This is a genomic window from Thermodesulfovibrio thiophilus DSM 17215, assembly GCF_000423865.1.
Classification (GTDB): Bacteria; Nitrospirota; Thermodesulfovibrionia; order Thermodesulfovibrionales; family Thermodesulfovibrionaceae; genus Thermodesulfovibrio; species Thermodesulfovibrio thiophilus.
Genome location: NZ_AUIU01000013.1, coordinates 1 through 115,343, shown reverse-complemented (window position 1 = coordinate 115,343; position 115,343 = coordinate 1). Strand labels below are relative to the sequence as shown.

Below are 115,343 nucleotides of genomic sequence, written 5' to 3'. Positions count from 1 at the left end.
TTGTAGTGGATGTTCTTAATCCTTTGGCTCCACCACGGGTTGTAAGTCCGTAAAAACAACTTATACAGGAAATTAGATATCCGAATAGAAAAGGTTTAATTGAACCCGAAAAAACATTCTGAAATTTTAATTCTCTTATGATGCTTGCCCAATAAAATGAACCGCTCTGATTACTTACAAAAACAGCAATATAATATCCTCCAAAAAGACAGATAAGATCTCCTATTATTGTCAGGCAGGGCAGCATGATTACAGAAGCAACAACTCTTGGAATTACAACTTTTTTAATCGGGTCTATTCCATAAACCCTTAATGAATCTATCTGGTGTCCTAAAATCATTGAGCCAATCTCTGCAGTCTGTCCAGCTCCAACCCTTCCTATAAAGACAAGAGCTGTAATAAGCGGACCAATCTCTCTTATTACAGCGATACCGACAATTTTACCTGTATACATCTTTAGTCCAAGTCTACTGAGTTCTGCACTTAGTTGTAAACTCAATGCCATTCCAACAAAAAGACAAACCAGAGAAACAATAAATACAGAGGAAGAACCTGCATATTCCATCTGTTCGATTATATCATCAAAATATAAAGGTTTTTTAAATAGTTTCATACTAGAGTCCAGACAGAGCAGGTAAAAATCCTGTAGTTCAGCCAATAGTTGTCTTATTTTTTTTAAATTCTTCATTTTTAAATCTTAACATAATTATAATAATATAAAAAGCATTAAGGAGGTTTACTATGGCAAAAAAGATTTTAATGATTGTTGGTGATTTTGTTGAAGATTATGAAGTCATGGTTCCATTTCAGATGTTAAAAATGGTTGGATACACCGTTCATGCTGTCTGTCCAGGGAAAAAAGCCGGAGAAGCAGTTAAAACAGCAATCCATGATTTTGAAGGAGATCAAACCTATACAGAAAAAAGAGGTCATAATTTCATATTAAATGCAAATTTTGAAAAGATTAAACCAGAAGATTACGATGCTCTTGTACTTCCTGGAGGAAGAGCTCCAGAGTATTTGAGATTGAATGATAAAGTCATTGAAATGGTCAAGTATTTTGTTACGTCCGGCAAACCGGTTGCTGCAATATGTCATGGAATTCAAATATTAACCGCAGCAAATGTAATAAAAGATAAAAAGCTTACCGCTTACCCTGCTGTTAAACCTGAAATATTACTTGCTGGTGGACAATGGTGCGAAGTAAACTCCACTTTTACAAATGTCTGTGTTGATGGAAACATTGTTACATCTCCTGCATGGCCAGCTCATCCTGAATGGATAAAGAAGTTTTTAGAGATTCTTGGAACCAAAATAGAGGCTTAAAATAAGCTTTGTTGCTTTAGTTCGTCCTTTCGAGGACAAACTTTTTCATATTTTATAATATATTCTTCAGGGAGTTGCTTCAGAAAAGAAGAAACTCCCTGGCAGAGTTTTTTACCTTTTATAAACCTGCTTTTAGCATAGGTTATGATAAGCTCATCCATTGCACGGGTCATACCGACATAAAAAAGTCTCCTTTCTTCTTCCATATCTAAATCAGACGCAAGAGTGTAAGGAATTAGACCCTCTTCAAATCCAGTAATAAATACTACTGGAAATTCTAATCCCTTTGAAGTGTGCAACGTGAGAAGACTTACAGCATTTAATTTTTCAGGGAACAGATCATAGGAAGTAAGCCCGACTAGTTCATCTATTAAATACCTCATCTGGTCTAAAATTGTAAATTTATGTGGAAGATTGCTAAGTGCTCTTACTATGGAAATTTCATGTTCGCTCAGTGATTCCAGAAAACCTGAGACTTCAAGATACCTCCAGAGATTACCTTCTTTTAAAAGTTTTTTAACATTCTGTTCATCGGAAAGACAATCGGATAAGTTATAAACAAATTCTTTAAATAAGCTTGACCTGTCCCTTTGAACCGTTTTTACCGGGATTCCAGCTTCATCAAGGCTTTGTTTTATCAATTCTAATTGGTTATTTGTTCTTGCAAGTACTGCAAAGCTTGAAAAACTATAACTGCTTTCTTCTTTATTTTCATAAAGTTCGGTAAAATCAATAGCTCCAAGTCGATATCTGATTTCCTGAACAATAGTTTTTGCTTCTTCATATTCATTGTTAACTTCTATTATAGTTATAGGATTGGTTGGGTTCTTTAAGGGTTCAATTTTTTTGGAAAATCTTTTTGTATTGGCAGTAATAAACTTGTTTGATGCAAGAATTATATTTGCCTGAGAACGATAGTTAACAGGTAGATTAAGAAGAATTAAATCTTCAAAATCTTTTGGAAGATTCAAGAAGAGATCTACTTCTGAACCTCTGAAAGAATAAATTGCCTGGTCAGGATCTCCGAATATAGAAATACAACCTTCCTCCTTCAAAAGCATTTTAACAATTTCATACTGAATTTTATTTATATCCTGAAATTCATCTACAATTATATTGGAAAAAAGAGGAACCATTACCCCTTTTTCAAGCATTTCTAATGTATTCAATAATAAATCATCAAAGTCAAAAAGATTCATTTCCTGCTTTTTTTCTTCATATTTTTCATAAATAGGCTTAATGTTTTCATCAAGAGGTACTCTCTTGTTTTTAAATTTTGAAATTTTCTCAATAATATTCTCAGGTTTTCTGCTTGTTAAACTCGAAATTATCTCTCTTTGCTTTGATTCTGTGCAGAGTTGAAAATATTTTCTTTTTTCAGGAAGAAACTCTCTCAATAATTTAAGGCATAAAAGATGGAAAGTTCCTATAAGTGGCATCTGATTTCCTACCCCGATAGCATTTAAAACTCTTTGCCTCATTTCAATAGCTGATTTCTGTGTAAAAGTTAAAACCGCTATATCTTGTGCGTTAACGCCATTATTTAAAAGATGAATGATTTTGGCAGTAATTGTATGTGTTTTACCTGTTCCAGGCCCTGCTAAAACACAAAGAAATTTTGCATTGCTTTCAACAGCTAGTTTTTGATATCTGTTTAAGTTCATTTAAAAAAGTGTTGTCTGTTCCTTTTCTATGGAGTTACCAAAAATTTTTATTTTCCCATACTCTCCATCATAACCAGGTTCTACAGTTACTCTGCCAGAGCGCATTCTTTCTATAGCATCTCTTAATTGAGAGTCCAGGGCTCCGATATCATTCAGTTTTTTATGTAAAAGAATATTGTATTCATCTCCAAGCTTTGAAATAAGATTCATGTATGTGGTAAAAACCTTCTTTGTATTTGAAGAACTGTGATTTATCTCACCAATAACTTCAATAAGAGGTACAATTGAGTGGTAAGGCAGTGCATGAGAGGGAATAAAACCTGCAGGACGATCAGCAATAACTTCTACCCTATGCATCACTCCAACCGTAAGTTTTTTACCACATACAGGACAGAGATAGCTCGCTTTTATAGTCTCTTCAGGGGAAAGCCTTACACCACAGGCTCTGTGTCCATCATAGTGATATTTACCCTCTTGAGGGAAAAACTCCACAGTACCCAGAAAGCCTTTACCTGTTCTTATTGCTTCAGTAATAGCATCATAACTTAATTGCGTATCAAATATATTTGCCTCTCTTCCTATCTTGGCTGGAGAATGGGCATCAGAATTGGAAACAAGAATTATTCTGTCAAGTCTGCTCAGTCTCCAGTTCATTGGAGGGTCTGAGCTAAGACCAGTTTCAATGGCATATACATATGGACTTAACTCCTCGAAACATTCCTCAAGTGTATCAAAGCCTGATTGAGAGCCAAAAATAGAAAAATGAGGAGTCCATGCATGTGCAGGAATCACCATTGACTGAGGAGACAGCTCAAGAATCATTTTCATAACCTCTTTTGCATCAATACCAAGAATGGGCCTTCCATCTGAACTAAGATTTCCTATACGTGACAGAGCATGATTTATTTTCAGCACATCTTTTATTGAAGGTGAAAGTATAACTAGATGAATTTTACGCAGTTTTCCATTTTTTTGATATATACAGCTTATCTCAGCAGAAAGTATGAAAAATATTTCCCTTTTACAGGATACTGGAACATCAAGACGATACTCATTTTTTAACGTGAAAAGGCCATTACCTTCGTCATTCAGCTTATTTTCTATCTCTTTAAGCCAATCTGGATGAGTAAAATCTCCAGTTGCCATTAGTTGAATGCCTTTTATTTGTGCCCATTGCTCAATTGTTTCAAGGTTCATATCTTTGCTTGTTGCACGGGAAAACTTTGAATGGATGTGAAGGTCAGCGTAAAACATAGTTAATTATAACATTTTTTAAGAGACTGCTCTATGAAACGAATAATTTGAAGATGTTCCTCCATGCCTTTATTGTCAATATAAAGAGGAGATCCAATAAAAAAACAGATTGGTTTTGAAGGGTCTATTCTTCCAAAGTCTTTTAATATTGTGCCAGTTCCCCATGCATCTGTTCTAAGAGCTATTGGAACTGCAGGAACAGAAGCCTTTTTTGCAAGTTTTACGCCAAGAGTATTAAACTGTGCTGGATCAAATACAGTCTGCCTTGTTGCCTGCGGAAAAACAATTACTGAAATGCCCTGTTCAAGCCTTTTTAATCCCTCCTGCATAACTATTCTGTAGTCTTCTTTGGGATTTTTTCTGGTAACTGGAATTGAATTTATAGCAGCTAAAATCCTGCCAAAGAATGGATATTTAAGGAGAGAATTTTTTATTACAAAAGTCGCTTTGAAATTTTTACCAATAATTCCTGGAAGTACCAATGTTTCAAGAGTGCTCATATGATTTGCTATAAAAACACAGGGAGGTTTTACATGTTTTAAGTTATCAAGCCCTTTAATGGTAATTTTACATCCGACATTTCTAAAAAAATCAAGTATTTTTAATCCATCAACAACAAGCTCTTCATGGTTATAATAACCCCTTTGTGCCAAATTAGCACTGGATATTATTTTTTTTATCACATTCAAATGAACTTTAAGTGTTTTCATTTAATTAATGGGTCCGTCAGCCCTGCTTCCTGAAATCCTTTTAATCTGTAAACACAACTCGAACATTTAAAACATGGAATCGGATTTTCAAGACTGCCCTGTGGGTTATAACAACTCCATGTAAGTGAGTAGTCCAGACCAAGATCAACTCCTTTTTTGATAATCTCTGCCTTTGTCATATAAAGTAAAGGAGCTAAAATTTTAAATTTAATTTTCCCTTCAACGGCTATTTTTGTTGCAAGATTTGCCATGTTTTCAAAAGCATTAAGATACTCTGGTCTACAGTCAGGGTATCCTGAATAATCAATGACATTAGCACCAATAAAAATATTGGGTACTTCAAGAACCTCTGCCCATGCCAGTGCAAAGCTTAAAAAAATGGTATTTCTTGCAGGAACATAGGTAACTGGAATTCCGTCATATTGTCCATCTGGAATATCACAAGAAGTTGTAAGTGCTGAACCTCCGATTTTTCTTAAATCAAAGGATGCTATTAAATGTTCTTTAACGCCAACATATTGTGCAACCTTTTTAGCAGATTCAAGTTCTATCCTATGTCTCTGGCAATAGTCAAAAGATATAGCATAGCATTCATATCCTCCTGACTTTGCTATGGCAAGTGTTGTCGATGAGTCCAGTCCTCCACTAAGCAAAACAACCGCTTTTTTCATTTTTATTTCCCAATGCGTGGTTCAGTGCCACTAAACAATCTTTTTATATTTGAAATATGCCTTGAATAAATAATTATAGTGAACATAGCTGTAAAAATTAAAATTTCCTGAGAATAACCAAGAAAATACACATTTAAAGGAACCAGGGCAAAGGAAATAAGAGCACCAACTGAAGAAATTTTAGTTATTTTCACTATTAAAATCCATAAAACAATAGTAATCAGTCCTGCTAAAGGCACATAGGCTAAAAGCACTCCTAAAGATGTTGCAACTCCTTTACCACCTTTGAATTTCAGAAAAGGTGTAAAACAATGCCCTGCTATTGCAAGGAATCCTACTATTCCAAGCACAGTAAAGTTATTAGAATATTGAGGAAACAATTTTAGTATAAACACAGGGATAAAACCCTTTGATATATCAAGTAAAAGCGTATATAAAGCTTCTTTTTTACCGATAACCCTCATAACATTTGTGGTACCTATATTTCCACTTCCTCTTGTTTTAAGGTCAACTCCTTTCATCTTACCTATAAGATATCCCCATGGAATAGAACCAAACAAAAAAGCAAATACACAAAGCAGTAGCGTCATTTTATGTGTCTCCAAAAATGGACAATATATTGAATACCAGATGTTACAGATATAAAAGTGGCAATATATATAAGCACAACTCCAACATCATAGAGGTCAACTCCATAAATTTCTTCTGCTATAAGTAACAGCAGAATTGATATCATCTGCAAAACTGTCTTTGCTTTTCCAGCTTTTTCAGCAGGAATTACAACCCCCCTTGAAAGGGCATAAAAACGCAGTACTGTAATAATAAACTCTCTTAAAATTATTACAATAGCAATCCATGCAGGTACCCTTGCTATATCCACAAGAATTATTAAGGCAGAAATTACTAGAAGTTTATCTGCAATTGGGTCTAATATAATACCCAGGTTTGTAATCTGTTTAAATTTTCTTGCAAGATATCCGTCAAGAAAATCAGTTACAGAGGCAATAAAAAACAAAAATGCACCGAATTGAGGATTTGTGGGAGCTTCCATTATGAAAACTGGAATAATTATTATTCTCAGAATTGTTAACGAGGTAGGAAGATTAAGCGTTTTCGTATTCATCTGTGAATTTGTTCCAGAGTCCCTTTGCTTTGAGAATGATATCACAGAGTTCTCGTACAGCTCCATTTCCAGCTTTGTTTGTAGTTACATAGTCAACTCTCTTTATGACTTCTTCATGAGCATCATTAGGGGCCACTGAAAAGCCAACTCTGCTTAATATTGATAAATCGACTATATCATCACCCATAGCTGCAATTTCTTCATTTCTTAAACTGTATTTTTCGATTAAATCCTGATAAATCTTAAGCTTTTCCTGTACTCCCTGATAAACTTCAGTAATACCCAGTTCTTTCATCCTCCTGTCAAGGGCTTTTGACTGCCTTCCGGTAATCACTGCTATATTTATTCCAGATTTGTGAAGCATCACAACTCCATGCCCATCTCTAACATTGAATATTTTAAATTCGTTACTTTCATTATCAAGTATTATACCTCCAGAGGTCAGAACACCATCAACATCAAGAATAAGGCATTTTATCCTTGATGCCTTGTCAAGAATAGTCTTTGATAGGGCTTTTTGAGACGTGAATTTATCTAAAATTCTTTCTATTATGGATGTCGTTGAAAGCCCTTCAATGTAAGGCAAACTGTAAACTTCTCTTACAATTTCTGCCCCCACAATCTCCCGAACACTCCAATCTCCACCTTTAACCAGGACATCTGGTTCAAGATATTTAATCAAATTATATGGAGTATCTTCATCAAAAAATGTCACAAAATCAACCATTTCAAGAGATGCTAAAACTTCTGCTCTTTCACTCTGGGAGTTAATAGGTCTTAAAGGTTTAATTTTTCTGACAGAGCTATCTGAGTTTACAGCAACTATCAAAACATCCCCCAGTTTCCTAGCTTCTTTAAGATATCTTATATGCCCAACATGAAGGATATCAAAACATCCATTTGTGAATACAATTTTTTTATCTTCTTTTTTCAGTTTGTCTATTTGGTTTTTAAGATCTGAATGACTGAGTAATGTTCCCATTAATTTTCTCCAGAGCCTTTTCTAAAATCTTTCTATCACTTTTATAACTCAGCTTTTTAATCGCCTCTTCAGGACTAAACCATTGTGCTGTATCAACCTCCCAGTCAGGATTTATTTCGCCGTTCATGTATTCTACAAGAAAATATTTTACAGTTTTAAAGTATTTTTCACCTTCAATTGAAAACCAGTATGAAGTCTCTCCCACCTCATCAATGATTTTACCGGAAACTCCTGTTTCTTCTTTGATCTCTCTTAATGCCGCGTCTTTGGGATCTTCTCCCTTTTCTACAATACCCTTTGGCAAAGCCCATATTTTCCCTTTCTGAGTAGCAATTAATAGAATATTAAGTTGTCCTTTATTAAATTTATAGACAACTCCACCGGCAGAAAAAACTCTTTTCATGGTTTGGGCATTTTTGAAGGATCTAGAATTCTCAAAATATCATTATAAAATGCAAGTATCATCAAGGCAAATAAAAAAGCAATTCCGATTCTCTGAGACACTGCAATAAATTTATCACTTAGTGGCTTTTTTCTTATCGCTTCAATCAGAAAAAATAAGATGTGGCCACCATCAAGCACAGGAATTGGCAAAAGATTAAGCACACCAAGATTGATACTTATTATTGCTGCAAAGCTTAAAAAGCTTATCCATCCCTGCTGAGCTGTTTTTTCAGCAACCTGAAATATTAAAATCGGACCTCCGATTACATCTGTTGAAACAACTTTTTGAAAAATTTTAACAATGGTAAGATAGGTAAGCTCAATTATTTCATAGCATTTCTCAACTGATTTATTCAATGCAGTTAAAGGATCTTCTTTCTTGATAAAAAACTCCTCAGCTGGCTTTATTCCAATCTGTCCAACAGTAACTCTCTCTCCAAATAGATTTTTTGCCTCTTTTGTCTGAGCAATAATGTTAAGCTCCAGGAGTTCATTATTCCTTTCAATTTTAAAATTAAGTGTTTTCCCTGGATTTTGTTGTATAAACTGTGCCATATCAAACCAGGTTGAGATTTTTTTGCCATCAATCTCTATAATTCTATCTCCTGTTTTTAAACCAGCAGTGTATGCGGGAGAATTTTGTAAAACATCTCCGATAACTGGCTTAAGAACGGGAATTCCGCCAACAAAAATAATCCAGAAAAGCAAAACAGCACCAAGAATATTAAAAAGAGGACCAGCAAATACAATGAAAATTTTCTTATAGACAGGTTGATGCTTAAATGACCTTGCCTGTTCAACTATCTCATCCTGAACATCTTCGCCATACATTTTTACGTATCCACCTAAAGGGATAGCGCTTAAAAGATATTCTGTTTCACCTATTTGCTTGCCAATAATTTTAGGACCAAATCCAATTGAGAATTTAAGCACTTTTACTCCGCTGAGTTTTGCTGCAAGAAAGTGTCCAAGCTCATGTATGAATATTAAAAATCCAAAAAGTAAAACAGCATACAAAAAAGTCATTTTTTTATTTCCTCCATAGCCTTTTTCCTTGCCCAACCATCAACTTCCAGAATTTCTTCAATACGGTCCGGAATAAATACCTGGTGGGCATCCATAGTTTTTTTAATTATTTTATATATCTCTTTAAATTTTAACTTTCCCGAAAGAAAACCTTCAACAGCAATCTCATCAGCTGCATTTAAAACTACTGGCATAGTCCCTCCTACTTTGACTGCTTCATAGGCAAGCTTAAGACATGGGAAGACTTCTGTATCTGGAAGTTCAAAATTCAACTCTCTGGTAATACTCCAGTTTATTGGTTTAACTATATCTGGAAGTCTTTCAGGAATGGATAATGCAAGAGCGATAGGTGCCTTCATATCAGGAACACTCATATGAGTAAGATACGTGCTATCAATAAATTCCACAAGGCAGTGTACTATACTCTGAGGATGAATCAATACGCCAATATTCTCAACAGGAATATCAAAAAGATAATGAGCTTCAATTACTTCAAATCCTTTATTCATCAGTGTTGCTGAATCTATAGTAATTCTCTTCCCCATCTTCCATTTCGGATGATTCAGCGCTTCCTGAGGAGTAACATTTTCTATTTCATGACTCTTTTTCCCTCTAAATGGACCTCCAGAAGCTGTAAGCCATATTTTTTTTATATAAGATTTGTTAAAACTATTTATGCATTGAAAAACTGCACTGTGTTCACTATCAACCGGAATAATTTTTACTCCAACATCTTTAGCTTTTTGTTTTATCAGTTCTCCAGCCATAACAAGACTTTCTTTATTGGCAAGTGCAACAGTTTTTCCTGCCTTAATTGCTTCGAATGTTGGAAGAAGCCCTGCAGCACCTACAATAGCTGAAAGTATGATATCAGCATCGCCAAGCCTTGCAATTTCGCAAACTCCTTCTTCACCGCATACTATCTTTACAGATGTCATTTCTTTACTTAGCTGTCTATAAGCCTTTTCATCATAAACTGCAACATATTCTGGTTTAAATTCTTCAATCTGCTCTTTAAGAAGATTAATTCTACCTTTAACAGCAAGTCCAAGAATTTTAAACTTATCAGGAAACTGTTTTATAACATCAAGTGCATTTTTACCTATAGAACCAGTGCTACCAAGAATGACAACCTTTTTCAATGAAACCTCCTACATAAACTTCATTCCAAAATAAAGTAATACTCCTGCAAACAGCATAGCATCTGCTTTATCAAGAATACCTCCATGTTCAGGAAAGAGGAAACCCGAATCTTTAACCCCAGCATCCCTTTTAAACATCGACTCAACAAGATCACCAAATATAGAAACAAAACCAATTAAAAATCCTACTATAAGAAGGCTGATAAAAGATTTGGACAGTAGAAAACTTCCAAGAATTAAAGACGCGATAGTCCCTCCAGCTATTGAACCATATGCCCCAGCCCATGTTTTTTTGGGACTTACCTCAGGATAAAGCTTACGCTTCCCAAATCCTTTACCAATATAGAAAGCCAGACTATCAGATGCCCACACACAACCACAAAGATATATGACCCACTGCCAGCCATTTTCCATTAAAAACCATTGAAAACAAAGAAGAGTTGGTATATATAGCAAACCTATTATAACAGGAGCTATATCCCGCAGAGCGGAATGAGGTTCTTTTTTAAGAAATAACCGTATAATAGTGATAGTACAGAACAAAATCGCATAATAATATAGTGTATTATGAGAATAGAAACAATTAAGAGCGAAAAGAATCACCGACAAAAATGCTCCAGTGAGGCTCCAGAATCTAGAAACATTATACATATTTAAAAACTCCAGCATTGCCATTACAGATACAATACATAAAAGTCCAAAAAAGAAATATGGAGGAAGTTTAATAATAACAATCAACAGAATAGGCAAAGCAATTACAGCAACGAGAACTCTTTTTTTATGTCCTTGTAAACTCATTTACTTTTCCAAATCTCCTCTGTCTTTTTTGAAAATCAAGAATTGCTTCTGTAAATTCTTCATCTGTAAAGTCAGGCCAGAGAGTTTGAGTAAAATAAAACTCCGAATAGGCAGACTGCCATATCAGAAAGTTACTGAGTCTTTGCTCTCCAGATGTCCTTATTATGAGATCAGGGTCTGGAATATCCGCAGTATCAAGAAGCGAGTTAAATAATTTTTCATCAAGCTGTTCAGCTTTGATATTTTGTTTCATGGCTTTTTTCACAGCTCTGATTATTTCATCTCGTCCACTATAACTTATTGCAAACTGTGTAATCAGACTTTTACAATAAGTAGTGGCTGATTCAGTCTCTTCAATTACTTCTAAAATATCTGAAGGAACCATCTCACGATTTCCTATCATTTTGAATCGAACTCCCTGGAAGATGAAATTCTGAATTTCCTTTTTAAGATGGTTCTTTAGTAATGCCATGATTATATCAACTTCTTGTTTTGGTCTCTGCCAGTTTTCTATTGAAAAAGCATAAAATGTCAGAACTTCAACATTTAATTTTTGTGCAGTACGGATAATTTCTTTTACTTTCTCAACTCCTCTTTTATGTCCTTCCCAGCGTGGTAATCCTCGCATCTGTGCCCATCTTCCATTACCATCCATTATTATTGCAACATGCCTTAAAAATCTTCCCATTTTTTAATATTTAAAAGACAGAATATGTAACATTGTTTCGAATGGACTTTCACCCTGAAGAAGTCTCTTGGGATTAAATCCAAATGGTGACTGAACCAGAACATAAAGTTTATCTACCGCAATAGCATAATCAAGAATTTCTCCTGCCATTTCCTCTGTAATGTCATTCTGCTCAACTCCGATTCCTGTCCATTGAAGTAGTTGTAATTTTGAACTTCTATATCCCAATACCGAAGCATTTACAAATCCTAAAAGAGGTTTTTTCTCTATCACCACTACTCCATTACTCAATGGTTTTATTCTACTTTGAATTTTCCATTTACCAAGAGTCAATGTAGCAATTCCTGTCTTTTTTTCATACTGCTGTCCTATACCAAATGTTTCTCGAGATCTCCAGACTGGTATCCCTTGATTATTATATACTGCAAGGGATCCATTATCTTCCCATTTAAATACGGCATTATCAAATACATAGAAATCATATATGTTTGCTTTTACAGGAAGCTTAAAGGTGTGTAACTTTTGATATCCTGTTTTTTTAGGCAAAATGTAAAAAATATCTCCATCAAATCCATAGGAAGAAGAGTATGCTTGAGCAATTAGATTACCATCAAGTATTCTCAAAAAAACATCGTTCAATCTTGAAATTTCTTTAAATGCACCTTCAGACCATTTAATTATTGATGAAAGAACTCTATCATTGTTTTTAACTGTTATCACTATTTCATCTTTACCATCTTTATCAATATCACCTGTATCAAACCAGAGAATATCTCCTCCAACAGGAATCTCATAGTTACTTTTAAGTTTAAGGTCAACATCAAGTGTATAAAGACTTATTTCACTATTTGAAGCAACTAAAATTTGATTCTGGCTTTTACCATCAAAATTACCTGTTGCCACCCTGTTTACACTTCTTGCTAATCTAAAAGAAAGCAGGGTATGACCTTCTGGCACAATTAATGAAGCATATTTTTTCCTGAGTTCTCCTATTGCTGTCTGATTTAACTCTATTTCAGAATTTAATAGAAACTTTTTATCTTTAACCCAGTAAATCTCCTGTGTAAGCTTTAAACTGCCATTTTGTTTTGAAGATTTCAGCAACAATAAAATATCAGCATTTTTCTGCTCCTTAAAAAGGCTTTCTAAATCAGATGTATTAACAGGAGCGTCAAGGAGCTCAAATCTGTCTGTATTTTTTAACTCTCTGTAATAAGCCTCTCCAACTGCCCATTCAACATTACCCTGAGCAAAGAGAATTTTAATTTTTGACTTTGGAATTTTAAACAAAAGAGTAGTGTCCTTTGGTAAGTTGTTACTTCCTTCTAAAATTATGGCTCTTGAAGATTTTTCATCAACACTTATAATTTCTGCAGACCCAACTATTTTCTCAGACTTGCCTATAACCTGTCTTGTAACAGGATGAATTAAAGGTGCGGTTTCTTCAAAAATAATTACTCTCTGCCCATGTTTTATACCATCTTTAGAACCTCTATCAAGTATTACTTCATTATTTTCTAATTTGATAACTTTACCCTCAATGATCGGAAAGTATGATAAAAGAGTTTCTTTAAACTTAAAAAAATAGTCAGACTCAGCATAAGTTTTTGGAGTAAGCAATAAAAATGAAATAAAAAATAAAAAAGGAAGCCACTTTTTTATAGAGTACATTTTAAAGTTTATACCAAATAGCATTTGTAAGTCAAAAAAATTGGAGGTTTCTGTTCAATGACCAATACAAGATATTTGTTAACTTATCTTTAACTATCCATTCTTCTTGTAAGCTCAATCCAAGGATAGTTCTGAAGAATCTTTACTAGTGAATTCAGCTTACCGGAGTTTAGAAACTCAACTCTTTCATCTTTATTATAAACATCATAAAAAGGAGTGGTTTCATAAAGTGCACGACCCAGATAGTGTTCACGGGGTTTTAACACATCCTCAGGTCTTGTATAGTAAGGATCTTCTCCATCAGCACAAGGTTTACCAAATACATTAAACTGTCTGCATGCAAGGGGTCTTACAGGATAAATTGAACATACACTATCAATCAGAAACGGGCATCCTTCGCCCCTTTTATGGGATATAAGTGATCGTTTTATTTTTAACCTCATAGGATCTTTAACTTTTTCAATTACATACCAGTAAATTCCGACAATCTCAATTGGATAAACAGGTATATCTCTGTGAGTATAACAGCAACTGCTACAACCACGTTTGCAGGCAAGTTTTTTACCTAACTTTTCTACGTTCTCAATATCCGTTTTTACACCTTCATCCATGATTGCATAAGAATTTAAAAGCATTGATAGCCAGTTGTGCAGTTTTTCATCCTCGGGAAAAGATAGTCTGAATTTATTCTTTTTCAATTCTTACTGTTTTTGCACCTTTAAGTCTTCTAAATATTGAAGGATTATCAATAATTCTTCCCACAATGTTTACTTCAGATACAGGCACAGGATCATCCCCTGTACTTATGGGCGTCTTACCAAAAAAAATTGCGAGTGCCTCTCCAGTTGGCCAGTAACCAATATCTCCTGCTTTAACTCTGGTTGTTGCAGTGCTGTCAAGAGGCATCTTTATTCCTATTGAGAAATAGAACTCATCACCCCATTCATTAATTTTACTTTCAATTGGCAGAGCCTGTAAAATTTTTTTAGCACATTCAGTATCCAAGAACTCCGCTTTGACTTCCTTTCCTTCAATAATTATCCTGACCTTTTCAGGCATTTTTGGCTTTTTTTTCTTTATACATTAAAAGTGTCTGTGCTTTTTTATTGACAACATCCTCGTTAATAATGCACTCAGCTATTCCCTTTTCAGATGGAATAAGATACATAACATCAAGCATTATATCCTCAAGTATGCTTCTTAAGGCTCTTGCACCTGTTTTTCTTTCAATAGCCTTTTTTGCTATAGCTTTTAAAGCATCATCAGTGAAAGTTAGCTTTACTCCATCAATATTAAAAAGTTTTTGATACTGCCTGACAAGCGCATTCTTAGGTTTTGTTAGTATCTCTATAAGAGCATCTTCATCAAGTTGATTAAGTGTTGCAATAACTGGAAATCTTCCAACAAATTCAGGAATCATTCCATATTTTATTAAATCCTCAGGCTCAACCTGTGAAAGAATCTTTTCTTCATCCATCTTTACAGTTTCAGAGAGAAATCCAACGGTTCTTTTACCGATTCTTTTCTTTATAACCTCTTCAAGTCCAACAAAAGCTCCACCACATATAAAAAGTATGTTGGTTGTATCAAGCTGAATATATTCCTGCTGTGGATGTTTTCTTCCACCCTGAGGAGGTATGTTTGCAACTGTCCCTTCAACTATTTTTAAAAGTGCCTGTTGTACTCCTTCTCCAGATACATCACGGGTTATTGAAGGACTATCAGCTTTTTTGCTGATTTTGTCAATTTCATCAATATATATAATGCCTATCTGAGCACGCTGAATATCAAAGTTAGCATTCTGAAGAAGCTTAAGAAGAATATTCTCCACATCCTCACCAACATATCCAGCCTCAGTAAGAGTTGTTGCATCAGCAATTGCAAAGGGAACATCAAGAAATCGTGCAAGTGTCTGAGCTAAAAGTGTCTTTCCTGTTCCTGTTGGTCCTATAAGCATTATATTGCTTTTCTGTATTTCATCTGAGAGGCTACCTTTGAAAATTCTTTTGTAATGATTATAAACAGCAACTGAGAGAATTTTCTTTGCTCTTTCCTGTCCAATAACATAGTCATTGAGAAATCTGTGAATCTCCTGAGGCGTAGGAAGATCTTCTTTCATGCCTTCAATTTTTGTAAATCTTTCTTCTTCAATTATTTCATTACAGAGAGATACACATTCATCACATATATAAACTTCGTTTCCTGCGATTAACTTTTTCACTTCCTTCTGTGATTTTCCACAGAAAGAGCATCTTAATGTTTCTTCATTTTTCTTTGCCATAATAACACCTGATTACTTCATTGAAGAGATGACTTCATCAACAATTCCATATTCTTTTGCTTCTTGAGCAGACATGAAAAAATCTCTCTCTGTATCTCTCTGGATTTTCTCAATCGGCTGTCCTGTATGTTTTGCAAGAATTCCATTGAGTAAATCCTTCATTTTCAAAATCTCTCTTGCATGAATCTCAACATCTGTTGCCTGTCCATAAAATCCACCTATTGGTTGATGAATCATGACTCTTGAATGAGGAAGCACAAACCTCTTACCTTTAGTACCAGCAGCGAGAAGAACACATGCCATAGAGGCTGCCTGTCCTATGCAATATGTGGCAATATCGGGTTTTACATACTCCATTGTGTCATAGATTGCAAGCCCGCTTGAAACCATACCACCAGGTGAGTTTATGTAAATATGGATATCCTTTTCAGGGTCTTCAGTCTGTAGAAAAAGTAACTGTGCAATCACAACATTGGCAATCTGATCATTTATTTCTGTACCTATAAAAATAATCCTGTCTTTGAGCAGTCTTGAATAAATATCATAAACTCTTTCTGTTCTTCCCGTTTGCTCTATAACTATTGGAACAATACTCACTTTGTTTCCTCCACTTTTTTAACCTTCTTTGCTTTTTGTAAAAGAATATCAAAAACTTTTCTTTCAAATACGCTATTCCTAAGAGCTTCTAAAGAGCCATCTTTTGACATATAATACTGCACAACACCTTGAGGAGTTATACTGTATCTTCTCGCAATATTCATAACTTCATTTTTAAGTTCGTCCTCTGAAACAGACACTCCCTCTTTTTCTCCTATGAATTCAAGGAGTATATATGCTTTTACATTTCTTTTAGCTCTTTCTGCTATTGCTTCCATCTGTTGGTTTACATCAACTCCCATGGATTCATATTCCTCTGTAATTCTTTTCATTTCCATCTCCACAAGTCCCTCTGGAAGTTCAAACTCATGTGTTTCAAGAAGTTTTTTTAGAATATCTATTTTCTGTTTCTGTTCTGCCTGTTCTTGTTTTGTCTTTTCCAGTGTTTCTCTTACATATTTCTTAAGACTCTCAAGATCTTCAAACCCAAGTTCTTTAGCGAGTTCTTCATATGTTAATTCCTGTTTTCTCTTCACATCTTTCACTGTAATATCAAAATTCACCTTTTTCCCTGCAAAGTCTGCTATTGAATCTTCTGGAAAATCTATGCTAACACTAAAGTTTTCTCCACTTTTTTTGCCTTCAAGTGCATTTGAAAATTCTTCAGGAAAAGGACCAGAGCCAATTTTATAAACATAATCATTAGCCTCTTTATCAATATCTGTTTTATAGTCAATGACTACAATGTCCTCAATTTGAGCAGGTTCTCCTATTGACTCATAAACACCCCGTTCTTTTGAAAGCCTCTGCAGGACTTCTTCAACTTCTTCATCTTTTACTTCAATTGAAACTTCTTCTACTTCTATATCCTCATAATTAAGAACCTGAACTTCTGGCCTTACCTCTACTATAAGGTCAAAAGATAGTGGTTCATTCCTTTTTATATCAATTGCATCTTCAGCCATTGGAGGCAATACAGGTTTTAGTTTTGCCTCTTTAACCGCTTTATTATAGGATTCTGAAACAAGCCTTTCAAGAACATCAGATTCAGCATCTTTGCCAAATTTTTTTTCAATAATTGAAAGAGGTGTTTTACCAGGTCTGAATCCTGGAATTTTCGCCTTTTTCTGAATTTCCTTCAATGCCTTCTGAAGCTCGCCTTCCACAATCTCTGCTGGTATCTCAATTTTTAATCTTTTTTTGGTTGCAGAAATTTCTTCAATTGCCTTTAACACATTCCCTCCTTAAAAATAGGTGTTTTACAAATTTAAGTTTAAAAGCCATAAAGGTTTTTTGTCAATTAATAAACATTAACAAAACATATCCTTATAGATGAATCTCATTAAGTTAAAAAGTGTTATATATTCTCTGTCAGCATAATCTCTGTAAGTGTTTATATATGGTCTGAAAGAGTTATCTTGAAAAATAAGAGTAACCTCACCATAAATTCCATCTTTGAGATAAATCCTGTGTGAGTAGTCCTTTGTTGTAGCAAGAACGAGCTTTGAAAGTCCTATATAGCCAGGATCAATATTAATTGTTCGTTTCCCATTCGTAGAAAGCTTTTCTTCAATTTGATTTGTTTGTAACTTAATATCTGAAATATCAGCTTCAGAAATAAGATTTTTAAAAAACATAAATTTTCTAAATATTGGTTCACCAAGCTCTGCGCTATAATATTTAGAATAATCCCAGTATTTTTTAGCTGACTCTAAAATTGTATCTCCAAAACATTCAATTATAATCCTTCTTGTTAAATAATATATCTCTTCATCCTTAAAAAGAGTGGCAATGAAAAATAAAACCCTTTTGGGCTGTCCTGGTTTTCCCATTAAGAAAGCACTTGCTTGAGATGAGGAATTATATGAGGATTATTCCATTCTACAGGACCTATAATTTTATGCCTTAAAATTCCTCTTTTATCTATCAGAAATGTTTCGGGGACCCCTTTTATTCCATAAATAGATGATACAACTCCGTCATCAACAAGGATAGGGAAGGTATAACCTGCTTTTTTAGCCATGTCTGCGACTGCAAGGGAATTATCCTTATATAGAACTGTAATAAATATTAAATCATCACTGGAGCCATTTTTATTAAAGTAACTCTGCAATGATTTTTTTTCTTCCTTACACTCATTGCACCATGAAGCCCAGAAATTCAGGATAATAATTTTGCCATTTAAATCTTTAAGTCTCCAGATTTTTCCATTGAGATCTTTTAACTCGAAATCTGGAGCAGGCATTCCAATTTCCACACCTTTTAGAGCAGAAGAAACTTTATTTTTTTTAAAAAGAATACTTCCTGTAACAATCAACGCAATTAAGATAAACAGAATTAAAAAAACATTTTTTTTCATACATCCCCTCAGTTCACTGACGCTGATACTTCTTCCTGTATTTCTTTAAACTCTATCTTATTTTCGTTCAACTCAACTTTTATAAAATTCACATCTTTAAACCTTCCTCTGAGAATTTCCTCTGATAGCGGATCTTCTATCTCTTTAGCAATCGCTCTTCTCATTGGTCTAGCCCCATATGCTGGCTGGTAATATTTATTTAAAATCCAGCGTTTGACTGCATTAGATACCGTGATAATAAATCCGTATTCAGCAAGCTTTTTATTTGTTTCAGCAATCAACAGATCAATAATGGAAAGCAAATGAGTTTCTTCAAGAGGATGAAATACAACAATATCATCAACTCTGTTCAGAAACTCAGGATTGAAGGTCTTTTTCAGTTCATCAAAAACATTGTCTTTAATTTTTGAATAAATGTCTGTGGAATTGGATTTGCGGAAACCAAGAGGTGTCGACTTTTCAATTAATCTAGCACCAATATTTGAAGTCATGATTATGATGGTATTTCTAAAATCCACTTTCCGTCCAAAACTATCCGTAAGCACACCTTCATCGAGTATCTGTAATAGTAAATTAAATACATCTGGATGAGCCTTTTCAATCTCATCAAAAAGAATAACAGCATATGGTCTTTTACGGATTTTTTCTGTAAGTTGTCCACCTTCTTCATATCCAACATATCCAGGAGGTGCTCCTATTAGTTTAGATACATTGAATTTTTCCATATACTCAGACATATCAAATTTTATTAAAGCAGTCTCATCATTAAACATAAATTCTGCAAGAACTTTTGCAAGCTCGGTCTTTCCAACTCCAGTAGGACCGAGAAAGAAAAACGAACCAATTGGTCTGTTTTTTGTTTTCAATCCTGCACGAGAGCGTCTTATTGCCTTAGATACGCTTTTTATTGCTTCATCCTGTCCTACAATTCTTTCATGTAAAGCTTCTTCCATATGAAGCAGTCTTTCTGACTCTGTTTGTTCAAGTTTATAAAGCGGGATACCTGTCATTTTGGAAACAGTATATGATACATCCTCTGCTGTAACAAGGGGTACTTCTTTATACATACTTTCTTTCCATTTTTTATAATTAGCTTCGTAAATTCTCTTAACCCTGTCTTCTTCATATTTTGTCTTCTGTGCTGATGGCAAATCATGAAGTTTGATGTATAAAGATTTTTCCTTTGAAAGTCTTGCAAGTTCAAATTCAAGGTCCTTTAACTCCTGAGGCATTACAGACCTGCTTAGCTTAATCCTTGAGGCAGCTTCATCCACTACATCTATTGCTTTATCAGGTAAATATCTGTCTGTGATATATCTATCAGAAAGTTTTACAGCAGCCTCCACAGCCTCATCCGTTATTTTTACTTTATGATGAGATTCATATTTTTCCTTAATCCCCTGCAATATTTCGATTGTTGTCTCCACAGTTGTGGGCTGAATCTGTACAGGCTGGAATCTTCTTTCAAGGGCTCCGTCTTTTTCAATGTATTTCCTGTATTCCTGCGGAGTTGTAGCTCCAATGCATTGCATTTCTCCACGTGCCAAAGCTGGTTTTAACATATTTGATGCATCAACAGAGCCTTCTGCTGCACCAGCTCCAATTATCGTGTGAAGCTCATCTATAAATAAAATAACATTTTCAGATTGCGTTGCTTCTCTTATGACTGCCTTCAGTCGTTCCTCAAACTGTCCTCTGTATTTAGTGCCGGCTATCAATGCTCCCAGATCAAGGGCAATGATTCTTTTTCCAAGTAAAATATCAGGCACTTCTCCTTCTATAATTTTCTGAGCCAGTCCCTCTACAATTGCTGTTTTACCAACTCCTGGTTCGCCAATTATTACAGGATTGTTTTTAATTCGCCTTCCAAGAATCTGAATAACTCTCTGTATTTCATCTTCTCTGCCTATGACAGGGTCAAGTTTGCCTTCAAGGGCAAGCAAGGTTAAGTCTCGACCAAATTCATCCAGTGCAGGAGTATTTGTTTTTCTTTTTTCCTTCTGTGGAGCACCGTGAAAATGAGGTCTTATCGAAAAATTAATTGTTAACTGTCTTACAGCAAGAAGGTTAACTCCAAAGCTTCTTAAAACTTTACCAGCAATACCTTCTTCTTCCTTAATCAAACCAAGAAATAGATGCTCACTTCCGATATAGGGATGACCTAGTAGCCTTGCCTCTTCAACAGCATGCTCAAGAACTTTCTTGGCTCTTGGAGAAAAAGGTATCTCTCCATAAGTGAGAAGATTTGCCTCCCCAGTTACTCTTTTTTCAAGTTCATATCTTATATTTTCAGGGTCTATCCCGATTTTTCTGAGAATAGACACAGGAATTGAATCATCTTCTCTTAAAACTGCAAAAAGCAGATGTTCTGTATCAAGAAACTCACTATTTCTTTTTTCAGCTTCCTCTCTGGCATAAAGAATTATTTTACGACCTTTTTCTGTAAACTTCTCAAACATTTTAAAACTCCTTTAAAAATTGTAGTTCCTTACATCAATATTAATTTTTTTGTCTATTCTGTGTCAATTGTTTAAAATGTTGATAAAAGAGTAATGAAAGACAGTGCTTTTATAACGATTTCATATTTACGGGGTTGAAAGTTCACTTTTTATCGTTTTGAAAGTAAAAAGACCTTATTTTTGCTATTAAATTCGTTGATATTCAATCTACATTGAGCTATAATGAAGCTAAATGTTATCATAGAACTTATATGACTGTTATTCAACCTTTTAAAGGAATCCTCTATAATCCTGAAAAAGTATGCGGAGATGATGTAATGTGCCCGCCTTATGACATTATCTCTGATGAGATTCAAGAGTTTCTTTATAATAAAAGTCCTTATAATATAATAAGGATTGACCACGGCAAACACTCTTCTGAAATAGATAAATATGTTCTGGCAAAAAAATATTTAAATAAATGGATTGAAGAGGGTGTTCTCTTACAAGAAAAAGAACCATGTTTTTATGGCTACGAAGTTCAATACTCATATAAAAATAAAAATCGAATACTAAAAGGAATAATAGGCACTGTAAGGCTAGAAGAATTCGGCAAAGGAATCTATCCTCATGAACAGACTTATTCAAAACCCAAAACAGATAGGTTAAATCTCATGAAAGCCTGTATGGCTAATACGTCTTTAATATTTTCATTATATCGTTCAAAAGAAAGAACAACGTCTCAAATAGTTGAAAATCTAAAAAATCCCTATATTCAAGCAAGAGATTTAAACGGAAACATTCACAAACTTTATAAAATTACACAACCTTCTCAAATCAATTTAATTATCGAAGAATTCAAGCATAAACCTATATTTATTGCTGATGGTCATCATAGATATGAAGTTGCTTTAGAGTTTAAGAAACAAATGGATAAAGTTTATCCCGGTCATAAAGAAGCAGCATGGAATTATGTACTCATGTTTCTTACAAATATTGAAGACAACGGCTATCTTATTCTGCCAACTCACAGACTGCTAAGTACTCCTTTATCAGTTAAAAAGCTGCTGGGAAAACAAAATAAGCTTTTTCATTTATCTGAATTTAGCAAAGATAATGATATACAGGAAGCAATTGAAAAAGCAGGGCCCAAAAACATTGGAGCATATTTAAAAGAAGATAATAAATTTTATATTCTTACCTATAACGGTCCGGATCTTGATTATTTACCTGAACCGTTACGTTCTATTGATATCAATATTCTTGAAGAGGTGATTTTAAAGCTTTTTCCACAGAAAGAAGTCTGTTATGAAATAAATATTGAAAAAGCCATAAAAATGGTTAAAGAAAACAAATGTGATGCAATTTTTATACTGCGAGCCACAAGGGTGGAAGAAATAGAAAGAGTTGCATTAGCTGGGCTAAGGATGCCGCCTAAATCGACATATTTCTATCCTAAACTTCTTACCGGAATGGTTATAAATAGCTTTCAAGAAAAAATTTAAAGGGGGAATTTATGTCAATTAGAATTGCTATTAATGGATTTGGTAGAATTGGAAGACTCTTTTACCGGTCATGCTACGGTTATCCAGATATTGAAATTGTTGCAATTAATGACCTTACAGATGCTCATACTCTTGCACACCTACTTAAATATGATTCTGTTCATGGAACATTTCAATCTTCTGTAAAAGTTCAGGGAAATAATATCTTTGTGGACGGCAAAGAAATTCAGGTGTTTACTGAAACGTCTCCTGAAAGACTTCCATGGGCGGATTTGAAGATTGACGCGGTAGTTGAATCAACTGGTAAATTTACAGACAGGGCTGGAGCATCCAGACATATTCAGGCTGGAGCAAAATGGGTGATCATTACAGCACCGGCTAAAGAGGAAGATATAACTATTGTTATGGGCGTTAACCATCACTTACTTGATCCGTCAATTCATAAAATTATCTCCAATGCTTCATGTACCACAAACTGTCTTGCTCCTGTTGTTAAAATTCTTCATGAAAATTTCGGGATTGAAAGAGGATTTGCAACAACCGTTCATTCTTATACAAATGACCAGAGAATTCTTGATTTACCTCATAAAGATTTAAGACGTGCAAGAGCAGCTGCTGTATCAATGATTCCCACAACAACAGGTGCTGCCAAAGCTGTAGGCAAAGTGCTTCCAGAACTTAAAGGAAAACTTGACGGACTTGCAGTACGAGTTCCAACTCCCAATGTATCAATGGTTGACTTTGTAACTCAACTTAGTAAAGTTGCGACAGAAGTTGATATTAATGAAGCATTTAAAAAGGCTTCTAACGAATCTCTTAAAGGGATTTTACATTATGTTGAAGAACCTCTCGTCTCAATTGATTTTAATGATTCTTCTTACTCCTCTATTGTTGATTCTCTTCTTACAAAAGTCATAGAAGGTAAACTTGCCAAAGTAATATCATGGTATGACAATGAATATGGTTACAGTTGCAGGGTAAGAGACCTTGTTGTTTATTTAATGAAAAAAATTTAGGAGGATATGATGGCACCTTTTAATAACTCTTTTGACAAATTGACAATTGAAGATTTACCGATAAAATCAAAGAAAGTATTTATAAGAGCAGATTTTAATGTGCCTCTTGATGCGAATCTAGTGATAACAGATGACAGACGTATACGTTCAACCCTACCAACCATAAACTACGCAATTGATGAAGGAGCAAAAATAATTCTTGCTTCTCATCTTGACAGACCTAAGGGTAAAGTGGATCCCAAACTTTCTTTAGCTCCTGTTGCACGAAGACTTCAAAGGCTTCTTAATAAAGAAGTTTTTTTTGCACCTGACTGTATTGGACACCAGGTTGAAAGTCTTGTTTCCAAAATGAAAGAAGGAGATGTAGTGCTTCTTGAAAACTTAAGATTTCGTATTGAAGAAGAAAAAAACGATGAAAAATTCGCAAAGGCTCTAGCATCTCTTGCTGATTTCTATGTAAACGATGCTTTCGGTGCTTCTCATAGGGCCCATGCCTCTATTGTCGGTATTCCTAAATTTATTCCTTCTGCTGCTGGATTTTTACTTAAAAAAGAGATTGAATACTTAAAAGGAGCAGTGGAATCTCCAATAAGACCTTTTGTTGTAATCCTGGGAGGAGCAAAAGTTGGAGGTAAGATAGGAGTGCTTGAAAATCTTGCTGATAAAGCAGATAAAGTTATTGTCGGTGGAGGAATGGCTTTTACATTTATAAAAGCTATGGGATATGAAGTCGGTGATTCACTTATTGAGGCTGATATGATCGATTTTGCCACAAAAATAATGGAAAAGCTTCGACAGAACAAGGTTAAATTTTATCTTCCTGTTGATGTAGTAATTGCTCAAAGTATAAATCCTGGTGCTGAAACAAAAATTGTTCCTGTACAGGAAATACCACAGGGATGGCGTGGACTTGATATAGGTCCAGCTTCGGTAAGACTTTTTACCGAAGCTTTACATGATGCAAAAACTATTCTCTGGAATGGACCAATGGGAGTTTTTGAAATAGACGCTTTCTCAAGAGGTACATTTGCAATCGCACATGCTGTTGCTGATTCATATGCATTTACCATAGTTGGCGGTGGTGATACAGATTACGCAGTGCATAAAGCAGGAGTGAGCGATTCAATTTCATTTATATCAACAGGTGGCGGTGCTTCTCTACAACTTCTGGAAGGGAAAGAATTACCAGGGTTAGCTGTGCTTCCTTCTAAAAAGAAAGATTAATTAATAAAATGAAATGGGGCAGTCATCATGTATGACTACCCCTCCTTTTTGAATAGCTGTTTTAATGTGTTTTGGCAGATGAAACATTCCAATATGCGCATCCATATCATAAAATTTTAATCTATCTTGCATTGAAGAAAGTTTATCTTCTATCTTCTCAAAAGTTTTGTCTGCGCCTGCTTTTTTAGAAACAAGGACAAAACTCCATGGAGCAAAGAAAGAAGGAATATAAGTAAGATACGGAGCAACATAAGGGAATACATATTTTAGGGTGGTAACAATCGAAATAAAAACTCTCAAATTATTCACAGAGGCAGAGGCAGATTGAGTAACCATCATACCCGAGTCTGTAAGAGCTTCCTTGACTTTTTCATAAAATTCTATAGTATACAGAAGAAATGCCGGAGTATCCTCTGCCGGTTCAGGTAAATCCACTATAATTACATCAAAATGATTTTTTACCTTTTCAATATAAACTCTTGCATCATCTATAACTAACCTGACCCTCGGATCATCGAAAGCCCCACTGCTCCATTCTGGGAGATATTCTCTGGAAACTTTAATAACTGATTCATCAAGATCAACCATTACAACTTCATTAACCGGATATTTCAAGACTTCTCGTAAAGTAGCTCCTTCTCCTCCACCAGCAATTAAAACCCTCTGCGGATATTCATTTAATAGCATAACAGGATGAACCAGAGCTTCATGATAAATAAATTCATCAGCCTCTGAAGACTGCATTTTCCCATCAAGAAGAAGGCATCGTCCAAGATTACCAGACCGTATAACTTCAATTCTCTGATAAGGAGAAATATCTGAGTGTATTATCTCCTTAAGAGAATGAAATATAATCTCATCATCTGACGTTTGCTCAATATACCATTTGTAATTCTTCATGACATACCTTATGTGGTAGTTTCTCATTATGATGAGAGATTATGCCTCTTTTCATTTCCACTATTGACGGTTGCTTGCACTCAAATGCTTCTATAATATATTGAGCTGCAACTTCCGGTTTAATAGTCTCTCCACAGGTAAATACATCAACAGCGGCAAAACCATATTCTGGCCAAGTATGAATAGTTAAATGAGACTCTGCAATAACAACCACTCCACTAATACCAAATGGATTAAACTCATGGAAATTAACATTAACGATTGTTGCCTTGGCTTTTTTGGCAGCGTCTACCAGAATATTTTTAACACTTTCGAGATCTTTGAGGATCTCAGGATTGCAATTTTTTAACTCAATTAAAAGATGGGTCCCTAAAGCATACAATTTTCGACCTCCTCCCACAGAGATGAAAACAGGGACAAAGCCCCTGCAAACTTTATATATTAAAGTAAAAAAATTTTTTTTGTCAAACAAAATATTTATCTATAGAAAATCATCATTTTTTAAATTTTTCATATTTTTATTACTTAATTTTACTGTGCACTTCTTGAATAGATTAATTACATCTCAAGCCTTGTGAATACACCGTGCAGCTTTCTTGGTGGCAGGCGAAAAAAACTTATAAACGTGGGTGTTATTCTTTTTAAAAAAACAAAAAACTTCCATGGACCTTTTGCAATAATGTCTTCTAGACCATAAAATATTGTTCTTTCTTCTATGCCATTGTGTCTTAAAATTTCTTCAATATTTACAAATTCCATATAACCCATCTCTATTTGAAAAACTCTTATACCGAGGCAAAGATCGTCTTTGAAATATCCTGTTACTCCAAATGGATCAGGTCGTATAAATACAGATAAAAAGATATTATCTTCGTATATAATTCCATGATAAAACATCGTCTCAATAATATAGGGTGAAATTTTGTCTGTATCCCTTATAAAAAATATCGCTGTACCGGGTATTCTGGGAGATGTTTTATAAACTCTCTCAAATTTAATGATAAATTCATCGGCTGGCATAAACATCATATATCTATAAAGCCTTTTCTGACCTTGCGTATAAATCAATATTGTAAAAAAGGGGAATAAGCCAAGCATAATTGATAGGTATCCACCTGCAGGGATTTTATATAAAGTTGAACTGAAATATATAAAATCAACAACTGTTACAATAATAGCCGCCAAAACAGCTATATAGTTTCTTTTAAGAAAAAATATCGAAAGTAAAATTATGCCCGTGATACACATATCTGTTGTAACAGCAAAGCCGTATGCTGCAGCAAGATTTGATGAACTCTTGAAGTTTATCATAATAAAAATAACAGCTATAAGTAAAAGCCAGTTAATACTACCAATGTATATCTGAGATTTCAATTCTCTTGATGTGTAGTCAATTTTTAACATCGGTAGTATTCTCGTTGTTATTCCCTGATATACTATGGAAAACATCCCACTTATCATTGCCTGAGAAGCAATAACTGTGGCGAGCAAGCTTAAAACTAAAAATGGCACATAAAAAGAATGAAGAACATTTAATGCAAGTTCAAATAAAATATTTTTAACCTGAGGATTACTTAAAATAAAGGCACCTTGACCAAAATAGTTTATAATTAAACTAAAAAAAACCATTGTCCATGCTTTTCTTATGGGTTTTGACCCAAGATGCCCCATATCTGCATACATTGCCTCAGCACCTGTTGTACAGAGAATAACTTCTCCAAGGGTCAGATATCCTTTCCATCCATTATGCAGCAAAAAATCTACTGCATAGTATGGGTTTACTGCTTTAAGAACTACTGGATTTGATAAAATTGAAATCATACCTAAAACAAAAAGTGATACAAACCATATAAACATTATAGGACCAAAAGTGAAAGCAACTTTCTCAGTTCCATTTTTCTGAAAAATAAATAAAACAACAGCAATTACAATAGCAACTAAGACTATGGTAGTTTGTGAAATTCCTTCAAATCCATGAATAAATGATAACCCTTCAACAGCACTTAAAATACTTATTGCTGGAGTTATAACACCATCTCCCATTAAAAATGAAACTCCAACAAAAGCTAGAAGTGCAACAAGAGATTTTGCTTTATTAGACTTTGCAAGAGACTTGAATATCTCAGAAAGAACTATTGTTCCACCCTCTCCTCTTATACTCAGGCTCATTGCAAGCACATTGTATTGAAGAGTTGGCAGAATAATTAAAGTCCAGAAAACAAGACTTAAAACACCAAGAACATTTTCACTGGTAGGTTCAAGAATTAAAAAAGCTACAGTTAATGTATAGATAGGACTTGTTCCGATGTCTCCAAAAACAAGCCCGAGTGCTTTAATTATTCCTGTCATAAGCTGATAAATATATCATTTTTTATTATTAATTAGCAAAACTCTCTGAACTGCTGATAAATAATCATTTTTTCTAAAACAACTCTTTAATTCATTATAAAAAGCTTTAAAAAATTATTTTGGATTTATAATTTGTTACTTTTTTACACATTTTCTTGTTACCTTAAGTAATATGTATAAGATTTCACTGAATCTCATTACCGTAATTAGACACATTGTAATTATGGTATATATTTTGCTTTCTCTAAAAGCATGGTAAAAATCATAGAAGACATAATTGAGTTTTTTAAATCCATTCCGCCATTTGAGTTTTTAGCCAATGAAGTTATAAATTCCATAGCTGTAAAAACATCTATGGAATTTTACCCTAAAAACACGCATATCCTTCTTCAGGACAGTCTTCCAAGTGAGTTTCTTTATATTATAAAAAAAGGCGGAGTTAAAGTTTACAGAAGAGTAAACAATGAGGAAGTTATAATTGATTACAGAAGCGAAGGAGATTCTTTTGGATTTGTCTCTTTGATAAGCGGAGATAAATCAAGAGCAAATGTCGTAGCTATAGATGACACAATCTGTTATCTCATCTCAAAAGAAACAGTATTAACTCTTATGAACAGCTATCCAGAGATCAGAGACTTTTATTTAAAATCTTTTATGAATATATATCTTGATAAAAGATATATGGAAGAATCAGTTAAAAAGACTCTCACAGGCTCTGTTGATAAAATTCTTTTTACTACAACAGTAGAAGAAATCGGTTCTAAAAATGTTATTTCAATCCCTGAACATACCTCTATAAAAGAAGCAGCAACAATTATGTGCGAGAATGGAATAAGTTCTCTTATTGTCTTAAATTCTGAAGGTATTCCTGCTGGAATAATAACTGATAAAGATTTACGTCGAAAAGTTGTTGCAGCGGCAATGGATGTTAATGAACCAGTTAAAAATATTATGAGTTTTCCGATAATTAAAATTGACGCAAAAGATTATTGTTTTGAAGCCATTGTTAGGATGCTTAAATATAATATTCATCATCTTCTTGTAATAAAAAATGGGCAGATTGATGGAGTTATTACAAACCATGATATTATGATGCTTCAGGGCTTTTCACCAGTAACAATAGTAAGAGATATAGAGATACAGCAGAGCATTGATGGACTTATTAACGCATCCAAACAGATGACTAATATTGTTGGAAATCTACTTCACCAAGGTGCAAAGGCAAGCAATATTACAAGAATTATCACAGAGATTAATGACAGAATAGTTAGAAAAATCATTCAGTTTGCAGAGCGTGAGTTTGGACTTCCACCTGTTCCATACTGCTGGATTGCTCTTGGTTCAGAGGGAAGAAAAGAGCAAACCTTTAAAACTGATCAGGACAATGCATTAATATACGCTGATCCAGCATCGGAGCAAGAAGAATCAATAAAAAAATATTTTCTCGAATTTACAAATTACATTAAAGATAATCTCCTTAAATGTGGATTTCCACCATGTCCAGGAGATATTATGGCAAGTAACCCCAGATGGTGTCAGCCACTTAAAATGTGGAAAAAATATTTTTCACAATGGGTTTATGCTCCTAAGGGTGAATCTATAACTTTTTCAGCTATTTTTTTTGATTTTAGAGGTATTTATGGTGATCTATCACTTGAAGAGTCGTTAAGAGAATATCTTTTAACTATTATTAAAGACCAGAAAATCTTTCTTGGTTATCTTGCGAATCTTGCAGTGAAAAATCGTCCTCCACTTGGTTTCTTTAAAACATTTGTTGTTGAAAAAAGCGGTGAACATAAAGACAAGCTAAACTTAAAAATTAAAGGAATTGCGCCTATTATTGATATTGTGAGACTTTTCAGTCTGGAAAAAGGAGTACGAGAAACTTCAACTTTAGAAAGAATAGAGACACTTAAACATAAGCATGCTTTAGCAAAAGAATATGGAGAAGAACTTATTTATGCATTTGAGTTTTTGATGTTTCTTAGAATGAAACACCAGTATGAACAGGTAATTCAGGGAATGATGCCAGATAATTTTATAAATCCAGAAACTTTGAGTAATCTTGAAAAGAAACTGCTTAAAGATACCTTTCATCTTATATCAAAATTGCAGGATATTTTGATTGAAAGATATAAATTAATGATTATTTAACAAATGTTTTCAATATTTAAGAAACAAAAAATCAATAAATTTAAAGGATTATCAATTAATGAAACGGAATTTGTTGTTGTTGATACAGAACTAACAGGACTTCATGAAACAAAGGACACTATAATTTCTGTAGGATGTATAAAAATGAAAGGGAAAACAATAAAAATGGGAGAAATATTTTACAGAACAGTAAAACCAGAAAGTTTTTTAAAGAAAGACAGCATAATGATTCATGAGATTACCCCAACAGAACTTGAAAGCTGCCCTGACATTAAGCCAGTCCTCAGAGAGTACCTTTCATTTGTAAAAGATTTAATAGTAGTAGGATTTTGTGTATCAATTGATATTGTTTTTTTAAAAAAAGCCATTAATAAACATATCAATCAAATATACGAACCCATAGCGTTAGATACATTCGTTATCTATAGATGGCTTATTCAAAAAGGTTTATTACCTGAAAAATTTATTCAAAATAATTCTTTGCAAAGTGTTGCTTTATCACTTGGAGTTGAACCAAAAGAGTTACATGACGCACTTGCTGATGCATTTATAACTGCTCAAATATTTCAACGACTTATAAGTTTTCTTAGCGAACTAAATATTTACACTGTTCAAGAAATGCTGAACATAGGAAGTCCTGATATATCCGGATATATGGGAATTGCAAAAAAAGAAGTATATCAATTTTAAGGAGGGTATCACCATGGAAGAAGAAATTTTAAATTCAAAAGAATTTAAAAATCTTGTAAAAAGCAAAAACTTTATTTCTTTAATTCTAACTGTGCTTGAGTTAATTGTATATTTTGGGTTCATATTACTCATAGCTTATAACAGGGAGTTTCTAAATCAAAAAATTTATGGTCCTGTGACTGTTGGTATTCCACTGGGAATAGGTGTAATTGTTCTGTCATGGATTTTTACAGGAATTTATATTTTCTGGTCAAATAAAAAGTACGACCAGAAAATATCAGCACTTAAAGAAAAATTAGGAGGTCAATTATGACAACCACTGTTTTAGGGCAACCAACATTAACAGGTGTTTTTTTCTTTCTTTTATTTATATCCATAACTCTTTATATTACTTACCGGGCAGCTAAAAGAACAAGAACAACTACTGAGTTTTATGCTGCTGGAAGAAGTATAACCGGACTTCAGAATGGACTAGCTCTGGCTGGAGACTATATGTCTGCCGCAAGCTTCCTTGGCATAGCAGGATTAGTTTCCTTAAAAGGTTATGATGGTTTGATTTATGCAGTTGGCTGGCTTGTAGGATGGCCAATAGTAATGTTTCTAATTGCTGAACCGCTCAGAAATCTGGGTAAATATACATTTGCAGACGTTGTTGCCTACAGATTAAAACGTAGACCTATTAGAACAGCAGCTGCAACAGGAGCATTGATTACAGTACTTTTTTATCTTATTGCCCAGATGGTCGGTGCTGGTTCGTTAATAAAGCTCATGTTTGGACTTCCTTATGAACTGGCAATAATAATTGTAGGAAGTCTCATGATAGCCTATGTTCTTTTTGGTGGAATGCTTGCAACAACATGGGTTCAGATAATTAAAGCCTGTTTGCTTCTGGCTGGAGCCACTCTTTTAGTGTTTCTCACACTTTATAAATTTGGGTTTAATTACGTTGAGCTATTCTCAGTTGTAACTCAGCAATATGGTGAAAAATTTATTCAACCCGGCGGTTTAGTAACAAATCCGCTTGATGCCATATCTCTTGGAATAGCTTTAATGCTTGGAACAGCTGGATTACCGCATATTCTTATGAGATTTTACACCGTGCCTGATGCAAAGGAAGCGAGAAAATCAGTATTTTATGCAACAGGATTCATCGGATACTTTTACATACTTACATTCACTATTGGATTTGGAGCTGCAGCACTTGTCGGTAAGCAGATTATAACTAAAATTGACAACGGTGGAAATATGGCTGCTCCTCTATTAGCAGAAGCACTCGGTGGAGAGGTCTTTCTTGGTTTCTTAGCCGCTGTTTCATTTGCAACAATTCTTGCTGTAGTAGCAGGACTTACTCTCGCTGGAGCATCCGCTGTTTCTCATGATATTTATGCTGGAGTGGTGAAAAGAGAAAAAGCAAATGAAAAACAGGAAGTAAAGGCTGCTAAAATTGCAACACTATGTCTTGGTGTGCTGTCCATGATACTTGGAATAGTTTTTAAGGGACAGAATGTTGCCTTTATGGTGGGTCTTGCTTTCGCTGTTGCTGCATCTGCAAACTTTCCTGCTCTGTTAATGTCTATATTCTGGAAAAAATTCACAACTCAGGGAGCTGTATGGAGTATCTATACAGGACTTGTACTCAGTGTCATGCTAATCATTTTAAGTCCTACTGTATGGGTTGATATTTTTAAAAATTCTCATCCAGTATTTCCTCTTAAGAATCCAGCTATAATTTCCTTCTTTGCTTCTTTTGCTATTGGTATAGTTGTATCTTTATTTACTCAGGAGAAAGAAGCTGAAGCAAAGTATGAATCCGAAAAAATAAGATCTTATATTGGAGTCGGAGCAGAATAAATGTTAAAATTAATACAAAAAAGGAGGTTAAACTATGACTCAAGGTATGGATGTATTACTTAAAGAAGAGAGGGTTTTTCTTCCACCAAAAGAGCTTTCAGAGAAAGCTTATATTAAAAGTATGGCTGAATATGAAGCGCTCTACAAACGCTCTGTTGAAGATCCAGAGGGTTTCTGGGCAGAAATAGCAGAACAGAATATTACATGGTATAAAAAATGGGATAAAGTTTTAGATTATAACTTTGAAACACCTTATATAAACTGGTTTAAAAATGCTAAATTGAACGCTTCCTATAACTGTCTTGACCGCAATCTCGACTCATTAAGAAATAAAGCAGCCATTATCTGGGAAGCTGACGATGGAGAAGTAAAAACATACACTTACTGGCAGCTATACAGAGAAGTTAATAAATTTGCAAATGTGCTAAAAAAACTCGGGATTAAAAAAGGGGACAGAGTTTCAATCTATCTTCCAATGATTCCAGAGCTTCCAATTGCAATGCTTGCCTGTGCAAGAATTGGGGCAATTCACAGTGTTGTATTCGCAGGATTTTCAGCTCAATCACTAAGAGAAAGAATAAATGACTGCGGTGCAAAACTTCTCATTACAGCAAATCAAGGATTAAGAGGTGGAAGAATTGTCCAATTGAAATCAAACACTGATCAAGCAATTGAAGGAACTTCTACAATTGAAAAAGTTATTGTTGTAAAAAGAACTGCCAATTTTGTGGATATGGACCCTGAAAGAGACTACTGGTGGCATGACCTTATGAATGATTCTGATATTGAAACCTACTGTGAACCCGAACAAATGGATGCTGAAGACCCTTTATTTATACTTTATACGTCTGGGTCAACAGGAAAACCAAAAGGTGTTCTTCACACAACCGGTGGATACATGGTTTATACAAATATTACATTTAAACTTGCATTTGACTATAAACCAGAGGAAACATTTTTTTGCACCGCTGATATTGGCTGGGTAACAGGGCATAGTTATATTGTTTATGGACCTTTAAGTGCTGGTGCAACCTCATTAATGTTTGAAGGGGTTCCAACCTATCCAAACCCTGGAAGATTCTGGGAAATTGTAGAAAAACATCGAGTTAATATTTTTTATACTGCACCCACTGCCATTAGAGCATTGATGAGAGAAGGAGAAAAATGGCCATATCAATATGACCTTTCAAGTTTAAGAATTCTTGGCACAGTTGGTGAACCAATAAATCCTGAAGCATGGATGTGGTATTACAAGCATATAGGTAAAGAGCGTTGCCCTATTGTAGACACCTGGTGGCAGACAGAAACCGGCGGATTTATGATTACACCTCTGCCTGGTGCAACACCATTAAAACCAGGTTCAGCAACAAAACCATTTTTTGGTATAGTTCCAAGAGTACTTAAAGAGGATGGTTCTCCTGCTGGAGTTAATGAAGGTGGATATCTTGTCATAGAAAAACCATGGCCTGGAATGCTCAGAGGAACATGGGGAGACCCTGAAAACAAAAGAATTAAAGAAGTATATTTCTCTCGTTTTCCCGGCAAATACTTTACAGGTGATGGAGCAAGAGTCGACGAAGATGGTGATTACTGGTTAATGGGAAGAATTGATGATGTTATAAATGTATCCGGCCATAGAATTGGCACAGCAGAGGTTGAGTCAGCTTTAGTTGCCCATCCAGCGGTAGCTGAAGCTGCAGTAGTAGGATTTCCACATGAAATAAAAGGTGAAGGGATCTATGTTTATGTAGTGTTAAAAGAAGGATACGAACCATCAAGAGATTTAGAAAAATTATTAATTTCTCATATAAGACAGATGATAGGTCCTATTGCCACACCAGATAAAATTCAATTTGCAGGCGGGCTTCCAAAAACAAGAAGTGGCAAGATAATGAGAAGGATATTAAGAAAGATTGCCTCGGGTGCGTTGGAGGAACTTGGAGATACATCAACTCTTGCAGATCCTTCAGTTATTGAAGAACTTATTTCTGACAGAAAATAAAATTTCAAACATGGCGAGGTGACTTGCTTCACCTCGCCATTCTCATTAAATATCGATAGTATTACATCGTCTATAAAGGCATACCCGTGTATATTTTCTGCAGCATTTGAACACCTATATTATCAATCTTAATCATATAATTTTTGTGCAAATTAATAACATTTAACTGATATATATTCCAAATGTTAATTTTTAATACGTAAAAAAAGTTGACAATTTTACAAAGTTTTACTTATTTTATATAAAGTTTTAAAAATAACCTTAAATCAGGGGGATTAATATGCCTAAACAAACTGTTAAGAAAGAAAGTTCTCTTTATAGAAAATTTCTTATAATATTCGGTTTATCTATTATTCTATCAACAATTGTTCTTTTAGCAGGAATGATTATTACAGGGTATGATATTTATGGTGATGAATTTATTCTAAAAAAAATAGGAGTTATAAATACTATTATAAAATTTGGACCTGTTCTCGGAGTGTTTGCTCTTGTTTTAATTGTAATTTCTGTAGCTAACGTATTTTGGTTTAAAAAACATATAATATTGCCTATATCTGTTATTACAGAAGCTATTGAAGAAATAAGCAGGGGTAATTATGAAAAACAGGTTCAATTAAGAACAGGTGATGAATTTGAAAAAATTGCCAATGCATTTAATCAAATGATCAATAAATTTTCTACAATTATTCAGACAGAAGAAGAAAAGAAGGAAATGCAAAATAATATCATAAAATTCTTACAGATTATGACTTCAGCATCTGAAGGAGACCTCACACAGAGAGCAATGGTTACTCCAGATGCATTTGGTTCTCTAGCAGATGCTTTTAACCTCATGACAGATGGATTGAGTGAACTTGTTAAAGAAGCTAAAAATTCAGCAGATGATATAGGAGAGAAAAGCAGAATTCTTCATGAAATAATTCAAAAGCTTCAAAATGGTGCGCAGATACAACGACAGGAAATTGAAAGAATAGCATCACTCATTGAGGAAGCTTCAAGTATTGCAACTCAAACAAGCGAAAAAACCATTGTTGCCACTGATGTCTCAAAGGAAGCCCTGGATTCAATACTTAAAGGTCATGAAATTGTTACAGAAACAATTAATAGTATGCAGTTAATCAGAACAGCTGTGCAGGGAATAAACAGAAGAATGAAACTTCTTTCAGAAAGACTAATGGAAATAGGAACTATTTCAACTATAATCAGCGAAATTGCAAACAGAACAAATCTTCTTGCGTTGAATGCATCAATTGAAGCAGCAAGAGCCGGAGAAGAAGGAAAAGGGTTTGTCGTTATTGCAGAAGAAATCAGGACCCTCTCTGAAAGAACAGCTAAATCATCGAAAAATATTGCAGATATTATAACTGCAATTCAGGAAGAAGCAACTTCAGTTACAAAAAATCTAGAAGAAGAAACAAACTATGTAGAAATGGGAACAAATATAGTTACACAGACAACAGCAATATTTGAACAAATTGATTCAATCATAAAAAAGACCAGCCAGATTATAACTGAAATTAATGCTATAGCTCAAAAACAAAAAGAAATAACAGACAGCGAAGTTAATTCCGCTCAAAGAGTTAAGGAAGTTACAGATAATATATCTGAAATAACTGTTGAGCTTACAGATATCTCTCAATCACTTTCAAATACGTCTAAAGAACTTATTGATGTAACAGGAAGATTTAAGGTTTAATAGACATTAGTTTCGAGTTCAAATTTTGAAAGAATTTGGGATATCGTGCCTTCATCAAAAGGCTTAACAATAAATCCATCAGCACCGAGAGCTAATGCTTTTTCTTCATGCTTTTTTGTGCCTCGCGAAGTGAGCACAATTATAGGTACATCTTTAAATCTTGCATCTTTTCTTACTCTACTGATTAGTTCATATCCATGCATTACAGGCATTTCAAGGTCTGTTATCAATAAATCAATATTTTTATTTTCCATTAATTTAAGAGCTTCAGAGCCATCTTTGGCAACATATACTTTCAATTTTTTTGCTTCTAAAATATTTTGCAAAGCTTTTCTTACACTAATAGAATCATCTACCACAAGAACAGCACCTAAGTGTAAATACTGCTCTTGAATGGGTTGGTATTGGGCTGTAACTACAATATCTTCTTCGAATATTTTTAAAGGATCTACTACGTATCTGGGAATACCTCTACCTGATATAAAATAACCTGTATATTGAGTTAAACCTTCAAGAAATTTCCCAAAATTATTAACTGTTGCTTCCTCGTATCCTAATATATCATCCACAACCAGACCTTTTCTGGTTCCTGAAAAATTCAATAAAATTATATAACCCTTTTCAAGAGCTTTACTGTTTAAAGACAATGAAAATTCTGAAAAGAGTTTAACAGGGATATTTCTATTCTTATAATTAATATTTCGTTCTTCCATAACTTGTGGGAAATCTTCAATGGTTAAAATTTCATCAATATAATTGATAGGAATAGCAAAATCTAAGTCAGATGATCTGAACACAAGGAGATTGTTTACAGTTAATGATTGAGGAATTTTTATTGTAAATGTTGTTTCTTTATTCAGTTCTGAAGAAACTTCTATTGTACCTTTAAGTTTTAAAATTGTAGTTTTAACAATATTAAGTCCCATGCCCCTTCCACTCTGAAGGTCTATTTCATCTGAAGTTGAAAAACCCGAAGCAAATATATAAGACAAAATCTCGTCCTCTGGAAGGATAGAAGCATCTTTAGAAGAAATCAATCCTCTAACAATAGCAGTTTCTTTTACCTTTTCAATATCTATGCCTCTACCATCATCCTTAATATTAATAACTACATAGTTACCTTCTTTTTTAAGATTAATAGCTATATTACCTATTGGTTGTTTGCCTTTTCTAACTCTTTCTTCAGGAAATTCAATTCCATGTTTAATAGCATTACGAAGAATATGAAGAATTGGTTCATATAATGATTCAAAAACCGGCTTATCAATTTTTATTTCTGCTCCTTTAATTTCTATTTCAATATTTTTACCAATATCTTTCGCCGTATCCTTGATCGCTTCACATATTCTATGTAAAAGTTTTCCAATTGGTATCATTCTTATTTCAAGCAGACTGTCTTTCAAAAAACTAATCTCTCTTCCAAGAGACTTAAAGTTATAAGAAAGATTTTCAGAGAAAACAAGTAAAGAATTTATTCCATCTGTTATATCATTTGTTATTTCCTGAATTTTTCTTAAAAAAATATGATATTCATCATATCGATCAAATTCTAAGTCACTAAAATCAGTAAAGAAAATATCTGTTATTTTTTGTCCACTATCCTGTTGAGCCAACCAGTATCTATCAGAAAAATCAGCAATTTCTTTTAAAAGCCTTCTACTACTTTGTGAAATTTCTTCAACAATATTTAATAATTCTCGTTCTCTGTCTGTTATTGTATTTTTCTGGACAAGAACTTCGCCCAATGAAGTAAATATATGTTCAATTAGTCCAAGTTCAACCCTTACAGTATTGGTTATTGGCAAAACTTCAAAAGTTGTAGGTTCGTATTGTTTTACAGGCATCTCTTTGCTTGATAGAATATCATCAATTAATTCTATCAACTCTTGATCAATATTGCTTTTTTCTTCGCCTGTTTCATGTACTTCGTTTACAAGAGTAACAATTAAATTAATAATTTTTTTAATATGAGAAATTAAAGAGTTGTCAAAATTGAGTTCTTGGTTCAATAAAGCTTCGAAAAGGTCTTCAAGTTTATGAGATAATTCTGCAATTTTATCAAATTTAACTATAGATGCAGAACCCTTTAAAGTATGAGTTACCCTGAAAAGAGCTTCAATTGCCTCTTTATCGTATCCATTTTTTTCAAGTTCTTCAATCGCTTCGATTAGTGTATTAACACATTCATCAGCTTCTAAAAGAAAATATTTTATAAGCTCGGATTTATTGATCATTCCTATTTTCTGAATTTTTTTGAGAATTAACTTTCAATCGTTCAAATAACTGTTCAGGATCAATAAAATCTTCAACGACTATATCAGATTCAAAACTAACAAAAAATGGCGCAATATCAGATAAAATTCCTATTTGTTCATTTTTTACATCAATAACCAGTAATTTTTTATCAGAGTAATTTAATCTTTCAATATTATAAACTTTAGCTAAATCTATCGCAGGAATAATTTTACCTCTTACAGGTAAGGCACCGACTATATATTCAGGAGCTCCAGGAATTGGAAATATTCTAGTTATATCCAGGACCTGAACCACACTTTCCCTTGGGATAAGAAATTCTCTTTCTCCTATACCAAAAACACAGTAAAATTTTTCTGATTGTTTTATTTCTTCAGACATTTTTTTATAGCAACCAATAGATCTATTGGTTCAAAAGGTTTTATAATATACTCATCAGCACCCTGCATCTTACCCCAGAATTTATCAGCATCCTCACTTTTAGATGTTACAAGAATTACAGGTATATCTTTTGTCTCATCATTTTTCTTGATTTCTCTGCAAATCTGAAATCCATTTTTTTTGGGCATAACCACATCTAAAATTACGAGATCAAATTTTTCCTGCTTGAGTAAATTCTCTGCTTCTTCACCATCTTTTGCAAAAACTAGATTGTATTCCTTGTCTGAAAGAATGGATTCAATATATTTTGCATCTACATTAGAATCTTCAGCAATAAGGATCTTAACCATTTTCCTCTCCTCTCTATATAATTTTCATTATATCATTTTAATACTTTTTAAAAAAACTCTAAAGGATTATATTTCGTTCTATTCAAAATACAACTATCAGAAAACTGTTTTGATTCAAAAATAAAAGTACCATTTTTAGATTTTATTAAAGCAGATATCGCTTCACTGGTTATATTTTTTATTTCATCTTGAGGAAATTCATTGAGCAATTTAAACCCGAGTTTTCGTTTTTGTAAATCTGATATTCCATAGATAATCTGACCATCTACAAATAGAAATTCATAAACTATTCCCGTATCATGCACTCCGAAAAGACCTGTTAATTTATGTGAATTTATTAAAGCAAAAATTTCAGAAAGCTTAAATAATTTTAAATTTCCTGAAAGAACTAGAGATGGATCTTTTATTAAACCATATTTTTTCAAGATTTTTTCAACTGAAGCATCAAATGCGGAGATAAATCTTTCTGAGAACATATTAAGCTTGTTTTCAATTAATTTTTCTATTTCAGTTATATCATAAAATGATTTAACCACATCCTGTTTTGGTTCAGACACAACATCTTTAACATTTTCATGTAATGTTGGAATTTCTTCATCAAACTGTATAGAAGAAGTTTCTTCTATTTGTGATTGTAAGTCTTTAACATCTTCTATTTCATGTATTTTAGAAATTTCCGTGTCTTCAGAGATTTGTAACTCTGATTGCTCGGGCATTTCTATGCTATCTTTTATTTCTTGAGCTTTCAACTCACCTGTTAACTCTTCAGATACCTCTTCATTCAATTGAATTTCTTCAGGAATCTCTTGATCTGAAATTTGCAAAGATTCACCGTCTTCTAAAGATAAGATTTCTTCAACTTCAGAGCTATTCAAAGAAGAATCAATTTCTTCAAGTTCTTTTATCTCTTCTTCTTGCATTACATAACTCTCAGGAATTTTATGCAATGTTGATTTAACTTTCTCTACAAGATCTTCGGATTTAAAAGGTTTTATAAAGTAGTCTAAAACTTTATATTTTTCAATAAATGTCTGCCCTACTGTTTCACCTTTTCCTGTAATTAAAATAATTGGAACATCTTTAAGAGTTTCATGATCTCTTATAAGCTTACATAATTGAGAACCTGTCATTTTAGGCATTATAAAATCTACTAAGATAAGATCAGGTTTAACAGTTTCTGCAATTTTTAACCCTTCTTCTCCATTATTTGCTGTATAAACCTCGTATCCAGCTTCCTGTAAAGAAATTTCAGCTAATTTTCTTACAAGAGGGCTGTCATCTACTACTAAAATTTTTCCCTCTCCCATTTCTTACTCCTTATTCAAGAAGTTTTTTCATTGTAATACGCATCCTTTCAATCGCTTTGGCAAGTACGGCAATTTCTCCTCTGGCATTCTTAATTTCAATCTTTTGAGCTGTTTTACCCATTGATATTTCATCTGCAGTTTTCGTAAGTGTCACTATTGGATTTATAACATATTTATTCATGAAATAGCCGATAACAACAGCAATCAGCACCAGCATGAGTGCATACACAAACACATTTATACCAAGAATGGTGAAAATTCTTGCAGGAGTAAGAATTCTCTCTTTAATAATATACATAAAACCAACAGTTTTACCGGAGAAATCTTTAAAAGGAGTATAAACAACAGCATAGTCTTTTCCAAATTTAGAAACATACTCTATATAATACTTTTCTTTAGACTGTGCAGCTTCTTTTAAAGCCGATTCAGAAATAAATAATTTCGGATCTTTAGCAGTAAAATAAATAGGAACAAATTCACCAAAACGTTCCTTTATATCTTGCAGTCCAGGCCATTTTTGTAGTGGCTGTTGGTATAGAACAACTCCTAAATCTGCATTTATAGCTTTTTTAATCTGTTCAAATTCTGTTTTTAATCCTCCACCAAAATCAACACTTCCAACATAATTATCTTTATAAAATACAGGTTCTACACCTCTTAATCCAACTCCGCCAACCCCGAGCTCAAGTCCTCTTACACCTTTTTTAGTTTTTTCTACTTGAAGCACCGTTTCACGAAATGTTGAAAGGTCATCTCCAAAACGAGCAAGGTCATGAAGCCTAACAAGAGAGGTTGCAGGAGGTATTTGGAGATGAAATTGAGCAAGTCCAAAATTTTCATGTAAATAATTGAAAGTCGGAAGCAATTTATCTATTAAACGATTCCTATCTTTTTTGCTGAGAGTTTCCTGAATATCTGGCATATTAGCAACCAACGCAGCCATCTGTTGATAATGAATTCCCGCGGTCTCAATAAAAAATTGAGCTGTGTTAATAGATGATTCAATACTCTGCGCTTCCTCCTTTTGTAAAATATTTATCTGACTTAGGTAGTTGAAAACAACCAATATGCTCATACCTATAATTAAAATTGCCAAAAGAGGCAAAGCTATTCCTGTTTTTAATCCAAGTTCTATTTTCATCTATATACCTCCAGTAATTTATTTGCTTCAATTAAAAACTCTCGCCTTCCGGAAGAGTCTTCTATTTCATCTTTTAACATATCAATCAGTTTCAGAAAATCCTCCTTTGAAGGAGGAGAAGAAGGCATCCATTTTTCCTGAATTGTTTTTTCTATAAGTTTACCCCCTATAGGACCAATTTGTTTAATTAAAGCTATTTTTAGTCCTTCTTTTACTTTTCCAAAATCCGCTGAAGGAGACATAGCTTCAGTTATATTAATAAATTTATTCATATCGCGTAGCATTTCAATAATTTTTTCAGTTGAAGGGATATCATCACTCGTCATATCAACAGTAATCATGGGAATAAAGTTACATTGTTCGGTTTCTTTAGAAAGAAGTTCATTAATACACTGCGCACCTTTTTTAAATCCAAAAGATATATGATAAATATCTCCATTTTTGAAATAAAATTTTATAAGATTTTTCTCTGAGTTAAGAACTATTGAAAGAAATCCTGTACTTTTATTTTCGAATAAACTTTCAATGATATCAGCAAGATTTTTTTTCATAAATTTAATTAAAAAATTGCATAAATTTTTTTAAATTATCGTCAATTTTACCATTCAATATACCAGAAGCAGTAGCAATATACTTACATTTAGCTTTTTTAATTTCCTTTAAATTCTCTATTCTTATCCCTCCAATTGCAACAACTGGAATTTTAATTTTTTGACCGACCCAATATAACACATTAACACCTCGTGGTTCAAGAGCATCTTTTTTAGTTGTTGTATGAAAAACTGGCCCAAATCCGACATAGTCTGCTCCTCCTTTCTGAGCTTCAACAGCCTCCTGTAAATTGTGTGTCGATATTCCAATTATACCAGAAAAAATTTTTTTTGCAGCACAAAGAGGTAAATCCTCCTGACCAAGATGAACACCGTCAGATTTTGTAGCAATGGCTATATCTAAATAATCATTTATAATCAAAAGTGCTTTATATTTATATGTAATTTCTCTGAGTTGAAAAGCTTGTTTTACAATTTCTTTTCTTGGTAACTCCTTTTCCCTGTATTGAACCCATTTAATTCCTGATTTAAGGGCAATGTTTAGTTTTTCTGGAACATCCTTTGAAGAAATAATAAGACAGATAGAAGGAAGTTCAGGTTTTATCATTATTATTCATTACCTGAACAAAATCTGTAAAAAATTTGCCTTTTATAAAATCAGGATGCTCAAGTACTTTTAAGAAAAAAGGTACATTGGTTTGTATTCCTTTTATATCTATTTCTCTTAGAGCTCTCTTCATCCTGTCTATTGCTTCCTGTCGATTTGTTCCTGTAGCAATAACTTTAGCAACAAGAGAATCATAATAAGGCGACACTTTGCATCCCTGATAAAGATAGCTGTCCACTCTTATGCCAGGTCCGCCTGGAAGGTGTATGAACTCTATAATCCCTGGTGATGGAATAAATTTTTCAGGATCTTCTGCGTTAATTCTGCATTCGATTGCATGACTACGAAATTTAATTTGAGGCTGTTTAAAGGATAATAAATAACCCTTAGCAAGTTTGATCTGTTCTTTTATAATATCAATATCAGTAATCTCCTCAGTTACAGGATGCTCTACCTGGACTCTGGTGTTTATCTCTATAAAAAAAGGATTTAATTCATCATCAACAATGAACTCAAATGTGCCTATATTTCTAAATTTTAAAGCTTTTGCAGCTTTGACAGCGTATTCTCCGATTTTCTTTCTCAATTTTTCATTCAATACTGGAGAAGGTGCTTCCTCAATTAATTTTTGGTGTCTTCTCTGTACTGTACAGTCTCTTTCGCCAAGATGAATAATGTTACCCTGTTTATCAGCAAATATCTGCACTTCTATATGTCGTATTTTAGGAAAATATTTTTCAATATAAAGCTCTCCGTTACCAAATGCTGCAAGAGCTTCTCTCTGAGCCATGAAAAATGCCTGTTCTATATCTTTTTCCTCATTTACTATTCTCATGCCTCTTCCGCCACCACCTGCAGAGGCTTTAAATATTACAGGAAGTCCTATTTTTTTAACCACTTTAATACATGCCTCTTCTGAAGCTACAGGTCCATCACTGCCAGGCACTACAGGAATTCCTCTACGTTTAAGCATCTGTCTGGCTTTTGCCTTATCTCCTCCGATTCTTATGTTTTCAGGAGAAGGGCCAATGAATATAATTCCTGAGTTTATGCATGCTTCTGCGAATTGAGCATTTTCAGATAAAAATCCATATCCAGGATGAATTGCTTCAGCATCTGTAATATCTGCTGCAGATAGAATCGCTGTAATATTTAAATAGCTCTGAGCAGGATTAGCAGGGCCAATGCAGATAGCCTCATCTGCTAGTTTGACATGCAGAGAATCTCTATCAGCTTCTGAATAAACTGCAACAGATTTTATGCCTAGCTCTCTGCATGCACGAATAATTCTTACTGCAATTTCTCCTCTGTTTGCAATGAGAATCTTTTTGAATAACTCCATTATTAATCCACCTCAATAAGAAACAGAGGCTCACCGTACTCAACAGGTTGACCATTTTCAACTAAAATCTTTTTAACCACACCTGAAACATCACTTTCAATCTCATTCATTATTTTCATAGCTTCGATGATACATAAGACCTGTCCTTTTTCAACTCTAGTACCAATTTCTACAAAAGGAGGAGCATCAGGAGAGGGTGATCTATAAAAAGTTCCAACCAGTGGTGATGTGACTGTATGAAGTGTTTCTTCTTCTTTTTGAAGTTCCATAGCATAAGAAGGTTTCATAATTTCTTCTGATGGTTTAATAGTTTTTGCTATTTCAAGAGGACCATAAATATATCCTCTTTTTATTCTTATTCTAAAACCTTCTTTTTCAATATTCAGCTCTGTTACATCAGTGTCCTTGAGAAAAGATATAAGTTCTTTTATTTCTTCAAGTTCCATTATCTACTCCTTTACTTTTTCAATATATTCTCCGGTTCTTGTATCAATCTTTAACAGATCTCCTGTCTGAATATGGAAAGGAACCTTTACTGTGAGTCCTGTTTCAAGCCGGGCTGGTTTTGTCCCACCTGAAGCTGTGTCTCCTTTGAATGCCGGTTCTGTGTCAGCCACTCTGAGCTCTACAAACATTGGAGGTTCAATAACAAGAGGTTCTCCCTTGTAATAAATCATATCAACCATCATTTCTTCTTTAATATAGTATATGGCATCTCCAATAACCTGCCTGGGTATGGTGACCTGTTCATAGCTTTCCATATCCATGAAAACACAGGAGTCTCCCTGTGCATAAAGATACTGCATTTGCCTTTCTTCAAGTTCAGGCTTTTCAAATTTATCACCGGATGAAAAATTTTCTTCAAGAACTCTACCTGTTTTGAGATTTTTAATCTTTGTTCTGACTATTGGAGCTCTTTGTTGCATTTTTACATGTTGAAAATCAATAATCTCATACGGTTCTCCTTTGTATACAATTTTCAATCCCTTCTTAAACTCGGATGTTGAAACCATTTCCTGCCTCCTTCTCCTTATAAAATCTCAAAATCTTTTGGAAGATCTGTTAATATCTTCACTCTGTTTTCCTTTATAACAACCATATCTTCAATTCGCACTCCACCAGACTCTTCGATATAAACTCCTGGCTCTACAGTAAAAACCATTCCATTGTCAATTTTAACTTCAGATTCGCTACTTATCTTTGGCAGTTCATGAACATCAAGCCCCACACCATGTCCGGTAGCATGTCCAAAATTTTCCCCATAGCCTGCATCCTCTATCAGTCTTCTTGCTGATTCATCAATAGTTTTAGCCTCCACACCTGCACTGCAGCATTGTATTGCAGAAATATTTGCCTTTTTTACAATTTCATAAATATTTTTTTGCACCTCGGTTGCCTCTCCAATAATAAATGTTCTCGTCATATCCGAAAAATATCCATCGTAACCCGCACCCCAATCAATTATAACAAAATCTCCATTTTTAAGCACCCTATCTGATGCGTTCCAGTGAGGCATGGAAGAATTTTTGCCTGAGGCAACAATTACTGGAAAAGGTATGGATTCAGAGCCAAGCAGTCTCAACTCATTTTCAAGAGCTACTGCTATGGCTCTTTCTGAAACATTAGCTTTTATGCAATGTTTAATGTTTAAAAAAGCTCTCTCAGCAATATCCACAGCTTTCTTGATACTGTCTATCTCCTCTTGGTCTTTAACTGCTCTAACTGTCTCAACCTGTAATTTTTGAGGAATCAGCTCAATTTTCTGACGCTCAAGCATAGAGAAAATTTCATAACTGCATGTATCCTCAAAGGAAAGCCTCTGTATATTTTTCTCTTTTATAACACTCATCAGGGTATCTATCCATGATTTTTTGAACAACAGTATTTCTCCCGCTGCCTCTTTCTGAGCCTGCTTAAGATAACGAAAATCAACAAATAGATAGCAACCCTGTCCAGTTAATAAAGCAATGGCAAAACTACCTCTAAAGCCTGTAAGATATCTGATATTTTTAAGATTCGTTATTAAAAAGGCATCTGATGATGCAACAATTCTATCAAAAACTTTCTTAACCCTGTTTTCATATTTATTTGGCAAGTTTTAACTCCAGAATTTTAGACAAAATTATGCTGGCAATTTCATCTTTGGATAGGAGAGATGTTTGTTCTTCAAAAAAGTTATTTCTTTTTTTATAAATTAGCATTACTTCATTGGCATCAGACTCCATACCTCGGTCTTGTTGCATAATATCATTCAAAACAATCATATCAAGCCTTTTATCTTGAAATTTTAACTTAGCCCTGTCTACATTAAGTCCAGCCTCAGCAGCAAAGCCCACAGTAAATGGCCTTTCCTTCAGCATTGAAACCTTTTTCAGTATATCGGGACATAGCTTAAGTGGAATTGACTTTATTGAGTGTTTGTCTATTTTAGTTGCATAGGTTATCTCAGGTTCAAAATCAAGAGGAGCAGCTGCCATCAAAAGTATGCTTGCTCGGTTTATGTGTTTCATAACAGCTTCCAGCATTTCTTGAGTTGTCTGTATTGGAATAAAACTATCTACTTCAGGTGGCTGCAGATTTGATGGTCCACTGATGAGAGTTACCTTTGCACCTCTTCTTTTAGCAATTTTTGCCAGAGCATAACCCATTTTACCCGATGATTTATTTGTTATGTATCTGATAGGATCAAGATACTGTCTTGTAGGTCCTGCTGTAATAAGAACATGTTCTTCTTTTAAATCTTTTTCAGTTAATGAAGAAATGATTGCCTCAAAAATTTTATTTATTGAAACAAGCCTGCCAAGACCTTCCTCTCCACAGGCAAGCAATCCTCTTTCAGGTCCCATGAATTTCACCCCAAGACTGTTTAAATATTCAATACTTTTCTGTACCTGAGGTGACTCGTACATTCTCCAGTTCATTGCAGGAGCAATAATGACCGGGCCCCTGAAGGCAATCAGCGTTGTCGTAAGAAGGTCATCGGCAATACCAGAGGCATACTTATTAATCAGATTGGCTGTTGCCGGTACAACTGTAAAAATATCGCAGCTTTTTGCAAGCTCGATATGAGAAAGTGGTTCTTCAAACATATTCATTAATACCCTGTTGCCACTGATAATCTCAATGCTTAATGGAGTTACAAAATAAGATGCATTTTTAGTCATAACAGGATAAATTTCAGCACCAGCATCTTTTAAAAGCTTAATAAGTTCATATATTTTGTATGCTGCTATGCTTCCTGTTATACCCAGTATAACTTTTTTATTTTTTAACAGACTATTCACTCTATTGAATTTCTAATTTTATTCTTCCTGCTCACTAACAGGCTTTTCTGTATTGTCTGTAAATAGGTCTTCAAGCATTTTTTCAGCAGACTCTTTTCCATGAAGATATACTTTAAGGTCTTTTTCGAGTTCTGAAAGATCAGGAATTGCTTTTCTTTTATCTTCAAGAAGTTTTTTGACATCAATCTGGCTGATCTTTTCCTTAATTCTTTGAGCCTCTTCCCCAGTTATATATTCTATCTTGTTTGATAAAACCTCAAGAATCGCGGTGGTTGTAACTTTTTTTGCTTTTCTGTCGAGCTTTGATGGTGCACCCAAAGAAAGTTCAGCTGCTCTTTGAGCTGCAATAAGCGCCAGACGATATTTGCTATCAATCTTTGTTTTATCCAGCTCTACTGGTAAAGAAATAATATCCAGACTTTCTTCTTTTTTGTTCATTTTTACGCCCTCCTCATTTTTTAAAAATTTCATCTATTTTAGAGTTGTCTATTCTTTTTGTTTTCAACCTTTCAGCATGTATGATACAGAGCAAATTGCTTGATGCCTGCTCAATATTATCATTTATCACAACATAATCATAAAATTTATATTGCGAAATCTCCTGAGATGCTTTACTTAATCTAAGTTTTATGACATTGTTATCCTCATTCCTGTTAATAAGTCTCCTTTCAAGCTCATCCAGAGAAGGAGGCAGAATAAAAATTAAAACACTATCTGGATAGAGTTTTTTTATATTCTTTGCACCCTTTGTATCAATATCAAGCAATATATCATATCCATTACTGATTAAACTATTTATAGCTTTTTTTGAAGTTCCATAAAAATTTCCATATACCTCTGCCCATTCAACAAATTCATCAGTATCTATCATTTTTTTAAAAGTCTCTTTATCTATAAAGTAATAATTAATTCCATTTCTCTCTCCATTTCGTGGTTTTCTTGTTGTATGAGAAATACTCAATTTTAAATCCGGTAGTAGTTTCAATAATTTTTCGCATAACGTTGTCTTACCTGTCCCAGAGGGAGCAGATATAACAAAAATAATTCCTTTTTTATAAAGATCCATCTTCTCCTCTGCTTAATTCATTAATCCTCTGCAGAATAGTCTCAACCTGAAGAGCACTCAGTATTATATGATCACTGTCAGTAATTATAATTGAACGTGTTTTTCTTCCTTCAGTTACATCAATTAGTTTTCCCCTTTTTTTAGCCTCGTCTTTCATCCTTTTCATAGGAGACGAACCAGGATTCACAATAGCAACAATTCTTGACAGAGATACTATATTACCAAATCCGATATTTACCAGCATGGCTATTGAATATTCTGAATTTGTTCTTTAAGTCTTTCATTTTGAGTTTTTATATCAATAGCGATTGTTTTAACCTCGAAATTCTCTGTTTTTGCAAGTATTGTATTGGCTTCTCTGTGCATTTCTTGAATTAGAAAATCAAGCTTTTTCCCAACCACTCCACCTTGAAAAAGAATTTCTTTAAACTGGGTAATATGACTGCGTAATCTATCCACTTCCTCTTTTATATCAGTTCTCTGAGCGTATAAAATAATCTGTTCTAAAACTCGTTTTTCATCCAGGTTATTTTCAACTAAAAGTTCCTTTACCCGGTTTTGCAAATAGGTAATGTATTCATTAAAAATTACATCCACCTTGCTCTCTAAATTTAGTATGCCATTTTCGATACTTTCAGCAATTTTAGTTAGACTTTCCTTGATAATTTCGCCTTCTCTTATTCTCATCTGATAAACTCCATCGACAGCTTCAGATACTGCAAGCATCAGGGTATTGAGATCAGGTGCCTCCTCTTCATAAATAAAAAGTTCCCTGAAATTTGAAAACATTGAGATATCAATAGATCCAAGAATACTCAACTCCTTTTTCAGATCAATAAATGCTGAATATAACTGTTTCGCAAGATTTTTATTAAGATATAGTTTTCCTGTTCTTTCCTTGTGATTAATTGATATAACAACATCTATTTTACCTCTATGAAATTTTTCTCTTACTAGATTTCTTATCTCAACTTCATGTCTTGAGAGTATCTGTGGTAATTTTACATTTATTTCAAGAAATCTATGATTCAGAGATTTTGCCTCAACCCTGAATATTCCTTTTTCAGCAAATCCATAACCTGTAAGGCTTTCTATCAAGCGATTTCTCCTTTTATTCTAACAACCTTCTGTCTGGAGGTTCTACCCTTTGCTATTTCAAGCCTCGATTTAGGAATATGAAGCAGTTCAGAAAGCAGTTCAATAAGTTCTTTATTTGCAAGTCCATCATGAGGCTGTGCTCTGAGTTTTATTTGCAGAGTATCTTCTTCAATCCCTTCAACTCCAGGCATTTTTGAGCCTGTTTTAACCAGCACTTTTAGTTTATATCCATCTTTATCTTTCAAAAAAGGAATTCCCATTTTTTTCAACCAAAAATTATAGTATAAATTACCTGCAACCAAACTTACAACTGCTAAAAAAATACCTCCCAGCACATCACTAAAATAGTGATACCTGCAGTAAATTGTAGAAATTATTAGAAATAAAACAGGTACAAGGCTTATCCAGAAAAGTTTTCTTGAATACTTTAACATTAAAAATAAAATTACCAGAGAAATACCAACATGTCCGCTTGGAAATGCATCTCTTTTTATTCCTTCAAGATAGTTTAAAAAATCCCTGATAGTGTTAGCCAGAAATACACCATTAAGCTCCTGTTGAAACATCCCTGGCATGCTGTATCTGGGGCCAAGGGCAGGAAATATCATATAACCTATATAAGAAAGATAATAGCAAAAAATCACAATAAACAAAGCGCGGTAAAACACAATTTTTTGTCCCTTTTTTATAAGATAATATCCGAGAAGAAAAGGAAGAGCATAATAAAAACAGTATGAAATCTGCATTAATTCAGTAAGTAATGGACTGGCTATTTTTTCAAAAGCAACATATGGATAGAATCCTAAAATCGAATAATCAAGCTTGAGCAATTCTCTATCAATATCATCTGGATTTAACAGAGGAATAAGCTCTCCAACTGTATCAAAGGCAATGAGAACTGACAGAACAGGTAAACCAATGTCTCGTATAAAAGTTAAAAAAACATTCTTTTTAATGTTACAAATGCAAAACTGAAATAAAACTATAGAGGCATAAATGACCAGAAAATTAGAAATAGATGGTAGTTTATCTGAAAAAATGAGCAAAACAATGCACATAGCTGTAAAAAAAATAATATTCAATTGAAATGCTGGTTGAATTTTAAAAAATTTCATGATCATTACAGTTTGGATACTGCCCTCAGTATGGCTTTTTCCTTTTTTGAAAGTGTAACACCTTTTGCATGCTCAAAATAATATTCCTCACCATTAAGAATCTCAGAAAACAATGAAGAACTAACTGGCACACAGTTTTCCTTCCATGCCTCTTTTTCTATGTCCCTGTCTGAAGTTATTACAATCCAGAAAAGTTTTTCTGTTTTAAGAATTCTCTTTATCACATCATCAGCTTTTTCGGAAACTCCAGAATAAATTACCCTCACTCCTCCATAATACTCCACTGTTTCCATGCCAGGTCCTGTTTTATATCCGTCAAAAACTACAGTAATATCATGTCCTTTTTTCTTACGATAGTTTATCAGTGTTTCTATGAGCTCCTGCCTGGCTTTTTTCAAATCACGATGAAGAATTCCTATAAGATTGTATCCATCAATCAAAAGCCTGCTCATCTTTTATTTTAATGAATTTTACAAGAAGAGTTCATTTCCATCTTCCAAATCTCAATTTCCACACCATTAAAGCTGCTTCTCTAACAATTTTTCTATTCATCTTGGATGAACCACTGTTGCGTTCATAAAAAATTATTGGAATCTCTCCAATTCTGAATCCCTTCTTATATGCTCTGTAAACCATCTCAATCTGAAAGGCATATCCATTTGACCTGATTCTATCAAGCTCTATTGATTCAATTACACTTCTGTGATAACAGCGATATCCACTTGTGATATCTGTGAGAAAATTTAGCCCAAGTACAGTACCTGCATATTTATTTGCAAACTTGGAAAGAAGAAGTCTATGAAAATCCCATCCAACAACGCTTATTGTTCCTCGAGTATATCTTGACCCAATAACAAGAGCATAGCCTTCCTGAGCCTTTTTAATAAAATTCGGAATCTCTAAAGGATCATGACTTAAGTCAGCATCCATCTCAAAGATGTACTGATAACCTCTTTTTAATGCCCACTTAAATCCTGTAACATAGGCAGTACCAAGCCCGAGTTTCATTGGTCTGTGGATGAGATTTATTCTTTCTGATCTGTCCATCCATTGCTTTATTCTCTGAGATGTCCCATCTTCTGATGCATCATCTATGAATAAAATGTCAACATCATTGTTGAAAACTGAAGGAAGCAGTCTGTCAATGTTTTCTACTTCATTGTATGTTGGAATAATAATGACTGTCTTCATAACCTCAATTTTACACATAGAATTTTTCAAGCTTTTTAATAAATATATCCTGTTTACAGACAGGATGTCCCAATTATTCGGTCTTTTGAAGGATTCTGTCCTTCAGTCTTTCTTCAATCCATCATAAGTTTTTGTAAATTATAGCATTTAACAATAAAATTTATCCTGCCATAGCCTGTCGATTGAAAAATTTCAGTATATGGCAACATTAAAATAATCAGTAGTTATAGAATTAACCTTTCAATGGCAGATTTAACCATTGAAACATCTATATCTTCAAGACATTTAAAATCTAATCCCTCAACACATTCAAGAGCTTTAGGTGAATAATAAAAACACGGTGAACAGGAAAGCCCGGCTCTCACAACTCTGTGTTTTACTCCCCATGGCCTGACCCATACCGGATTTGTCGGGCCAAATATTGCAACCACAGGAGTTCCAACTGCTGCTGCAAGATGCATCAGTCCTGAATCATTTGATATAAAAGCATTCATCTGTTTGATTATTGAGGCCACCTGTCTCAATGCTCTATCCTGAATAAGAATTATATTTTTATATCTTGCATTATTGAGTATAAATTGATTTGATTCTTCCTCCTCTTTTGTACCAAAAACAAAAAAATCAATATCTGGAAAACTGTTTATAAGTTCTGAAAAGTTTTCCTTTGGCCATCTTCTATTTTTATGGTTCTTAAAGCTGCTTGTTCCGGTATGAACTCCGAGTTTTACCTCTCGCATAGATGACTTTTTTACAAATTCTCTTCCGGATTCAATTTCTCTGTCATCATGATAGAACAGCATTTGAGGTATATCAATGCTGTTAACTCCAAAAAACTTAAGAAGTTTAACATTTTCCTCAACATTATGAAGATTTTCATCTTCTTTTACTGTGTAGTTTTTAAGAAAATTGAGTTGTCTTAAGTCCATTTTAATGTATCTGTGTCCCATACGGTTTTTAGAACCGATAAACCAGGCAATAAGATTATACTGCCAGCGATTTGAAGGATAAAAATTAATTGAAGCTTCAAACCTCCCTCTCAAAGAGTTGATAAATTTAACTACTTCCAATTTTGATTTTTTCAGAAACGGGAAATAGATCAGGTCGTCAATAAATGGATTACCCTTTAAAACTTCATAATTACTCTGAAACATGCAGATATTAGTGATCTCGCATTTTATAGAATTCTTTAAAATCTTAATCGCCGGGGTTGTCATCAAGGTATCGCCAATTCCATATAAAGGAAGAATAACAACTTTCATAAACTGCTCATGCCATGTAGAGTCCTAAAATCCAGAGAGTGAAGAAAATTAAATAAGATGTTAAAGCAAGAGAAAGATATTTTTTATTAACAAAGCCTTTAAAAATTAAAAAAATAATCGAACTAATCCAACCAATAAGCGAAAAAATAACTATAATAGACCAGAATACTGATGGAGAACCATCATATTTGAGTATTTCCATATGATAGTTGTAAAGCCTTTGATAGTCCTTGTCTGAAAAATTGTTATACTTCCATTGAATCATCTGTTTTGCCCTGAGCTCGGCAATTAATGGATTCAGTTTTTCTATCTCATCTTCATATGGTATGAAAAAGCTTCTTACCTGATAAAGAGATGTTCTTAAAGTCTCATAACAGTACAGTTTCTGTTCTAAATCTTGAACATATTCACACTTCTCAAGAATTCCATTTACAGCGTTTTTATTATAGGGACTCATAGGGACATAAAAGAGTAAAACCCTTTCATAGTATCTTATTGCCTGAATTGAGTTATCTGTTTTCTGTGCTCTTTCGATAAAACTTTTTTGAGTGAGTAATGCTCTCATGCTCAATAAAAACACTATCAATAAAACAAGAATAATAATCTTTTTCATCTGTCTCCTTCAAGCAGATAAAACCTGTTTAAAGCATTGTAAGTTCTTATAGCTCTGTATTTATCAATATATTTCTGATTTTCATTGCCGATCTTTACGTTGATCTTAAGAGGCGCCATAAAGTCTCCATAGGTTATTGTCTGATCAAATGAAGTTTCCTCACCATGTAAAGGCTCAAGAGCTTTTGCAACAGCAATATATGCAAGTCCCGAAAAATCACAGAGCATGTTGGTATATCGCTCATCTGTTCCATGAGTAAGACAGTCTTCATAATTGAGAAATGATTCTATTTTTTTAATTCTTTCTTTAAAAAATTCGGCAAACTCCTTTTTATCCGAAGACCTCGCAATATATATAAAGTTATAAAAATATAGATGGCTGTCAACCACTCTGTAGAGTGGATGTTTTTCTGAAAGTGCAACTATTGAATAAAATCTTTTTTTATCCGTTAAATCCTTCAAATTTCCACCGAAGAACTCTGGTAAAATCCCTCTGTATAGTTTATAGGGTTTGCAGCCCTGAAGTGCCCATACCATTGTATTATAATTATCAAGAGTTATATGACAAATATCCTCTCTATATTTCCCAACAAGCTTGATATACCATGCCTGAAAGGCATGATTGTCCCCAAATGTCATATATATAGGACTTACTGGTAAAGATGAAAATAGTTCCTTTGTATAGGAATAAGGAACATAGTTCCATCTCTGATACTGGTCTGTAAGTCTGTGCATACCCATCAATAGAGGGAAAAAAAGAACAATAACCGGCACAACTTTTTTAAGTAGCTGTAAATTTAATCTTTCAAAAATGGTATACATTAAATACAGTCCTGAGCCAGCTACAATACAATAAATTGAAAAAGAAGGAATAAAATACTGATGCCCCACTACATACAGGATGTGAGAATCAAGCTTCGGAGTGGAAAAAGTCAGTTTTGCAAGAAAGATGGAGTAAACAAAAAATGATACAAAAATAAATGCAAAAAGCTTTTTTGATTTTTTAAAAAGCCAGATGAGTCCAAGAATAAAAAAAGGGATTGAAAAAAGAGTAAAATTTTTTTCTATAAGATAAAAATAGTTTTTAAAAGCATACATATAGCCATTAAAATCCACAAAACCATAAGATGTTGTCTCAATGGATGAGCTTGCTCCATAGCTTTTTCTTAAAAAAACATTGACAAAAGAATTCCAGTCTTTCACTGAAATCATACTGAACAAACTCTCTTTTATACCTCTCATATAAAGGTAAAGATTTACAGAAAAGCCTGCAAAAAAGAAGATAATACTCAAAAAGCAATTCTTTAAAAATTCTCTATAATAAAAAAGACTTAGAATAAACAAAGGCACTATCATCATAAATCCAGTATGATGACCTGAAAGCGTAAGCCCTAGAACAAAACTCGCAAGAAACTGCATTCTCCTGTCGTATCCATTTAAAACAGTATAAACACCAATGAACACCAACAGCAGAACAAAAAAAACATTCAATGTATAAAATTTTGCGACAATGCTCTGTCCAAAAAAGGAGTAAGAAAATGCAAGTAGAATAATTGAAGCAACTCCGGCCAGGTATCCCTCTCTTGTACTGCCTGAAAGTCTAAAAATAATTAAATAAACAATAAAAAGAGCAAGAATCGAGAAAAAAACTGAAACTATTTCAATTCTGATACCGATGTTACCTAATGGCAAAAAACTGAAAATCTTTCCCATCTGAACATAAAGAGGATAACCTGAAGGATGTGGAGTGCCCAGGCCATATGAGGCTGTAATCAGCTCCCCTCCATCACCTGTTGAAAAAACTGGTGGAAGAGAGAAAATATAAATAAAAATAATTAAGAAAAGGACAATAAACAAAATGTTCTTGCTTGAGCTTATCATTAAATAGCTATTTTATGAGTCTCAGATTTTACAAGAGCATATAAAAAGGGCAGGCAAAAAACCTGCCCTTTTTATATGTTAACTATTTAACCGTACATTTAAAACCATTTTCAGTAACCCAACACAGTGAAAAATATTCATCTACACCTACCAAAGAACCTGTAACGCCTCCTGAAACAATTGAACCTGTGGAGTCACAACTAATTTTATTCTGCCCATCCAATGCCACACTACCTCCCGGTGTAAGCAATGTCACAGGGTTAACTGAGCAGTTTTTTAAGCTTGCCTCCGGAATGTTAGTGCCTGTTGCTGAGCCTGGATTCTCAACACAGTATGCAACCGCATCCATCATACATGCCCTTGCAAGTGGCTCAGCATAAGATGACACCTTAGCTTTCTTCTGATATTTCATGTACTGAGGAATTGCGATTGATGCCAGGATTGCAATGATAGCAATAACAATCAATAGCTCAATAAGCGTGAAACCCTTTTGATCTCTTAAAATCTTCATAAAATCACCTCCTGAAAAATTTTTTTAATCTGCAATGCGGATTTTTAAATATAGTATAATTTAAAAATCTCCAATTTTTGTGAAAATTATGTGAATATTAACATAATCATCAAAAATTATCCATAGAAACTTCAGAGTTCAATGATTTTCTATTATTTCGACAGACTGGATATCACGTATGCAAGTGCAAATTTTTTGAGCAATCATCCAAGCATCATAGCTTTCCGTAACATCAAACCATACTATGTCTTTTTCTTTTCTAAACCATGTAAACTGCCTTTTTGCATAGGTCTTTGTTCGCTTCTTTATCAATCTTATCGCTTCATCAAGAGAGTAGAAATCCGCAAGATATCCTCCAATTTCTTTATATCCTATTGCCTGTAATGCCGGAAGAGGTAGATCTGTGGTTGCATTTTGTTTTATCAAATTTAAAACATTTCTTACTTCTTCAATCAATCCTGAATCAATCATCCTGTCAACTCTGTCTTCAATCATTCTGTAAAGTTCTTTACGATCTCTGGTAAGTCCGATTTTTATAAACTCATATGGAAGGGATCTGGTAAAATTCTTCTTAAACTCTGTTATTGTCTTTTTTTCTTTAAAAAACACCTCAAGTGATCTGATTATTCTTCTTAAATCAGCCTGATTAATTTTTTCTGCAGAAGCAGGGTCAAATTCCTTTAAGAGTTCATAAAGTGTTCCCGGTTTTTTTTTCTCTTCATCTACAAGTTTTTTTCTTAAGCTCCAGTCAGCATCAGGTCCTTCAAAAATTCCCTCTGTCATTGCACGTAGATAAAGCCCTGTTCCTCCCACAACTAAAGGAATTTTATTTTTTTTAAAAATTTTTTCTATTATTTTACTGGCCTGTTCAATATACTGACCTGTACTATAGTACTCCCACGGATTCACGATGTCTATCATGTGGTGAACAACTTCGCATCTCTGTTCCCGAGAAGGTTTTGCTGTACCGATATCCATATATCTGTAAATCTGCATTGAGTCAGAACTTATTATCTCGGTTCTCAGAAGCCTTGCAAGATTTATTGAAACTTCAGTTTTACCAACTCCGGTAGGTCCAAGAATAATGATAACTTTTTCCATAATTTATATTATAATTTAAAAAACATGGATCTAATTGCGCTAATAGGGTTAATTATAGGCATTGGAGCAATTGTTACCGGCAACATAGCTGAAGGCGGAACAACAGCCCACCTTGTTCAGGTGGCAGCAGCAATTATCGTGTTTGGTGGAACATTTGGCGCCACAATCTTGAGTTTTCCATTTAAGGATATAATTACAGCAATCCTTAGTTTAAAATTTATATTTTTTAACAGGAAAGTTAATTTTAATGATACCATAGAGACCATCCTTGATCTTCTGGTCATAGCCAGAAAGAAAGGACTTCTTGCTCTTCAGCAAGAATTCGATAGAATAGATGATCCATTTCTTAAAAGAGGACTTACTTATGTTATTGATGGGTTATCTCCAAGTATTATTAAGGATTCACTCTACCAGGAAATATACACTTACGAAGATATTATAAGGAGAGCTGCAAAAGTTTATGATTCAGCCGGTGGATATGCTCCAACAATTGGTATCATTGGAGCTATTTTAGGACTTATTCACGTTTTGAAAAATGTTGCTGATCCTTCCAAAATAGGTGCAGGCATAGCAACCGCTTTTGTAGCAACTATTTATGGAGTTGGTTCTGCAAATCTTATATTTATTCCAATGGCAAAAAGAATTATTAATAAACTCGAGAATGAAATTCTGCTGATGGAACTCATGGTTGAAGGCATCCTTGGTATAGAATCAGGTATGAATCCCTATTTTTTAAGAGCAAAGCTTGAGGCTTACATCACAGACAAGCAGAAGGAAAGAATATGAGGACAAGGAGAAGAAATAATAATCATAATGAAGAAGAAAACATTCATCGCTGGCTTATTTCATATTCGGATTTTTTAACACTTCTATTTACATTTTTTGTTGCTCTTTATGCTCTGTCAACTGTTGATATTAGCAAAGCTGAAAAAATGACAACTTCTTTAAGAAAAGTATTTAAGGTTATTGATGAACCTATACCTTTTGAAGAAGATCGAAATAAAGCAATTATTGAAGATTTACGCAAGCTCTTGAATGATATTTCAGGGATAAGCATAAAATCAGATGCGCGGGGTGTTGTGATAACCATGCCTGATTCATTGCTATTTGATTCAGGTTCAGCTTATCTTAGAGAAGGATCTCATGAAATACTAACACGACTTGCAGAAAAATTGAAAGAAATCCCTGGGAAAATCATAATAGAAGGTCATACAGACAATATTCCTATTTCTTCATCTTCTTTTTATAAATCAAACTGGGAACTTTCTGCAGCAAGAGCCTCATCAGTATTGCATTTTTTATTACAGAAAGGACTTGCACCCGATAGATTTGCTATAGCTGGTTATGGAGAATACAAACCTGTTGCCTCAAATGATACTGAAGAGGATAGAACAAAAAATAGAAGAGTTGAACTGATTATATTGAGATAATTATAATGGAAGAGCAGATGGAAGAAAAATATCAGAAAATGAGGGAGTTTTCGAGAGTTGATGTGATTATTCCTCTTGGAGTGAGATTGATTTCTTCAGAGGAACAACAGAGAGTAAAAGCAAGAATCTCTGGTGATATCACATCTATACCTCTGCCAACAGAAGAGCCTGCGGATAGGGCTCTTACTGAATGGCTCAAAATCATTAATTCAAAACTTGATTATCTTATTAATCTATGGAACCTGCGTGAAGGAGATTTCTGTTCACTATCTTCCACTGAAGTAAACATAAGTGGAGGTGGAATGAGTTTCATGTCTGATTCACCCTATAACAAAGGTGATATTCTTGAATTAAAAACAGTTCTTGAATCGCCTTCTCCTATGGCATTATATCTTTATGGAGAAGTCTTAAAATGTGAAAAATTAAATGACACTTATAGAGTAGCAGTACAATTTATCAATATAGAAGAGGATATCAGAGATTACATTGTGAGATTTGTTTTCTACCGTCAAAGACAGATACTAAGACAGAAAAAAGAAATATAATGCTTGTAATAATCGGTGCTATAGTTGTCCTAGGCAGTATAATTTGTGGTTATCTTCTTGAAGATGGGAATCTTTCTGTTCTTTTTCAGCCAGCAGAACTTCTAATTATTTTCGGTGCTGCTACAGGAGCACTTATAATTTCATCTCCAACCCATGTTCTTAAAGGAGTAGTCAAAGGAACGATTCAAACAATCACAGGTGGTAGAGGTTATTCAAGAAGAGATTATCTGGATATAATGTTACTTTTAAGTGAGCTCTTTACAAAAATAAGAAAAGAAGGGCTCATTTCAATTGAGCAGGATGTTGAAGAGCCGGAAAACAGCACTATTTTCTCTAAATATCCTAAATTTATGAACAATTCCCATGCGATTACATTTCTTACAGACACCCTTAGAACAGTAATGACTACAACTGTATCACCATATGAGCTTGAGAGCATCTTAGACAGTGAGATTGATACGTTATATGAAACACAATCAGGACCTGTAAAAAATCTGATTAATATTGCTGACAGTCTTCCAGGACTGGGAATTGTTGCAGCAGTTCTTGGTGTTGTTTTAACTATGGGAAAAATGAAAGAACCACCAGAGGTGATAGGTCATTCTGTTGCAGCCGCTCTTGTTGGAACATTCATAGGAGTTTTGCTGTGTTATGGATTTGTTGGACCTCTAGCAAGAAGACTTGAAGCAAATGTCAATCATGAGAAAGAATATCTACAGGTAATCAAATCAGCGCTTGTTTCATTTATAAGTGGAGTTGCTCCTCAGATTGCTGTTGAGTTTGCTCGTAGAAATATACCTCACCATTTACGACCTTCGTTTTATGAACTAGAAGAAGAAATAAGGGCATTAAAAAGTGGCAGATAAATCTAAAACAACGATAATAGTAAAAAAAATCAAAAAAGGGCATGAGCCTCATCATGGTGGAAGCTGGAAAGTAGCTTATGCTGATTTTACAACAGCTATGATGGCTTTTTTCCTTCTATTATGGCTTCTTTCAATGCTGGATCCTGTTAAAAGATCTGCAGTTGCTGATTATTTTGCAAATTTTACATTACTTCAATCAGGACAATCATTTATGCAACAGTCTTCAGTAACTCCGAAAGAAAGTAATACAACTGGACAGGAAACTGCTCAGGTGCAAAGTCATTCAAAACAATTCGAAGAACATCTTAAAAAAATCATTGAAGAAAAACTTAAAGAATTGAAAGATCATATAATGATAGATACTGTTGAAGGCGGAGTGAGAATTCAGATTGTTGATCTTGAGGGAGAACCAATGTTTCCTCTTTCTTCTGCTGATCCAACAGATAAGGCTAAAGCTATTTTAAAAGTAGTTGCAGAAAACATCAAAGATGAACCTGCACGCATAGCAGTTGAAGGTCATACAGATGCTATACCTTTCAGAGGAGGAGCAATAACAAACTGGGAACTATCCACTGCAAGGGCATCTTCTGCCATGCGTGAGATTGAAAAAAACGGAGTTGACCCTGCAAAAATTGCAAGGGTTGTCGGGTATGCTGATACAATGCCATTAATAAAGGAAAACAAAAAAGATCCCAGAAACAGAAGAATCAGCATAATACTCATGTTTGAGAAAGGGCAAAAGACTTCTAATCCCATGATTCAGGGACAATAAGATTGAGAGCATCATGAACAATCTCAATTTCTACAGGGTTTTTCCCGAAGTAATCACCATCTATCTGTACGTGAGCATCGCCGGATATTTTTAACTTTTCCACTTTAAAATAATCAATATGTTTCAATTTCAAATGGAAACCAAAAATAATCGCCAGTATTTGAAAAGCAAAGCAAATTTTAGATTGAGTTTTTGACAAAAAAACATAAAAGCAAGGTTCTTTTAGACTGGCATCTGGAGCAAGCTTAAAGCTTCCTCCATAGCATGAGGACTTACATATTACTGCAGTGTATGCTTTTGTTTGTTTAGAGTTGGAGATATAGAGTTCTTCCGGATCATAATTCAGTAAAGTTTTTATTCCACTTAAAATATAAGTTATCTTTTTTAAATGCCTCTTCTTTTCAGGATTTACATTATATACTGCCTGACCATCAAAGCCAATGCCTGCCATAAGAATAAAAAGTCTCTGTTTTTCCTGGTTTTTTATCTTTCCAAGATGAACCTTTTTAACACTTCCTGTGAGAGCTATATTAACGGCTTTTTTTAGATTGCCTGGAATTTTTAATTCTTTTGCAAGCACTGATGTTGTTCCCATGGGAAGAATTGCCATTGGAATATCAGAAAAAGCAAGTCCATTTAAAACTTCATTATATGTTCCATCTCCACCTGCAGCAAGAACAAGAATTTGTTCGTTACTATTATTAAAACTTTCTTTTATATGTCTTGCAAATTGTTCAGCATCACCGTGTTTACCGGTAAGCAGAGTTTCTAAAGGCATTCCTGAAGATTTTAAAATCTGTTCTGCTTTTTTAATTTTTTTTAAGGCTCCACCACCTGCGATAGGATTTCCTATTAAAAAAACCTTCTTATATTTCATATAATTATCACAGGTGTCCTTTCAAGAAATTCTATCATTTTATTTAGATCTACCGGAGATTTGACAAAAAAAGCTCTTCCTCCAATATGTTCACCTTTGTTTTTAATGTTAAGCAGGCGCAAATATCCAGATTCTTTTGAGGCTATATAACCAGTTGTGTAGTCAGGATTGTCTGAAACGCAAATTTCAGCTATTATTTCACTAAAAGATATCACTTTTGATGCTACTGTTATTGCCTCGATTACTCTTTCTGGTTCAGTAGTAAAATTTTTTATTTTTCCTAATATCTGTAATCTTTTTTTTGTAGCCATCTGAATTCTCGATACTCTAACTCCTCTTTTTTTATCAGGTTCAAGACGTTCTCCAGTAAAAGCATCGATTAAAGTTGCACCTCTCATCTTATGATTTTTTATTACATTCCACGCTGTAACTATCGCCTTTTCTGAAATTCCCAGATTTATGAGATATTCTCTTGAAATATTTTGAGCATCATCTGGTGAACTACAGAATATGGTTTTTACAGTAAGAGCTTTAATCTCATGAATTGGTTCTTTTATTTTTTCAATTGTTAAAATCACCTTATCTGGCATACCATTTGAATGCTTAATAGCTCTCTGAAAAAATTTTTTGAGAAGCCTTTCTACTTCACTGAAATTGTATATTCCTTCAGCACCTGAAATATGTTCTTCTGCATCATTTTCAATTTTTGCTGCTCTCATTCTAAGAGACCACAAAGTCAACCTCCAGTCCATGATTTTCTATAAATTTTAAGTCATCAATATAGTGTCTTCCCTGAGTTGTTAGATAATTTCCTGTCATTAATGCATTTGCTCCAGCAATAAAAATCCAGGAGGAAAACTCACCGAGCAGTTGCCTTCCTCCACAGATTCTTATATCTTTCTGTGGTAGAATCAATCTGAATAAAGCAATAATTTTTAAAGCATCTATTGGTGATAAAGGAGTTCTATGTTCCATAGGCGTACCTTTTATAGGAATAAGAAAATTAATTGGGACAGAATCAACATTCAAATTTTTTAAAAAATATGCCATATCAACTCTATCAGACCAGTTCTCACCCAATCCAAAAACTCCTCCGGAGCAGATTGAAAGACCTGCATTTTTAGCTTGCTCTAACGTCTGAACTTTACTGGAAAAGCTGTGAGTTGTACATATTTCAGGAAAAATTTTTTCTGAACTCTCAATATTGCAATGAACTCTCTGAAGTCCGCAGTCTCTCAGGTAACATAGTTCATCATAGTTTAAAAATCCTAAAGATGCGCAGGTGTTTATCTCTTTTTTAGTAAGATGCTCTATTGTTTCCCCAATCTGTTTTAATTCCTGTTTTGAAGGTTTTTTACCACTTATAACAATGGAAAATCTCTTTACTTTATGCTTTTTTGCCTCGATAGCTTTTTTCAGGAGTTCATCTTTATCAACTAAAGGATAAACTGGTGAGTCTGTTTTATATCTTGAAGATTGAGCACAGAAAGAGCAGTCTTCTGAACATTTTCCGCTTTTGGCATTTACTATCGCACATAGTTCAACTTTATCTCCTCTATATTTTTTTCTCACTGCATTTGCAGTAAAAATTAAGTCATAAAAATTTAATTTATCTAAAATTTTCAGATACATCTCCTTTGATTCATTTTTTATCAAGATAAGCCTCCCTTATTTTTTTATTCTTATTGAGTATCGCAAATCCCTTAATATAATTTTTCTACTTTTTACTGCAATAAATGATAGAAATACAATAAAAAACAGTATAAATCCTCGTGAAATAAGTTTTGTAGGCTCTCTTGTAAGAATTACATTCCCGAAATCCTTGATAACCCAGAAATACAGTATTGCAGCAATAAATATCGGTGAAATTAGAGCCATAACATACACACATGCTTTTGGCAGTTTAAGAGTTGTATTGGCTGTTAATTCCTTGTAAAAATTATTTATTCCAAAAATCCAGATAAAAACAATTATCTCAATAAGTCCAAAGGTAAGAAGCATAAAAGAACCAACCCAGAAATCAAGTTCATCTATAAAATTTGGAAGGAAAGCTGATAGATGACTTCCAAGAATTACAAAAATCATTGCTACTGTTGTAGCTTTTGTATGTTCCCACTTCATTTCATCTTCAAAAAGTGCGATAAGTGGCTGTATTAAAGCCAGAGAAGAAGTAAGGGCTGCAAGAAAAAGAAGAAGAAACCAGATAAATGAAATAACAGAACCAAATGGAAAATTCATAAGCACAGCCGGCATGGTCATAAATCCAAGCCTGAAAGTACCTTCCTTTGCAAGTTCTGGCACAACTACAGCAGAAAACATTGCAAATGCTGCAGGAATTGCAATTGATGCACCAATAACAACTTCCACAAATTCATTTATACCTGCTGTATAAATCCCGGCTCTTATAACATCTTCTGTTGGTTTTACATAACTGGCATAAACTGCAATTGCGCCCATTCCAAGGGAAAGGGTAAAAAAGATCTGCCCTGAAGCTTCAATCCAGACTTCAGGATCTGTAATTTTGGAAAAATTAAGATTATATATGAATTTTAACCCTTCAAATCCGGCCCAGTTCTTTGCTGAAAGACAGATGATTCCAAGAAGAATTCCAGATAATATAATTGCAGGCATTCCAATTTTAGCAGTAATTTCTATTCCCCGTGCAACTCCTTTTTGCAAAATAAACCAGTTAATCAGGAGTGTAACAAGCAGAAAAAAATACGCTATTATGGAAGGCCTTGTATATTCCTTGAAAAATTCCATATAGGGTTTAACAGCATCGTAAAGGTTGGAGCTTACAACAGGAAGAGGTATCTGTTTAAAGAGAGATAAAAATGCAAATCCAAGCGTCCAAGATTCAATATATATATAATACACACAAATAAGAATTGGAATAGCAACACCGATTGAGCCAAGCACTCTTGCCCAGTTTGCATGATTAAAAAAAAGCCCCACAATGCCTGTCATTGAACCATGTCCGTGTTGTCCAGCATATCTTCCTATAACCCACTCAATAATCATCAAAGGAAATCCCATAAGGAAAAGAGCGATAAAGTACGGAACCATAAAAGCTCCGCCACCATAAAGTGCAGCCTTTGAAGGAAATCTCAGAACATTTCCTAATCCAACGGCATTGCCTGCAACTGCGAGAATAAGCCCTATTTTAGACTTCCAGAATTGTCTTTTTTGTAATCCTTTCATCTTAATTGTCAGCTATTTATTATAATTAAATCTTTAAACTTACACAAAGAATTTACCTGTAATTGCAAATAAAAATTCATAGATTTTTATCCTTCCGGATAAATTACCTTCATCTGATGTTTTAGTATAATGGTATCAAAAATTCAATTTTGATAGAACAAATATCTCTCACAGCTATTATTTTGGAGAAATTTAGGGGTATTGACAAATAATTTTAATCTTCATTAGTATTAAATTGGAATTATAACTCTTTCCTAAGGAGGAAGCTAATTATGAAACGTTTTTCTTTGCCAATAAGCATTGTAATAATTTTTATGTTAATCGGGACAGTAGAACAGGTATTGGCTGAAAAGCCTTCATGGAGCGGAAATGGTAAAGGTAATAAACATGAATATAATAAAAAGAATGATTGGAAACATGATGACAGGGATAATAAACACGAATATAAAGAAAAGAGAGAAAGAGATCAACGTCATCGCTATTTTACTGACCACCACAGGACTTTTATCCATGACTATTTCGCGGATTACTATAGAAAAGGCCACTGCCCTCCAGGACTTGCCAAGAAACATAATGGCTGTATGCCTCCTGGACAGGCGAAAAAATGGGCAATTGGTCGGCCACTGCCGCGTGGTGTTATCTTTTATGACCTTCCACCGCGCGTTCTTGCATATTTGGGACCACCACCTCATGGACATCGTTTTGTACGAGTTGCAACTGACATTCTGCTCATTGCGATAGGAACTGGTATCGTGGTTGATGCCATTGATGATCTGAGCTGGGAGTTTAATCATTAAAAGAAAGATTTTATAGTTCATGGACAACTCTTGCAATAGATTGAAATAATAGTTTTAAATCGTGATTTGTAATTTGTTGCAACTTATCCTTTGCTTATATAAAGCTCTCAGAAAAGCTATCATTTTGTATTAGAAAAAATAAAGAGGTTTTATAATTCGATTATTAATAATTGATTGCAAAAAATTAATCTTAATTCGTATTATATGAGTACATTCATTAATCTTGAGGGTAAGATGCGGAAAATTGTATTGTCAGAGAAGGATTTACCAGAGCAGTGGTATAACATACAGGCGGATATGCCAAAAATTCCTCCACCTCCATTAAGTCCTCAAACAAATAAACCAGTAACAGTTGATGAATTGAATATTATATTTCCGATGTCTCTTATTGCACAGGAAGTAAGCACAGAAAGATGGATAAAAATCCCAGAAGAAGTTTTGAAGATCTATGCAAGTTTTCGGCCTACTCCTCTTTATAGAGCAATCGCACTGGAAAAGGTATTACAAACTCCTGCCAGGATATATTTCAAACATGAAGGAATCGGACCTGCAGGAAGTCATAAAACTAATACATCTATACCTCAGGCATATTACAATAAAAAGGAAGGAATAAAACGAATTTCAACTGAAACAGGTGCGGGTCAGTGGGGTGCAGCCCTTGCCCTTGCAGGTACACTCATGGGCATTGAAGTTACTGTTTATATGGTAAAAGTCAGTTATGAACAGAAACCCTATCGCAGAATAATGATGGAAACATGGGGAGCCAAAGTTCATCCATCTCCATCTGAGAAGACCGAATCAGGTAAAAAAATTCTTAAAGAAAATCCCGAGCATCCCGGTACACTTGGGATAGCCATTTCTGAAGCTGTAGAAGATGCCGCAACTCACAGAGATACAAACTATGCACTTGGATCAGTACTTAATCATGTGCTTTTACATCAGACAATCATTGGACTGGAAGCCAGAAAACAGCTTGAGCTTATAGGAGAGTATCCTGACATTGTAATTGGATGCTGCGGAGGAGGAAGTAATCTCGGTGGAATAAGTTTTCCATTTTTATACGACAAGATTCACGGTAAAGACTTAAAAGTTATTGCAGTTGAACCATCTTCCTGTCCAACTCTTACAAAAGGTGCGTTCAGATATGACTATGGAGATACAGCAGGTCTTACACCATTTCTTATGATGTATACACTCGGGCATGATTTTATTCCATCAGGCATTCATGCAGGAGGACTCCGTTATCATGGAAACTCTCCACTTATAAGTCAACTGTATCATGATGGATTAATAGAAGCAGTTGCTTATGGTCAGACCGCTGTATTTGAATCAGCAATTCTGTTTGCAAGAACAGAAGGAATAATCCCTGCTCCTGAAAGTGCTCATGCTATTAAATCAGCAGTTGATGAGGCATTAAAGGCAAGGCAAGAGGGCAAGGAAAGAGTAATACTTTTTAATCTAAGTGGCATAGGATTTCTTGATTTACCGTCCTACAAAGCCTACCTGTCTGGACAGCTTACAGATTTTGAATATCCGGATGAAATGATAAAAAAGTCTTTACAAAAATTACCGGATATTAAGCTTTAGCCTCATGATTTCTCAATAAATTTCATATATATCATGTATAAATTTCAGAATTATTATAATCTTTTAGTCATTTAAACAGGTTCTATATTTCGAAAGATTTTATTCCTTTTAGTAGAAAAATTCTATTTCTATAACAAGAAAGCCTGACGATGATATGTTATAATGCAATTAATGAAATTGACCCTCAGGATTATTATTTCTCTTTTCATAGGTATTTCTCTCGTGATTGTAGTATTCTCGGCAATTCAGATTAAAGATGAGAAAAACAGACTCCAGGCTGATCTCGTAAGAAGAAGTATCATTGTTGCTGAAAGTCTTAAAGAGTCAATAGTTACACTTATTGAGACAGGTCAGATAGAGCGTTTAAATCGTATAGTAGAAAAGTTTGACAATCGAGAAAGATTAAAAGGTATTGCAGTGTATGATGCTTCTGGTAATATTATTTCTCTAACTTCGAATCTTAAAGCAAGCATTTCAAAAACACCAGTAGAAGTTGTAAACACCATTGTTGATAAACTTCCTTCTTTAAAAATCTTAAAACTTCACAATGAAAAAATTTATATTTATGTAATTCCACTTTTTTCAGAAAGCACTACAGAGGAGAAATTAATAGGCGCTCTTGCGCTTTTTCAAGATGCTTCATATATTGATATAAGGATTAAAGATATATGGAAACAGAATATCATTCGTCTTTTAGCATTAACTCTGTCAATTGTAGCAATATCAATTTTGATAATTCGCTGGAGCATTACAGGACCTGTAGCCCGGATGGCTGAATGGCTCAAGGAATTACGAAGTGGGAAAATAAAAGAATCATCAGATATACCTGTAAAAGGAGACATTCTCGCTCCACTTGTTGATGAGGTTACTACACTTGTTAAAACCTTATCAATGGTAAAAGCAAATCTTGAAGAAGAAGAACGTTTAAAAGCAGGAACAGACTCTTACTGGACTGCTGAGCGCCTTAAAGAATTTATAAAAGAACAATTAGGAGACAAAAAACTGTTCCTGCTTTCAAATAGAGAACCTTACATACATGTAAGAGAGGGAGAAAATATAAAATGTATTATTCCAGCTGGAGGACTTGTTACAGCTCTTGATCCTGTGATGAGAGCCTGTGATGGCGTATGGATTGCCCATGGAGCAGGAGATGCTGATAGAGATGTTGTTGATAAAAATGGTACAATAAGAGTTCCTCCAGATAAACCTGCCTATACTTTGAAAAGAGTGTGGCTTACAAAAGATGAAGAGAAAAGATACTACTATGGCTTTTCAAATGAAGGACTCTGGCCATTATGTCATATAACATATGTTCGTCCTGTTTTCAGGACGGATGACTGGATAGAGTATCAGAGAGTGAATGAAAAATTTGCTACCGCTTTAATTGAAGCAATAAAAGATGAGGAATCTCCTCTCGTGCTTGTTCAGGATTATCATCTTGCTCTTGTACCGTTGCTTATAAGAAAACAGAGACCTGATGCAAAAATTGCTTTATTCTGGCATATTCCATGGCCAAATCCTGAAGTATTCGGTATATGCCCATGGGCAAGAGAGATTTTAATTGGGATGCTTGGAGCAGATCTTGTAGGTTTTCACATACAGTTTTACTGCAACAATTTTCTTGATACAGTTGATAGATTTCTTGAATCCAAGATAGACTGGGAACATTTTTCAATAGAAAGAAGAGGGCATATAACAACCGTTAAACCTTTTCCAGTAAGTGTAAGTGTGGAGAATTTTGCTGATGGTTCAGATTTAACTGACTTAAGAGAAAAACTACTTAAAGAGCTCGGCATAATGGCGGAGTACATAGGAGTTGGCGTTGACAGAATCGACTACACAAAGGGAATACTAGAAAGATTTCTTGGTATTGAAAGATTTTTTGAAAAGTATCCTCAATTTATCGGTAAATTCAGTTTAATACAGTTTGGTTCTCCAAGCAGAACCCATATAAAGCAATACCGGGAGATTATGGAATCAATTGAGGAAACTGCTGACAGAGTTAACTGGAAGTTTCATAATAAAAATTATAAACCCATCGTGTTTTTAAAGGGTCATCATCCTCACTCAAAGATATTACCTTTTTATAAAATAGCTGATCTGTGCATGGTAACATCACTTCATGATGGTATGAATCTTGTTGCAAAAGAGTTTATTGCTTCAAGAGATGATGAAGGAGGTGCTTTAATTTTAAGTCAGTTTGCTGGAGCTTCTCGTGAACTCAAGGATGCGATAATTATAAATCCATATGATATTGAAAGCATAGCAGATGCAATATATCAGGCCTTGAACATGGATATAGAAGAAAAAAAACAACGAATGAGAAAAATGAGACATATTGTTCAGGAAAGAAATATTTATAGATGGACAAAGGATTTAATATCATCTCTTGTGAGGTTATAATTTGGCAGAGTATCTTTTTAAATCAGCATGGATTGAGAGTATAAGAGATAAAAACATTTTTCTTTTTTTTGATTTTGATGGAACTCTGGTTCCTATACAGAAAAATCCAGAAAACTGTTACATATCACCTGATATAAAAACCGTACTTGAAAGCATACAAAATAAAATAAAAATAGGAATAATCAGTGGTAGAGACCTAGAGGACATAAAAAGAAGAGTTTTAATTCATGGCATATATTACAGTGGCAGTCATGGATTAGAGATAGAGAGAGAAAATATAAAATACATTCACCCGGAAGCTAAAACAATCAAACCTTTGATTGATAGAATTTATAGAAGACTTATAGAGGCAATGCGGGATTTTAAAGATGTCTTTGTTGAGAAAAAAGCCTTTTCCTTCACATTACATTATCGCAGAGTTTTACCTGAACAGAGAAACAATCTAAAGAAATTGTTTTTCAGAATTTTAAAAGATTTCAATCAAGAAAAAATAAAAATATTGAAAGGTAAAATGGTTTTTGAAGTCATGCCAGCAGTTGATTGGGATAAGGGAAAAGCTGTATTATTTATAATAAACTATTTTAATAAAAAATTTTTCCCAATATTTATAGGTGATGATAAAACTGATGAAACAGTTTTTAAAGCAATTAAAAATACAGGATTGGCTGTGAGGATAGGTCATTCAAAAAATACAGAGGCGATTTATTATTTAAAAAATCAGAAAGAAATTTATAAATTTCTTTCAACCCTGAAAGAGGTGTTTAATGTTTGAATGGATTGAAAAAAACTGGTTATCTGTTTTTGTTCCATTCATTGTATTTTTTTCTTTTACAATTTTAGCTTTCTGGTTACGCTTCAAACTTGTTCCCAGCTATGTGAATACAAAACTTAAAGCTGTAAAATGGCAGGGCAAAGAGCTTTTAATCAAAAACGTTACAATATTTGCATTTTACTGTATTTTGATTCTGGGTGCATATACAGCAATAGAAATATCTCCTGTTAAGGGCTCTATATATATTGCCATTTGCAGATTGCTTTTAAGTCTGTTTTTCTTATCTTTAATATACGTTCTTCACAGGATAAGCATCGGTATTTTAAATTTATATTCTAATCAGGTTAAGAAACCGTTATTTAAACCATTTCAAAGATTGAAGACTTTTCTGACAATATGCTTTATAGCAATTGGACTATTAATTCTATTTGAAATCTGGCATTTTCCAACCACTCCATTTTTTATCTTCATACTGCTTGGATGCACAGTAGTATTGATTGTTTTTAAAGACGAAATTTCAAATTTAATTGCAGGTTTTGAAATAATCAATAATGAGATAGTTAAAAAAGGGGACTATATAAAACTTGAAACTGCAGAAGAGGGAACCGTGATAAATACAACATGGAGACATGTAGAGATAAAAACATTTGATGACAAAATAATCTTTATTCCTAATGGCAGACTGATTAAAACTAGACTAGAGATTCTTAGGAAACCACCCAAAAGAGCGAAAGCACCTTTTAGATTTTACACAAGACTTAATATAAAAGAGCTGACAGGCTTAAAAGCAAAAAATCTCAAGGAACTATTAAAATACATAAAAGAAGCACCGGATTCTGCTATCTTTTATCATACTCATGATTTTATGGAAGAGTATCATTATCTTATCTCACAGCCATCAAATGAGTTTGCTTTATGGATTGGAAATGTGCTGGGGTATGATATTCTTTCAGAAAAACTTTCTACAGTTGATATTTTTGAGTTTTCAAGCATTGGAGAAATAAGAAAAAGGATAGCGGATATAATAGATGAATATATTAACAACTATCCACACGATAAAAACTGTGAAGAAGGAGAAGAATTTCATTTCATTAAATCAGTAGGAGCGGTTATGCCCACAGCTTATGTTGCTCATGACCTGAGGGAATTTGTACAGATTCTGAAATTTATAAGCTTGAACTCTTTATTTTTCCACATATATGAAGCGAAATTAAGACTTGGTAAAATTTCCAATGATTTTTCATTGTGGTTAAGTGAAAGCTTTGAAGAAAAAGAGCTTGCTGAAAAAATCATGAGCATTGATCCTTATATGCACACAATTGAGGGTATAAGAGAAAAGTTAGTATCTATAATAGAAAATCATCTTGAAATGGAGACAGCAAGTGGATAAAGAAATTAAATCAATTAAACCGAAGTTAAGAGATTATGAGCCAATAATTGGAAAATCATCTCTTGAAGAGTTAAAAATTCTAGCGGATAAACTTTCAGGCAAAACAGTTCAGAACATTAACTCTACATATATAGGTGGTGGAGTTGCTGAAATACTTTCAAGAATGGTTCCATTTCTGAATGAACTTGGCATAGATGCAAGATGGAGTGTAATCAAGGGAGATACTGAATTTTTCAATATAACAAAAAAGTTTCATAATGCTCTTCATGGAAGAAAAGAGATGTTTACAGAGGAAGAATTTGAATACTTCCTTGAGATAAACAGAAAAAACGCGGAAGCCTTAGAATTTGCCGAGCATATAATTTTTGTGCATGATCCTCAGCCAGTGGCACTTGTTAAGAAAAGAAATGAAATAGGAGAAAAATGGATCTGGCGCTGTCATATAGATATATCAAATCCCGATGAAACAGTCTGGAATTTTATAAAAAACTATGTTGAAAAATATGATGCCACTGTTTTTTCAGCTCCAAATTTTGCAAAAATGCTTGCATTAAGAATGTTTCTCATATATCCATCAATAGACCCACTCAGTAATAAAAACAGAGAACTCACAGAGGAACAAATTAACGCTGTCATTGAAAAGTATGGTATTGACAAAAAGAAGCCCATAATTTTGCAGGTGTCAAGATTTGATTATCTCAAAGATCCTGTTGGAGTGATTAAAGCATTTGAAATGGTGAGAAGAACCATGCCCTGTCAGCTCATTCTTGCAGGAGGAACTGCAACAGATGATCCTGAATCAGACAAAGTGCTTGCAGAGGTACAGGAAATAGCAAAAGACAACCCTGATATACATATTCTTCTTTTACCTCCAGACAGTGATATTGAAATAAATGCTTTGCAGAGAATTGCAACAGTGGTTGTACAGAAATCAATTAAAGAAGGATTCGGATTGACTGTTACAGAGGCTCTATGGAAAGGAAAGCCAGTTGTGGCATCTGCTGTGGGTGGAATACTGCTTCAAGTGAAAAATAAACTTACAGGACTGCTATGTCATTCAATTGAGGGTGCTGCCTATGCAATAAGAACATTACTGACAAATCCTGAATATGCGAAATGGCTCGGTAAAAATGGCCATTCCCATGTAAAACAGAATTTTCTAATAACAAGACATTTAAAGGATTACCTTTTGCTTTTTATTTCTCAATATTATAACGATGAATTGATCTATCTTTAATTTTTTAACTAAAGTTAAGGAATGACAACGAAAAAATAAGTAAAATCATACAAGGCATTTAAATTCTTTTATTTTTTTACCTGGATTATCACTTAAAATCAGTGATGTTCCCACTAAAATAGCATCAATTCCATGTTTGATAAGTTCTCTAACATGACTTTTTTCAGAAATACCGCTTTCACTAACAGTGAGTTTACCAGGAGGAATTATTTTTTGTAGCCTGAAAGTTGTGTCAAGATCAACTTGCAATGTATTAAGATTTCTGTTGTTTATTCCTACTATATCTGCTTCAGTATATATGGCTTTTTTTAAATCTTCTTCATCGTGAATTTCAAATAAAACATCCATACCAAGAGCTTTTGAAAGCTCATAGAAGGTTCTACATTGATTAACTGTTAAAATACAGGCAATTAACAAAATGGCATCTGCTTTAAGCAGTTTTGATTCATAGATTTGATACTCATCAACAATAAAATCCTTTCTCAATACCGGAATTCGAGAATGTCTTGTTTTCACTTTCTGGAATATCTCAGTACTTCCAACAAAAAAATCTTCCTCAGTGACTACTGAAATAGCATCTGCTCCATGAGAAACATATATATCAGCCATTTCTGTAATATCATAATCTTTCAGTAATCCCTTACTGGGAGAAGCTCTTTTAATCTCAGCAATTAGATTTATTGGCTCATCAGGGAATCTTTTTATCGCGCTGTAAAAATTAGAAGATTCGCTGGCTAAAGATTCAGCAATTTTTTGTATATTTTTTAGTGGATTAATTTTTTTTGCGTTTTCAACTCTTATTTTTTTAGCATCTACTATTTTGTGTAAAATATTCATTACTTTATTTTCTCCTTGATCTGGTAAACAAATACAAGAATTTCAGCAACTGCTTTATACAGTTCAACTGGTATTTCTTCTGAAAGCTCGAGTTTTGAAAGAACTTCAACAAGAGTTTTATCTTCTTTTAAAGGAACTCCATGTTGTCTTGCAAGTTCAATAATTCTATCCGCGAGCCAGCCTCTGCCTTTTGCAACAACTTTTGGTGCTGAATCCTTCTTCTGTTCATATCTTAATGCTACTGCTTTTTTGCTTTCTTCTGTCATACTGTCACGCTTATTAATCCGTCCTTTATATTCCACTGTTTTAAAAGTTCTTCAACTTTTTCAACATAGTTTACTCCACCAAGAATCATACCCTGCTGTTGGAATCTTTGCTTTAAATCATTTTCGTAACTTTTAATTACTTGCATAGTTTCAGGTGCTCCAGAAAAACTTACAAAGAAACTTCTGTTGATCATTGTTATAATAAATGATAACGATTCTTCTTTAATCTGAAGAGTTATAAAAACTGTGTGATAGTCTTTTCCCTGTCTTTTAAATGATTTAAATGCTATATTGCCACCTTCTACTTCCTTCCAGAAGATTGGAAGAAATGTAAAAAAACTCTGAAAGGTTTTTGATAACACCTGATATCCATCTATCTGTCTTAGAATTTGCTGCGCTTTATCAACCACATCTTGCAGGCCATGACTTTTTGCCTCGGTTGTTATATTGTTAAGAATAACCTTTAAATCTTCCTTAATGCTTTCAATTTTAACTGGATCTGAAAGAGCCTGTTTAAGTTTTGTCTCAAGAAGCACACCTGAGTTTAAAACTGCTTTTTTTAATTTTTCAACGGGTTCATCAGAGGAAACCAGAATAGCATTTAACAATGCTGACTGTCCTTTAAATAAAGATTGATTTGATTTATTTTCAACTAAATTAATAAGCTCTTTAATTGACTCTAATGTGCTTGAGCTATTTGAAAAAGTAGCCATGATTTTTTTCAGTAATGTAACTTTTTCAGTATTTGGCACATCCTCTACAGGAAGACTTAAAATTGCTTTAATCAGATTAAGATAAGAAGGTTCGTCATGCTGCAATGCAGAGAACTGTTTACTCTGAATCACCTGCTGTCCTTTATCTGTAAAAATAGCCTCAATGAACCTAAAAATCTTATCTGAAATTTCCTGCGTTATATTCGCTATAGCTTTTTCAAGTTGTAATGTCTCAGAAGTGGATAAAACCCTTAGAGGAATCGTTCCATCAGGTAGAAGCTTTTCAACTTTCAAATATACAGTATCTCCTTTGTTTAAAGGCAACTGTCTCTGAGGTTGGGCATTAAGAATTCTATTGTCTATTTTTATCTGAATGTTACCTGTTGGCAGAATGTCCATTATCTCTGCTTTTAAAATCTCACCAATTATAAGCTTAATAGGTTCTGTTTGTTTAGCTTTAAATAGATGGATTATGCCTGATTGATCAATAACTTGCTGAATCATCGAATTATATCAATACCCATATAGGGTCTTAGGACTTCAGGTACTACAATTGAACCATTCTTTTGCTGATAGTTTTCAAGAATTGCAACTACAGTTCTGCCAACTGCCAATCCTGAACCATTCAATGTATGGACAAACTCTGTACCTTTCTTAGACTTTCTGCGAAATCTTATATTTCCCCTTCTTGCCTGAAAGTCTTCAAAATTAGAGCACGAAGAAATCTCTCTGTAACAGTTCTGTGCTGGAAGCCATACCTCTATATCATATGTTTTTGCTGATGCAAAACCAAGATCTCCTGTGCACAGAGCAACTACCCTGTAAGGAAGGTTTAATTTTTGTAAGATCTCCTCAGCATCTTTTGTTAAAGATTCAAGTTCATCATAGGAGTCTTCAGGTTTTACAAATTTTACGAGTTCCACTTTGTTAAACTGATGTTGTCTTATAAGTCCTCGAACATCCTTACCATGTGAACCAGCTTCTTTTCGAAAACACGGTGTGTAGGAGACATAATAAAATGGCAAATCATCCTCTGAAAGAATCTCCTCTCTGTAAAGATTTGTTACAGGAACCTCTGCTGTTGGTATAAGATAAAACTCTGGTTCAACTATTCTAAAAAGGTCTTCCTCAAACTTTGGAAGTTGTCCTGTTGCTGTCATTGATGCTTTATTTACCAGTAAAGGTGGAAAAACTTCAATATACCCCTTTGATATATTTAAATCAAGCATAAAATTAATTAAAGCGCGCTCAAGTCGTGCACCTGCTCCTTTCATTACAGCAAATCTGCTTCCTGCAATCTTACCTGCTCTTTCAAAATCAATTATTCCAAGAATTTCTCCAATATCCCAGTGATTTAAAGGCTCAAAATCAAAGATCGGTGGATCTCCCCATCTCCGGATTTCAACATTTTCCGTTTCGTCCTTTCCCACTAAAACAGTGTGATGAGGAATATTAGGAATCAAAAGGATGAAATCATAAACCTTTTCCTCAATTTCACGCAATTTCTGCTCAAGTTCACTAAGTTCATCACCAAGGTTTCGCATCTGAGAGATGAGTTCATCAGTTTTGTGTTTGGCGCCTTTGGACTTTTTGAGGCTTGCAATTTCCTGAGAAACAGAGTTCCTCAGTGCTCTTTTCTGCTCTATTTCTTTTAAAAAATTAAGCCTTTCTGCTTCGAGACTTAAAAACTGTTCAAAATTAAGGTCATATCCTCTTTTTTTGAGTGCTTCTCGGACTATATCAGGATTATCTCTTACAAATTTGAGATCAAGCATTATTTATTCCTCCAGTTTACTGATGGACATTCCATAATTTTCATAACATCGCCATTCAGAAATACTCAATTTTAAATAAAAAACTCAGGCTTTGAGGGATAATATTAATGAAATTTCTTAAAAATGATTTACAGAAAGCTTCTTCCATCTTAACTCTGCCTTTTTAAATATCAAGGTTTCTAACTTCAAGTGCATGTTTTACAATAAACTCTTTTCTTGGTTCAACATCATCTCCCATCAGTATTGTAAACATTTCATTTGCCAGTTCAGCATCTTCAACTGTTACCTGTAAGAGTGTCCTTTTTTCAGGATCCATTGTGGTTTCCCATAACTGTTCAGGATTCATCTCTCCAAGCCCTTTATATCTTTGAATGGTGAGTCCCTTTTTTATTGCATCCATAACTTTGCTATAAAGTTCCCACAAAGATTGAGTTCTTACAGTGTCATTCTTAATCTGAATAACATAGTCCTGATTTTCTTTAATTTCCTGAAGAGTTGAAAGTCTGTCATATATCTGCTGAATCATCTGAAAATCCTTTAATTCAAAAAATTCTGTATCTTTTTGTTCTGGACCAGTTTTAAGAATGCTTTCTATAAAAGATGGGGCAAATCCTCTTTTTTCAAAATTTTCTAGAATCCTGCCATATTCAAAAAGTAGCTTCAAAAACTCTTTTTTTAAATTAAGTTCTGATTCCTGAGGAAGAGATACCTCCTCGACAGCAATATCCATGAGAAATTCATTAAATTCATCCTCTGTCTGTATGTATCTTTCCCATTTGCCTCTCTTAATTCTATAGAGTGGGGGCTGGGCTATGTATAAATATCCAGCTTCTATTAAAGGAAACATCTGCCTGTAAAAAAATGTTAAAAGAAGAGTTCTAATATGCGCACCATCAACATCAGCATCGGTCATCAGAATTACTTTATGATATCTGATATCAGCAGGATCAAAATTTTCCTTGCCAATGCCTCCGCCAATTGCGGTAATCAGGGTTTTTATCTCCTCTGATGTTAACATCTTGTCTACTCTTGCTTTTTCCACGTTTAAAATTTTTCCTCTTAAAGGTAATACTGCCTGACAGCGTCTGTCTCTTGCCTGTTTTGCTGATCCACCAGCAGAATCGCCCTCAACTATAAAAAGTTCGGCATGAGAAGGGTCTTTTTCAGTACAATCCGCAAGCTTACCAGGAAGAGTTGTTGATTCAAGAATTCCATTTTTTCTTGTAAGCTCCTTCGCCTTTTTAGCAGCCTCACGAGCCCTTGCAGCATCTCTTGCTTTCTCAATAATTAGTTTTGCATAGTTCGGATTTTCCTCTAACCATCTGCTGAGGCCTTCATTTAGTATGGTTTCTACAACTCCCTTTACCTCGCTGTTACCGAGTTTCATCTTGGTCTGTCCTTCAAACTGAGGATCAGGAATCTTCACACTTATTACAGCAACAATGCCCTCTCTTACATCTTCACCAGAAAGAGACTCTTTTCCCTCTTTTAAAAGTCCATTTTCAATTGCATAACTGTTTATTGTTCGGGTGAGAGCTGACTTAAAACCTACTAAATGAGTACCACCTTCTCTTGTATGGATATTATTCACAAATGTGATAATTTCTTCTGAATAACCTTCATTATATTGAATAGCTATCTCAACAATAATCCTGTCTTTTTGTCCTTTAACATATATTGGTTTTGAATTTAATACTTTCTTATTTTTGTTTAAATCTTCTACAAATGATACTATTCCACCTTCTTTAATAAATTCCTCAACTGATCCATCTCTTTCATCAACAAGAATAATTTTTAATCCTTTGTTCAAGTAAGATAGTTCTCTAAATCTCTCAATTAGCATCTCTTTTATAAACTCTGTGGTTTCGAATATCTCTGGATCAGGCATAAACTTTATTTTTGTCCCTGAATCTTCTGTCTCACCAATAATCTCAACTGGGGTAACAGGAATACCACGAGCATATCTCTGTCTTACTACCTTGCCATCTCTTTTTACCTCAACCTCAAGCCATTCTGAGAGAGCATTAACAACACTCAAGCCTACTCCGTGAAGACCACCGGATACTTTGTATGCTTTTGACTCAAACTTTCCTCCTGCATGAAGCTCTGTAAGAACTATTTCGAGAGCTGTTCTGCCTTCAGGATCATCTGGATGAATATCTATTGGAATACCTCTACCATTATCTATAACAGTACAGCTTCCATCTCTATGCAATCTAACTTCAATCTGATTACAATATCCTGCAAGAGCTTCATCAACGCTGTTATCAAGCACTTCATAAATGAGATGATGCAATCCTTCAACACCTGTTGAGCCAATATACATAGCAGGACGGGTTCTTACCCCTTCAAGTCCTTTAAGAATTTTTATGTCTCCTGCTTTATAGGTTTCTGCTTTGTTCACAATATCTCCTCAAATATTTAAAAAAATTTTTTTAATTAAATTCTTAGCGGCATTACAACACATTCATAAACAAAAGAGGTAACATCAGCATCTGTTATATACACTGCCTTATCTGGCTTGCTCATGGTTATTTTTGCTTTATCTGAAGTAATCTTTTCAAGAGCATCTATCAGATATCTGGCATTAAAACCTGTTATAAAAGGCTCACCCTGGTAATCAATAGGTAATTCGTCTCTCGCTTCTCCAAGTTCAGGGTCTGATGATGATATTATAACTAAATTTTTATCCCATTCTGTTTTAACGGCATTCTGATGTTCTCTGCTTAAAACAGAAACTCTTTTAAGTGACGCTATAAACATACTTTTATCAACAACTGCCACTTTATCATTATTTTTCGGTATTACTGCTTCATATTCAGGATAATTGCCATCTATCATTCGTGTAAGAAAGGTTATACCATCCATTTCACACATAACGTGTGTTTTGCCAATGTGCAGAGAAACTGTTTCAGTATCAGATAAAAACTTTCTCAGTTCATTCAATGATTTTTTTGACAGAATTATCTTTTTTTCTTCTGTAAAGTTCATTCCCTCAGCTGGAGCGGAGAAAACTGCAAGCCTGTGGCCATCTGTACCGACCACTTTAAACTCTGAAGAAGCTTTGATATGAAAAAGAAGTCCGTTTAAAACATATCTCACATCAGCATCGCCAGAAGCATAAATTGTTTTCTCTATGGCAGTAAGAAGAAAATCTCTTGACAGATCAATTTTTGTAGCATCTCCGATGTCTGGCCATACAGGAAATTCAGCAGGATCAAGCGTAGCAAGCCTGAAATTTGATCTACCTGACTGAATTTTAATCCATTGCTCTACAAGTGTTATTTCAATATCTTCTGCAAGCTCTTTTACAATTTCATAAAATTTTTTTGCGGGAATACATGCTCTACCCGGTTGTAAAACTTCAACATCAAGTGGTTGTTTTACCGCTGTTTCAAGGTCTGTAGCTAAGATATATCCACCATTTTGTGTAACATCCATGAGAAAATGATTTAATACAGGCATAATACTTTTTTTTTCAACAATGTTTTGAATTTTTGAAAGATTATCCTGTATCTTCTGTTTTTTTAGCTTTAAATGCATTGGCTTACCCCCTGAATTATTTATTAACCTGTAATCTTTTTATAATGTTATCTATAAGCTTCGCCAGATTGTCATCTTTTTGTCTTGCCTTTTCAATCTGTTTGCATGCATATATAACTGTTGCATGATCTTTACCACCAAAGGCACTACCTATTTCTGCCAGCGAAAAATTGGTCAGCTTTTTTGCTATATACATAGCCAACTTTCTTGCATTTGCAATCTCTTTTGTTCTTTTTTTTGATCTTATATCCTGAATTTTTATATCCATTGTTTCACACACAGCTTTTTGAATTAATTCAACTGTGATTGGTTTGTTTTCATCAGGGAGCAAATCTTTTAAAACATGCTTTGCTATGTCCATAGTTATCGGAGCCTTTGTTAGAGAACTATATGCACACAACTTGATCAAAGAACCTTCAAGCTCTCTTACATTTGATTTAATTCTCGAAGCTATAAAGTAAGCCACATCTTCTGGTAATTTAATCCCTTCCATTTCTGCTTTTTTATATAAAATTGCAACTCTCGTTTCTATTTCCGGAGGCTGAATATCTGCTATAAGCCCCATTCCAAATCTTGAACGTAGTCTGTCTGTAATATCTGAAATCTCCATTGGAGGTCTATCACTGGAGATAACTATTTGTTTTTGCTTACTATAAAGTTCATTGAATGTATGAAAAAACTCTTCCTGTGTAGAATCCTTACCAGCAATAAACTGGATATCATCTACCAGAAATATATCCACTGTTCTATACTTATTTTTAAATTCAGTCATTTTTTCATGTCTGATTGCCGAAACAAACTCGCCAGTAAACTGCTCTGAAGAAATATAACATGCATTAATTTCAGGCTTTTTATCCAAAATATAATTCCCTATAGCTGTTATAAGATGAGTCTTACCAAGCCCGACTCCACCATATATAAAAAGAGGATTATAAGCAACTCCAGGATTTTCAGCAACTCTCTGCGCTGCCGCATGTGCGAACTGATTCGAAGGTCCAACAACAAAGGTATCAAAAGTATATTTAGGATTGAAATAGCCCCTTTTTATAGCCGGCTTTTTTTCGTCAATAGATATTAATTCCTGCTCCTTACCCGTAATAATATAATGAATTTTTATTTGATTTCCTGTAATCTGATAAAAGCTGTCACTTATTATCGATGGGAAATTATCCTCTATCCAGTCCTTAAAAAATCTATTTGGAACCTCTATAAAAGCGTTTGAATTCTTTATATCCAAAAGCTTTATAGGAGAAAACCAGAGTTCAAAAATAGATTCACCTACTTTTTGTGCTATAATTTCTAAAACTTTCTGCCAGATTTTATTTATTTCATTCATTTTTCAACAACTTTTAAACATTTGTTAAAAACTATCATGTTGAGAGCCTGTTAAATAAAAAAGTTTTTAAAATTCAAATGGTTATACATATAACCTCTTTTTAAGACCTTTTCATTATATCCTATAATTAACAAAGTGAGCAATAAATTGTTTAAAATCTGTAGAATAAATTCATATTTCAACATTAATAAAAATCTTCATTATTAAAAGGTTAACTTTATAAAAAATCAGTACAAATTTTAAACACTAAAACAAATTATAAAAAAAGTAAAAAAAACATCTTTAAACATAAACAACATCACCTATCACTACTTCTATAAAAAACAAAAAAAAGATTAAAAAACAGAAGAAAATCTTTTAAGATAAGCTTCAATAAAAACATCTATATCACCATCTAAAATCTGTTCAACATCATAAATCTCAATATCAGTCCTGTGATCTTTTATCAGCCTATAAGGATGAAGTATATAAGACCTGATCTGATTTCCCCATGCTATATCTTTTTTGTCACTTATAATAGACTTTATCTTATCTTCCTGTTCTTTCTGTAAAAGAGCATAAAGTTTTGACCTTAATATCTTCATTGCAATTTCTTTATTTCTATGCTGAGATCTTTCAGTTTGACAGTTAACAATAATACCTGTAGGAATATGAACAATTCTTACAGCTGATGAAACCTTATTAACATGCTGACCACCTGCTCCCGAAGCTCTAAAAGTATCGATTCTTAAGTCCTCATCTTTTATTTCAACCTCAATATTATCTTCTATTTCTGGATAAATACTGACAGCTACAAAAGAAGTATGTCTTCTTTTATTTGCATCAAATGGAGAAATTCTTACAAGTCTATGAACTCCGGCTTCTGATTTTAAATATCCGTAAGCATATAATCCTTCAACAGTAAAAGTTACATCCTTTATTCCTGCTTCTTCTCCTGATTGTAAATCAATAATGTTCACTTTAAATCCCTTTTTTTCAGCCCATCTTAAATACATCCTCATGAGCATCTCAGCCCAGTCCTGACTTTCTGTGCCACCTGCTCCAGGATGGATTGATACTATAGCATTATTTTTATCATGTTCTTTATTAAGTAAAAGCCTCAATTCAAGCTTTTCAATATTTTTTTTAGTTTCTTCTATATCTTTTTCTAAATCATGTAAAAATAAATATCCTTCTTCTTCTGACTCTGAAATATTTAACGCTTCTTCAAGATATTCAATCTTATTGATAAAAGAGTCTAAAGGTTCAACTATTTCCTGAAGACTATTTTTTTCCTGCTGAATTGATTTTATTTTTTTTATATCTTTCCAGTTAACTTCCTTCTGAAGTTCTATATCAAGTGTTTTAATTTTCTCTTTAAGCTTATCTATTTCAAAGACAACCTCTTAAAGAAAGAACTTTTTCTTTAGTTTCTTTTAAATTAATCTTTAAATCTTCATATGTAACCATTTTTTACCTCCAAAGCTTATATTTCCAATTAAAAAAATTAAAGAAAAAACAATACATAAATAAGCGAATATATCACCATATTTTATGTAAAAGCTGTTTTTTTCGTTTTCCTGTATATTTTCAACTAAATAAGTTCGTTCAAATAGCTTTGTTTTATTTATAATCCTTCCTTTACTGTCGATAAAACCAGAAATACCAGAATTTGCAGCTCTTATTAAGGGTTTTCTATTTTCAATTGCTCTAAACACAGCCATTGAAAAATGCTGATACGGTCCAGATGTCTTTCCAAACCAACCATCATTGGTGATATTGACAATAAAATTTCCACCTTTTTGATAAAACTTTCGTACTTGTCCCGGAAAAATACTCTCATAGCAGATTAAAGTTGCAAACTTTCCAAATGGAGTGACTGCTAAATTATAACTGCTACCACTCTGATAATCTCCGACACCTACAGTCAATTTATCTATAAAAAATAAAATCTTTCTTAAAGGAACATATTCACCAAATGGTACTAAATGTATTTTATCATAAAAATAAGCGGTCACTCCATTTGAATCAATCAAGACAGCACTGTTTGTATATTGATTTTCCTGCCTTTCCATTATAGTTCCAACCAGTAAATATATATTTTGTCCTTTAACAAAGTTAATTAAATCCGAGGTAAAGTATTTATTTTTTTCGTATATAAAAGGTAGAGCTGTTTCAGGCCATACAACTAATTGGGGATTAGATGATTTAGCTTGAATTGTAAGATTTTTATAAATATTTAAAATTTCATTTATTTTGTTAAAATCCCACTTTTCATGCTGAGGAATACTTCCCTGAATTACAGCTACTTTTAGAGTTTGACTATCAATTGGCTCATTTAGTTTTATAACTCCATAAATTATGGTTAAAGCAAATATTATGACAATTCCAGCTGTGCTTAAAACAACAGGAATATATGATATGAGAGGATATCGAGTTTTAAGTTTTTTAAAAATCAATAAATCAAAAATCAAGCAATTAAAAAGAATAATAAGATAAGAAATTCCGTAAATTCCTGTTATATCAGCAATCTGATTAATAATTAAAAATTTATACTGACTGTATCCTAATATAGCCCATGGGAAGCCTGTAAAAAGATATGTTCTTAAAACTTCAAAACTGACCCATATAAAAGGTGCATAAAATGAAGTTGGTAAATTATTTTTTAATAAATTTTTATATATTAAAGCAAAAAAAGCTGGGTATAGAGCAAGATATAGAGCTAATAGACCAACTATAACATAGCTTAAAATAAAAGGTACAGAGCCATAAAAGTAAAGAGAATGATAAATCCAGTAAACATTGCCTAAAAAATATAAAAATCCAAAAACCAATCCACCTTTAAAAACAGTTCTGGAATCTTGAGCTTTATATAAAAAGAAAAAAAATGGTAAAAAAGAAACCCATGCAAGGAAAAAAACATCAAATGGTGCAAAACTTAGAATTAACATAATAGCAGATAAAAATGGTAAAAAATACTTTTTAACAGTGTTAACTAAATAACTTTTTGTTTCTTTTATAAAATCTGGCCACAACATCAGATAATTATGTTATCATAAAAGTTAAAGTTATGGTTACTATTTGCATTATTCCTGCAAGGTTTGCTTCAACACGATTCCCTGGTAAACCTCTTGCACTTCTTCAAAAGAAACCACTTATTCAACATGTGTATGAAAAAGCGAAAATCTCTCACTTTATTGATGATGTTTTTGTAGCTACTGATGATGAAAGAATACTAAAGTGTGTGGAGAGCTTTGGTGGAAAAGCAATAATCACATCAAAAACACATCCTTCTGGTACAGATAGAATAGCCGAGGCAGTTGATAGCTTGATAAAAAAAGGATATAATTTGGAAGGTGACTCCATTGTAATTAATGTTCAGGGCGATGAACCGATGATTAAGCCTGAAATGATTGAACAGCTTGTAAAACTTATGAAAGAAGGTTATAATGTGGATGAGACTTCTCAGCTTATTGGAACTCTTGTAACAAAAATCGATGATGAAAAAATTTTTAAAAATCCTAATATTGTGAAAGCTGTTTTTGATGAAAATGGATATGCCCTGTATTTTTCACGTTCTCCAATACCATTTGACAGGGAAAAATTTATAAAAGGTGATTCTACAAATAATTTTATGTACAAGCATATAGGAATTTATGGATATACAGTTGAAATTCTTAAAAAATTTGTCACTCTACCCCAATCAACACTTGAAAAGGTTGAGTCTCTTGAACAGCTCAGAGCACTTGAAAATGGAATAAAAATCAAAGTAAATATTACAGAATATGATTCCTTTGGAATAGATACACCAGAAGACCTGGAGGTAGCAGAAAAATGCCTAAGTACATATTTATAACAGGGGGAGTAGTGTCAGCTCTTGGTAAAGGTATCGCAGCATCTGCAATTGGTGCTTTACTTGAGACAAAGGGATTTAAGGTTACAATCCAGAAGCTTGACCCATATATAAATGTTGATCCAGGAACTCTGAGTCCTTTTGAACATGGAGAGGTTTATGTTACTGATGATGGTTGTGAAACAGATTTAGATCTCGGGCACTATGAAAGGTTCACTCATCTTATTGCTTCACATGTTAATAATTATACATCAGGAAAAATTTATTTTAATGTTATATCCAAAGAAAGAAAAGGTAGTTATCTTGGACACACTGTTCAGGTTGTTCCACATGTTACCGATGAAATAAAGGAAGCTATAAAATCAGCTGCAGGAGACAATGATTTTGATGTTGTTATAGTCGAAGTTGGAGGAACTGTAGGAGATATTGAAGGGCTCCCTTTTCTTGAAGCAATAAGGCAGTTTCGGTATGATGTTGGTAGAGAAAATGTTTTATATATTCATCTGACCCTTGTTCCATATGTAAAAAGCGCTGGAGAACTTAAAACAAAACCAACACAACACAGTGTGAACAGTTTGAGGGCTATTGGTATCCAGCCGGATATTTTACTGTGTCGCGCTGACAGGCCAATTCCTCATAGTTTGAAAAAAAAGATCGCTCTTCACTGTAACCTTGATTTTGATGCTGTTATTTCAGCCCATGATGTTGAAACCGTTTATGCAGTCCCTTTAAACTTTCAAAATGAGGGACTTGACCTTTTAATAGAAAAAAAATTTTCTTTCCCTCATAGAATCGGCGATCTTTCTTTATGGGAAGAGATTGTTGATAAGATTAAAAATCCTAAAACAGAGGTTAATATAGCAATTGTTGGTAAATATGTAGGTCTTAAGGATTCTTATAAAAGTCTTAATGAAGCATTAATTCATGGTGGTATTGCAAATGATGCGAAGGTCAATCTTATATGGGTAGATTCAGAAGATATAGAAAAAGATGGAGCAGGTATGCATCTTTCTGAGGCGCACGGTATATTAATTCCTGGTGGTTTTGGCAGTCGGGGGATAGAAGGCAAAATTGAAGCAATAAAGTATGCAAGAGAAAATAAAATACCATTCTTAGGTATCTGTCTTGGTATGCAGTGTGCAGTAATTGAAATAAGCAGGCATCTTGCAGGACTCAGGGCTCACAGTACCGAATTTGATCCAGATACGGAGCATCCTGTTATTTATTTAATGCAGAAATGGTTTAATCCAAAAACTGAAAAATATGAAATAAGAACAGTAGATTCTCAGAAAGGTGGAACTATGAGGCTTGGTGCCTATCCATGTGTCCTTAAAGATGGAACAAAGGCATATGAAGCTTACAGAGTAAAAGAAATTTCTGAAAGACATAGACATCGATATGAGTTTAATAATAAATATCTTCCGATTCTTGAAGAAAAAGGAGTGTTATTCAGTGGAACTTCGCCAGATGGTCAGCTTGTAGAAATAATCGAATTAAGAGACCATCCATGGTTTCTTGGTTGTCAATTCCATCCAGAGTTTAAGTCCAAGCCCTTTAAACCGCATCCTTTATTCAGGGCTTTTATTTCTGAATCTTTAAAAGGAAGAAGAACACTTTTTTAAAATTTATTCTGCTTTTTTTCTTTAGACAATCATTATAAATATTAAAATTTTATTGCTTATTCACGAATATTATTGCGAATATAAATATCCATCTTTACATCATTAGAATGTGAAAATTAGTAGTATATTTAATTAAAATCAAATACTACGAATTAAATAAACAATTAGAAATACTAAAATTATAAGAAGACATATTATAAGAAGTATATCAAGTAAAGTAGAAGGTTGATATGTATCTTCATCAATCTGTTTTTCGATTTTTTTATACCGTATAAAAGCAAGAAATCCCATCAATCCACCAAGAGAAATAAGAACTATGCCAAAAAAAGTGGAGTATTCTGCTTCACTTGAATGAAAAGGTTGTTTTCCTAGAATCAGATAAAACTGTTTTACAAAGAGAGCAAATTTTTCTACAACAAATCCAAAAGCCATTATTCCAATGCTTGTTCTTATCCATGAAAGGAAGGTCCTCTCATTAGCAAGATGGACTCTTCGATTACGAACTTTTGGATGGATATTATCCTGTTCATTCATACTGTTAAAATTTTAAAAAATTATTAAAAAACCGCAATAGTGTAAAGTGCTTAAGACGTACCTATTTTAACACACCTAATGTTTAAAAAATACCTTTTATTTTTCGCCAGTAGAATTGCTTCAATACTCCATTTTTTCTTATTATATAAAAATGTCACGGTTATATATTTCGGGTAATGAAGCAATTGCGTATGGATTAATAAATGCAGGCGTAAGATTCATCACAGGTTATCCAGGTACTCCTTCAAGTGAAATTATTCCAGCAGCCCAGAAATTAAAAAAACAACATGGTTTGAAAGCATTTATTGAATGGTCAATAAATGAAAAGGTAGCTTATGAGATAGCCTACGGAGCAGCTCTGTCAAATATAAAAAGTGCTGTTACAATGAAACAGGTGGGACTTAATATTGCCATGGATCCATTTATGAATTCTGCTTATGTTGGTACAGTTGCATCAATGGTTGTTGTAAGCGTTGATGACCCTGGTCCGCATTCATCACAAACTGAGCAGGATAGTCGATTTATAGCAATGGCTGCAAAAATTCCAGTTTTAGACCCATCCACAGTCCAGGAAGCTTATGAGTTTGCTAGAAAAGCTACTGAGTTGAGTAATAAATATAACATGCCAGTCATGCTCAGGAGCTCAACCAGAGTGTCACATGCTCGAGCTGATGTGAGGATAGATGAAGAGTTATATAATGAACCAATGGAGGCTAATTTTAAAACAGCTAAAAACTGGCATGAATTTATCTGGAGATTTGCAGCTACACCAAAACAGAGACTGAAACTGCACGAACTTCTAAATGATAAGATTAAAAAAATTGCAGATGAAAATAAAATTAAGCTATTTTTTAATGGTAAAATTTTGATGCTTTCAAGTGGAGCAGTTTTTTCTTATTTGTATGAACTGATTGAAGATTATAAACTTCAGGATAGACTAACTCTTGGAAAAATTGATATGCCATATCCTCTTAATTTTCAGGATTTTTCTCAATTTCAAAGAGTTATTGCTGTTGAAGAAACCTATCCAGTGATAGAGCTTCAACTTAATACAGAAGGACGAAGAAATGGATTAGTACCAGGCGAGGGTGAACTCACGCCAGAAGTATGTGAGGATATTCTTCAAAGACTTGGGTTAATTGAAAGAAAAAAAATAGTTACAGTTCCTGCACTTAAGAGACCTTCTTTATGCCCTGGATGTGCTCACAGGATTTCTCTTTTTGCAGTCAAGAAGGTTTTTGGTAAAAAGGCAATCTATGCTGGGGACATAGGCTGTTACACTTTAGCACTTAATTTTAATGTTACAGATACAGTATTGTGTATGGGAGCAAGCGTATCGTTTGGATTTGCATTAAAGAAAGCTTTTGAACTCTCTGATAAAGATAGGGATGTGGTTTCAATTATAGGAGATTCAACCTTTTTTCATTCTGGAATTCCTCCATTAATTGATGCTGTTCATTATAAAGTGCCATTTTTAGTTGTTATTCTTGACAATCAGACAGTTGCTATGACAGGTAATCAAAAGACTCTATCGGATTCTGAAAGCTCCACAGATGTAGCATTAAAACCAATTATTATAGAAAATGTCATAAAAGGACTTGGAGTCAATTTTGTGCAAGTTGTTGATTCTTATGATTTTGAAACTTCTCTTAAGCTTTTAAAGGAAGCTAAGAAATTCTTAAAGGATAGTTCTGAACCTGCTGTTATTGTCTTCAGACATCCCTGCATTAATACAAAGAAGGGGTTGAGTATTAATCCAGTATACGCTATTAAGATAGATAAAAAACTCTGCAAGGGCTGTAAGGTCTGCGTAAATGAGTTTGAATGCCCTGCAATTATTTTCAATGAAGAAGAAAATAAGGCAGAGATAGACAGAAATCTGTGTATAAGCTGTGGTTGTTGCGTTTATTCATGTCCAACAAAGGCGATAATTAAGGGAGAAATAGTAAAAGAATAAAATGAAACTTGTGATTATCGGAAAAGGTGGACAGGGTGTGATATTCTTTTCAAAACTGATTGCTCAGGCAGCAATCAAAAAAGGTACCAGTGTTTGCTCTACTGAAATTAAGGGAATGGCTAAAAAAGGCGGTGTTGTTGAAGTTCAAATGAAGATAGCAGAGGGGCTAAGTGGCTTCGTTCGCAGAGGCACTGCTGACCTTGTTATTCTTTTAAGTGATGATTTGACTGATTATGCCCAAACATTTGGAGAAAAAATTTTTACATTTACAAAATCACAGATAGATGATGCATTAAAAATTGTTTCATCTCGCTATATAAATACCTTTCTTCTTGGAATTTTTGTAAAAAAGACAGATTTATTTAGCTGTGAAGATTTTATAAAGATACTCGATGATGAAAATAAAAAATCATTTATAAAGGGGTGTGAATATGTTCAATCCTGAAAAGGAGACTCTTCCAAGAGAAAAACTTGAAAAGCTTCAGATTGCACAATTTAAAAAGACTTTAAAATATCTGAAAAATTCAAGATCAAAACTCAAGGAAAAATATAAACATGTTGAACCTGAGGATATCACAAGCCTTGAAGACTTAAAAAACTTACCCCTTACTACAAAAGATGAACTTAAAGACTGTTATCCTTTCGATCACATTGCTATTGATCCGTCCAGTTGTGCAAGAATGCATTTAAGTTCAGGGACAACAGGTGTACCGGTTATAAATGCGATGACTCGTAATGATATTGCTCAATGGTCAGAGATGATGGCTCGATGTCTTGCCTGTGCAGGCCTTACTGAAAAAGATAGAATTCAGATAATGCCTTCCTTTGGACTTTTTAATGGCGGATTTGGTTTTCACTATGGTGCAGAATGTCTTGGTTGCTTTGTCGTCCCTGCTGGAGCGGGCCGTTCTCTTATGCAACTTAAACTTATTAAAGAACTTGAGGTTACAGCAATAGGAGCAATAGCATCATATCCTGCAAGACTGATAGAGGTTGCCCGAGAAAGCGATTTTGATTTCAGACAGACAAAGCTAAAAGTGGCGATTCTGGGAGCAGAAACATGGTCAGATGAATATAGAAATAGAATTGAAGAAGAGATGGGGGTTAAAACATTTGATATAATCGGACTTACAGAAACAGGAGGAATAGGTCTTGGTATAGACTGTCCGGCAAGATCAGGAATCCATGTCTGGGAAGACCACTATATTGTTGAAATAATTAATCCTGGCAATGACAAGCCTGTAGAACTCGGAGAAGAAGGAGAGATGGTTATTACCACCATTACAAGAGAAGGCCTTCCTCTTATAAGATATAGAACAAGAGATATATCAAGAATTTTAACTTATGAAAAATGTGACTGTGGCAGAACTCATGTAAGAGTGGACAGAATTAAAGGTAGAACCGATGATATGCTTAAAGTTAAAGGAGTCAATTTCTATCCATCTCAGGTTGAGCAGATTTTGCTTAAATACAAGGGCATTTCTCCTTATTATCAACTAGTTATTGAGACAGTAAAAGGAAAAGATGAGATGACTATAATCGTTGAAAAGGTTAATAATGGAATCACCCAGAAAGAGCTTGAGCACCTTGATCTCGAACTTTATGATTTTCTTGCTTTTCATAGTAAAATTCAGATTGTTCCAGAGGGTACTATTCAAAGAGTTCCTGGCAAAGCAACGAGAATTATAGATAAAAGAAAAAAGACGTAAGTGTTATCAATATATTTTGTTCCACGTGGAACAAAATCCTTTTTGTTGATTTTTTATGGTTTGCGATACGATTCGAAAGAGAGCTATGTCAATAGTAACATAGGCTAATTTAAACAGTTAATGAATGAGCGATATAGGTTAACGATTTAATGAATTTATTTTTGCAATCTATTTTATGAATCACCGAGATGGTTTAAAATCTTTTAACAAAACACGGAATTTACAGGACAGGGAAACTTATAATTCTTTATTTTTGATGTCTTCCCAGAGATTGTCCATTTCTGATAAATTCATCTCTTTTAAGTTCTTGCCTTTTTCTCTGGCAAGCTCTTCAAGTTTTTTAAACCTTTCTTCAAATTTTCTATTTGTTTTCCTCAAAGCAGTTTCAGGATCAATTTTGAAAAAACGTGCAAGATTCACAATACTGAATAATAAATCGCCAATTTCTTCTTCTGTTTCATTTTTTCTGCCTGATTTGATGGCTTCTTCAACTTCATTCAGTTCTTCTTTGATTTTATCAATCACTCCATCAGTATTTTCCCAGTCAAATCCAACCCTGGCAACTCTTGATTGAATTTTATATGCTCTGAGCAATGCTGTAAGTGTTGGTGGAATCCCTTCAAGTATTGAGCTACAAAGCTTGCCTTCCTCTTTTTTCCTTTCATCCCACTGATTTAATACTTCTTCAGATGTTTTAAATTCAGCGTTTCCAAAAACATGAGGATGTCTTCCAATCATCTTCTTAGAAATTGTATCTATTACATCATTTATATCAAAATTGCCCTCTTCTCTTGCTATCTGACTATGAAAAACTATTTGAAGTAGTAGGTCTCCCAGTTCTTCTTTGATGCCATTTATGTCTTTTTTTTCAATTGCTTCAATCAGTTCATAAGTTTCTTCAAGAAGGTATCGTTTAAGTGTATCATGGGTTTGAGCTCTGTCCCATGGACAGCCTTTTTCAGAACGAAGAGTTTCCATGATTTCTATTAGTTTTTGAAATTTTTCATCCAATTGCATCCTCCAGGATAGCATAGAAATTTTTTAATGTCTCTGATGTATGGCTAAGAGAGAAAATGCTTTCTCCTCTTTCACTGAGTTTTCTTAGATTTTCATCAAAAAAAACATATCTGATTTTTCCGAATTGTTTTGTTAACTCATCTTCTTCAACCTCATTGAAAGCCTGATTAATAATTAGAGCTTTATTTTTAGGCATTATTCCAACTTCATTTACAAGATTGTTTATTCTTGTAGCAGCTTGCATACTGGTTTTAGAAGGGCTACTTACTATAAATAAAAAGTCGATTTTATTGACAATTCCTCTGCTTATATGTTCCATTCCTGCTTCATTGTCAACAACTATATATCTGTACTGTTCTGAAATTTCCTGAAGAATTCTTCTTAAAATATTATTTACAGCACAATAACATCCGCTTCCTTCGGGTCTTCCCATTACAAGAAGATCAAATCCCTGACTTTCTGCCATAATTCTATTTATTTGAATCTCAAGCCATTCATCAAGAGAGATTCCTTCTGGTTTATTTTGCATAGCATGGTCTCTTATTGATGCAAGGGTTTCATTAACTCTAACTCCAAGAAGTTCAGGAAGGCAGAAATTAGGATCTGCGTCCACTACAAGTACAGAATGTGCTTTATTCTCTGAGAGGTATCTTACTGTTAATGCAGCAAGAGTACTCTTGCCTGTACCACCTTTTCCAGCGAAAACTATAAAATAATTCATGTTCCTATTAGCTTAATAATATTAAGTAAATCACTGAATTTATCAATTAAAAAATCAGCATCCTTTAAAAATTCTCTGTCTCTATATCCATATGTAACTGCCGCTGTTTTCACTCCAGCTGATTTTCCAGCCTTAATATCAAGCTCACTGTCTCCAACAATAATTGTTCTGTCACAGGATGTTTGCAACTTTTTAATTGTTTCAAGGATTGGCAATGCTGAAGGTTTTCTTTCAGAAAATAGATCACTGCCACCTACAAAATCAAAATATTTTAAAAGTCCGAGACTGTTAAGCGTCTTAATGCTTAGGTCAGTAAGTTTATTTGAAATTACAGCTTTTTTGAAGTCTTTTAATTGGTTAAGAGTTTCTTTCACCTGAGGATAAGGTCTGGAATAATCTGTTATATGTTCTTTGTAATAGTTGATAAAACATTCAAGCATTGGCTCTTTAAAACTGAAAATTCCCCTTGCCTCTAAAGCTTTTTCTATAAGACGATTAACTCCTTCTCCGACCATCTTTCGTACTTCATCTTCTGAAAAACCTGAGATGCCTTTTTCTTCGAAGCAGTAGTTCAATGCTCGAGTTATGTCTTTGCAGGAATCTACGAGTGTGCCATCAAGATCAAAAATAATAAGTTCAATAGACATACTATTTAGTATAACATGCATTCTCTTATTCTAAAAATTCTGCTATAATTAAAGCATGGCGCGGATAGATGCTTTTTTTAAACTAATGCTTGAAAACAAAGCAAGTGATTTACATCTTGTTGCTGGAAGCCAGCCTGTTTTAAGAATCAACGGAGAACTTGTAAGAGTTCAATATAAAGTTTTCGATAATGAGGATTTGAGGAAGCTTCTCTATGAGATTACTCCTGAAGAAAAAATCAAAATATTTGAAGAAACAGGAGACCTCGATTTTGCTCATGAGATTCCAGGCGTTGCTCGTTTTCGTGTTAATTACTTCAAGCACAAAGAGGGTGTGGGGGGAGCATTCAGACATATTCCCAATGAAATAAAAACCATTGATCAACTTGGATTACCTCAGGTCTTGAAACAATTCGTAATGCTTAAAAAAGGAATTGTGCTTGTTACAGGACCCACTGGTTCAGGTAAATCCACTACTCTGGCTGCAATGATTGATCACGCTAACACAAACAGAAAAGAAAGAATTATAACAATCGAAGATCCTATAGAGTTTATTCATCCAAACAAAGGATGCGTTATTTCTTACAGAGAAGTAGGAACGCATACAGAAAGCTTTGCAAAGGCTCTAAGAGCAGCTTTAAGAGAAGACCCTGATATAATTCTTGTGGGTGAAATGAGAGATATTGAAACAGTTCAGCTTGCTTTAGAAGCTGCAGCAACAGGACATCTTGTATTCAGTACTCTTCATACTTCATCTGCAATTAAAACAGTTGATAGAATTATAGATGTTTTCCCACCTGAGCAGCAGGCGCAGGTAAGGACATCTCTCAGTGAATCCCTTGAAGCAGTTGTTGCACAGACTCTTATAAAAAGGGCAGATGGAAGAGGAAGAGTTGCTGGATGTGAAATTTTAATTAATAGTTACGCTGTTGCAAACCTTATAAGAGAAGGTAAAACTCATCAGATACTTTCAATTATGCAGACAAGTAAAAAAATAGGAATGCAAACTATGGACGATACTTTACTTCAGCTTCTTCAGGAACAGAAAATCTCTCCGGAAGATGCATATGAAAGAGCAACCGATAAACAGAAGTTTGCCAAATTCCTCAAGGAAATTCCCGAAGGTCTTAAATGAGAAAGCAGGAACTTGATTTTATATTAAAAAATCTTGTGAATTATCATCCTGAAATTTCAGATATAGTTTTTACTGTTGGTAAGCCTTTTCAGGTTATTCTCTGGGGAGAATTAAAACCAGTAATACTGAAAACCTGCCCAATAGAAGTGTTGATGCCTTTTCATACAGAAACTATTGCTTTAAGCCTGATTTCAAATGTTCAAACAAAATTACTGGATAATTATTTTAACAATGGCTACTGTGATTTTTCATGCTCTCTTGAAAATCTAAGATTTAGAGTAAATATATTTTCTCAGCGAGGAAACTTTTCAATTGTAATGAGGAAACTTCCTGAAAGGATTCCAACAGTAGAAGAGCTTCATTTACCAAAAATTATATATGATATTGCTCAGGAAAAATTTGGACTTGTTCTTGTTACAGGACCCACTGGTTCAGGTAAATCCACTACTTTAGCACTCATTCTTGATCTTATAAATGAGTCCAGAGCCTGTCACATAATTACCTTAGAAGATCCAGTTGAATTTATTCATATTCATAAAAAATCTACTTTTAATCAAAGAGAGCTTGGTGTTGATTTCTTCAGCTTTGCTGATGGACTGCGTGCTTCATTAAGACAGGCTCCCAATGTAATACTTGTTGGAGAAATAAGAGACAGGGAGACTCTTGAGATTGCATTGATGGCTGCTGAAACAGGACATCTTGTTTTAAGTACTCTTCACACAACAGATGCTGGACAGGCAATTCATAGAGTGTTGAGTATGCTTCCTCAGTCAGAAGAACCTTTTACGAGACTTCGTCTTGCAGAATCTCTTAAATGGGTTGTAAGTCAGAGGCTTCTTCCAAAAATGGGTGGTGGCAGAATAGTAGCAACAGAAGTTATGAGGAAAAATCTCAGAATAAGAGAATTAATATTAAATGGAGAGACTCCTGAAAAAACCTTTTATGATGTTATTGAAACATCTGGAGCCTTTGGTATGCATACTTTTGATCAAAGCATAATAAACCTTTACAATGAGGGTTTGATTACTGAAGAGGTAGCTATGGCTTATGCATCAAGTAAAACTAATGTTAGACAGGAACTTGATAAAATTAAAATTCAAAGAGGTGAAAAAACTACCGACCTTGAAGGTTTAAGTATAGATGTTGATTATGAGAAAAAAATCAAAAGAGGTATTTAATGCCTAAGGCTGTAATATATGGAAAAGATGGAAATAAAATACAGAAAATACTCACAGCTTTAAAATCTCAAGGATTTAATTGCTTAACTGTTTTATCTTATGATGAAGCAGTATTATTGTTAGAAACGGAAGATGATATAATTTTTGTTATAAATGAAGGCAATGATTCAAATAAATTGATTCAAAACATTACTAGTTTACCGATGTATAAAAGACGAAATATTTTCCTTGTAATTGTAGGAGATAATGTTCCCACAATGAGCAGACTTTTTGCCTTTAAAGAAGGCCTGAATTTAACTGTGAACACCAAAGATATTGAAAATTTTTCTGCTTATTTTAAAAAAACATATCTTGAATATAAAAATTTCTATAAAAATTTTAAAGAACTAGCTATTAAGTATTAACCTTTTAAAAACAAAATTTTTGGAATGTTAGTAGGTTAATATTTAAAAAATCCGCACTGGAATTTTACTATCTTTTAATTTCTAATTAAATCGTAAAGCTTATTTATATCTTTTATAATAATTTTGTGCTTATTTTCGTAGATATAACCTTCTTTTTTTAGTTTGCTTATTACTCTTATCGCTGTTTCTGTAGTTGTTCCAGCCATTTCAGCAAGCTCCTGTTTTGTGAGTTTTAAATCTATCAAAACTCCATCTGAAAGTTTTTTACCATATTTTGTGGTAAGCTTAAAAAGCTGATGTATTATTCTTGAAGGAACATCTTCTAATGCAATATTTTTAAGGGTATCAATTCCTGATTTTAATCTTGTAGTGATATGATGCAACAACTGACTGTGCAATTCTGGATATTTATTAAAAATTTGAAGGAATATCTCTCTTTTAATTTTCCCTACTTCACAATCCTCCATTGCTATGGCATTGGCTGGATAAGGGAATCCTTTAATTACTGCCAGAGTACCAAAAAAATCAGGTGCATCAATGATTTCAAGAACTACGTCTCTTCCATCAGCCGAAGATTTAGAGATTTTAACCTTACCCTTCAAGAGAAAATAAGACCATAAAGGTTCATCTCCTTCGTTAAAAATTGTTTTTCTTTTTTTGAAATTTTTTATTATTAAATTATTTTCAAGCTTTAACAGATCATCACTACTCAAATTGTTAAAAATAGCAATTTCTTGTAACATAGCTAATTTTAACAAAATTTTATGATTTTAATCATAGTTTTATTTATGAAATTCTATTAATATTAAAACCAGGATTTAATAATAAAAAAGGAGGTCTGGCTATGTTTTGTAGGCAGTGTGAACAAACATCAAATCAAATTGCGTGCACCAAACTTGGGATATGCGGTAAACAACCAGATGTGGCGGTATTGCAAGACTTGCTCTTATATGCTCTTCAAGGACTATCCAGCTATGCAAAAGAGGCATTGAAAGGGGGTAAACTTGGCAACAAGGTAAACAAATTTACTATTGCTGGACTTTTTGCAACACTTACAAATGTTAATTTTGATGGTGAAGCAATTAAGAATTTTATTTATGAAGCAGTAAGGCTTAGAGATGAGCTTAAAAACGAGGGCTTTAGAGTTACAGAAACAGACGCATCTAAATTTATACCATCAGATAACTTTGCAGAACTTGTAAAACAGGGAGAAGAAGTCAATGAAAAACTTTTTAAACAGTCATCAGATGAAGATATTCAATCATTGAAAGAAACAACACTTTATGCATTGAAAGGTATTGCTGCATATGCGGATCATGCTCAGATTCTTGAACATGAAGACGAAAATGTCTATGCTTTTATCTATGAAGCTCTTGATGCCATGCAGAGAGATGGAGATTTGAATTTCTGGCTTAATATGGTTCTTAAAGCAGGAGAGATTAATCTCAGAACAATGGAACTTCTGGATGCTGCAAATACTGGCAAATATGGACATCCAGTCCCAACTGCTGTACCACTGGGTCACAAAAAGGGTAAGGCAATAGTGGTTTCAGGGCATGATTTAAGAGATCTTGAGCTGTTGCTACAGCAGACAGAAGGTAAGGGAATATATATTTATACGCATGGCGAAATGCTTCCATGTCATGGATATCCAGAGCTTAAACAATATAAACACTTTTACGGACATTATGGCACAGCCTGGCAAAACCAGCAGAGAGAATTTTCTCAGTTTCCAGGTGCAATTCTTATGACGACAAACTGTATTATAAAGCCACAGGATTCATACAAAGACAGAATTTTTACAACAGGAGTTGTTGGCTGGCCAGGTGTTAAGCATATAAAAGATAAGGACTTTACAGAAGTAATAGATAAGGCACTTGAACTGCCAGGATTTACTGAAGACAAAGATGGCAAAACTGTTATGGTAGGATTTGCAAGGAATTCTGTCCTTTCTATTGCTGATAAGGTAATAGAACTTGTAAAGGCTGGCAAGATTCGTCATTTCTTCCTTGTTGGAGGATGTGATGGAGCAAAACCTGGAAGAAGCTATTATACAGAGTTTGTTGAGAAAGCACCAAAGGATACGGTAATCCTTACCCTTGCATGTGGAAAATTCAGATTTTTTGATAAAGAGCTTGGTTCAATTGATGGCATTCCAAGACTGCTTGATGTTGGTCAGTGTAATGACGCTTTCTCTGCCATTCAGATTGCACTTGCACTGGCAAAGGCTTTTAATGTGAGTGTAAACGAGCTTCCACTCTCACTAATTCTTTCATGGTTTGAACAGAAAGCTGTGGCAATTCTCACAACGCTGCTTTATCTTGGAATTAAAGATATTCGGCTTGGTCCAAGCCTTCCAGCTTTTATCAGCCCGAATGTATTAAATGTGCTTGTTAATAATTTTGGGATAAAACCAATTAAGACTGCTGATGAGGATTTAAAGGCGATTCTTGGATAAATCACGCTTTCCTGCTCCTCGGGTTTATTCCCGGGAGCAGGAATTTTTCTCAAGAACTGGTAACCATGCAGATTTAAAATTCTGAAATCTATTTTCTGATATAGCGTTACGTATTTTTTCAAAAAATTGATAATAAAAGTAAAGATTATGAATTGTATTAAGCCTCATGGAAAGAATTTCTCTACACATGTAAAGATGTCTTAAAAAAGCTCTTGAATAGTTTGTACATGTATAACAATCACACTCAGGGTCTAAAGGAGTTGAATCATCTTTAAACTCGCTTCTCTTTATACTTATTTTGCCCTGAGATGTAAAAAGAGTTCCGTTTCTTGCATTTCTTGTTGGCATTACACAGTCAAACATATCAACTCCTTTATCAATAGCGTATATTATATCAATCAGATCTCCAACACCCATAAGATAACGTGGTTTATTCTCGGGCATACAGGGTACTATTTCTTTTAAAACTTCATACATATCTTTTTTTGGTTCTCCAACACTCAATCCTCCGAGAGCATATCCTTCAAAACCTATTTTTAAAAGATCTTCGATGGCTTTATATCTGAGTTCTGTATAAACACCACCTTGAATTATTCCAAACAGTCCGTGTTTACTGTTTTGTTTTTCAAAAAAATCCCTGCATCTTTTTGCCCACTGTGTTGTAAGCATCAGAGACTTTTCAACATAGCTTCTGTCTGAAGGGTAAGGAACACATTCATCAAGCACCATCATAATATCTGAACCGAGAGCAAGCTGAATTTCTATTGCTTTTTCTGGAGAGATAAAATGTGTTGAACCATCAATATGAGAACGAAATTCAACTCCTTCAGTATCTATTGTTCTTAAAGAAGCAAGACTATAAATCTGAAATCCTCCGCTGTCAGTAAGAATTGGAGCAGACCAGTTTATAAACCTGTGTAATCCTCCGAGTTTTTTGATAATTTCATGCCCTGGTCTTAAATAAAGATGATATGTATTGGAAAGAATAATCTCATAACCAATTGAAGCAATTTCATCAGGAGTCATTGCCTTAACTGTACCATTTGTTCCAACAGGCATAAATGCTGGAGTATGCACTATACCTCTTTCTGTTTCTATTATTCCTGTTCGAGCAAAACCGTCCTTTTTCAGGATTTTGAAACGCATTTAATATTTTAGCAGTTAATAACTATCTAATTAAATGGCTGGCATCGCAGGAACTGGATGTATTAAACTCCGGGAATCCTTCTCTACATGAAGAAAATGTAAAAGAAAAACTATCACATATCTGTTTTACTCTAAAGATTATCTTCTTTCTTAAATCAGTGGATAAGTACCTGGAATTTCCAATTTTTTGACCATTTTTATAATAGAGTCTGTTAAGGGATGAAGCAAACTCTGGATAGGCTAATTTCAATTTTTTCCAGTTATCCCATCGTGGCTTAAAAGTGCTTGCTGTTACATGCTTTACTCCGGATTCCCTGGCAAGCTTAAGTATAGATTCAATCTCATATTCATTTATAAAGGGAATTATAGGGTCAAGTCTCAATCCTGTTGGAAGGTCTTTACTTAATTTTTCAAGAGCTCTAAATCGTTCATAAGACGATGGAGCATTTGGTTCAAGCTGTTTGTAATGTTTAAGGGTTGTTACGGTAATTGTTACACATGAGCGCATATCTTTAAGTAAATCTACATCACGGCAGACAATATCGCTTTTTGTGAGTATGAGAATTCTCATTTCATGTTCTTTGAAAATCTTCAGACACTGCCTTGTAAGTTCAAATTTTTTTTCCATAGGAGGATAAGGATCTGAAGTATTACACAGGGAAATTAGTGAGTTTGCAGGAATTTTTTTTATCTCTTTTTGTAGGCTTTCAATGAGTTTTTGTTTGGCACGACAGTTGAAGAACTCTTTTATATAGGATGATGCGTAACAGTACAGACATCCATGTGCACAGCCTGTGTAAGGATTCAGAGAGAATTTTGAAGGACATGTGCACAGCTTGTTTTTCCACGGATCAAAAGAGCGAGTATACATGATTTATTATGCTATAATTTTTCATATGAATGAAACTGACGAAATAAAATTGATGTTTGATAAAATCGCACACAGGTATGACTTTCTTAATCACTTTCTTTCCTTTGGGCAGGATATTATATGGAGAAAAGAAATGGCAGACCAAGTTGTAGATAATAATACTCATCTTGTTTTAGACCTAGCTTCGGGAACAGGAGACTCGGCAATTGCTTTACTTAAAAGGGGAGTTAATGTGATAGGATTAGACATAAGCTTTGAGATGTTAAAAACAGGTGCAAATAAAATAAAAAAAAAGTATTCCAGACAGAGTCAATTATTTAATAAAAAAATATCATTCTTTCCTGTTACAGGTTCTGGATATCAAATTCCTATGAGAGACAGCTTTGTTGACGCTGTTACCTCTGCATTTGGTATAAGAAATATGCATGATACCGAGGATGCTTTAAGAGAAATCTACAGAGTTATCAGACCAGAGGGCAGAGTTGTGATTCTTGAGTTTTCTTTGCCAGAAAGCTCCATCAGAAAACCCTATCTTTTTTATCTGAAAAAAATTATACCGGCTATGGCTTCAATGCTTTCAGTGAAATCAGCTTACGAATATCTGGGAAAATCTATTGAAGAATTTTATAAACCGTCTGAGTTTGTTCGTCTGCTTGACAGATGTGGTTTTAAAAACATAAAAGCTTTTTCCCTAAGTTTTGGTTGCGTTTATCTATATGTTGGCGTAAAATAATTAATTATGCTTCCATATCCAGATATAAGTCCTGAAATTGTAAGGATTGGTCCACTTTCAATTCGCTGGTATGGTTTAATGTACCTCGTTGGATTTATCTCATCTTATCTGATTGTCAAAAGAGAGATACACAGGAGAGGTTTGCGCGTTGAAAAAGATTTTCTTGAAAATCTGTATTTTTATTTAATTCTAGGACTTTTGATTGGTGCAAGACTTGGTTATATCATATTTTATAATCTTCCGTACTATCTTGAGAATCCCCTTGAAATTTTTGCTATATGGCGTGGAGGCATGTCCTTTCATGGAGGACTGATTGGAGTGATCCTGGCAATATGGTTTTTCACAAGAGCTAAAAAGTTTGATTTTTTTACTCTAACTGATATGCTTGTGCTTACCGCGCCTATAGGACTGGGACTTGGAAGAATAGGAAACTTTATAAATGGAGAGCTCTATGGAAGAATAACAGATGTTCCATGGGCAATGATTTTCCCTGACGGAGGACCTCTTCCAAGACATCCAAGTCAGCTTTATGAAGCAACTCTGGAAGGTGTAGCACTTTTTTTAATTTTATGGTTTTTAAAAGATAAGTTCAGTCGTTCAGGGATTGTTTCATCTTTATTTCTTATTTTATATGGAATTTTTCGCTTTGTTATTGAATTTTTCAGAGAGCCTGACCTTCAGGTTGGATATATCCTCGAGGTTTTTACAATGGGACAGATTCTCTGTATAACAATGATAGTAATTGGTGTGGCATTGTTTATCTACAGGACTAAAAAATGATTGAATATTCTCCTGAGCTTATCAAAAGGTTGAATAACTTAAAAAAACACACTTTTTTTGAAATTCTTGATCTTGTTGATAGAGTATTCATAATTGTTGACTACAATGAAAATGTCATCATAGGGAAAAGAGGTTTTTTACCTGAAGAAAAAGAAAGAGGACTTGTTCTTGTTTTCAACAGCCAAATGAAGTTTCAATGGGATGACGAAGCTTTATTAGCTACTTTGGTATTTGGAGGAGCTCGTGAGAAGTGTTACATCCCTATAAATTCGATAGCAGCAGTATTTTCTCCTGAGCTCAGGGTTCAACTTACAGTCCCTGTTTTAAAATTAATTAACTCTGAAGAACCATCTGACTCTTTGAAAAAGGACATTTCTGAGGAAGATAAAATCTCAAAAATAATAAATCTTTCAGACTTCAGGAAGAAAAAATGAGCATGGAAAAATATTTAAAAGAACTTATAATTTATCATTTAAAACAGAAACTTGGCAGACTTCAGCAGGAGTTAGAGTATACACAAGAACCTCCTCCAGATTTAAAAATTTTAAGCTATAGCGTGATCATCGGATATATTGATATCGTGACTGAAAAGGAAATTACATCTGAAAGGATTACTAAATGGAGGCAACTGATTTCTGAAGGATATAAATTAACGATAGTTGTTCCAAAAGATGAAAAACTTAAAATAACAGAAGTTTTATGGAAGGAAGGAATTACTGAAAAAGTAAGTATTGGCACATACGAGATAAATCTATTTCTGCCTTGACATGAAATCTTCTAAACATAGTTTATGAATCTCTTCAGTAACAAATGTCTGTCTTAACATCTTACCTTCTACCATATAAATAACCATTTCAGCTATATTTGTAGCATGATCAGCAATTCTTTCAAGATACTTAGCAATAAACATTCTTTTAAGGGCAAGAGGAATAATATCAGGATTTTTAACCATTAGCTCAAATAGTTCATTATGGTTATTTTTTAGTAATTCATCAACTTTGTCATCTCTTTTAATAACATCGTAACAAAGATCAATATCTTCCTTAACAAAAGCATCTATAGCATCCTCAACCATACTTTCAGTTACTTCTGCCATTTTAGGAATATTTACAAATGGTTTTAAAAAAGGTTCCTGATTAAGCTCTATTGCTCGTTCAGCAATATTTACGGCAGAATCACCCATTCTTTCAAGATCTGTACTTATTTTCATTGCTGTAGTTATAAATCTTAAATCCTTTGCCAGTGGTTGCCTCAGAGCAATTAATCTGATACATTCTTCATTTATTTCAACCTCAAGTCCATTAATAAGATTGTCCCTTGAGATAACTTGTTTTGCAATGTCACTATCTCTTTCAATGAGAGCTTTAACTGATTTTCTTATTCCTTCTTCAACAAGACAACCAAGAATAAGGATTTTTTCTTTTAGTTTTCTTAATTCATCATCCAGAATGCCCATCATTGCCTCCTTGATCTGTTACTTAGAAGCATTTTAACAGTTTTTATGTTATAAATGATAGGTTTTAACAGAAATTTAATATTACTGTAACCCTGTTTTAACATATGCTGTGCTATTATTTTAAATATAAGAACAGGAGCCTGGCTCCGAAAAATATTTTAGAAGGAGGTTTTTATGAAGCAGTTAACTTTCTTAAGCGTTATGCTTTTTGTCTTGCTCAGTTTCACTTTGGGTTATTCTGCTGAGATGCTCAATGGCGCTGGTGCAACATTCCCATATCCTCTTTATTCGAGCTGGGCAGCTCAGTATCAAAAAGCTACAGGTATTAAAATCAACTATCAGTCAATCGGTTCCGGTGGTGGAATCAGACAGATTAAAGAAAGAACAGTTGATTTTGGAGCATCAGATATGGCTTTAAAACCTGAAGAGCTTGAAAAGTCTAAACTCATCCAATTTCCAGCTGTAATCGGAGGAGTGGTAGCAATTATAAATGTTCCTGGAATTTCTTCAGAATCTCTGGTGCTTGATGGAACAACCATGTGCGAGATATTTCTTGGCGAGATCAAACAGTGGAATGATCCTAAGATTAAAGCTTTGAATCCAAAACTCAATTTACCTGCTAATCCAATAACAGTGGTGCACAGATCAGATGGATCAGGAACAACAGCCATATTTACTCATTATTTAAGTGGAGCATGTAAAAAATGGGCTGATCAGGTTGGTTATGGAACAGCTGTAAGCTGGAAAACAGGACTTGGTGGAAAAGGCAATGAAGGTGTGGCAAATTATGTAAAAAGAACGCCTTATTCCATTGGATATGTTGAGTTTGCCTATGCTAGACAGAATAAACTTGCTGTGGCAAAATTAAAAAATCCAGCAGGACAGGTAGTTGCACCTGATTTTGACAGTTTTGCTGAGGCTGCAGCCACAGCTCAACTTGACTCCAAAAATCATTTTTATTCATGGATGACAAACTCTCCTGGTAAAAAAGCATGGCCTATCACAGGTGCTACATATATTCTGCTTGCAAGAGAAAAAAATGATGTCAATAAGTCTGTTATCCAATTTTTTGACTGGGCTTTTAAAAATGGTGATGGAACGGCAAAAAAACTTGACTATGTTCCATTACCAAACTCTGTTAAAGATAAGATAAGAGCGTATTGGAAAAATTATATAAAATAACATTTATAGCCTGGGGAGGGATTTAATCCTTTCCAGGCTATTTTTTAATTACTTCTCACCCCGAGTATTCTGAAAATATTAACAATATCCTGCAAAGAAATCTGTCCCGGTGCAGAATTTATATTTAAACTGGCATATGTTATTAGAGAATAAAATACTGGATTTATTATACGCGAGGGGATTCCTTTTTCACCCATTCCTATAATAATAATTTTATCATTCCTGTGTTTAAGAGTAAAAAGAAGAAGGGTTTCAAGATCCCTTTTTTTATTAACCATTGTTGCAATCTTCACTATATCTGCATTGAGTTTTTTAGCATCTTTAAAAACTACTTCTAATTCATCTACGGAAGGAGTGAGGTCAAATCTATGATAGGAAGCAATTAATTTTATATTATGTTGTTGGCTAATTTGTCTCAAAGATGGAGCCTCTTTTGAGAAAATTTCAATATCAAAAAATTCACAATAGGGTATTAATCTTTCATAAATTTGCAATCTATTGTCAATGTCCTTTTTCCCACCTTCTTGAGAAGACCTTATGGTGCAGAGAATAGGGAGATTAAACTTTTTCTTCGCCAGAGCAAAAATATTTTCTATAGTATTTAAATTATCATCGCATGTTTCAAACATATCAACTCTTAATTCAATAAGATCAGCACCTTCTAATGATTCTTTACTGATAGACAAAATATCACGATCTGTAAGAACGACCGCTATTGCCGGTAGATTTTTAAGCAGCATACTAAAGTTTAACAGTTTTATATCACATCTATCCAAAATAATTTTTAACCATTGAAAAGTGTGGAAATTCCTCTAAAAAATCTCTCTGAAAAGTAATTGTTTCCTCAGAATTGAAAAAAGGGCAAGACAAAGTTTATGGTAAACAGGTAGTGACCCTATTAAAGAATCTTACAGGATTTACATCATCAAAACATGTTGTAGCATTCATAAAGTTTAACTCTGATATAATCTTCAATCATGCAAAACTTAAAGACTTTTTAAACCATACAGGGATCAATTAAAACTGAAGAATCGTTATAATGCCAATTCCTTTAGCAGTAATCTCAAGAAGTCCACAAAAGTAGAGAACTGATTTGAGAAAGTAAAAGAGCCTGGGCATGTTGAGATAGATCTTGTATATAACTTGAGGAGCATCAACAGAGGCTTAACAACGTCTAACTTTAAAAACTATTTCAAAGAGATTTTATTTTGAGGAAAGATGTTTAAAAAGACTATTATATTGAGGCTAATTTATTAAGCTTATATGTTAAAATTTTAAATGTCTTTTAAGCTGGGTAGAATTAGTAATTTCGCAACTCCGTTAACAATCACTATTTTTTTTATTCAGTTTTTTTTAGTTATTTTAGTCTTTGGATATAACTATTATATGGATTCTTCTGAAAGCTGTATTGTCTGTCACAGTTCAAAAGAAAAAATGCAGGATTTTGGTTATCCACAATTTTTTATTACTGTTGAGGATGTTAGAAAGCAGACAGGTCATAAAACGGTTTTATGCAGGGACTGTCATCTTGGAAATGGCAGAGCTTATGATAAAGATATCTCTCACAGGGGAATGTTAAAACCTGTCTTTGTCAATGAAGAAGCTGAACCAGTAGATAGAAAATCTGTATACAGTAAACAAGAGTATAATGTTAATAAGATTGAACCTCTTGGGGATAATGCTCTATTTGAACTTTTACCTAAAAAGCAAGAGAAAGGCGAATTTGTATTGCATCCTGAGATAAGAAATATGCTCTGGCATGACAGAGAAACTAACAGTTTTAATTTTGATCCTGAACTTGCGAAAAAAACCTGTGGTAAAAGAGGTTGTCACGGTGAAGAACTAAAACAGTTTAAAACCTCGATTATGGCAAGAAATTTCAGACAGCGAACTATGAAAACATGGCTTAAGCCATACGGACCACATAACTGCGGACCTTCCTTTGCTGATCTTCCACCGCAAGAGGTTTTAAAAAAAGCTGGTTTTGATTTTACCAATACTGAAAAAATAAGACACGAGATTAATATACCATTTACAGATGAACAGACAATCACAAAACAACGACTCTGCAATGTCTGTCATGCAGGATGTCTTGACTGTCATTATGCTCCATCCAAGGAAAAAGGTTCTCATGCTTTTATAAAAATTCCAGATTCATATAGTTGTATGGGAAGAGGGAGAGGAAATTCAGTCTGCCATACAGGTTCAGCTCATTCAAGAAGAGGCGAGACATATATTGGAAAATTTTATTCAATTCCGCAGGGAAGAGAGGCTGATATACATTTCAAAAAGGGCATTCACTGTGTTGAGTGTCATCAGACAGGCAGAAAAGGAATGGGTGATATGCAAAGAAAAGCAAGTTGTCAGGACTGTCATATGGAAATTGAACAAGCTCACGCAAAATCAATTCATAAGAATTTAACCTGCACAGCCTGTCATGTCAATGAAGCAGGCGGGTATCAAATAACGATATGGGGGAAAGGATATGTTGGAGCAAAGGAAACTCCTTTTAAAAAATATTCACTCTACTACGGAATCCAGAAGCCTTTGATTTTAATGAAAGATCAGAAAGGAATCTGGTTTCCAGTCAAAATATTCCCTCATAGTGTTGGAAACATTAAAAATGATGTGGCTTCATCTGAACTTAGGTTTAGATGGCAGAATTCTGAAACAAGAGACATGTATTACATAGTCGGAACATTTGATGAACTTCCATCTGCAAATAAACATCTTCTATGGTTTCAGATTGAGGAAGTAGCTCATCCATTTGGAAAAGCAAGAAGTTGCGGAAGCTGTCATGGTGATAAACAAATTTCTATTTCTAAGTGGCATTACGAAGATATACAGGGTGCAGAACCATTTCAGGGAGGCTATAAAATAGTTGCTAATAAAAAGGGATTAAGATTGCAGAATTTCTGGCATAATAAAATTGAAGTTTTACCAGGCTTTGATTTATGTGATTTTGCTTCCTGGGTTTATCTTACTGATAAATGGTTCATACCCGGTGATTTTTCAATTAACGTTGACAGGGGAAAATATAAAAAATATCTAAATCTTTACGTAAAAAACCTAAAAAGTATAAAGCAGCTAGAACAAAAAATTAAAAATGAGAAAATCAAATTAAAACTCAATGAAATAAAAGCAATTATAATTCACAATTCAGAAATACAGTGGAATGAATTCCTTAAAAAAAAGCCTCAATAAATGTCCCGATCAGAAACAATAAAAAGAAGCTTAAACCTATTAATGCTGTGAATTTCCATCCAATATATTTTTCTACAAATGGTATAGAAATCAGAAAAATAATAATGATTAAAGGAATTAACAACCCTCCGATAAATACAGTCTGAGATGAGAAAAATCTCAATAACCAGAATAGCCATAGATAATACCATTCCGGCCGAGGTTGATAAGCGGCTGTAAGATCAATTTCTCTGCCAATTACAGGAGGAAAAATAAAAGCACAAACAAGAATTAGCTCAAAGGTAACAATTGCAAAAAATAGAATTTCAATCAGATAATCAGGATAAAACTTCTTCATAGAGGTTTTGATACTCCAAGCTTTTTTATCATATGGAAATGAGCCCAGAGTAAAATTACCACGATCAAAGGGAACCACAACACATGAAGACTGTAAAATCTTATAAGTGTAATACCTGTAACATCATATCCGCCTCTTATAATCAGTAACAGAGTCTGTCCTATAAATGGTATTGAACCCGCTATATTTGTTCCAACAACAGTTGCCCAGTATGACTTCTGATCCCATGGAAGAAGATAACCGGTAAATCCTTCAAGCATGACAACAACAAATATAAAAACACCAACTATCCAGTTCAATTCTCTGGGAGGTCGATAACTTTTTGTAATAAAGACCCTAAAAGAATGAATCATAATACTCACAATTAAAAAATTCGCAGACCATTTATGGATGCCTCTTATTAATTTGCCAAGATTGACATCTTCATGAATTCTTTGAATGCTGAGATAAGCCTCTTTTTCAGACGGCACGTAGTATAAAGATAAAAATAGACCTGACACAAAACACAGAAGAAATGATGTGAATGCAATTCCTCCAAAACAGTAAAAATAGTTAATTCCTTCAGGAATGTCTCTTTCGAAAATTCCCCTGTGAGCCGATTTCAGTCTGAATCTATCAATAAACCAATCTACAATATTCATAACTTTAGCCCAATAAAAATTTTACCATTTTCTATTTTAACAGGAAGTCTATGAAGAGGTTGTCTTGGAGGTCCTGCAAGAACATTGCCTTCAATATCATAGCACCCGCTGTGACAGGGGCAGATAAATTCATTGGCATTTCTGTCAAAATTCACAAAACAACCAAGATGAGTACAGACAGGTGAAAGAGCAATTAATGAATTGTATCTAACAAGAAATATTTTCATTTTCATATTCTCATTGATTTTTACTTCTATTTTTTTTACTCCTTCTCTTGGTATGCTGTCAGAGTCAATTTCATAAAATTTATAGTTTTTCTTCTTTGATTTACTTGGTTTTAAATAAAATACGCCGGTTATGATAAAAATAAAAGAAATTAGATAAAAGAAAAAGCTTATAATTTTTTTTAAGAATTTTCTTCTATCTGTGCCATAACCATTGTAATTTTCATTTTTTTTGTTCAAAATCATACAACTTATCCTGATTGAAAAATTATTGACAATTTTTTTAATTTCGATTACTATCTAATTAAATGAATGTAACTAGTATATCAGATATATAAAAAAGAAAGATTATGGTATGACTGTCAGTAGAAGAGATTTTTTAAAAATTGCCGCTGTTACAGGCGGAATAGCTGTAGCTGGAACTCCTGTAATTAAATCTGTTTTAGCTCTTGGAAAAAAACCTGTGCCACTTGCTCAATATGTTCCAACAACATGTGAAATGTGTTTCTGGCGCTGTGGAGTAATTGCAAAAGTAGTTGATGGTAAAGTTGTAAAACTTGACGGGAATCCCTTGCATCCTAATAGTCGTGGAAAATTATGTGCAAGGGGGCATGGAGGCATAGGGCTTCTTTATGATGCTGATAGATTGAAAACTCCGCTTATTAACACTGGAAAACGAGGAGAAGGAAAATTTAAAAAGGCATCATGGGATGAGGCTCTGGGTTATGTGGCAGATAAAATGCAAAAAATCAAGGACCAGTATGGTGCAGAATCAATTGCCCTTCTTACACATGGCACAATATCAACATATTTTTTACATCTCCTCCAAGCTTTCGGTTCACCAAATTTTGCAATGCCATCATTCGCACTGTGTCGTGGTGCTCGTGGAGTTGCCTTTGAGGTTACCTATGGTGAGGATGTGGGCAATCCTGAGCGACTTGATATTCAGAACAGTAAGGTTATTGTTCTGATAGGAAGCCATCTTGGAGAAAATGCCCATAATTCTCAATGTCAGGAGTTTGCAGAGGCAGTTAGTAAAGGAGCAGAAGTTATAGTTGTTGATCCAAGATTTTCAACAGCTGCTGGAAAGGCAAAATATTGGTTACCCATAAAGCCTGCAACTGACCTGGCGCTTCTACTTGCATGGATAAATGTAATAATAAATGAAGAGAGTTATGATAAAGATTATGTAAACAAATATACAGTTGGATTTAAAGACGTTGTTCATGAAATCAGAAATTATACTCCAGAGTGGGCACAAAAGGAGACAGAGATTCCTGCCAGTCTCATTGTTGAGACCGCAAGAATAATGGGCAAAAATAAACCAAATGTGCTTATTCATCCTGGAAGACATACAGCATGGTATTCTGACAATGTGCAGAGACAGCGGGCTGTTGCCATACTTACAGCACTCTTGGGTGCTTATGGAAGGCCTGGAGGAATATATTTAAACCCGAAGAAAAAACTCGAGCCTGTGTTTTTATCAGAAAAGGACTATCCTGAGCCTCAAAAACCATCAATCAATAAAGGTAAGTATCCATTTGCCGGTGAAGAAGGAATCACTCATGCAATTGTTCAAACAACACTTACTGAAGATCCTTATCCAGTTAAAGGATGGTTTATAACCGGGACTAATATCATGAAAGCAATGCCAAATCAGAGAGATACTCTGCAGGCTCTGCAAAAACTTGACCTTCTTGTTGCTGTTGATATGATGCCATATGATGGAGTGATGCTTGCAGATGTTGTGCTTCCTGAATGCACTTATCTTGAAAGACATGATGACTTATTTACAGTCAAAGAAAGAGCCTTTGGAATATCCTTTCGTCAGCCGGTAGTTCAGCCGATGTATGATACTAAACCAGGTTGGTGGATAGCTAAGGAACTTGGTAAAAGACTGGGTCTTGCAGAACATTTCCAATGGAACAGTCTTGAGGATTTTTTGAAAATAAAATGTGACACATGGGGAATAGACTACAGTGAACTTGTAAAAAAAGGATATATGAGTTTCCCGGAGACTGAAAAACCTTATATTACTCCTGACAATCAGCCTATATTCAAGACTTCATCAGATAAAATAGAGCTTTACAGTAAGGAGCTTAAGGAAAAAGGATTTGACCCTGTTCCAAAATATACTAAACATGAACAACCACCTGATGGCTGGTTTAGATTGATTTATGGGAGGGCACCTGTTCATACATTTTCAAGAACTATCAATAACACATCTTTATCTGAGCTTATGGATGAAAATGTAGCATGGGTAAATGCTGAAGTTGCAAAAAGATATGGATTAAAATCCGGAAAATATATTGTTCTTATTAACCAGGATGGAGTAAAAAGTAACAGGGTTAAGATTAAAGTTACAGAAAGAATCAGACCTGACTGCATTTATGTTGTTCATGGATTTGGTGCTACGTCAAAGCTCTTACACAGAGCCTACTTAAAAGGAGCTGATGACCAGCAACTGATAACAAAATATGCGATTGATCCAATCTCGGGTAGTGTTGGAATGAGGGTTAATTTCGTAAAAATTGCCAAGGAGTTCTGATATGCCGAAATATGTAATGGTAATAGATGTTGAAAGGTGTATTGGTTGTATGGCATGTGTTATTGCATGTAAAAAGGAAAACAATATTCCCGAAAAGTATTTCAGAACAAGAGTTGTGGAAGAGGTTAGAGGCGAGTTTCCAAATTTGAGAATGGAACTCAGATCAGAACTATGCAATCACTGCGAAAATGCTCCATGCATAGATGCCTGCCCTACAAGAGCATCTCATAGAGCAAAGGATGGCACAGTTCAAATTGACAGAAAAAAGTGTGTAGGCTGTAAAGCATGCATACTGGCATGTCCTTACGATGCTAGATACTCCCATCCAGATGGATTTGCTGATAAATGCACATTCTGTGATCACAGAATTAAAGAAGGCAGGGATCCAGCGTGTGTTGAGACATGTCTTGGAAAGTCAAGAATTTTCGGAGATCTTGATGATCCCAAGAGTGAAGTTTTTCAAATTCTAAAAAAACATGATTCCAGCGTTAGACTCGAGTTTGCAGGTACAAATCCGAGAGTTTTTTACATTAAGAAGAAGTTTGTAGGAGAACTATCATGATAGAACTGAGTATAACAGGAACAAATGCAATAACCTATCCCTATTTAGAGGTATGGGATTGGCGGATAATTATCTATCTCTTTTTAGGTGGACTGTCTGCTGGAATGCTTGTAATGTGTTCAATTGCCAATTTAAGGATTCCCAAAACAGATGTCGAAGAACTTGCTCAATGTGTACGTGCACCATTTGTTGCTTTTATCTCACTTATCATTGGTGCTATATTCATATTTTTAGACCTGGGTAAACCAATTCATTCTATTTGGCTTTATCTGACATTTCAGCCTCTTTCTCTTATGTCTTGGGGTTCATGGGGTGTTCCAGTAGTCTTGATAACTAATGCTTTATACATCCTGGCAGTAATACCGAAAGACAAAAGACATCTTCTAAAATTTAACTCCCTTATAAAATTAGCAGAAATGGCTGCTATAAGGATGAGATCAATAGCAAAATTAAATTTCGTGCTTGGAGTATTTCTTGGTATATATACAGGTGTACTTTTAAGCTCATTTGCAGCTATACCATTATGGAATAACGCTACACTTCCTATTCTGTTTCTAACTTCTGCACTGTCATCAGGTGCTGCTATGGTAGTTATTATAGCTAATAAGTCTGAAATAAAATTTCTCTTTACAAAAATTGATATCTGGCTTATTGTTGCTGAGCTTATTGTAATTCTGCTTTTCTTTTATGGCCTTTATACATCAACAGCTCCTTACAAAAGAGCAATTCAGCCTTTCTTTTCTCTGACAAGCGAACATTTTATATTCACTATTGCTTTGATTTCAATATTTTTGCTTTTACCTCTTGCCCTGCGAATTAAACTCGGAGAATTAAAAGAGTTTGAGGGAGGGTTCCATGGCGAGTTTACAAAGGCTCAAATTTTCAGAATGAATTTTGCTGCTAGTCTGGTACTTGCTGGAACCTTTATTTTAAGGGCAGCAATTGTTTATGCAGGGCAGTTAACAAAACTTTCTGCTTATTGATATAATTTAAAAAACGTACAAAAAGGAGGTGATAAAATGAGGAAAGCGGTAGCATTAATGGTAGTTTTAACATTTATTCTTGCAGTAGCGTTTGCTTCTTTTGCTGCTGAGGCTAAAAAATCTGATGTTGTAAAAGGAACCGTCACAAAAATTGAAGGAAACAAGCTTACAATTAAGCAAGCTGATGGTAAAGAAGCTACAGTTGAAGTAAAGGATGCAAAAGGCATTAAAGTCGGTGACAAAGTTACAGTTAAAGGTGGTGTTGTAGCAAAGGAAAAAGCAAAGGACGAAAAATCCCCAAAAAAGAAAGCAGTTGAGGGATGCTAAAAACTTTCACGGGGGGACATTCTCTCCCCCCTGTTATTCGGTATTTTTTGTTATGCCATGCATTATATTTTTTAAAAATAATTCATCCTGATGTCTCTTAGAACATGCAGCTTAAGTTCTTTTTCTGCGAGTATTCTTTTTAGTCTTAGATTTTCATCTTCAAGAACTTTAAGTCTTTTTGCTTCACTACTAGACATACCTTTTAGTTTCTGTCTATATTTATCAAATTATCATTACCTTTTATTTAGCCTATATGAAGTTTGAGATGCTCTTCCCATTCTTTGCGAGAGATGGTTTTAATAAATGGCTTTGCTTCTTCCTCTGTCATTTTAGGATTGTAATATGTAATGTTTAAATATTTAGTCATAATAAAGTATAAATCTGTGTTATCTAAATATTTTTTTATTTTTAACTCTGAGTAATCGCCTCCGAAGATAATTACCAGTTGATCTTCTGCAGTATGATTTGTTGAAGTAAAACCCACATTCCCCCTTCTCAGTAATGCAGGCTTTGCCGGAGCATCACCCCTGGAATTGTATTTACTTGACCTAAGGATTCTGCCCATGGTTGCTTCTGGTTCATACCATATGTCATTTATTATAAATTCTTCTTTCTCATTCAACTTCTGCCATATTTCTTCTGCTTCTTCCTGTGTGCCATTTTTGGAGGTTAAAATAAAATTGTGTCTGATTAATGGTTATATTAGTGATAATATAGGGGAATGGAAAAACCTAAAAAAGATAATAACACAGGGAAACGAAAAAAGAAAATCAATATAAGGGAGGAGACCATGCAAAAAATTAAAGAGATGGGCTTAGAAGATCTTGCAACAGAGATAGCAGAGATGGAACCTCAAGCTGCAATGAAATACATAACTGAGATGTTACTTAATCTTTTCATGTTAAAAGAGAGGGATTTCTTTCTTAAATCAGATGACAGTGAAGAAAACAAGGCAAATGGATTTTATCCAAGGAATCTTGCCTGCATGTTAGGTAATCTATCTCTTAAAATTCCAAGAGACAGATCAGGACAGTTTAGACCCCAGGTGTTACCAAAGGAGTGGCAGAGATACGACAAAGACTTTCAAGACTTACTGCTTAATCTGATACTACAGAGTTACTCACCAAGCAGAATAAGAAGTCTTCTTAACTCACTTAATCTTCCATATTCTATGAAAGAG

118 protein-coding genes (1 of these 118 running past the window's edge) are annotated in these 115,343 nt (G+C 34.0%); 42 read left to right on the top strand and 76 right to left on the bottom strand.

The window, feature by feature from the left end:
- A protein-coding gene (locus G581_RS0105025; RefSeq protein WP_028844878.1) for an MlaE family ABC transporter permease crosses the window boundary here: on the bottom strand, positions 1 to 688 show its 5' portion. Its footprint begins 89 nt before the window's first position; only the first 688 of its 777 coding nucleotides appear in the window; it begins with the start codon at positions 686 to 688; the stop codon falls past the left edge of the window.
- A 53-nt stretch (positions 689 to 741) separates the two neighbouring features.
- Between G581_RS0105025 and G581_RS0105020 the strand changes: the two genes are divergently transcribed.
- A complete protein-coding gene (locus G581_RS0105020) occupies positions 742 to 1,326 on the top strand; it encodes a DJ-1/PfpI family protein (protein WP_028844877.1) in 585 nt (194 codons plus the stop codon).
- Here the strand turns inward: G581_RS0105020 and G581_RS0105015 are convergent.
- The 21 genes from G581_RS0105015 to G581_RS0104910 form a co-directional block, all read right to left on the bottom strand.
- Positions 1,323 to 2,990: an ATP-dependent helicase gene (locus G581_RS0105015; RefSeq protein WP_028844876.1), complete on the bottom strand. Its 1,668-nt coding sequence runs from the start codon at positions 2,988 to 2,990 to the stop codon at positions 1,323 to 1,325. The two genes, G581_RS0105020 and G581_RS0105015, sit on opposite strands and share 4 nt — an antisense overlap.
- On the bottom strand, positions 2,991 to 4,244 hold the full coding sequence (locus tag G581_RS0105010; protein ID WP_028844875.1) for an endonuclease Q family protein: 1,254 nt from the start codon (positions 4,242 to 4,244) through the stop codon (positions 2,991 to 2,993).
- A 2-nt stretch (positions 4,245 to 4,246) separates the two neighbouring features.
- Positions 4,247 to 4,897 carry a lysophospholipid acyltransferase family protein gene (locus tag G581_RS10705; protein WP_169368385.1) on the bottom strand — a complete coding sequence of 217 codons (651 nt, stop codon included), beginning with the start codon at positions 4,895 to 4,897 and terminating at the stop codon, positions 4,247 to 4,249.
- A 53-nt stretch (positions 4,898 to 4,950) separates the two neighbouring features.
- On the bottom strand, positions 4,951 to 5,625 hold the full coding sequence (gene queC, locus G581_RS0105000) for a 7-cyano-7-deazaguanine synthase QueC (protein WP_028844874.1): 675 nt from the start codon (positions 5,623 to 5,625) through the stop codon (positions 4,951 to 4,953).
- 2 nt (positions 5,626 to 5,627) lie between these two features.
- A complete protein-coding gene (gene plsY / locus G581_RS0104995; RefSeq protein WP_028844873.1) occupies positions 5,628 to 6,215 on the bottom strand; it encodes a glycerol-3-phosphate 1-O-acyltransferase PlsY in 588 nt (195 codons plus the stop codon).
- Complete coding sequence (gene pgsA / locus G581_RS0104990) at positions 6,212 to 6,748, bottom strand: CDP-diacylglycerol--glycerol-3-phosphate 3-phosphatidyltransferase (protein ID WP_028844872.1); 537 nt, start codon at positions 6,746 to 6,748, stop codon at positions 6,212 to 6,214. The genes plsY and pgsA overlap by 4 nt, the downstream gene beginning before the upstream one ends.
- On the bottom strand, positions 6,729 to 7,730 hold the full coding sequence (gene rfaE2, locus G581_RS11900; RefSeq protein ID WP_083962631.1) for a D-glycero-beta-D-manno-heptose 1-phosphate adenylyltransferase: 1,002 nt from the start codon (positions 7,728 to 7,730) through the stop codon (positions 6,729 to 6,731). The genes pgsA and rfaE2 overlap by 20 nt, the downstream gene beginning before the upstream one ends.
- Complete coding sequence (locus tag G581_RS10695) at positions 7,699 to 8,133, bottom strand: NUDIX hydrolase (RefSeq protein WP_038065158.1); 435 nt, start codon at positions 8,131 to 8,133, stop codon at positions 7,699 to 7,701. The genes rfaE2 and G581_RS10695 overlap by 32 nt, the downstream gene beginning before the upstream one ends.
- Positions 8,130 to 9,200, bottom strand: a complete 1,071-nt coding sequence (gene rseP, locus G581_RS0104970; RefSeq protein WP_028844871.1) for an RIP metalloprotease RseP — start codon at positions 9,198 to 9,200, stop codon at positions 8,130 to 8,132. The genes G581_RS10695 and rseP overlap by 4 nt, the downstream gene beginning before the upstream one ends.
- Complete coding sequence (locus tag G581_RS0104965; RefSeq protein ID WP_028844870.1) at positions 9,197 to 10,342, bottom strand: 1-deoxy-D-xylulose-5-phosphate reductoisomerase; 1,146 nt, start codon at positions 10,340 to 10,342, stop codon at positions 9,197 to 9,199. Before G581_RS0104965 ends, rseP begins: the two co-directional genes overlap by 4 nt.
- Positions 10,343 to 10,351: 9 nt before the next feature.
- Complete coding sequence (locus G581_RS0104960; protein WP_028844869.1) at positions 10,352 to 11,140, bottom strand: phosphatidate cytidylyltransferase; 789 nt, start codon at positions 11,138 to 11,140, stop codon at positions 10,352 to 10,354.
- Positions 11,121 to 11,828, bottom strand: a complete 708-nt coding sequence (locus G581_RS0104955; protein WP_028844868.1) for an isoprenyl transferase — start codon at positions 11,826 to 11,828, stop codon at positions 11,121 to 11,123. The genes G581_RS0104960 and G581_RS0104955 overlap by 20 nt, the downstream gene beginning before the upstream one ends.
- Before the next feature lie 3 nt (positions 11,829 to 11,831).
- Entirely contained in the window at positions 11,832 to 13,499 is a 1,668-nt protein-coding gene (locus tag G581_RS0104950; RefSeq protein ID WP_156875201.1) for an FG-GAP repeat domain-containing protein, read from the bottom strand.
- A gap of 89 nt (positions 13,500 to 13,588) precedes the next feature.
- The gene (locus tag G581_RS0104945) at positions 13,589 to 14,197 is read right to left on the bottom strand and encodes a YkgJ family cysteine cluster protein (RefSeq protein ID WP_028844866.1); all 609 of its coding nucleotides are present in this window, start codon (positions 14,195 to 14,197) and stop codon (positions 13,589 to 13,591) included.
- Complete coding sequence (locus G581_RS0104940; protein WP_028844865.1) at positions 14,184 to 14,558, bottom strand: cyclophilin-like fold protein; 375 nt, start codon at positions 14,556 to 14,558, stop codon at positions 14,184 to 14,186. The genes G581_RS0104945 and G581_RS0104940 overlap by 14 nt, the downstream gene beginning before the upstream one ends.
- Complete coding sequence (gene clpX, locus G581_RS0104935; RefSeq protein ID WP_028844864.1) at positions 14,551 to 15,780, bottom strand: ATP-dependent Clp protease ATP-binding subunit ClpX; 1,230 nt, start codon at positions 15,778 to 15,780, stop codon at positions 14,551 to 14,553. The genes G581_RS0104940 and clpX overlap by 8 nt, the downstream gene beginning before the upstream one ends.
- 12 nt (positions 15,781 to 15,792) lie before the next feature.
- Positions 15,793 to 16,377, bottom strand: coding sequence for an ATP-dependent Clp endopeptidase proteolytic subunit ClpP (gene clpP, locus G581_RS0104930; protein WP_028844863.1), 585 nt, complete (start codon positions 16,375 to 16,377; stop codon positions 15,793 to 15,795).
- Positions 16,374 to 17,612, bottom strand: coding sequence for a trigger factor (gene tig, locus G581_RS0104925; RefSeq protein ID WP_028844862.1), 1,239 nt, complete (start codon positions 17,610 to 17,612; stop codon positions 16,374 to 16,376). The genes clpP and tig overlap by 4 nt, the downstream gene beginning before the upstream one ends.
- Before the next feature lie 75 nt (positions 17,613 to 17,687).
- Positions 17,688 to 18,209: a DUF4416 family protein gene (locus G581_RS10690; RefSeq protein WP_051178883.1), complete on the bottom strand. Its 522-nt coding sequence runs from the start codon at positions 18,207 to 18,209 to the stop codon at positions 17,688 to 17,690.
- Positions 18,209 to 18,736: a TlpA family protein disulfide reductase gene (locus G581_RS0104915; protein WP_028844861.1), complete on the bottom strand. Its 528-nt coding sequence runs from the start codon at positions 18,734 to 18,736 to the stop codon at positions 18,209 to 18,211. The genes G581_RS10690 and G581_RS0104915 overlap by 1 nt, the downstream gene beginning before the upstream one ends.
- A gap of 8 nt (positions 18,737 to 18,744) precedes the next feature.
- Complete coding sequence (locus G581_RS0104910; RefSeq protein WP_028844860.1) at positions 18,745 to 21,195, bottom strand: ATP-dependent Clp protease ATP-binding subunit; 2,451 nt, start codon at positions 21,193 to 21,195, stop codon at positions 18,745 to 18,747.
- Between the two features lie 212 nt (positions 21,196 to 21,407).
- Here G581_RS0104910 and G581_RS0104905 point away from each other — a divergent pair, with 212 nt between their 5' ends.
- From G581_RS0104905 to G581_RS0104895, 3 genes are read left to right on the top strand one after another with little or no spacing between them, the layout of a single operon-like run.
- Entirely contained in the window at positions 21,408 to 22,679 is a 1,272-nt protein-coding gene (locus G581_RS0104905; RefSeq protein ID WP_169368384.1) for a DUF1015 domain-containing protein, read from the top strand.
- Positions 22,680 to 22,690: 11 nt separating this feature from the next.
- Positions 22,691 to 23,695: a type I glyceraldehyde-3-phosphate dehydrogenase gene (gene gap, locus G581_RS0104900; protein WP_028844858.1), complete on the top strand. Its 1,005-nt coding sequence runs from the start codon at positions 22,691 to 22,693 to the stop codon at positions 23,693 to 23,695.
- 9 nt (positions 23,696 to 23,704) lie between these two features.
- Complete coding sequence (locus G581_RS0104895) at positions 23,705 to 24,919, top strand: phosphoglycerate kinase (RefSeq protein WP_051178880.1); 1,215 nt, start codon at positions 23,705 to 23,707, stop codon at positions 24,917 to 24,919.
- Here G581_RS0104895 and speE read toward each other — a convergent pair whose 3' ends face one another.
- The 3 genes from speE to G581_RS0104880 all read right to left on the bottom strand — a co-directional run bounded on the left by speE (position 24,920) and on the right by G581_RS0104880 (position 28,168).
- Positions 24,920 to 25,819 (bottom strand): polyamine aminopropyltransferase, encoded by a 900-nt coding sequence (gene speE, locus G581_RS0104890; RefSeq protein WP_028844856.1) that lies wholly within the window; start codon positions 25,817 to 25,819, stop codon positions 24,920 to 24,922.
- Positions 25,794 to 26,201 (bottom strand): adenosylmethionine decarboxylase, encoded by a 408-nt coding sequence (speD, locus tag G581_RS0104885; protein WP_028844855.1) that lies wholly within the window; start codon positions 26,199 to 26,201, stop codon positions 25,794 to 25,796. The genes speE and speD overlap by 26 nt, the downstream gene beginning before the upstream one ends.
- A 176-nt stretch (positions 26,202 to 26,377) precedes the next feature.
- Positions 26,378 to 28,168 carry a KUP/HAK/KT family potassium transporter gene (locus tag G581_RS0104880; RefSeq protein WP_028844854.1) on the bottom strand — a complete coding sequence of 597 codons (1,791 nt, stop codon included), beginning with the start codon at positions 28,166 to 28,168 and terminating at the stop codon, positions 26,378 to 26,380.
- A gap of 252 nt (positions 28,169 to 28,420) precedes the next feature.
- Between G581_RS0104880 and G581_RS0104875 the strand changes: the two genes are divergently transcribed.
- The 6 genes from G581_RS0104875 (at position 28,421) to G581_RS0104850 (ending at position 36,561) form a co-directional block, all read left to right on the top strand.
- Positions 28,421 to 30,322: a DUF294 nucleotidyltransferase-like domain-containing protein gene (locus tag G581_RS0104875; RefSeq protein WP_028844853.1), complete on the top strand. Its 1,902-nt coding sequence runs from the start codon at positions 28,421 to 28,423 to the stop codon at positions 30,320 to 30,322.
- A gap of 3 nt (positions 30,323 to 30,325) precedes the next feature.
- The gene (locus G581_RS0104870; protein ID WP_028844852.1) at positions 30,326 to 31,012 is read left to right on the top strand and encodes a 3'-5' exonuclease; all 687 of its coding nucleotides are present in this window, start codon (positions 30,326 to 30,328) and stop codon (positions 31,010 to 31,012) included.
- A 13-nt stretch (positions 31,013 to 31,025) separates the two neighbouring features.
- Entirely contained in the window at positions 31,026 to 31,325 is a 300-nt protein-coding gene (locus tag G581_RS0104865) for a DUF485 domain-containing protein (RefSeq protein WP_028844851.1), read from the top strand.
- On the top strand, positions 31,322 to 32,863 hold the full coding sequence (locus tag G581_RS0104860; protein ID WP_028844850.1) for a sodium:solute symporter family transporter: 1,542 nt from the start codon (positions 31,322 to 31,324) through the stop codon (positions 32,861 to 32,863). The genes G581_RS0104865 and G581_RS0104860 overlap by 4 nt, the downstream gene beginning before the upstream one ends.
- A 34-nt stretch (positions 32,864 to 32,897) precedes the next feature.
- Positions 32,898 to 34,865 carry an acetate--CoA ligase gene (gene acs / locus G581_RS0104855; protein WP_028844849.1) on the top strand — a complete coding sequence of 656 codons (1,968 nt, stop codon included), beginning with the start codon at positions 32,898 to 32,900 and terminating at the stop codon, positions 34,863 to 34,865.
- Positions 34,866 to 35,145: 280 nt separating this feature from the next.
- Positions 35,146 to 36,561 (top strand): methyl-accepting chemotaxis protein, encoded by a 1,416-nt coding sequence (locus G581_RS0104850; RefSeq protein WP_028844848.1) that lies wholly within the window; start codon positions 35,146 to 35,148, stop codon positions 36,559 to 36,561.
- Here the strand turns inward: G581_RS0104850 and G581_RS0104845 are convergent.
- The 24 genes from G581_RS0104845 to miaA all read right to left on the bottom strand — a co-directional run bounded on the left by G581_RS0104845 (position 36,558) and on the right by miaA (position 57,611).
- Positions 36,558 to 38,795, bottom strand: coding sequence for a response regulator (locus tag G581_RS0104845; protein ID WP_028844847.1), 2,238 nt, complete (start codon positions 38,793 to 38,795; stop codon positions 36,558 to 36,560). The two genes, G581_RS0104850 and G581_RS0104845, sit on opposite strands and share 4 nt — an antisense overlap.
- The gene (locus tag G581_RS0104840; protein ID WP_028844846.1) at positions 38,785 to 39,195 is read right to left on the bottom strand and encodes a chemotaxis protein CheW; all 411 of its coding nucleotides are present in this window, start codon (positions 39,193 to 39,195) and stop codon (positions 38,785 to 38,787) included. Before G581_RS0104840 ends, G581_RS0104845 begins: the two co-directional genes overlap by 11 nt.
- Positions 39,180 to 39,545 (bottom strand): response regulator, encoded by a 366-nt coding sequence (locus G581_RS0104835; protein ID WP_028844845.1) that lies wholly within the window; start codon positions 39,543 to 39,545, stop codon positions 39,180 to 39,182. The genes G581_RS0104840 and G581_RS0104835 overlap by 16 nt, the downstream gene beginning before the upstream one ends.
- Positions 39,546 to 39,592: 47 nt before the next feature.
- The gene (locus G581_RS11630) at positions 39,593 to 40,852 is read right to left on the bottom strand and encodes a response regulator (RefSeq protein WP_051178878.1); all 1,260 of its coding nucleotides are present in this window, start codon (positions 40,850 to 40,852) and stop codon (positions 39,593 to 39,595) included.
- A gap of 10 nt (positions 40,853 to 40,862) precedes the next feature.
- Positions 40,863 to 41,993 (bottom strand): cache domain-containing protein, encoded by a 1,131-nt coding sequence (locus tag G581_RS0104825; RefSeq protein ID WP_028844844.1) that lies wholly within the window; start codon positions 41,991 to 41,993, stop codon positions 40,863 to 40,865.
- A complete protein-coding gene (locus tag G581_RS0104820; RefSeq protein ID WP_028844843.1) occupies positions 41,990 to 42,544 on the bottom strand; it encodes a DUF8082 domain-containing protein in 555 nt (184 codons plus the stop codon). Before G581_RS0104820 ends, G581_RS0104825 begins: the two co-directional genes overlap by 4 nt.
- A 4-nt stretch (positions 42,545 to 42,548) precedes the next feature.
- Positions 42,549 to 43,151 (bottom strand): thiamine phosphate synthase, encoded by a 603-nt coding sequence (gene thiE, locus G581_RS10680; RefSeq protein ID WP_051178875.1) that lies wholly within the window; start codon positions 43,149 to 43,151, stop codon positions 42,549 to 42,551.
- On the bottom strand, positions 43,138 to 44,493 hold the full coding sequence (gene accC, locus G581_RS0104810; protein ID WP_028844842.1) for an acetyl-CoA carboxylase biotin carboxylase subunit: 1,356 nt from the start codon (positions 44,491 to 44,493) through the stop codon (positions 43,138 to 43,140). The genes thiE and accC overlap by 14 nt, the downstream gene beginning before the upstream one ends.
- A gap of 2 nt (positions 44,494 to 44,495) precedes the next feature.
- Entirely contained in the window at positions 44,496 to 44,939 is a 444-nt protein-coding gene (gene accB, locus G581_RS0104805) for an acetyl-CoA carboxylase biotin carboxyl carrier protein (protein ID WP_028844841.1), read from the bottom strand.
- A 3-nt stretch (positions 44,940 to 44,942) separates the two neighbouring features.
- Complete coding sequence (gene efp / locus G581_RS0104800; protein WP_028844840.1) at positions 44,943 to 45,506, bottom strand: elongation factor P; 564 nt, start codon at positions 45,504 to 45,506, stop codon at positions 44,943 to 44,945.
- A gap of 17 nt (positions 45,507 to 45,523) precedes the next feature.
- The gene (locus tag G581_RS0104795; RefSeq protein WP_028844839.1) at positions 45,524 to 46,588 is read right to left on the bottom strand and encodes an aminopeptidase P family protein; all 1,065 of its coding nucleotides are present in this window, start codon (positions 46,586 to 46,588) and stop codon (positions 45,524 to 45,526) included.
- The gene (gene coaBC, locus G581_RS0104790) at positions 46,578 to 47,777 is read right to left on the bottom strand and encodes a bifunctional phosphopantothenoylcysteine decarboxylase/phosphopantothenate--cysteine ligase CoaBC (protein ID WP_051178867.1); all 1,200 of its coding nucleotides are present in this window, start codon (positions 47,775 to 47,777) and stop codon (positions 46,578 to 46,580) included. The genes G581_RS0104795 and coaBC overlap by 11 nt, the downstream gene beginning before the upstream one ends.
- Before the next feature lie 18 nt (positions 47,778 to 47,795).
- Positions 47,796 to 48,215: a DNA-directed RNA polymerase subunit omega gene (locus tag G581_RS11625; protein WP_156875200.1), complete on the bottom strand. Its 420-nt coding sequence runs from the start codon at positions 48,213 to 48,215 to the stop codon at positions 47,796 to 47,798.
- Between the two features lie 13 nt (positions 48,216 to 48,228).
- A complete protein-coding gene (gene gmk / locus G581_RS10670) occupies positions 48,229 to 48,843 on the bottom strand; it encodes a guanylate kinase (protein ID WP_038065148.1) in 615 nt (204 codons plus the stop codon).
- The gene (locus G581_RS0104775; RefSeq protein ID WP_028844837.1) at positions 48,830 to 49,087 is read right to left on the bottom strand and encodes a DUF370 domain-containing protein; all 258 of its coding nucleotides are present in this window, start codon (positions 49,085 to 49,087) and stop codon (positions 48,830 to 48,832) included. The genes gmk and G581_RS0104775 overlap by 14 nt, the downstream gene beginning before the upstream one ends.
- A 2-nt stretch (positions 49,088 to 49,089) precedes the next feature.
- Positions 49,090 to 49,941, bottom strand: coding sequence for a YicC/YloC family endoribonuclease (locus G581_RS0104770; RefSeq protein ID WP_028844836.1), 852 nt, complete (start codon positions 49,939 to 49,941; stop codon positions 49,090 to 49,092).
- Positions 49,938 to 51,056 carry a DUF167 family protein gene (locus G581_RS0104765; protein ID WP_169368383.1) on the bottom strand — a complete coding sequence of 373 codons (1,119 nt, stop codon included), beginning with the start codon at positions 51,054 to 51,056 and terminating at the stop codon, positions 49,938 to 49,940. The genes G581_RS0104770 and G581_RS0104765 overlap by 4 nt, the downstream gene beginning before the upstream one ends.
- A 5-nt stretch (positions 51,057 to 51,061) precedes the next feature.
- A complete protein-coding gene (locus G581_RS0104760) occupies positions 51,062 to 51,508 on the bottom strand; it encodes a YacP-like NYN domain-containing protein (RefSeq protein WP_083962628.1) in 447 nt (148 codons plus the stop codon).
- A 31-nt stretch (positions 51,509 to 51,539) separates the two neighbouring features.
- Positions 51,540 to 52,247, bottom strand: coding sequence for a polyprenol monophosphomannose synthase (locus tag G581_RS0104755; RefSeq protein ID WP_028844833.1), 708 nt, complete (start codon positions 52,245 to 52,247; stop codon positions 51,540 to 51,542).
- A 224-nt stretch (positions 52,248 to 52,471) separates the two neighbouring features.
- The gene (locus tag G581_RS0104750; RefSeq protein WP_028844832.1) at positions 52,472 to 53,506 is read right to left on the bottom strand and encodes a glycosyltransferase family 9 protein; all 1,035 of its coding nucleotides are present in this window, start codon (positions 53,504 to 53,506) and stop codon (positions 52,472 to 52,474) included.
- A gap of 7 nt (positions 53,507 to 53,513) precedes the next feature.
- Positions 53,514 to 54,119, bottom strand: coding sequence for a hypothetical protein (locus G581_RS0104745; protein ID WP_028844831.1), 606 nt, complete (start codon positions 54,117 to 54,119; stop codon positions 53,514 to 53,516).
- A complete protein-coding gene (locus G581_RS0104740) occupies positions 54,116 to 55,999 on the bottom strand; it encodes a glycosyltransferase family 117 protein (protein WP_028844830.1) in 1,884 nt (627 codons plus the stop codon). Before G581_RS0104740 ends, G581_RS0104745 begins: the two co-directional genes overlap by 4 nt.
- A gap of 82 nt (positions 56,000 to 56,081) precedes the next feature.
- Positions 56,082 to 56,510 carry a prepilin-type N-terminal cleavage/methylation domain-containing protein gene (locus G581_RS12340; RefSeq protein WP_028844829.1) on the bottom strand — a complete coding sequence of 143 codons (429 nt, stop codon included), beginning with the start codon at positions 56,508 to 56,510 and terminating at the stop codon, positions 56,082 to 56,084.
- Positions 56,511 to 56,648: 138 nt separating this feature from the next.
- Complete coding sequence (gene miaA, locus G581_RS0104730; RefSeq protein ID WP_038065144.1) at positions 56,649 to 57,611, bottom strand: tRNA (adenosine(37)-N6)-dimethylallyltransferase MiaA; 963 nt, start codon at positions 57,609 to 57,611, stop codon at positions 56,649 to 56,651.
- Positions 57,612 to 57,635: 24 nt separating this feature from the next.
- On the opposite strand from miaA, the gene G581_RS0104725 reads away from it, so the two are divergent.
- Genes G581_RS0104725 through G581_RS10665 form a run of 5 tightly spaced genes read left to right on the top strand, consistent with a single transcriptional unit; the run spans position 57,636 to position 61,224 of the window.
- Entirely contained in the window at positions 57,636 to 58,397 is a 762-nt protein-coding gene (locus G581_RS0104725) for a flagellar motor protein (RefSeq protein ID WP_028844827.1), read from the top strand.
- Positions 58,394 to 59,041, top strand: coding sequence for an OmpA family protein (locus G581_RS0104720; RefSeq protein WP_028844826.1), 648 nt, complete (start codon positions 58,394 to 58,396; stop codon positions 59,039 to 59,041). Before G581_RS0104725 ends, G581_RS0104720 begins: the two co-directional genes overlap by 4 nt.
- A 5-nt stretch (positions 59,042 to 59,046) precedes the next feature.
- On the top strand, positions 59,047 to 59,586 hold the full coding sequence (locus tag G581_RS0104715) for a PilZ domain-containing protein (RefSeq protein WP_028844825.1): 540 nt from the start codon (positions 59,047 to 59,049) through the stop codon (positions 59,584 to 59,586).
- Positions 59,586 to 60,452 (top strand): flagellar motor stator protein MotA, encoded by an 867-nt coding sequence (gene motA, locus G581_RS0104710; protein WP_028844824.1) that lies wholly within the window; start codon positions 59,586 to 59,588, stop codon positions 60,450 to 60,452. The genes G581_RS0104715 and motA overlap by 1 nt, the downstream gene beginning before the upstream one ends.
- Positions 60,442 to 61,224, top strand: coding sequence for a flagellar motor protein MotB (locus G581_RS10665; protein WP_038065141.1), 783 nt, complete (start codon positions 60,442 to 60,444; stop codon positions 61,222 to 61,224). Before motA ends, G581_RS10665 begins: the two co-directional genes overlap by 11 nt.
- On the opposite strand, the gene G581_RS0104700 is transcribed toward G581_RS10665, so the two are convergent.
- The 4 genes from G581_RS0104700 to G581_RS0104685 are packed head-to-tail and all read right to left on the bottom strand — an operon-like array spanning position 61,199 to position 65,302.
- Positions 61,199 to 62,101, bottom strand: coding sequence for a diacylglycerol/lipid kinase family protein (locus G581_RS0104700; protein ID WP_028844823.1), 903 nt, complete (start codon positions 62,099 to 62,101; stop codon positions 61,199 to 61,201). The genes G581_RS10665 and G581_RS0104700 overlap by 26 nt on opposite strands.
- Complete coding sequence (locus G581_RS0104695; protein ID WP_028844822.1) at positions 62,098 to 62,835, bottom strand: 6-carboxyhexanoate--CoA ligase; 738 nt, start codon at positions 62,833 to 62,835, stop codon at positions 62,098 to 62,100. Before G581_RS0104695 ends, G581_RS0104700 begins: the two co-directional genes overlap by 4 nt.
- Complete coding sequence (gene bioB, locus G581_RS0104690; protein WP_239639034.1) at positions 62,822 to 63,757, bottom strand: biotin synthase BioB; 936 nt, start codon at positions 63,755 to 63,757, stop codon at positions 62,822 to 62,824. Before bioB ends, G581_RS0104695 begins: the two co-directional genes overlap by 14 nt.
- 12 nt (positions 63,758 to 63,769) lie before the next feature.
- On the bottom strand, positions 63,770 to 65,302 hold the full coding sequence (locus tag G581_RS0104685; RefSeq protein WP_028844820.1) for a sodium-dependent transporter: 1,533 nt from the start codon (positions 65,300 to 65,302) through the stop codon (positions 63,770 to 63,772).
- Between the two features lie 272 nt (positions 65,303 to 65,574).
- Here G581_RS0104685 and G581_RS0104680 point away from each other — a divergent pair, with 272 nt between their 5' ends.
- From G581_RS0104680 to G581_RS0104655, 6 genes are all read left to right on the top strand, one after another.
- Entirely contained in the window at positions 65,575 to 66,099 is a 525-nt protein-coding gene (locus G581_RS0104680) for an RcnB family protein (protein WP_028844819.1), read from the top strand.
- A gap of 234 nt (positions 66,100 to 66,333) precedes the next feature.
- Complete coding sequence (locus G581_RS0104675) at positions 66,334 to 67,686, top strand: TrpB-like pyridoxal phosphate-dependent enzyme (protein WP_028844818.1); 1,353 nt, start codon at positions 66,334 to 66,336, stop codon at positions 67,684 to 67,686.
- Between the two features lie 171 nt (positions 67,687 to 67,857).
- On the top strand, positions 67,858 to 70,089 hold the full coding sequence (locus G581_RS10660) for a trehalose-6-phosphate synthase (RefSeq protein ID WP_051178860.1): 2,232 nt from the start codon (positions 67,858 to 67,860) through the stop codon (positions 70,087 to 70,089).
- A 1-nt stretch (position 70,090) separates the two neighbouring features.
- The gene (gene otsB / locus G581_RS0104665) at positions 70,091 to 70,861 is read left to right on the top strand and encodes a trehalose-phosphatase (RefSeq protein WP_028844817.1); all 771 of its coding nucleotides are present in this window, start codon (positions 70,091 to 70,093) and stop codon (positions 70,859 to 70,861) included.
- Positions 70,854 to 72,251: a DUF5752 family protein gene (locus G581_RS11620; RefSeq protein ID WP_051178858.1), complete on the top strand. Its 1,398-nt coding sequence runs from the start codon at positions 70,854 to 70,856 to the stop codon at positions 72,249 to 72,251. Before otsB ends, G581_RS11620 begins: the two co-directional genes overlap by 8 nt.
- Positions 72,244 to 73,488 (top strand): glycosyltransferase, encoded by a 1,245-nt coding sequence (locus G581_RS0104655; RefSeq protein WP_239639033.1) that lies wholly within the window; start codon positions 72,244 to 72,246, stop codon positions 73,486 to 73,488. Before G581_RS11620 ends, G581_RS0104655 begins: the two co-directional genes overlap by 8 nt.
- Before the next feature lie 45 nt (positions 73,489 to 73,533).
- On the opposite strand, the gene trpC is transcribed toward G581_RS0104655, so the two are convergent.
- The 9 genes from trpC to lnt form a co-directional block, all read right to left on the bottom strand.
- A complete protein-coding gene (gene trpC, locus G581_RS0104650) occupies positions 73,534 to 74,325 on the bottom strand; it encodes an indole-3-glycerol phosphate synthase TrpC (protein WP_028844815.1) in 792 nt (263 codons plus the stop codon).
- On the bottom strand, positions 74,325 to 74,591 hold the full coding sequence (locus G581_RS0104645) for an EscU/YscU/HrcU family type III secretion system export apparatus switch protein (protein WP_028844814.1): 267 nt from the start codon (positions 74,589 to 74,591) through the stop codon (positions 74,325 to 74,327). The genes trpC and G581_RS0104645 overlap by 1 nt, the downstream gene beginning before the upstream one ends.
- Positions 74,588 to 75,808, bottom strand: a complete 1,221-nt coding sequence (locus tag G581_RS0104640; protein ID WP_028844813.1) for a hypothetical protein — start codon at positions 75,806 to 75,808, stop codon at positions 74,588 to 74,590. The genes G581_RS0104645 and G581_RS0104640 overlap by 4 nt, the downstream gene beginning before the upstream one ends.
- Positions 75,805 to 77,079: a serine--tRNA ligase gene (gene serS / locus G581_RS0104635; protein ID WP_028844812.1), complete on the bottom strand. Its 1,275-nt coding sequence runs from the start codon at positions 77,077 to 77,079 to the stop codon at positions 75,805 to 75,807. The genes G581_RS0104640 and serS overlap by 4 nt, the downstream gene beginning before the upstream one ends.
- Positions 77,080 to 77,242: 163 nt before the next feature.
- Positions 77,243 to 79,483 carry a DNA topoisomerase (ATP-hydrolyzing) subunit B gene (gene gyrB / locus G581_RS0104630; RefSeq protein ID WP_028844811.1) on the bottom strand — a complete coding sequence of 747 codons (2,241 nt, stop codon included), beginning with the start codon at positions 79,481 to 79,483 and terminating at the stop codon, positions 77,243 to 77,245.
- Positions 79,484 to 79,518: 35 nt separating this feature from the next.
- Complete coding sequence (dnaN, locus tag G581_RS0104625) at positions 79,519 to 80,622, bottom strand: DNA polymerase III subunit beta (protein ID WP_028844810.1); 1,104 nt, start codon at positions 80,620 to 80,622, stop codon at positions 79,519 to 79,521.
- Positions 80,623 to 80,638: 16 nt separating this feature from the next.
- Positions 80,639 to 81,958, bottom strand: coding sequence for a chromosomal replication initiator protein DnaA (gene dnaA, locus G581_RS0104620; RefSeq protein WP_028844809.1), 1,320 nt, complete (start codon positions 81,956 to 81,958; stop codon positions 80,639 to 80,641).
- 335 nt (positions 81,959 to 82,293) lie between these two features.
- A protein-coding gene (prfB, locus tag G581_RS10650; protein WP_319006077.1) for a peptide chain release factor 2 occupies positions 82,294 to 83,407 on the bottom strand; the annotation gives its coding sequence in 2 pieces (ribosomal slippage) (positions 82,294 to 83,331 and positions 83,333 to 83,407; 1,113 coding nt in all).
- Positions 83,386 to 84,975 carry an apolipoprotein N-acyltransferase gene (lnt, locus tag G581_RS11895; RefSeq protein ID WP_083962622.1) on the bottom strand — a complete coding sequence of 530 codons (1,590 nt, stop codon included), beginning with the start codon at positions 84,973 to 84,975 and terminating at the stop codon, positions 83,386 to 83,388. Before lnt ends, prfB begins: the two co-directional genes overlap by 22 nt.
- Before the next feature lie 32 nt (positions 84,976 to 85,007).
- Between lnt and kdsB the strand changes: the two genes are divergently transcribed.
- Together kdsB and G581_RS0104600 are read left to right on the top strand one after the other, a co-directional pair.
- Positions 85,008 to 85,793 carry a 3-deoxy-manno-octulosonate cytidylyltransferase gene (gene kdsB, locus G581_RS0104605; protein WP_028844808.1) on the top strand — a complete coding sequence of 262 codons (786 nt, stop codon included), beginning with the start codon at positions 85,008 to 85,010 and terminating at the stop codon, positions 85,791 to 85,793.
- Positions 85,772 to 87,412 carry a CTP synthase gene (locus G581_RS0104600; RefSeq protein ID WP_028844807.1) on the top strand — a complete coding sequence of 547 codons (1,641 nt, stop codon included), beginning with the start codon at positions 85,772 to 85,774 and terminating at the stop codon, positions 87,410 to 87,412. The genes kdsB and G581_RS0104600 overlap by 22 nt, the downstream gene beginning before the upstream one ends.
- 138 nt (positions 87,413 to 87,550) lie before the next feature.
- On the opposite strand, the gene G581_RS0104595 is transcribed toward G581_RS0104600, so the two are convergent.
- Positions 87,551 to 87,946, bottom strand: coding sequence for a YidH family protein (locus tag G581_RS0104595; RefSeq protein WP_038065130.1), 396 nt, complete (start codon positions 87,944 to 87,946; stop codon positions 87,551 to 87,553).
- Between the two features lie 151 nt (positions 87,947 to 88,097).
- On the opposite strand from G581_RS0104595, the gene G581_RS0104590 reads away from it, so the two are divergent.
- The 3 genes from G581_RS0104590 to G581_RS0104580 are packed head-to-tail and all read left to right on the top strand — an operon-like array spanning position 88,098 to position 91,612.
- Positions 88,098 to 89,903 carry a thiamine pyrophosphate-dependent enzyme gene (locus G581_RS0104590; protein ID WP_028844805.1) on the top strand — a complete coding sequence of 602 codons (1,806 nt, stop codon included), beginning with the start codon at positions 88,098 to 88,100 and terminating at the stop codon, positions 89,901 to 89,903.
- Position 89,904: 1 nt separating this feature from the next.
- Entirely contained in the window at positions 89,905 to 90,348 is a 444-nt protein-coding gene (locus G581_RS11615) for a 2-oxoacid:acceptor oxidoreductase family protein (RefSeq protein WP_028844804.1), read from the top strand.
- The gene (locus G581_RS0104580) at positions 90,335 to 91,612 is read left to right on the top strand and encodes a phenylacetate--CoA ligase (protein ID WP_028844803.1); all 1,278 of its coding nucleotides are present in this window, start codon (positions 90,335 to 90,337) and stop codon (positions 91,610 to 91,612) included. Before G581_RS11615 ends, G581_RS0104580 begins: the two co-directional genes overlap by 14 nt.
- Positions 91,613 to 91,849: 237 nt before the next feature.
- Here the strand turns inward: G581_RS0104580 and mazG are convergent, their stop codons facing one another.
- From mazG to G581_RS0104565, 3 genes are read right to left on the bottom strand one after another with little or no spacing between them, the layout of a single operon-like run.
- Positions 91,850 to 92,623, bottom strand: coding sequence for a nucleoside triphosphate pyrophosphohydrolase (mazG, locus tag G581_RS0104575; protein WP_156875198.1), 774 nt, complete (start codon positions 92,621 to 92,623; stop codon positions 91,850 to 91,852).
- Positions 92,616 to 93,350 carry an ArsA-related P-loop ATPase gene (locus tag G581_RS0104570; RefSeq protein ID WP_028844801.1) on the bottom strand — a complete coding sequence of 245 codons (735 nt, stop codon included), beginning with the start codon at positions 93,348 to 93,350 and terminating at the stop codon, positions 92,616 to 92,618. The genes mazG and G581_RS0104570 overlap by 8 nt, the downstream gene beginning before the upstream one ends.
- Positions 93,347 to 93,997 carry an HAD-IA family hydrolase gene (locus G581_RS0104565; protein WP_038065126.1) on the bottom strand — a complete coding sequence of 217 codons (651 nt, stop codon included), beginning with the start codon at positions 93,995 to 93,997 and terminating at the stop codon, positions 93,347 to 93,349. The genes G581_RS0104570 and G581_RS0104565 overlap by 4 nt, the downstream gene beginning before the upstream one ends.
- A 55-nt stretch (positions 93,998 to 94,052) precedes the next feature.
- Between G581_RS0104565 and G581_RS0104560 the strand changes: the two genes are divergently transcribed.
- Genes G581_RS0104560 through G581_RS0104550 form a run of 3 tightly spaced genes read left to right on the top strand, consistent with a single transcriptional unit; the run spans position 94,053 to position 96,711 of the window.
- Positions 94,053 to 95,129 (top strand): type IV pilus twitching motility protein PilT, encoded by a 1,077-nt coding sequence (locus G581_RS0104560; protein WP_028844799.1) that lies wholly within the window; start codon positions 94,053 to 94,055, stop codon positions 95,127 to 95,129.
- Entirely contained in the window at positions 95,126 to 96,307 is a 1,182-nt protein-coding gene (locus G581_RS0104555; protein WP_028844798.1) for a type IV pilus twitching motility protein PilT, read from the top strand. The genes G581_RS0104560 and G581_RS0104555 overlap by 4 nt, the downstream gene beginning before the upstream one ends.
- Positions 96,307 to 96,711, top strand: a complete 405-nt coding sequence (locus G581_RS0104550; protein WP_028844797.1) for a hypothetical protein — start codon at positions 96,307 to 96,309, stop codon at positions 96,709 to 96,711. Before G581_RS0104555 ends, G581_RS0104550 begins: the two co-directional genes overlap by 1 nt.
- A gap of 74 nt (positions 96,712 to 96,785) precedes the next feature.
- Here G581_RS0104550 and G581_RS0104545 read toward each other — a convergent pair whose 3' ends face one another.
- Complete coding sequence (locus tag G581_RS0104545; protein ID WP_028844796.1) at positions 96,786 to 97,454, bottom strand: Crp/Fnr family transcriptional regulator; 669 nt, start codon at positions 97,452 to 97,454, stop codon at positions 96,786 to 96,788.
- Positions 97,455 to 97,555: 101 nt separating this feature from the next.
- Here G581_RS0104545 and hcp point away from each other — a divergent pair, with 101 nt between their 5' ends.
- On the top strand, positions 97,556 to 99,169 hold the full coding sequence (gene hcp, locus G581_RS0104540; RefSeq protein WP_028844795.1) for a hydroxylamine reductase: 1,614 nt from the start codon (positions 97,556 to 97,558) through the stop codon (positions 99,167 to 99,169).
- 24 nt (positions 99,170 to 99,193) lie between these two features.
- Here the strand turns inward: hcp and tgt are convergent, their stop codons facing one another.
- Positions 99,194 to 100,315, bottom strand: a complete 1,122-nt coding sequence (gene tgt / locus G581_RS0104535) for a tRNA guanosine(34) transglycosylase Tgt (protein WP_028844794.1) — start codon at positions 100,313 to 100,315, stop codon at positions 99,194 to 99,196.
- A 22-nt stretch (positions 100,316 to 100,337) separates the two neighbouring features.
- Complete coding sequence (locus G581_RS0104530) at positions 100,338 to 101,186, bottom strand: SPL family radical SAM protein (protein ID WP_028844793.1); 849 nt, start codon at positions 101,184 to 101,186, stop codon at positions 100,338 to 100,340.
- Between the two features lie 25 nt (positions 101,187 to 101,211).
- Between G581_RS0104530 and G581_RS0104525 the strand changes: the two genes are divergently transcribed.
- Genes G581_RS0104525 through G581_RS0104510 form a run of 4 tightly spaced genes read left to right on the top strand, consistent with a single transcriptional unit; the run spans position 101,212 to position 103,465 of the window.
- Complete coding sequence (locus G581_RS0104525; protein ID WP_038065215.1) at positions 101,212 to 101,919, top strand: ubiquinone/menaquinone biosynthesis methyltransferase; 708 nt, start codon at positions 101,212 to 101,214, stop codon at positions 101,917 to 101,919.
- Positions 101,920 to 101,925: 6 nt separating this feature from the next.
- The gene (gene lgt, locus G581_RS0104520; RefSeq protein WP_028844791.1) at positions 101,926 to 102,699 is read left to right on the top strand and encodes a prolipoprotein diacylglyceryl transferase; all 774 of its coding nucleotides are present in this window, start codon (positions 101,926 to 101,928) and stop codon (positions 102,697 to 102,699) included.
- The gene (locus G581_RS0104515; RefSeq protein ID WP_028844790.1) at positions 102,696 to 103,133 is read left to right on the top strand and encodes a hypothetical protein; all 438 of its coding nucleotides are present in this window, start codon (positions 102,696 to 102,698) and stop codon (positions 103,131 to 103,133) included. The genes lgt and G581_RS0104515 overlap by 4 nt, the downstream gene beginning before the upstream one ends.
- A gap of 2 nt (positions 103,134 to 103,135) precedes the next feature.
- Positions 103,136 to 103,465 carry a hypothetical protein gene (locus G581_RS0104510; RefSeq protein ID WP_169368382.1) on the top strand — a complete coding sequence of 110 codons (330 nt, stop codon included), beginning with the start codon at positions 103,136 to 103,138 and terminating at the stop codon, positions 103,463 to 103,465.
- On the opposite strand, the gene phoU is transcribed toward G581_RS0104510, so the two are convergent.
- Complete coding sequence (gene phoU, locus G581_RS10635; RefSeq protein WP_038065121.1) at positions 103,451 to 104,155, bottom strand: phosphate signaling complex protein PhoU; 705 nt, start codon at positions 104,153 to 104,155, stop codon at positions 103,451 to 103,453. The two genes, G581_RS0104510 and phoU, sit on opposite strands and share 15 nt — an antisense overlap.
- Before the next feature lie 174 nt (positions 104,156 to 104,329).
- On the opposite strand from phoU, the gene pstS reads away from it, so the two are divergent.
- Positions 104,330 to 105,337 (top strand): phosphate ABC transporter substrate-binding protein PstS, encoded by a 1,008-nt coding sequence (gene pstS, locus G581_RS0104500; RefSeq protein WP_028844788.1) that lies wholly within the window; start codon positions 104,330 to 104,332, stop codon positions 105,335 to 105,337.
- A 44-nt stretch (positions 105,338 to 105,381) separates the two neighbouring features.
- On the opposite strand, the gene aroD is transcribed toward pstS, so the two are convergent.
- Positions 105,382 to 106,077 carry a type I 3-dehydroquinate dehydratase gene (gene aroD / locus G581_RS0104495; RefSeq protein ID WP_028844787.1) on the bottom strand — a complete coding sequence of 232 codons (696 nt, stop codon included), beginning with the start codon at positions 106,075 to 106,077 and terminating at the stop codon, positions 105,382 to 105,384.
- 110 nt (positions 106,078 to 106,187) lie between these two features.
- On the opposite strand from aroD, the gene G581_RS12195 reads away from it, so the two are divergent.
- Both G581_RS12195 and G581_RS0104490 read left to right on the top strand, forming a co-directional pair.
- Positions 106,188 to 106,358 (top strand): hypothetical protein, encoded by a 171-nt coding sequence (locus G581_RS12195; RefSeq protein WP_204365489.1) that lies wholly within the window; start codon positions 106,188 to 106,190, stop codon positions 106,356 to 106,358.
- 257 nt (positions 106,359 to 106,615) lie between these two features.
- Positions 106,616 to 108,541 (top strand): cytochrome c3 family protein, encoded by a 1,926-nt coding sequence (locus G581_RS0104490; protein ID WP_028844786.1) that lies wholly within the window; start codon positions 106,616 to 106,618, stop codon positions 108,539 to 108,541.
- On the opposite strand, the gene G581_RS0104485 is transcribed toward G581_RS0104490, so the two are convergent.
- Genes G581_RS0104485 through G581_RS11610 form a run of 3 tightly spaced genes read right to left on the bottom strand, consistent with a single transcriptional unit; the run spans position 108,522 to position 109,989 of the window.
- On the bottom strand, positions 108,522 to 108,878 hold the full coding sequence (locus G581_RS0104485) for a hypothetical protein (protein ID WP_028844785.1): 357 nt from the start codon (positions 108,876 to 108,878) through the stop codon (positions 108,522 to 108,524). The two genes, G581_RS0104490 and G581_RS0104485, sit on opposite strands and share 20 nt — an antisense overlap.
- The gene (locus G581_RS0104480) at positions 108,875 to 109,519 is read right to left on the bottom strand and encodes a cytochrome b (protein ID WP_028844784.1); all 645 of its coding nucleotides are present in this window, start codon (positions 109,517 to 109,519) and stop codon (positions 108,875 to 108,877) included. The genes G581_RS0104485 and G581_RS0104480 overlap by 4 nt, the downstream gene beginning before the upstream one ends.
- A complete protein-coding gene (locus G581_RS11610) occupies positions 109,516 to 109,989 on the bottom strand; it encodes a QcrA and Rieske domain-containing protein (RefSeq protein ID WP_051178854.1) in 474 nt (157 codons plus the stop codon). The genes G581_RS0104480 and G581_RS11610 overlap by 4 nt, the downstream gene beginning before the upstream one ends.
- A 109-nt stretch (positions 109,990 to 110,098) precedes the next feature.
- Here G581_RS11610 and G581_RS0104470 point away from each other — a divergent pair, with 109 nt between their 5' ends.
- The 4 genes from G581_RS0104470 to extJ are packed head-to-tail and all read left to right on the top strand — an operon-like array spanning position 110,099 to position 114,163.
- Positions 110,099 to 112,291 carry a molybdopterin-dependent oxidoreductase gene (locus tag G581_RS0104470; RefSeq protein ID WP_028844783.1) on the top strand — a complete coding sequence of 731 codons (2,193 nt, stop codon included), beginning with the start codon at positions 110,099 to 110,101 and terminating at the stop codon, positions 112,289 to 112,291.
- A gap of 1 nt (position 112,292) precedes the next feature.
- Positions 112,293 to 112,853 carry a 4Fe-4S dicluster domain-containing protein gene (locus G581_RS0104465; protein ID WP_028844782.1) on the top strand — a complete coding sequence of 187 codons (561 nt, stop codon included), beginning with the start codon at positions 112,293 to 112,295 and terminating at the stop codon, positions 112,851 to 112,853.
- Positions 112,850 to 113,836, top strand: coding sequence for an NrfD/PsrC family molybdoenzyme membrane anchor subunit (nrfD, locus tag G581_RS0104460; protein WP_028844781.1), 987 nt, complete (start codon positions 112,850 to 112,852; stop codon positions 113,834 to 113,836). The genes G581_RS0104465 and nrfD overlap by 4 nt, the downstream gene beginning before the upstream one ends.
- 36 nt (positions 113,837 to 113,872) lie before the next feature.
- Positions 113,873 to 114,163: a selenite/tellurite reduction operon protein ExtJ gene (extJ, locus tag G581_RS0104455; protein WP_028844780.1), complete on the top strand. Its 291-nt coding sequence runs from the start codon at positions 113,873 to 113,875 to the stop codon at positions 114,161 to 114,163.
- A gap of 71 nt (positions 114,164 to 114,234) precedes the next feature.
- Here the strand turns inward: extJ and G581_RS12335 are convergent, their stop codons facing one another.
- A complete protein-coding gene (locus G581_RS12335; protein WP_275574440.1) occupies positions 114,235 to 114,360 on the bottom strand; it encodes a hypothetical protein in 126 nt (41 codons plus the stop codon).
- Between the two features lie 47 nt (positions 114,361 to 114,407).
- The gene (locus G581_RS0104445; RefSeq protein WP_028844779.1) at positions 114,408 to 114,785 is read right to left on the bottom strand and encodes a hypothetical protein; all 378 of its coding nucleotides are present in this window, start codon (positions 114,783 to 114,785) and stop codon (positions 114,408 to 114,410) included.
- A 168-nt stretch (positions 114,786 to 114,953) separates the two neighbouring features.
- On the opposite strand from G581_RS0104445, the gene G581_RS10620 reads away from it, so the two are divergent.
- The coding region (locus G581_RS10620; protein ID WP_204365488.1) for a transposase at positions 114,954 to 115,343 on the top strand (390 nt) is incomplete at its 3' end.

Excerpts from the sequence above, each read along its gene's own strand:
- miaA (WP_038065144.1), bottom strand. The coding sequence starts at position 57,611 with ATGGAAAAAGTTATCATTATTCTTGGACCTACCGGAGTTGGTAAAACT.
- rfaE2 (WP_083962631.1), bottom strand. The coding sequence starts at position 7,730 with ATGGGAACATTACTCAGTCATTCAGATCTTAAAAACCAAATAGACAAA.
- G581_RS0104560 (WP_028844799.1), top strand. The coding sequence starts at position 94,053 with ATGGCGCGGATAGATGCTTTTTTTAAACTAATGCTTGAAAACAAAGCA.
- dnaA (WP_028844809.1), bottom strand. The coding sequence starts at position 81,958 with ATGAATGAAATAAATAAAATCTGGCAGAAAGTTTTAGAAATTATAGCA.
- acs (WP_028844849.1), top strand. The coding sequence starts at position 32,898 with ATGACTCAAGGTATGGATGTATTACTTAAAGAAGAGAGGGTTTTTCTT.
- rseP (WP_028844871.1), bottom strand. The coding sequence starts at position 9,200 with ATGACTTTTTTGTATGCTGTTTTACTTTTTGGATTTTTAATATTCATA.
- G581_RS10690 (WP_051178883.1), bottom strand. The coding sequence starts at position 18,209 with ATGGGAAAACCAGGACAGCCCAAAAGGGTTTTATTTTTCATTGCCACT.
- lnt (WP_083962622.1), bottom strand. The coding sequence starts at position 84,975 with ATGTTGTGGCCAGATTTTATAAAAGAAACAAAAAGTTATTTAGTTAAC.
- G581_RS0104700 (WP_028844823.1), bottom strand. The coding sequence starts at position 62,101 with ATGAAATATAAGAAGGTTTTTTTAATAGGAAATCCTATCGCAGGTGGT.
- hcp (WP_028844795.1), top strand. The coding sequence starts at position 97,556 with ATGTTTTGTAGGCAGTGTGAACAAACATCAAATCAAATTGCGTGCACC.
- G581_RS0104820 (WP_028844843.1), bottom strand. The coding sequence starts at position 42,544 with ATGAAAAAAAATCTTGCTGATATCATTGAAAGTTTATTCGAAAATAAA.
- G581_RS12340 (WP_028844829.1), bottom strand. The coding sequence starts at position 56,510 with ATGAAGATTTTAAGAGATCAAAAGGGTTTCACGCTTATTGAGCTATTG.
- G581_RS0104880 (WP_028844854.1), bottom strand. The coding sequence starts at position 28,168 with ATGACAGGAATAATTAAAGCACTCGGGCTTGTTTTTGGAGACATCGGA.
- G581_RS0104590 (WP_028844805.1), top strand. The coding sequence starts at position 88,098 with ATGTCACGGTTATATATTTCGGGTAATGAAGCAATTGCGTATGGATTA.
- G581_RS11610 (WP_051178854.1), bottom strand. The coding sequence starts at position 109,989 with ATGATTTTGAACAAAAAAAATGAAAATTACAATGGTTATGGCACAGAT.
- G581_RS0104750 (WP_028844832.1), bottom strand. The coding sequence starts at position 53,506 with ATGAAAGTTGTTATTCTTCCTTTATATGGAATTGGCGATACCTTGATG.
- G581_RS0104870 (WP_028844852.1), top strand. The coding sequence starts at position 30,326 with ATGTTTTCAATATTTAAGAAACAAAAAATCAATAAATTTAAAGGATTA.
- G581_RS11620 (WP_051178858.1), top strand. The coding sequence starts at position 70,854 with ATGTTTGAATGGATTGAAAAAAACTGGTTATCTGTTTTTGTTCCATTC.
- G581_RS0104910 (WP_028844860.1), bottom strand. The coding sequence starts at position 21,195 with ATGTTTGAGAAGTTTACAGAAAAAGGTCGTAAAATAATTCTTTATGCC.
- G581_RS0104765 (WP_169368383.1), bottom strand. The coding sequence starts at position 51,056 with ATGAAATTTTTTAAAATTCAACCAGCATTTCAATTGAATATTATTTTT.
- G581_RS0104865 (WP_028844851.1), top strand. The coding sequence starts at position 31,026 with ATGGAAGAAGAAATTTTAAATTCAAAAGAATTTAAAAATCTTGTAAAA.
- G581_RS0104835 (WP_028844845.1), bottom strand. The coding sequence starts at position 39,545 with ATGGTTAAGATCCTTATTGCTGAAGATTCTAATGTAGATGCAAAATAT.
- G581_RS11615 (WP_028844804.1), top strand. The coding sequence starts at position 89,905 with ATGAAACTTGTGATTATCGGAAAAGGTGGACAGGGTGTGATATTCTTT.
- G581_RS0104760 (WP_083962628.1), bottom strand. The coding sequence starts at position 51,508 with ATGAGCAGGCTTTTGATTGATGGATACAATCTTATAGGAATTCTTCAT.
- G581_RS0104755 (WP_028844833.1), bottom strand. The coding sequence starts at position 52,247 with ATGAAGACAGTCATTATTATTCCAACATACAATGAAGTAGAAAACATT.
- G581_RS0104545 (WP_028844796.1), bottom strand. The coding sequence starts at position 97,454 with ATGTTACAAGAAATTGCTATTTTTAACAATTTGAGTAGTGATGATCTG.
- G581_RS10660 (WP_051178860.1), top strand. The coding sequence starts at position 67,858 with ATGAAATTGACCCTCAGGATTATTATTTCTCTTTTCATAGGTATTTCT.
- G581_RS0104645 (WP_028844814.1), bottom strand. The coding sequence starts at position 74,591 with ATGACAGAAGAAAGCAAAAAAGCAGTAGCATTAAGATATGAACAGAAG.
- G581_RS0104510 (WP_169368382.1), top strand. The coding sequence starts at position 103,136 with ATGGAAAAATATTTAAAAGAACTTATAATTTATCATTTAAAACAGAAA.
- kdsB (WP_028844808.1), top strand. The coding sequence starts at position 85,008 with ATGGTTACTATTTGCATTATTCCTGCAAGGTTTGCTTCAACACGATTC.
- nrfD (WP_028844781.1), top strand. The coding sequence starts at position 112,850 with ATGATAGAACTGAGTATAACAGGAACAAATGCAATAACCTATCCCTAT.
- G581_RS0104555 (WP_028844798.1), top strand. The coding sequence starts at position 95,126 with ATGAGAAAGCAGGAACTTGATTTTATATTAAAAAATCTTGTGAATTAT.
- G581_RS0104525 (WP_038065215.1), top strand. The coding sequence starts at position 101,212 with ATGAATGAAACTGACGAAATAAAATTGATGTTTGATAAAATCGCACAC.
- G581_RS0104550 (WP_028844797.1), top strand. The coding sequence starts at position 96,307 with ATGCCTAAGGCTGTAATATATGGAAAAGATGGAAATAAAATACAGAAA.
- G581_RS11630 (WP_051178878.1), bottom strand. The coding sequence starts at position 40,852 with ATGGGAGAGGGAAAAATTTTAGTAGTAGATGACAGCCCTCTTGTAAGA.
- G581_RS0104745 (WP_028844831.1), bottom strand. The coding sequence starts at position 54,119 with ATGAAAAAGATTATTATTCTTGTTTTATTGATAGTGTTTTTATTGAGC.
- aroD (WP_028844787.1), bottom strand. The coding sequence starts at position 106,077 with ATGCTGCTTAAAAATCTACCGGCAATAGCGGTCGTTCTTACAGATCGT.
- G581_RS11625 (WP_156875200.1), bottom strand. The coding sequence starts at position 48,215 with ATGAACAAAAAAGAAGAAAGTCTGGATATTATTTCTTTACCAGTAGAG.
- G581_RS0104775 (WP_028844837.1), bottom strand. The coding sequence starts at position 49,087 with ATGCTGGTAAATATCGGATTTGGTAATATAGTATCTCTGTCAAGAATT.
- G581_RS0104740 (WP_028844830.1), bottom strand. The coding sequence starts at position 55,999 with ATGATAAGCTCAAGCAAGAACATTTTGTTTATTGTCCTTTTCTTAATT.
- pstS (WP_028844788.1), top strand. The coding sequence starts at position 104,330 with ATGAAGCAGTTAACTTTCTTAAGCGTTATGCTTTTTGTCTTGCTCAGT.
- G581_RS0104840 (WP_028844846.1), bottom strand. The coding sequence starts at position 39,195 with ATGTCTGAAGAAATAAAACAATCAGAAAAATTTTACTGTGTTTTTGGT.
- G581_RS0104580 (WP_028844803.1), top strand. The coding sequence starts at position 90,335 with ATGTTCAATCCTGAAAAGGAGACTCTTCCAAGAGAAAAACTTGAAAAG.
- queC (WP_028844874.1), bottom strand. The coding sequence starts at position 5,625 with ATGAAAAAAGCGGTTGTTTTGCTTAGTGGAGGACTGGACTCATCGACA.
- G581_RS0105020 (WP_028844877.1), top strand. The coding sequence starts at position 742 with ATGGCAAAAAAGATTTTAATGATTGTTGGTGATTTTGTTGAAGATTAT.
- G581_RS0104825 (WP_028844844.1), bottom strand. The coding sequence starts at position 41,993 with ATGAAAATAGAACTTGGATTAAAAACAGGAATAGCTTTGCCTCTTTTG.
- G581_RS0104875 (WP_028844853.1), top strand. The coding sequence starts at position 28,421 with ATGGTAAAAATCATAGAAGACATAATTGAGTTTTTTAAATCCATTCCG.
- G581_RS0104725 (WP_028844827.1), top strand. The coding sequence starts at position 57,636 with ATGGATCTAATTGCGCTAATAGGGTTAATTATAGGCATTGGAGCAATT.
- tgt (WP_028844794.1), bottom strand. The coding sequence starts at position 100,315 with ATGCGTTTCAAAATCCTGAAAAAGGACGGTTTTGCTCGAACAGGAATA.
- G581_RS0104465 (WP_028844782.1), top strand. The coding sequence starts at position 112,293 with ATGCCGAAATATGTAATGGTAATAGATGTTGAAAGGTGTATTGGTTGT.
- accB (WP_028844841.1), bottom strand. The coding sequence starts at position 44,939 with ATGGAACTTGAAGAAATAAAAGAACTTATATCTTTTCTCAAGGACACT.
- efp (WP_028844840.1), bottom strand. The coding sequence starts at position 45,506 with ATGGTTTCAACATCCGAGTTTAAGAAGGGATTGAAAATTGTATACAAA.
- thiE (WP_051178875.1), bottom strand. The coding sequence starts at position 43,151 with ATGATAAAACCTGAACTTCCTTCTATCTGTCTTATTATTTCTTCAAAG.
- G581_RS0104490 (WP_028844786.1), top strand. The coding sequence starts at position 106,616 with ATGTCTTTTAAGCTGGGTAGAATTAGTAATTTCGCAACTCCGTTAACA.
- gap (WP_028844858.1), top strand. The coding sequence starts at position 22,691 with ATGTCAATTAGAATTGCTATTAATGGATTTGGTAGAATTGGAAGACTC.
- phoU (WP_038065121.1), bottom strand. The coding sequence starts at position 104,155 with ATGGGCATTCTGGATGATGAATTAAGAAAACTAAAAGAAAAAATCCTT.
- gmk (WP_038065148.1), bottom strand. The coding sequence starts at position 48,843 with ATGGATCTTTATAAAAAAGGAATTATTTTTGTTATATCTGCTCCCTCT.
- dnaN (WP_028844810.1), bottom strand. The coding sequence starts at position 80,622 with ATGCATTTAAAGCTAAAAAAACAGAAGATACAGGATAATCTTTCAAAA.
- G581_RS0104895 (WP_051178880.1), top strand. The coding sequence starts at position 23,705 with ATGGCACCTTTTAATAACTCTTTTGACAAATTGACAATTGAAGATTTA.
- G581_RS0104685 (WP_028844820.1), bottom strand. The coding sequence starts at position 65,302 with ATGAAAGGATTACAAAAAAGACAATTCTGGAAGTCTAAAATAGGGCTT.
- plsY (WP_028844873.1), bottom strand. The coding sequence starts at position 6,215 with ATGACGCTACTGCTTTGTGTATTTGCTTTTTTGTTTGGTTCTATTCCA.
- G581_RS0104565 (WP_038065126.1), bottom strand. The coding sequence starts at position 93,997 with ATGTCTATTGAACTTATTATTTTTGATCTTGATGGCACACTCGTAGAT.
- G581_RS0105015 (WP_028844876.1), bottom strand. The coding sequence starts at position 2,990 with ATGAACTTAAACAGATATCAAAAACTAGCTGTTGAAAGCAATGCAAAA.
- G581_RS0104470 (WP_028844783.1), top strand. The coding sequence starts at position 110,099 with ATGACTGTCAGTAGAAGAGATTTTTTAAAAATTGCCGCTGTTACAGGC.
- G581_RS0104530 (WP_028844793.1), bottom strand. The coding sequence starts at position 101,186 with ATGTATACTCGCTCTTTTGATCCGTGGAAAAACAAGCTGTGCACATGT.
- G581_RS0104675 (WP_028844818.1), top strand. The coding sequence starts at position 66,334 with ATGCGGAAAATTGTATTGTCAGAGAAGGATTTACCAGAGCAGTGGTAT.
- trpC (WP_028844815.1), bottom strand. The coding sequence starts at position 74,325 with ATGAATATTTTACACAAAATAGTAGATGCTAAAAAAATAAGAGTTGAA.
- G581_RS10695 (WP_038065158.1), bottom strand. The coding sequence starts at position 8,133 with ATGAAAAGAGTTTTTTCTGCCGGTGGAGTTGTCTATAAATTTAATAAA.
- speE (WP_028844856.1), bottom strand. The coding sequence starts at position 25,819 with ATGAAGAATTACAAATGGTATATTGAGCAAACGTCAGATGATGAGATT.
- G581_RS0104640 (WP_028844813.1), bottom strand. The coding sequence starts at position 75,808 with ATGATTCAGCAAGTTATTGATCAATCAGGCATAATCCATCTATTTAAA.
- motA (WP_028844824.1), top strand. The coding sequence starts at position 59,586 with ATGCTTGTAATAATCGGTGCTATAGTTGTCCTAGGCAGTATAATTTGT.
- pgsA (WP_028844872.1), bottom strand. The coding sequence starts at position 6,748 with ATGAATACGAAAACGCTTAATCTTCCTACCTCGTTAACAATTCTGAGA.
- G581_RS0104570 (WP_028844801.1), bottom strand. The coding sequence starts at position 93,350 with ATGAATTATTTTATAGTTTTCGCTGGAAAAGGTGGTACAGGCAAGAGT.
- G581_RS0104715 (WP_028844825.1), top strand. The coding sequence starts at position 59,047 with ATGGAAGAGCAGATGGAAGAAAAATATCAGAAAATGAGGGAGTTTTCG.
- G581_RS0104845 (WP_028844847.1), bottom strand. The coding sequence starts at position 38,795 with ATGATCAATAAATCCGAGCTTATAAAATATTTTCTTTTAGAAGCTGAT.
- G581_RS0104955 (WP_028844868.1), bottom strand. The coding sequence starts at position 11,828 with ATGGGAAGATTTTTAAGGCATGTTGCAATAATAATGGATGGTAATGGA.
- G581_RS0104680 (WP_028844819.1), top strand. The coding sequence starts at position 65,575 with ATGAAACGTTTTTCTTTGCCAATAAGCATTGTAATAATTTTTATGTTA.
- G581_RS0104720 (WP_028844826.1), top strand. The coding sequence starts at position 58,394 with ATGAGGACAAGGAGAAGAAATAATAATCATAATGAAGAAGAAAACATT.
- G581_RS0104595 (WP_038065130.1), bottom strand. The coding sequence starts at position 87,946 with ATGAATGAACAGGATAATATCCATCCAAAAGTTCGTAATCGAAGAGTC.
- G581_RS0104960 (WP_028844869.1), bottom strand. The coding sequence starts at position 11,140 with ATGAGTTTACAAGGACATAAAAAAAGAGTTCTCGTTGCTGTAATTGCT.
- lgt (WP_028844791.1), top strand. The coding sequence starts at position 101,926 with ATGCTTCCATATCCAGATATAAGTCCTGAAATTGTAAGGATTGGTCCA.
- clpX (WP_028844864.1), bottom strand. The coding sequence starts at position 15,780 with ATGGCAAAGAAAAATGAAGAAACATTAAGATGCTCTTTCTGTGGAAAA.
- G581_RS0104515 (WP_028844790.1), top strand. The coding sequence starts at position 102,696 with ATGATTGAATATTCTCCTGAGCTTATCAAAAGGTTGAATAACTTAAAA.
- G581_RS0104485 (WP_028844785.1), bottom strand. The coding sequence starts at position 108,878 with ATGAAGAAGTTTTATCCTGATTATCTGATTGAAATTCTATTTTTTGCA.
- G581_RS0104860 (WP_028844850.1), top strand. The coding sequence starts at position 31,322 with ATGACAACCACTGTTTTAGGGCAACCAACATTAACAGGTGTTTTTTTC.
- G581_RS0104480 (WP_028844784.1), bottom strand. The coding sequence starts at position 109,519 with ATGAATATTGTAGATTGGTTTATTGATAGATTCAGACTGAAATCGGCT.
- G581_RS0104850 (WP_028844848.1), top strand. The coding sequence starts at position 35,146 with ATGCCTAAACAAACTGTTAAGAAAGAAAGTTCTCTTTATAGAAAATTT.
- serS (WP_028844812.1), bottom strand. The coding sequence starts at position 77,079 with ATGCTTGATCTCAAATTTGTAAGAGATAATCCTGATATAGTCCGAGAA.
- G581_RS0104950 (WP_156875201.1), bottom strand. The coding sequence starts at position 13,499 with ATGTACTCTATAAAAAAGTGGCTTCCTTTTTTATTTTTTATTTCATTT.
- G581_RS0105010 (WP_028844875.1), bottom strand. The coding sequence starts at position 4,244 with ATGTTTTACGCTGACCTTCACATCCATTCAAAGTTTTCCCGTGCAACA.
- G581_RS0104940 (WP_028844865.1), bottom strand. The coding sequence starts at position 14,558 with ATGCCTGAAAAGGTCAGGATAATTATTGAAGGAAAGGAAGTCAAAGCG.
- accC (WP_028844842.1), bottom strand. The coding sequence starts at position 44,493 with ATGGAGTTATTCAAAAAGATTCTCATTGCAAACAGAGGAGAAATTGCA.
- G581_RS0104600 (WP_028844807.1), top strand. The coding sequence starts at position 85,772 with ATGCCTAAGTACATATTTATAACAGGGGGAGTAGTGTCAGCTCTTGGT.
- G581_RS0104915 (WP_028844861.1), bottom strand. The coding sequence starts at position 18,736 with ATGAAAAAAAATGTTTTTTTAATTCTGTTTATCTTAATTGCGTTGATT.
- extJ (WP_028844780.1), top strand. The coding sequence starts at position 113,873 with ATGAGGAAAGCGGTAGCATTAATGGTAGTTTTAACATTTATTCTTGCA.
- G581_RS12335 (WP_275574440.1), bottom strand. The coding sequence starts at position 114,360 with ATGTCTAGTAGTGAAGCAAAAAGACTTAAAGTTCTTGAAGATGAAAAT.